Source organism: Oleiharenicola lentus, assembly GCF_004118375.1.
GTDB classification, from domain to species: Bacteria; Verrucomicrobiota; Verrucomicrobiia; order Opitutales; family Opitutaceae; genus Lacunisphaera; species Lacunisphaera lenta.
Genome location: NZ_SDHX01000002.1, coordinates 1175693 through 1287864 on the forward strand (window position 1 = coordinate 1175693; position 112172 = coordinate 1287864).

106 protein-coding genes and 1 pseudogene (2 of these 107 running past the window's edge) are annotated in these 112172 nt (G+C 66.8%); 42 read left to right on the forward strand and 65 right to left on the reverse strand.

What is annotated here, in order from left to right:
• The 11 genes from ESB00_RS18490 to ESB00_RS18540 all read right to left on the reverse strand — a co-directional run.
• Positions 1–331, reverse strand: partial view of a DUF3299 domain-containing protein gene (locus ESB00_RS18490; RefSeq protein ID WP_129049601.1) — the 5' portion only. It extends 377 nt beyond the left edge of the window; 331 of the gene's 708 nt are visible here — the first part of the coding sequence; its start codon is at positions 329–331; its stop codon lies beyond the left edge, outside the window.
• On the reverse strand, positions 315–797 hold the full coding sequence (locus ESB00_RS18495) for a hypothetical protein (protein WP_129049603.1): 483 nt from the start codon (positions 795–797) through the stop codon (positions 315–317). The genes ESB00_RS18490 and ESB00_RS18495 overlap by 17 nt, the downstream gene beginning before the upstream one ends.
• Before the next feature lie 76 nt (positions 798–873).
• Positions 874–1590 (reverse strand): class I SAM-dependent methyltransferase, encoded by a 717-nt coding sequence (locus tag ESB00_RS18500; protein WP_129049605.1) that lies wholly within the window; start codon positions 1588–1590, stop codon positions 874–876.
• Between the two features lie 47 nt (positions 1591–1637).
• Positions 1638–3716, reverse strand: a complete 2079-nt coding sequence (locus ESB00_RS18505) for a TonB-dependent receptor (RefSeq protein ID WP_129049607.1) — start codon at positions 3714–3716, stop codon at positions 1638–1640.
• 104 nt (positions 3717–3820) lie between these two features.
• Positions 3821–4177 (reverse strand): hypothetical protein, encoded by a 357-nt coding sequence (locus ESB00_RS18510; protein ID WP_129049610.1) that lies wholly within the window; start codon positions 4175–4177, stop codon positions 3821–3823.
• Positions 4178–4222: 45 nt separating this feature from the next.
• Positions 4223–4486, reverse strand: coding sequence for a hypothetical protein (locus ESB00_RS18515; RefSeq protein WP_129049612.1), 264 nt, complete (start codon positions 4484–4486; stop codon positions 4223–4225).
• Positions 4479–4673, reverse strand: a complete 195-nt coding sequence (locus tag ESB00_RS18520) for a hypothetical protein (RefSeq protein ID WP_129049614.1) — start codon at positions 4671–4673, stop codon at positions 4479–4481. The genes ESB00_RS18515 and ESB00_RS18520 overlap by 8 nt, the downstream gene beginning before the upstream one ends.
• Before the next feature lie 49 nt (positions 4674–4722).
• Complete coding sequence (locus ESB00_RS18525) at positions 4723–5433, reverse strand: hypothetical protein (protein ID WP_129049615.1); 711 nt, start codon at positions 5431–5433, stop codon at positions 4723–4725.
• 311 nt (positions 5434–5744) lie between these two features.
• Positions 5745–6431 (reverse strand): DUF4336 domain-containing protein, encoded by a 687-nt coding sequence (locus ESB00_RS18530; protein ID WP_129049617.1) that lies wholly within the window; start codon positions 6429–6431, stop codon positions 5745–5747.
• 223 nt (positions 6432–6654) lie between these two features.
• Positions 6655–7854 (reverse strand): ABC transporter permease, encoded by a 1200-nt coding sequence (locus ESB00_RS18535; protein ID WP_129049619.1) that lies wholly within the window; start codon positions 7852–7854, stop codon positions 6655–6657.
• An 85-nt stretch (positions 7855–7939) separates the two neighbouring features.
• Positions 7940–8596 carry an ABC transporter ATP-binding protein gene (locus ESB00_RS18540; protein ID WP_129049621.1) on the reverse strand — a complete coding sequence of 219 codons (657 nt, stop codon included), beginning with the start codon at positions 8594–8596 and terminating at the stop codon, positions 7940–7942.
• 132 nt (positions 8597–8728) lie between these two features.
• Between ESB00_RS18540 and ESB00_RS18545 the strand changes: the two genes are divergently transcribed.
• Both ESB00_RS18545 and ESB00_RS18550 read left to right on the forward strand, forming a co-directional pair.
• A complete protein-coding gene (locus ESB00_RS18545) occupies positions 8729–11191 on the forward strand; it encodes a sodium-translocating pyrophosphatase (RefSeq protein ID WP_129049623.1) in 2463 nt (820 codons plus the stop codon).
• Positions 11192–11503: 312 nt separating this feature from the next.
• Positions 11504–11989, forward strand: coding sequence for a hypothetical protein (locus ESB00_RS18550; protein WP_129049625.1), 486 nt, complete (start codon positions 11504–11506; stop codon positions 11987–11989).
• Positions 11990–11997: 8 nt separating this feature from the next.
• On the opposite strand, the gene ESB00_RS18555 is transcribed toward ESB00_RS18550, so the two are convergent.
• Positions 11998–12285: a type II toxin-antitoxin system RelE/ParE family toxin gene (locus tag ESB00_RS18555; RefSeq protein WP_129049627.1), complete on the reverse strand. Its 288-nt coding sequence runs from the start codon at positions 12283–12285 to the stop codon at positions 11998–12000.
• Positions 12282–12662: a hypothetical protein gene (locus ESB00_RS18560; protein WP_129049629.1), complete on the reverse strand. Its 381-nt coding sequence runs from the start codon at positions 12660–12662 to the stop codon at positions 12282–12284. Before ESB00_RS18560 ends, ESB00_RS18555 begins: the two co-directional genes overlap by 4 nt.
• Between ESB00_RS18560 and ESB00_RS18565 the strand changes: the two genes are divergently transcribed.
• The 3 genes and pseudogenes from ESB00_RS18565 to rrtA all read left to right on the forward strand — a co-directional run.
• On the forward strand, positions 12661–13215 hold the full coding sequence (locus tag ESB00_RS18565) for a hypothetical protein (RefSeq protein ID WP_129049632.1): 555 nt from the start codon (positions 12661–12663) through the stop codon (positions 13213–13215). The two genes, ESB00_RS18560 and ESB00_RS18565, sit on opposite strands and share 2 nt — an antisense overlap.
• A gap of 159 nt (positions 13216–13374) precedes the next feature.
• Complete coding sequence (gene rhlP, locus ESB00_RS18570) at positions 13375–14262, forward strand: rhombotarget lipoprotein (RefSeq protein ID WP_129049634.1); 888 nt, start codon at positions 13375–13377, stop codon at positions 14260–14262.
• Positions 14259–14804: pseudogene (rrtA, locus tag ESB00_RS20070) on the forward strand (rhombosortase); the annotation flags it as partial. The gene rhlP and the pseudogene rrtA, both read left to right, overlap by 4 nt.
• A 58-nt stretch (positions 14805–14862) precedes the next feature.
• Here the strand turns inward: rrtA and ESB00_RS18580 are convergent.
• Both ESB00_RS18580 and ESB00_RS18585 read right to left on the reverse strand, forming a co-directional pair.
• Positions 14863–15774: a LysR family transcriptional regulator gene (locus tag ESB00_RS18580; protein WP_246026525.1), complete on the reverse strand. Its 912-nt coding sequence runs from the start codon at positions 15772–15774 to the stop codon at positions 14863–14865.
• Between the two features lie 4 nt (positions 15775–15778).
• Entirely contained in the window at positions 15779–16684 is a 906-nt protein-coding gene (locus tag ESB00_RS18585) for a LysR family transcriptional regulator (RefSeq protein ID WP_129049638.1), read from the reverse strand.
• 204 nt (positions 16685–16888) lie between these two features.
• Here ESB00_RS18585 and ESB00_RS18590 point away from each other — a divergent pair, with 204 nt between their 5' ends.
• The 8 genes from ESB00_RS18590 (at position 16889) to ESB00_RS18625 (ending at position 26716) form a co-directional block, all read left to right on the forward strand.
• Complete coding sequence (locus ESB00_RS18590) at positions 16889–17827, forward strand: TRAP transporter TatT component family protein (protein WP_129049640.1); 939 nt, start codon at positions 16889–16891, stop codon at positions 17825–17827.
• On the forward strand, positions 17824–18849 hold the full coding sequence (locus tag ESB00_RS18595; protein WP_129049642.1) for a TRAP transporter substrate-binding protein: 1026 nt from the start codon (positions 17824–17826) through the stop codon (positions 18847–18849). Before ESB00_RS18590 ends, ESB00_RS18595 begins: the two co-directional genes overlap by 4 nt.
• On the forward strand, positions 18846–20690 hold the full coding sequence (locus tag ESB00_RS18600; protein ID WP_129049644.1) for a TRAP transporter large permease: 1845 nt from the start codon (positions 18846–18848) through the stop codon (positions 20688–20690). The genes ESB00_RS18595 and ESB00_RS18600 overlap by 4 nt, the downstream gene beginning before the upstream one ends.
• Positions 20691–20711: 21 nt before the next feature.
• Positions 20712–21362 carry a CDP-alcohol phosphatidyltransferase family protein gene (locus ESB00_RS18605; RefSeq protein WP_129049646.1) on the forward strand — a complete coding sequence of 217 codons (651 nt, stop codon included), beginning with the start codon at positions 20712–20714 and terminating at the stop codon, positions 21360–21362.
• Positions 21359–22372 carry a hypothetical protein gene (locus ESB00_RS18610; RefSeq protein WP_129049648.1) on the forward strand — a complete coding sequence of 338 codons (1014 nt, stop codon included), beginning with the start codon at positions 21359–21361 and terminating at the stop codon, positions 22370–22372. The genes ESB00_RS18605 and ESB00_RS18610 overlap by 4 nt, the downstream gene beginning before the upstream one ends.
• A 111-nt stretch (positions 22373–22483) precedes the next feature.
• A complete protein-coding gene (locus tag ESB00_RS18615) occupies positions 22484–24838 on the forward strand; it encodes a TonB-dependent receptor (protein WP_129049650.1) in 2355 nt (784 codons plus the stop codon).
• Positions 24839–24851: 13 nt separating this feature from the next.
• Positions 24852–25781 carry a hypothetical protein gene (locus ESB00_RS18620; RefSeq protein ID WP_129049652.1) on the forward strand — a complete coding sequence of 310 codons (930 nt, stop codon included), beginning with the start codon at positions 24852–24854 and terminating at the stop codon, positions 25779–25781.
• Between the two features lie 149 nt (positions 25782–25930).
• A complete protein-coding gene (locus ESB00_RS18625; RefSeq protein WP_129049654.1) occupies positions 25931–26716 on the forward strand; it encodes a hypothetical protein in 786 nt (261 codons plus the stop codon).
• A gap of 434 nt (positions 26717–27150) precedes the next feature.
• Here the strand turns inward: ESB00_RS18625 and ESB00_RS18630 are convergent, their stop codons facing one another.
• Positions 27151–28035 (reverse strand): NAD(P)-dependent oxidoreductase, encoded by an 885-nt coding sequence (locus tag ESB00_RS18630; RefSeq protein WP_129049656.1) that lies wholly within the window; start codon positions 28033–28035, stop codon positions 27151–27153.
• 76 nt (positions 28036–28111) lie between these two features.
• On the reverse strand, positions 28112–28897 hold the full coding sequence (locus ESB00_RS18635; RefSeq protein WP_129049658.1) for a sialate O-acetylesterase: 786 nt from the start codon (positions 28895–28897) through the stop codon (positions 28112–28114).
• 96 nt (positions 28898–28993) lie between these two features.
• Here ESB00_RS18635 and ESB00_RS18640 point away from each other — a divergent pair, with 96 nt between their 5' ends.
• The 5 genes from ESB00_RS18640 to ESB00_RS18660 all read left to right on the forward strand — a co-directional run bounded on the left by ESB00_RS18640 (position 28994) and on the right by ESB00_RS18660 (position 37033).
• The gene (locus tag ESB00_RS18640; protein ID WP_129049660.1) at positions 28994–30769 is read left to right on the forward strand and encodes a DUF885 domain-containing protein; all 1776 of its coding nucleotides are present in this window, start codon (positions 28994–28996) and stop codon (positions 30767–30769) included.
• Between the two features lie 74 nt (positions 30770–30843).
• A complete protein-coding gene (locus ESB00_RS18645) occupies positions 30844–32271 on the forward strand; it encodes a PQQ-dependent sugar dehydrogenase (protein ID WP_129049662.1) in 1428 nt (475 codons plus the stop codon).
• Positions 32272–32280: 9 nt separating this feature from the next.
• Positions 32281–33084 carry an arylamine N-acetyltransferase family protein gene (locus tag ESB00_RS18650; protein WP_129049664.1) on the forward strand — a complete coding sequence of 268 codons (804 nt, stop codon included), beginning with the start codon at positions 32281–32283 and terminating at the stop codon, positions 33082–33084.
• Positions 33085–33485: 401 nt separating this feature from the next.
• Complete coding sequence (locus tag ESB00_RS18655) at positions 33486–35849, forward strand: TonB-dependent siderophore receptor (RefSeq protein ID WP_164976313.1); 2364 nt, start codon at positions 33486–33488, stop codon at positions 35847–35849.
• Positions 35850–36205: 356 nt separating this feature from the next.
• Entirely contained in the window at positions 36206–37033 is an 828-nt protein-coding gene (locus tag ESB00_RS18660; RefSeq protein WP_164976314.1) for an AraC family transcriptional regulator, read from the forward strand.
• A 512-nt stretch (positions 37034–37545) separates the two neighbouring features.
• On the opposite strand, the gene ESB00_RS18670 is transcribed toward ESB00_RS18660, so the two are convergent.
• From ESB00_RS18670 to ESB00_RS18710, 9 genes are all read right to left on the reverse strand, one after another.
• Complete coding sequence (locus ESB00_RS18670; RefSeq protein ID WP_129049672.1) at positions 37546–37992, reverse strand: DUF5069 domain-containing protein; 447 nt, start codon at positions 37990–37992, stop codon at positions 37546–37548.
• Between the two features lie 400 nt (positions 37993–38392).
• On the reverse strand, positions 38393–39652 hold the full coding sequence (locus ESB00_RS18675) for a hypothetical protein (protein WP_129049675.1): 1260 nt from the start codon (positions 39650–39652) through the stop codon (positions 38393–38395).
• Positions 39653–39659: 7 nt separating this feature from the next.
• Positions 39660–40868 carry a hypothetical protein gene (locus tag ESB00_RS18680; protein WP_129049677.1) on the reverse strand — a complete coding sequence of 403 codons (1209 nt, stop codon included), beginning with the start codon at positions 40866–40868 and terminating at the stop codon, positions 39660–39662.
• A 65-nt stretch (positions 40869–40933) separates the two neighbouring features.
• A complete protein-coding gene (locus ESB00_RS18685) occupies positions 40934–42334 on the reverse strand; it encodes a tetratricopeptide repeat protein (protein ID WP_129049678.1) in 1401 nt (466 codons plus the stop codon).
• Positions 42335–42336: 2 nt separating this feature from the next.
• On the reverse strand, positions 42337–43074 hold the full coding sequence (locus tag ESB00_RS18690; RefSeq protein WP_129049680.1) for a TonB family protein: 738 nt from the start codon (positions 43072–43074) through the stop codon (positions 42337–42339).
• A 2-nt stretch (positions 43075–43076) separates the two neighbouring features.
• Entirely contained in the window at positions 43077–43490 is a 414-nt protein-coding gene (locus ESB00_RS18695) for an ExbD/TolR family protein (RefSeq protein WP_129049682.1), read from the reverse strand.
• The gene (locus ESB00_RS18700; protein ID WP_218938790.1) at positions 43487–43969 is read right to left on the reverse strand and encodes a MotA/TolQ/ExbB proton channel family protein; all 483 of its coding nucleotides are present in this window, start codon (positions 43967–43969) and stop codon (positions 43487–43489) included. Before ESB00_RS18700 ends, ESB00_RS18695 begins: the two co-directional genes overlap by 4 nt.
• On the reverse strand, positions 43966–45393 hold the full coding sequence (locus ESB00_RS18705) for a MotA/TolQ/ExbB proton channel family protein (protein ID WP_129049684.1): 1428 nt from the start codon (positions 45391–45393) through the stop codon (positions 43966–43968). The genes ESB00_RS18700 and ESB00_RS18705 overlap by 4 nt, the downstream gene beginning before the upstream one ends.
• Before the next feature lie 6 nt (positions 45394–45399).
• Positions 45400–46176: a DUF3450 family protein gene (locus tag ESB00_RS18710; protein WP_129049686.1), complete on the reverse strand. Its 777-nt coding sequence runs from the start codon at positions 46174–46176 to the stop codon at positions 45400–45402.
• 202 nt (positions 46177–46378) lie between these two features.
• Here ESB00_RS18710 and ESB00_RS18715 point away from each other — a divergent pair, with 202 nt between their 5' ends.
• Positions 46379–47368 carry an aldo/keto reductase gene (locus tag ESB00_RS18715; protein WP_129049688.1) on the forward strand — a complete coding sequence of 330 codons (990 nt, stop codon included), beginning with the start codon at positions 46379–46381 and terminating at the stop codon, positions 47366–47368.
• 48 nt (positions 47369–47416) lie between these two features.
• On the opposite strand, the gene ESB00_RS18720 is transcribed toward ESB00_RS18715, so the two are convergent.
• Entirely contained in the window at positions 47417–47884 is a 468-nt protein-coding gene (locus tag ESB00_RS18720; RefSeq protein WP_129049690.1) for a hypothetical protein, read from the reverse strand.
• A 162-nt stretch (positions 47885–48046) separates the two neighbouring features.
• On the opposite strand from ESB00_RS18720, the gene ESB00_RS18725 reads away from it, so the two are divergent.
• The gene (locus ESB00_RS18725) at positions 48047–48427 is read left to right on the forward strand and encodes a hypothetical protein (RefSeq protein ID WP_129049692.1); all 381 of its coding nucleotides are present in this window, start codon (positions 48047–48049) and stop codon (positions 48425–48427) included.
• A 1-nt stretch (position 48428) separates the two neighbouring features.
• On the opposite strand, the gene ESB00_RS18730 is transcribed toward ESB00_RS18725, so the two are convergent.
• Positions 48429–48689: a hypothetical protein gene (locus tag ESB00_RS18730; RefSeq protein WP_129049694.1), complete on the reverse strand. Its 261-nt coding sequence runs from the start codon at positions 48687–48689 to the stop codon at positions 48429–48431.
• Positions 48690–48808: 119 nt separating this feature from the next.
• On the opposite strand from ESB00_RS18730, the gene ESB00_RS18735 reads away from it, so the two are divergent.
• The gene (locus ESB00_RS18735; protein WP_129049696.1) at positions 48809–50134 is read left to right on the forward strand and encodes a hypothetical protein; all 1326 of its coding nucleotides are present in this window, start codon (positions 48809–48811) and stop codon (positions 50132–50134) included.
• A gap of 82 nt (positions 50135–50216) precedes the next feature.
• On the opposite strand, the gene ESB00_RS18740 is transcribed toward ESB00_RS18735, so the two are convergent.
• Positions 50217–50417: a SlyX family protein gene (locus ESB00_RS18740; protein WP_129049698.1), complete on the reverse strand. Its 201-nt coding sequence runs from the start codon at positions 50415–50417 to the stop codon at positions 50217–50219.
• Between the two features lie 52 nt (positions 50418–50469).
• Between ESB00_RS18740 and ESB00_RS18745 the strand changes: the two genes are divergently transcribed.
• The gene (locus ESB00_RS18745; protein ID WP_164976315.1) at positions 50470–51696 is read left to right on the forward strand and encodes an alkaline phosphatase family protein; all 1227 of its coding nucleotides are present in this window, start codon (positions 50470–50472) and stop codon (positions 51694–51696) included.
• A 6-nt stretch (positions 51697–51702) separates the two neighbouring features.
• Here ESB00_RS18745 and ESB00_RS18750 read toward each other — a convergent pair whose 3' ends face one another.
• The 3 genes from ESB00_RS18750 to ESB00_RS18760 all read right to left on the reverse strand — a co-directional run bounded on the left by ESB00_RS18750 (position 51703) and on the right by ESB00_RS18760 (position 59768).
• Positions 51703–52305, reverse strand: a complete 603-nt coding sequence (locus ESB00_RS18750) for a response regulator (protein ID WP_129049703.1) — start codon at positions 52303–52305, stop codon at positions 51703–51705.
• The gene (locus tag ESB00_RS18755; protein WP_129049705.1) at positions 52302–57455 is read right to left on the reverse strand and encodes a PAS domain S-box protein; all 5154 of its coding nucleotides are present in this window, start codon (positions 57453–57455) and stop codon (positions 52302–52304) included. Before ESB00_RS18755 ends, ESB00_RS18750 begins: the two co-directional genes overlap by 4 nt.
• Before the next feature lie 81 nt (positions 57456–57536).
• Positions 57537–59768 carry a thioredoxin domain-containing protein gene (locus ESB00_RS18760; RefSeq protein ID WP_129049707.1) on the reverse strand — a complete coding sequence of 744 codons (2232 nt, stop codon included), beginning with the start codon at positions 59766–59768 and terminating at the stop codon, positions 57537–57539.
• Positions 59769–59855: 87 nt separating this feature from the next.
• On the opposite strand from ESB00_RS18760, the gene ESB00_RS18765 reads away from it, so the two are divergent.
• On the forward strand, positions 59856–61718 hold the full coding sequence (locus ESB00_RS18765; RefSeq protein ID WP_129049708.1) for an ABC-F family ATP-binding cassette domain-containing protein: 1863 nt from the start codon (positions 59856–59858) through the stop codon (positions 61716–61718).
• 165 nt (positions 61719–61883) lie between these two features.
• Here ESB00_RS18765 and ESB00_RS18770 read toward each other — a convergent pair whose 3' ends face one another.
• A complete protein-coding gene (locus ESB00_RS18770; protein WP_129049709.1) occupies positions 61884–62741 on the reverse strand; it encodes a DNA alkylation repair protein in 858 nt (285 codons plus the stop codon).
• 102 nt (positions 62742–62843) lie between these two features.
• On the opposite strand from ESB00_RS18770, the gene ESB00_RS18775 reads away from it, so the two are divergent.
• Positions 62844–63515, forward strand: coding sequence for a GNAT family N-acetyltransferase (locus ESB00_RS18775; protein ID WP_129049711.1), 672 nt, complete (start codon positions 62844–62846; stop codon positions 63513–63515).
• A 3-nt stretch (positions 63516–63518) separates the two neighbouring features.
• Here the strand turns inward: ESB00_RS18775 and ESB00_RS18780 are convergent, their stop codons facing one another.
• The 7 genes from ESB00_RS18780 to ESB00_RS18810 form a co-directional block, all read right to left on the reverse strand.
• Positions 63519–63854, reverse strand: a complete 336-nt coding sequence (locus ESB00_RS18780) for an antibiotic biosynthesis monooxygenase family protein (protein WP_129049713.1) — start codon at positions 63852–63854, stop codon at positions 63519–63521.
• On the reverse strand, positions 63851–64630 hold the full coding sequence (locus ESB00_RS18785; RefSeq protein ID WP_129049715.1) for a class I SAM-dependent methyltransferase: 780 nt from the start codon (positions 64628–64630) through the stop codon (positions 63851–63853). The genes ESB00_RS18780 and ESB00_RS18785 overlap by 4 nt, the downstream gene beginning before the upstream one ends.
• 346 nt (positions 64631–64976) lie before the next feature.
• The gene (locus ESB00_RS18790; protein ID WP_129049718.1) at positions 64977–65486 is read right to left on the reverse strand and encodes a hypothetical protein; all 510 of its coding nucleotides are present in this window, start codon (positions 65484–65486) and stop codon (positions 64977–64979) included.
• Positions 65487–65629: 143 nt separating this feature from the next.
• Positions 65630–66850: an ABC transporter permease gene (locus tag ESB00_RS18795; RefSeq protein WP_164976316.1), complete on the reverse strand. Its 1221-nt coding sequence runs from the start codon at positions 66848–66850 to the stop codon at positions 65630–65632.
• 10 nt (positions 66851–66860) lie between these two features.
• Complete coding sequence (locus ESB00_RS18800; protein WP_129049723.1) at positions 66861–67622, reverse strand: ABC transporter ATP-binding protein; 762 nt, start codon at positions 67620–67622, stop codon at positions 66861–66863.
• An 83-nt stretch (positions 67623–67705) separates the two neighbouring features.
• Positions 67706–68434 (reverse strand): LytR/AlgR family response regulator transcription factor, encoded by a 729-nt coding sequence (locus tag ESB00_RS18805; protein ID WP_129049724.1) that lies wholly within the window; start codon positions 68432–68434, stop codon positions 67706–67708.
• Positions 68431–69555 carry a sensor histidine kinase gene (locus ESB00_RS18810; protein ID WP_164976317.1) on the reverse strand — a complete coding sequence of 375 codons (1125 nt, stop codon included), beginning with the start codon at positions 69553–69555 and terminating at the stop codon, positions 68431–68433. The genes ESB00_RS18805 and ESB00_RS18810 overlap by 4 nt, the downstream gene beginning before the upstream one ends.
• A gap of 266 nt (positions 69556–69821) precedes the next feature.
• Between ESB00_RS18810 and ESB00_RS18815 the strand changes: the two genes are divergently transcribed.
• Both ESB00_RS18815 and ESB00_RS18820 read left to right on the forward strand, forming a co-directional pair.
• The gene (locus tag ESB00_RS18815) at positions 69822–70778 is read left to right on the forward strand and encodes a ribokinase (protein WP_164976318.1); all 957 of its coding nucleotides are present in this window, start codon (positions 69822–69824) and stop codon (positions 70776–70778) included.
• Complete coding sequence (locus ESB00_RS18820; RefSeq protein ID WP_129049730.1) at positions 70771–71253, forward strand: YdeI/OmpD-associated family protein; 483 nt, start codon at positions 70771–70773, stop codon at positions 71251–71253. Before ESB00_RS18815 ends, ESB00_RS18820 begins: the two co-directional genes overlap by 8 nt.
• A gap of 209 nt (positions 71254–71462) precedes the next feature.
• Here ESB00_RS18820 and ESB00_RS18825 read toward each other — a convergent pair whose 3' ends face one another.
• The 6 genes from ESB00_RS18825 to deoC form a co-directional block, all read right to left on the reverse strand.
• Positions 71463–71843, reverse strand: coding sequence for a hypothetical protein (locus tag ESB00_RS18825; RefSeq protein WP_129049732.1), 381 nt, complete (start codon positions 71841–71843; stop codon positions 71463–71465).
• A 38-nt stretch (positions 71844–71881) separates the two neighbouring features.
• Complete coding sequence (locus ESB00_RS18830; RefSeq protein ID WP_129049734.1) at positions 71882–72751, reverse strand: aldehyde dehydrogenase family protein; 870 nt, start codon at positions 72749–72751, stop codon at positions 71882–71884.
• An 11-nt stretch (positions 72752–72762) separates the two neighbouring features.
• Positions 72763–74127, reverse strand: a complete 1365-nt coding sequence (locus ESB00_RS18835) for a POT family MFS transporter (protein ID WP_129049736.1) — start codon at positions 74125–74127, stop codon at positions 72763–72765.
• Positions 74128–74131: 4 nt separating this feature from the next.
• On the reverse strand, positions 74132–74344 hold the full coding sequence (locus ESB00_RS18840) for a hypothetical protein (RefSeq protein WP_129049738.1): 213 nt from the start codon (positions 74342–74344) through the stop codon (positions 74132–74134).
• 56 nt (positions 74345–74400) lie between these two features.
• Positions 74401–75912: an aldehyde dehydrogenase family protein gene (locus tag ESB00_RS18845; protein ID WP_129049740.1), complete on the reverse strand. Its 1512-nt coding sequence runs from the start codon at positions 75910–75912 to the stop codon at positions 74401–74403.
• Positions 75913–76013: 101 nt separating this feature from the next.
• Positions 76014–76952, reverse strand: a complete 939-nt coding sequence (gene deoC / locus ESB00_RS18850; protein WP_218938791.1) for a deoxyribose-phosphate aldolase — start codon at positions 76950–76952, stop codon at positions 76014–76016.
• Between the two features lie 93 nt (positions 76953–77045).
• Between deoC and ESB00_RS18855 the strand changes: the two genes are divergently transcribed.
• Genes ESB00_RS18855 through ESB00_RS18865 form a run of 3 tightly spaced genes read left to right on the forward strand, consistent with a single transcriptional unit; the run spans position 77046 to position 78472 of the window.
• Positions 77046–77594 carry a hypothetical protein gene (locus ESB00_RS18855; protein WP_129049744.1) on the forward strand — a complete coding sequence of 183 codons (549 nt, stop codon included), beginning with the start codon at positions 77046–77048 and terminating at the stop codon, positions 77592–77594.
• Positions 77595–77606: 12 nt separating this feature from the next.
• The gene (locus tag ESB00_RS18860; protein ID WP_129049746.1) at positions 77607–78011 is read left to right on the forward strand and encodes an acyl-CoA thioesterase; all 405 of its coding nucleotides are present in this window, start codon (positions 77607–77609) and stop codon (positions 78009–78011) included.
• Complete coding sequence (locus ESB00_RS18865) at positions 78008–78472, forward strand: nuclear transport factor 2 family protein (RefSeq protein WP_129049748.1); 465 nt, start codon at positions 78008–78010, stop codon at positions 78470–78472. Before ESB00_RS18860 ends, ESB00_RS18865 begins: the two co-directional genes overlap by 4 nt.
• A gap of 4 nt (positions 78473–78476) precedes the next feature.
• Here ESB00_RS18865 and ESB00_RS18870 read toward each other — a convergent pair whose 3' ends face one another.
• Together ESB00_RS18870 and ESB00_RS18875 are read right to left on the reverse strand one after the other, a co-directional pair.
• Positions 78477–79175 (reverse strand): LytR/AlgR family response regulator transcription factor, encoded by a 699-nt coding sequence (locus ESB00_RS18870; protein WP_129049751.1) that lies wholly within the window; start codon positions 79173–79175, stop codon positions 78477–78479.
• Positions 79172–80935, reverse strand: a complete 1764-nt coding sequence (locus ESB00_RS18875; protein ID WP_129049753.1) for a histidine kinase — start codon at positions 80933–80935, stop codon at positions 79172–79174. The genes ESB00_RS18870 and ESB00_RS18875 overlap by 4 nt, the downstream gene beginning before the upstream one ends.
• A gap of 201 nt (positions 80936–81136) precedes the next feature.
• Between ESB00_RS18875 and ESB00_RS18880 the strand changes: the two genes are divergently transcribed.
• The 3 genes from ESB00_RS18880 (at position 81137) to ESB00_RS18890 (ending at position 83443) form a co-directional block, all read left to right on the forward strand.
• Entirely contained in the window at positions 81137–81529 is a 393-nt protein-coding gene (locus ESB00_RS18880; protein WP_129049755.1) for a hypothetical protein, read from the forward strand.
• A gap of 143 nt (positions 81530–81672) precedes the next feature.
• Complete coding sequence (rarD, locus tag ESB00_RS18885; RefSeq protein ID WP_129049757.1) at positions 81673–82581, forward strand: EamA family transporter RarD; 909 nt, start codon at positions 81673–81675, stop codon at positions 82579–82581.
• A gap of 34 nt (positions 82582–82615) precedes the next feature.
• Positions 82616–83443, forward strand: a complete 828-nt coding sequence (locus tag ESB00_RS18890) for a GDSL-type esterase/lipase family protein (RefSeq protein ID WP_129049759.1) — start codon at positions 82616–82618, stop codon at positions 83441–83443.
• 111 nt (positions 83444–83554) lie between these two features.
• On the opposite strand, the gene ESB00_RS18895 is transcribed toward ESB00_RS18890, so the two are convergent.
• The 5 genes from ESB00_RS18895 to ESB00_RS18915 all read right to left on the reverse strand — a co-directional run bounded on the left by ESB00_RS18895 (position 83555) and on the right by ESB00_RS18915 (position 86973).
• The gene (locus ESB00_RS18895; RefSeq protein ID WP_129049761.1) at positions 83555–84043 is read right to left on the reverse strand and encodes an FKBP-type peptidyl-prolyl cis-trans isomerase; all 489 of its coding nucleotides are present in this window, start codon (positions 84041–84043) and stop codon (positions 83555–83557) included.
• On the reverse strand, positions 84040–85104 hold the full coding sequence (locus ESB00_RS18900; protein ID WP_129049762.1) for a D-alanyl-D-alanine carboxypeptidase family protein: 1065 nt from the start codon (positions 85102–85104) through the stop codon (positions 84040–84042). Before ESB00_RS18900 ends, ESB00_RS18895 begins: the two co-directional genes overlap by 4 nt.
• 37 nt (positions 85105–85141) lie before the next feature.
• Positions 85142–85753, reverse strand: coding sequence for a uracil-DNA glycosylase family protein (locus ESB00_RS18905; protein ID WP_129049764.1), 612 nt, complete (start codon positions 85751–85753; stop codon positions 85142–85144).
• Between the two features lie 139 nt (positions 85754–85892).
• Entirely contained in the window at positions 85893–86279 is a 387-nt protein-coding gene (locus ESB00_RS20155) for an RNA recognition motif domain-containing protein (RefSeq protein ID WP_129049766.1), read from the reverse strand.
• A gap of 232 nt (positions 86280–86511) precedes the next feature.
• Positions 86512–86973, reverse strand: coding sequence for an acyl-CoA thioesterase (locus ESB00_RS18915; RefSeq protein WP_218938792.1), 462 nt, complete (start codon positions 86971–86973; stop codon positions 86512–86514).
• A 123-nt stretch (positions 86974–87096) separates the two neighbouring features.
• Between ESB00_RS18915 and ESB00_RS18920 the strand changes: the two genes are divergently transcribed.
• From ESB00_RS18920 to ESB00_RS18950, 8 genes are all read left to right on the forward strand, one after another.
• Positions 87097–87711 (forward strand): TetR/AcrR family transcriptional regulator, encoded by a 615-nt coding sequence (locus ESB00_RS18920; protein WP_129049768.1) that lies wholly within the window; start codon positions 87097–87099, stop codon positions 87709–87711.
• A gap of 226 nt (positions 87712–87937) precedes the next feature.
• Positions 87938–88102 carry a hypothetical protein gene (locus tag ESB00_RS19785; RefSeq protein ID WP_164976319.1) on the forward strand — a complete coding sequence of 55 codons (165 nt, stop codon included), beginning with the start codon at positions 87938–87940 and terminating at the stop codon, positions 88100–88102.
• A 119-nt stretch (positions 88103–88221) separates the two neighbouring features.
• The gene (locus ESB00_RS18925; RefSeq protein ID WP_129049771.1) at positions 88222–89367 is read left to right on the forward strand and encodes an acyl-CoA desaturase; all 1146 of its coding nucleotides are present in this window, start codon (positions 88222–88224) and stop codon (positions 89365–89367) included.
• 141 nt (positions 89368–89508) lie between these two features.
• On the forward strand, positions 89509–90816 hold the full coding sequence (locus ESB00_RS18930; protein WP_129049773.1) for an NAD(P)/FAD-dependent oxidoreductase: 1308 nt from the start codon (positions 89509–89511) through the stop codon (positions 90814–90816).
• A 79-nt stretch (positions 90817–90895) separates the two neighbouring features.
• Positions 90896–91834, forward strand: coding sequence for a DUF1365 domain-containing protein (locus ESB00_RS18935; RefSeq protein ID WP_129049776.1), 939 nt, complete (start codon positions 90896–90898; stop codon positions 91832–91834).
• Positions 91835–91850: 16 nt separating this feature from the next.
• Positions 91851–93137 (forward strand): SAM-dependent methyltransferase, encoded by a 1287-nt coding sequence (locus ESB00_RS18940; protein ID WP_129049778.1) that lies wholly within the window; start codon positions 91851–91853, stop codon positions 93135–93137.
• A gap of 152 nt (positions 93138–93289) precedes the next feature.
• Positions 93290–93694, forward strand: a complete 405-nt coding sequence (locus ESB00_RS18945) for a DUF1475 family protein (protein WP_129049780.1) — start codon at positions 93290–93292, stop codon at positions 93692–93694.
• The gene (locus tag ESB00_RS18950; protein WP_164976320.1) at positions 93691–94218 is read left to right on the forward strand and encodes a DUF2062 domain-containing protein; all 528 of its coding nucleotides are present in this window, start codon (positions 93691–93693) and stop codon (positions 94216–94218) included. Before ESB00_RS18945 ends, ESB00_RS18950 begins: the two co-directional genes overlap by 4 nt.
• Here the strand turns inward: ESB00_RS18950 and ESB00_RS18955 are convergent.
• Complete coding sequence (locus ESB00_RS18955; RefSeq protein WP_129049784.1) at positions 94181–95452, reverse strand: Gfo/Idh/MocA family protein; 1272 nt, start codon at positions 95450–95452, stop codon at positions 94181–94183. The genes ESB00_RS18950 and ESB00_RS18955 overlap by 38 nt on opposite strands.
• Before the next feature lie 133 nt (positions 95453–95585).
• On the opposite strand from ESB00_RS18955, the gene ESB00_RS18960 reads away from it, so the two are divergent.
• Positions 95586–97616, forward strand: a complete 2031-nt coding sequence (locus ESB00_RS18960) for a sodium:solute symporter family protein (RefSeq protein ID WP_129049786.1) — start codon at positions 95586–95588, stop codon at positions 97614–97616.
• A 329-nt stretch (positions 97617–97945) separates the two neighbouring features.
• On the opposite strand, the gene ESB00_RS18965 is transcribed toward ESB00_RS18960, so the two are convergent.
• Entirely contained in the window at positions 97946–98347 is a 402-nt protein-coding gene (locus ESB00_RS18965; RefSeq protein WP_129049788.1) for a winged helix-turn-helix transcriptional regulator, read from the reverse strand.
• Positions 98348–98501: 154 nt separating this feature from the next.
• Between ESB00_RS18965 and ESB00_RS18970 the strand changes: the two genes are divergently transcribed.
• Entirely contained in the window at positions 98502–99356 is an 855-nt protein-coding gene (locus ESB00_RS18970; RefSeq protein WP_129049790.1) for an SDR family oxidoreductase, read from the forward strand.
• On the opposite strand, the gene iolG is transcribed toward ESB00_RS18970, so the two are convergent.
• The 10 genes from iolG to ESB00_RS19020 form a co-directional block, all read right to left on the reverse strand.
• Positions 99357–100343: an inositol 2-dehydrogenase gene (gene iolG / locus ESB00_RS18975; protein WP_129049792.1), complete on the reverse strand. Its 987-nt coding sequence runs from the start codon at positions 100341–100343 to the stop codon at positions 99357–99359. It lies immediately after the preceding gene.
• A gap of 195 nt (positions 100344–100538) precedes the next feature.
• A complete protein-coding gene (locus tag ESB00_RS18980; protein ID WP_129049794.1) occupies positions 100539–102038 on the reverse strand; it encodes a CoA-acylating methylmalonate-semialdehyde dehydrogenase in 1500 nt (499 codons plus the stop codon).
• Positions 102039–102159: 121 nt separating this feature from the next.
• Positions 102160–103218, reverse strand: coding sequence for a transaldolase family protein (locus ESB00_RS18985; RefSeq protein ID WP_129049796.1), 1059 nt, complete (start codon positions 103216–103218; stop codon positions 102160–102162).
• Between the two features lie 13 nt (positions 103219–103231).
• Positions 103232–104140, reverse strand: a complete 909-nt coding sequence (gene iolE / locus ESB00_RS18990) for a myo-inosose-2 dehydratase (protein WP_164976321.1) — start codon at positions 104138–104140, stop codon at positions 103232–103234.
• A 4-nt stretch (positions 104141–104144) separates the two neighbouring features.
• Positions 104145–106019: a 3D-(3,5/4)-trihydroxycyclohexane-1,2-dione acylhydrolase (decyclizing) gene (gene iolD / locus ESB00_RS18995; RefSeq protein ID WP_129049801.1), complete on the reverse strand. Its 1875-nt coding sequence runs from the start codon at positions 106017–106019 to the stop codon at positions 104145–104147.
• The gene (locus ESB00_RS19000; RefSeq protein WP_218938793.1) at positions 106016–106864 is read right to left on the reverse strand and encodes a 5-deoxy-glucuronate isomerase; all 849 of its coding nucleotides are present in this window, start codon (positions 106862–106864) and stop codon (positions 106016–106018) included. Before ESB00_RS19000 ends, iolD begins: the two co-directional genes overlap by 4 nt.
• A gap of 81 nt (positions 106865–106945) precedes the next feature.
• On the reverse strand, positions 106946–108754 hold the full coding sequence (locus ESB00_RS19005) for a hypothetical protein (protein WP_129049802.1): 1809 nt from the start codon (positions 108752–108754) through the stop codon (positions 106946–106948).
• 51 nt (positions 108755–108805) lie between these two features.
• Complete coding sequence (locus ESB00_RS19010; protein ID WP_129049804.1) at positions 108806–109891, reverse strand: Ca2+-dependent phosphoinositide-specific phospholipase C; 1086 nt, start codon at positions 109889–109891, stop codon at positions 108806–108808.
• Positions 109863–110993: an acyltransferase family protein gene (locus tag ESB00_RS19015; protein ID WP_129049807.1), complete on the reverse strand. Its 1131-nt coding sequence runs from the start codon at positions 110991–110993 to the stop codon at positions 109863–109865. The genes ESB00_RS19010 and ESB00_RS19015 overlap by 29 nt, the downstream gene beginning before the upstream one ends.
• A gap of 108 nt (positions 110994–111101) precedes the next feature.
• A protein-coding gene (locus ESB00_RS19020) for a sugar porter family MFS transporter (RefSeq protein ID WP_129049809.1) crosses the window boundary here: on the reverse strand, positions 111102–112172 show its 3' portion. 348 nt of this gene lie beyond the right edge of the window; 1071 of the gene's 1419 nt are visible here — the last part of the coding sequence; its start codon lies off the right edge, out of view; the stop codon is at positions 111102–111104.

Below are 112172 nucleotides of genomic sequence, written 5' to 3' on the forward strand. Positions count from 1 at the left end.
GAACAAAGGTGACCTGGTATACGCCTGCGGCATCAGCCTCGGCGGTGGGTTTGATCTCGGTTGCCGCCGGCGAAGGGGCCGAAGCGGCCGGGCCGATGGCCACCGTCGCCGCCGCCTGGGGCAGGGCCGGGATGGCGGGCTGCAGGATGTCGCGCGACTCAAGGGAGGCGAAGGCAGCGGCCGTAGGCCCGAAATCGTTCATCGCCTTCGGTCCGCAGCACAGGTCGTGGGGGCCCAGATTGCGCAACCAGCTGGGCTGGGCGGAAACGGCCCCGGCCCCCAGCAGCAGGCCGAGGGCGAGGGACGAAAGGAGTTTAGTGCGTGTGACCATGATCCTGATCTTGGACGGAAAAACGGAAGGCGACGTCGTTGAAAGTGACGCCCCGGACCGTAATCGCTTTGATCCGTCCGTCAAAAGCTTTGGCGGTCCGCAGCCACTCGGCCGGCACCTCGAACAGCGAGGTGTCGCCGGCGGTCTCCCCGGTCATCGTGTTGGCCACGGCCACGAAATCCAACACGCGGGCCCGGTCCGCCGCGGTCGCCTGGACCTCGAACTCCCGCTGGGCGATGCGCACGAAATTCTCCGCGTGGCCGTCGAGCACCCACGCCTGCAGGACACCGCGCTTCTCGTCGAACTGGATCTCCAGGTTGAACTGATGCTCTCCCAGTTCAACCAGCACGCCGCCATGCGGGGCGTGGTGGTGGTGACCCTGGGCGGGCGCGGCGGAATCCTTTTTCGAACAGCCGGCGAGCACCAGCAACGCGCCGGTCAGCAAGAGCAACAGGTTGGTTTTCATGGGAAGTGCGACGCAGGGAAGTCAGCCGGTGTCTTCGCGCCAGTCAAACCCGCGCCACCATGCGGACATGACCGAGTCAGGCACACGACGGAAACCCGGACGCAAGCCGGGCGAACCAGGCTTGCATCAAGAGTGACTGGGAAAAACGCACCGGCCGGACAAAACCGGCTTCGGTCAGCAGCTCTTCCATTTCCGCAGCCGGCAGCAATGCCACCTCCCGGCCGTAACTGGCGAGCATCGCCTCAATCTGGGCCTCGCCCGCGCCGATGTGCCGCATCATCTGCGACCACACACCCAGCAGACTCTCGTGCTGGCCCGCCGGAGCCGTGGTCAGGTCGGCCGTGAGCAACAGACCGTCCGGTCGCAGCCGCCGCGCGATCGCGCGGAAGAAATCCGTCCGGCCCGGGCGGTCGGTGATGAACTGGGAAACCAGAATCGTCGTGGCCGCGTCAAACGGCTCAGTCGGCGGCAGCTCGTGCAGGTAGCCGGCATGAAACACGCAGCGCTCCGCGATCCCGGCTTCCGCCGCCTTGCGGCAGCAAACCTCCAGCATCGGCGCCGCAGGCTCCACCGCCGTGAAGCGCCAGCCCGGGAAGAAGCGCGCCAGCGCGAGCAGCTCGGCCCCGGTCCCGACGCCCACGCACAACACGCGGGCCGCGGCAGGCAGCTCCTGGAGGATGAATCTCATCTGCAGGTGCAGACTGTCCCGCAGCGGCGCGAGCGGCGCCCAGCGGTCGTCGTAATTCGCCGCGTGCTGCGCGTCGAAGGGTCGGGGTTGAGTGGTTGCGGACATGGGCGGGGACAACGGACGAGGAGATCAGCCTTGGGGAGGCTGTCGGGTCAGAAGAAAAACCGCAAACCGGCCGTGAAGTTCCGGCCGGGCAGCGGGGCGATGTCCTTAAGGAAGGAGGCGTGGACGCGGGCGGTCTCGTCGAGCAGGTTGCGACCCTGCACAAACAGTTCGCCATGCGCCCGACCGGACTCGAAGCGCCAGGCGGCGCCGAGACTCACGAGGTTGTAGGACGGCGAGACGGTCTCGTTGGGCGCGAGGCGATCCTGCTTCATCACGTGCCGCCACTCGGCGGAGGCGGACCAGGGGCCGCGCTGCCAGTCGAAACCGGCGCCAACCCGCATCGGGCTGGTGCGCGGCAACGGCGTGTTGTCGCTGGTGTTCATCGCGCGCACGCTGTCGGCCAGCAGGCGAAAGTCGGCGATGGACTCCTTTGACTCGTGCAGGTGGAAGACCAACTCGGCCTCCGCCCCGTAGAGCTTGGCGTCGCGCTGCACAAAGGCATAGACGGGCAGCTCGTCCTCCTCGGCCCCGGTGGCTTCCTCGTAGATGTAGCCGTCGAAACGGTTCAGGAACACGCTGACCTCGCCGGTCACGGGGCCACGGCGGACGCGGTAGCTGAGGTCAAGGCCGCGGGACTTTTCCACCCCGAGCGTGGGATCGCCCACCTCGTAGGCGCCGGTGCCGGCGTGCGGACCGTCGGCGTAGAGTTCCTGGGCGTTGGGCGCGCGCTCGTTGGCCGAGGCAGAGAAGGCGATGCTGCCGCCCTCGCCGACGCGCCAGATAAGGCCGGCGGTGAAGGTCTCGCCCGTGTGGCTCCGTGCCGCGAGGCCGGAGGAGGCGGCGGGCGTGATCTTCTGGCGTTCGACGCGGGCGCCGAACTGCGCGGTCCAGTCGCCGCGCACGAGTTCCTCGTAAACAAACACAGCCTGGTTGCGCGTCACGGACGGGGGCATGAAGGCCTCGTCGCCGACGGCTTCGAAGTCGCTGCGCGAGAACTGCCAGCCGAGCGCGCCTTCGACGTCGCCGATCTTCTCGTGGAGCAGTTCCAGCCGGCCCTCGTGCGCGTCGTTGGTGAAACGTGTGCCGATCTCGTCGCCCTCGAGCTCGGTGTGCTCGTAGTCGGCCACGCCGAGCTGGAACTTTGCCGCCCGGAGGATGCCGACCGGCGCCAGCCACTCGCCGTGCCCATCCCAACGGCGCTGGCGCAGGTCGATGCGCACGCCGCCGTGCTCTTCCTCGGCCTCGGCGGCCGCTGCTTCCTCTTCCTCATGGTGATGCTCGTGGCCGGGAACACCGTAGAGGGAATCAAAACCGCTGTAACTGAAACCGAGGTGCCCCTTGCCGTTGATGTAGCTCAGGCCGAAGGATCCGCCGCTGGTCTCGGTGGCGGTGTTGGGCAGCGTCCCGAAAGCGGCCGGACCTTCCTCTGCTTCGTCATGATCCGCCAGCAGGGCCGCCGTCTCGGCGAAATCCGGGATGTCGATGTCCTTGGTCTCGCGCCGGAAACCGTCGAGGCGCCAGGCAAACTTGCCGGTCGCGCCGGTGAGCACCGCCGCGCCCGTGCGTTCGTCGGCGGCGGTGTCGCCGCGCAGCTCGAAACGCCCCGTGATCGCTCCCGCGGGCAGGATCTCGGGGATACGGCCGTCGATGACATTGACCACGCCGCCAATGGCGCCGCCGCCGTAGAGCAGCGCGGCCGGTCCGCGGACGACCTCGACGCGCTCGATCAGCAACGGATCGAGACTCACGGCGTGATCGGGGCTCACGACCGAGGCGTCGAGCGTGCCAACGCCGCCGGTGAGCACGCGGATGCGGTCGCCACCGAGACCGCGGATGACCGGACGACTGGCGCCGGGGCCGAAATAGGTCGAATCCACGCCGGGCAGGCCGGCGAGCGTCTCGCCGAGCGTGCCCTGCTGGCGCCGCGCCAGCGCGTCGGCGGCGAGCACGCTGGTCGGCGCGCTGATTTCATCGGCCGCCCGGGCGAGCGGGCTGGCCGTGACGACCAAGTCGTCGAGATGGAGATGGCCGTTCTCGCCGCTGGCGGCGGCAGGCGGAATGGTCTGGGCCGACGCGAGAGTCGCGAAGGCGAGCGTTGAAACAAGGGAAAGGGAACGGAAATGCATGGCGGACTGGGTTGAAGTGCCGGCGCGCGGACAGGCGCAGCCAAGGCGGGGGACGGGAAACGCACGCGACGGACGCCGCCGCGCACGGAACGGTTCGGTTCAACTCAGGCCGCCGGGGGCGCGTGCGAGGGCACGAGCCGGTAGCGGGGTTGCGCGACGACGAACACATCGGTCGCGCGCAGGGTCAGGCTGGCCACAGTGGGCCGCGCCAGAATCAGCAGGCAGAAAAACAGCAGCGTCATCGCCCCTTGGGCGAACAGCGTCACGGCGCAGGCGTGATCGGTGTCGCCGACCGGGGCGTCCGGGGCGGCATGATCGCAGTCGGCATGCCCGGCATCGGCCATCGCATGCAACCCGGCATGCAGTTCGGGGCTGGCCGCAAACACCGCCAGCAACAGCACGCCCAGCGCCGCCACCAGGGCGGTGGTGCGGGTCAGCGGGCTTTCAGAGCGGGGGGACATGGGCTGGGATAGGAAGCAGGTTAACAGATGCGTCAAGCGGACTGTTTAGTCGGCATCGGTGATGTCTGTAATGGCCAAGACCCGCGCAGCGTGATCCACCCAGTAATCAAAGACAAAACCGTCTGTCAGCAGGTGTGATATGATCCGACCATCGGCATCCGTGCTGGTCAGGTCAGGCACCAGGAAGGGATCCGCCGCCAGCTCCCGCGCCCGGTCCAACAGGCGAATTTGGCGCCGCCGCGACAGGGACACAAAGAACGCCACGGCGGAATCGGCAAATACCGGCCGGTAGCGGGACACCTTATCCACGGCTCAACCGGGCCTCGAGCGATTCGATCGAGGCGCCGCGGCCGGCCTGAATGTCGCGAACCTTCCTGGCCGTAGCCTTTTTCCAAGCCGGCGTCTCGCGCTTCAACCGCAGGAGATACAGCTGAATTTCCTGCCGTTCACGGGCGGACAGCTTGGATATCTGCTGTTTGAGTTCGAGCACGCTCATGGGCGGAAAGCTAACCGGATGCGACCACGGGTCAAGGCCCCCTTGGCCCTCAGTGCATGTGCGGATGAAAGTGAAAATGCTCGGCGACCATGAACGCGATGCCGCAGAGCACGAGCAGCGTGCCCAGCACAGGGGCCTCGCACTTTTCCAGCCACTTGAGACGCAGGCGCTCCACGCCGAGCAGCGTCAGCCAGGTGAACAGCAGCATGGCGGCCCAGGTGCCGGCGGCGAGGATGATGCTCAGCAGCGACACGCCGCCCCAGCCGAACTGCACGCCGGCGAGATAGACCGGCAGCAGGCCCTCACAGGGCGAGAAGGTCAGCATGGTGAACAGGCCGCCGACCGCGGCCCAGTCGCTGGTGCGCGCGACCGGCTTGACCGGTTCGTGGTCATGGTCGTGACCCGGATGGTGGCAGTGGCCCTCAATCCATTCACCGTGCCCGTGCGTCCAGCCCTTCCAGTGGCGGAACAGGATCATCGCCCCCATGGCGATCAGCGCACCGCCGGCCAAAAAGGGGAAAAACTCCGCCCAGTGCTCGTCGATCTGCAGGCCGAACCACGCCAGCGCCACACCGAGACCGGTCATCACCAGCATGTGCCCGCCGGAGCAGAGCGTGACCATCAGCAGAGCGCGACCGCGGGACCAGCCCTGCGCCTTGGCCACGACCACGAAGGGCAGCCAGTGGGTCGGAATCGCCGCATGGATGAACGCCACGGCGAGACCGGTGGCGGCTAAGGTGAAGAAGGCGGCGAGATCCATGGATGCGAAGGTGTAGGCGGACCCACCCTAGCAAAGTCGTCAAGCCCCCTCTGGCCGGCCGATCCTTTGGCCACCACGAAACACACCAAATACACGAAACATCAGTCGATCCATCATTCTGAGACCCTGGACCAAGCCGGAGCCTGCTTGGGGGCGACCGATGAACTTTTCTCTCGTCATCCTGAGCCGGGCGAAGGATCCAGCGACACGACCGATGGCGGGCCTCACCTTGGATCGCTGCGCTCATGATGACACGCCAGCGAGGCTGACAAGCTTTCCAAAGCCTTTCGTGTGTTTGGTGTATTTCGTGGTCACCCCTGCAAAAACGCATAGGCCTCGCGGAAGACGCGGTTGCCACCCGCCTCCACGTTGTGGCCGTGGCCGACGATGATCCGGTCGAAATCCCATTGCAGGATGCGGTCGAGCGAGGCGCGCACCGCCGCCTTGTCCTTCATCAGCCACTTTTCGAGCGGCGTCGGGCCGAAGCGGTTCCACGCGCCATAGGCGCACATCATGAGGGCGAACCACCACGGGCCCTCGGGACCGAGGTTGAACGCGAGGTCGGCGATGATGAGGCTGCGCGAGGCCGGGTGAAAGAACACGACCTCGTTCACCTTCGGCATGCCGCGCACGAGGTGTTGCTCCAGCACGCCGGCCCAGTCCGGGTGCGGCGCGTCGGACAACTCGGCGCCAAAACGCACGTCCTTCTTCTGCGCGGCGAGACCGGGCGCCGCGTGAAAGAGTGCGGACGGGTAGTTGGCTTGAAATTCGCGCAGGCACTCGTCGTGCCAAAGGTTCGGCCCGACCACGTGCCGCACCTCGCCCAGTGCGGCGAGTTCCGCCCGCAGCTCCGGCGTCACCGGCACCGGCGAGTGGATCCACAACCCGCCGCCGGGCAGCCGCACCACCACGAGTTGCCGGCCCAGCGGCATCCCCATCGCCCAATAGGGCACGCGGTGAACCCAGAGATCAGCGTGGAGCGGTTGCAGCAGCGGCATGGCGAGGAGATTTCACCACGTAACCCACGAAAGACACGAAGATTGGCAAATCGCAGATCCTTACTCTGTCATTCTGAGCGCAGCGAAGAATCCAGAATGACGTGCGCTCCGGATGTGCCGATGGATTCTTCGCTGCGCTCAGAATGACGCTTCGGATGTGCTTTCCCGTTTCCGCCCGGTCGCCCTTTCGTGTATTCCGTGTATTTCGTGGTGACCCTCTGGCCTACGATACCGGTGCGATCGTCTCGGCGACGGGGACGCGGTAGGCTTTCACGGCGGGCACGAGGCCGCCGAGCATGCACAGGCCCACGAAGGTCAGCGGGCCCCACCAGAAAACCGGATTCCACTTCAGCGGTTCGAGCACGACGCCGGTCTGCGCCTGGATGATGCCGGTCACGACCGCGGCGAAGCCGACGAACACCGCGAGTCCGGTCACCGAGCCCAACAATCCGATGACGGCCGCCTCACCGACGATGGCGCCAAAGACTGTGCGCCGGCGCGCGCCGAGGGCGCGCAGGATGGCGATGTCGCGCTGGCGGGCACTCATGGAGTTGTAGATGCTCACGAGCACCGAGGCGGAGGCGACGAGTGCCACCAGCCAGGCAAGCAGCGTGAGCACCTTGTCCACCCAGCTGATCTTGTTGAACAGATCGGCCACGATGGCCCCGATGGGATAGGCAAAGGTCATCTTGTTGCCCTGCTTGTTAAGCATCATGTCGAGCATGAGCCCGGCCGTCGGTGCACGCAGCTGGATGAGCACGGCGCTCACGTCGGCGGCCGCGCGCGGATCGTGTCCGCCCATGGTCTGCACGCCGGCGAGCGGAATCCAGATCACGCGGTCGGCAGGCGTGCCGGTGGGCGCGAGCACGCCGACCACGGTGTAAACCTCCTCGTGCTGCGCCTGCGGGTCGAAGGCGAGGCCGTGGTAGGGCTGGAACGTGTCGCCGGTTTTCCAGCCGAGCTGTTTCGCCGCATAGGCGCCGACCACCGCCTCACGCGTGCCGTCGGCGAACAGTTTGCCTCCGGACGCGAACGCGTATTTCCGGCCGGGCAGGTATTCGACGTCGAAGTAAGCCGGCGTCGTGCCGACGATGCGCCAGCCCTGGAAATTGTCGCCCACGGCGATCGGGATCGCGGCCTTGATGGCCGGATGACGGCTGATGGCGGCGACGTCGGCCGCGGGCAGGTTGCCCGGCGAGGCCTCGAGGTGGAAGATGGCGTTGAGCACGAGCTGCAACTTGGAGCCGCGCGCGCCGAGCACGGCGTCGAAGCCCGAGGTCGTGGAGGAGAACACGGCCTGCGACTGCGTCTTCACCACCCACACCGTGAGCAGCAGGCCCGCCGCGAGCGCGATGCTGCCGGCCGTCACGAGCGTGGAGAGCGCGTGCTGGCGGAGGCTGCGGTAGATGAGGTTCCAAATCATTGGGGGAACACCAAGCAGCCAAGGAGCAAAGCATTCTCCTTCAGCAGGGCCTGGAACTTCGCTGCTTTGCTTCTTGGTGTGAAATTCATGGGACCGAAGCTTGGTTGAGCGCCGCGAAATCCTGCACCTGCTCGAACTGCCCCAACACGCCCTCGTCGTGACTCACGAGGAGGAGCGCGGCCCCATTCTCGCGGCAGACCTCGCGGATGAGCGCGAGCGCCTCGCGACTGTTGCGGGTGTCGAGGTTGCCGGTGGGTTCGTCGGCCAGCACGAGCTTGGGCCGGTTGGCGAGGGCCCGGGCCACGGCCACGCGCTGCTGCTGGCCGGTCGAGAGCTGGCGCGGGTAGTGGCCGAGCTTGTCGCCCAGGCCGACGCGTTTCAGCAGGGCCTCGGCATGGGCGCGGTCCACGCCGCGCCCGAACGCCATCCCGAGCTCCACGTTCTCCAGCACGGTGTGGCCCTGGAGCAGGTTGAAGGTCTGGAAAATGTAGCCGATGGTCTCGGCGCGCAGCCGGTCGCGCGCGGCTTCGCCCAGCGCGGCGACCTCGCGGCCGGCCAGTTCGATCCGCCCGGCATCCGGCGCGAGAATCCCGGCGATCAGGTGCAGGAAGGTCGTCTTGCCCGAGCCGCTTTCCCCGCGCAGCGCCACCTGGGCACCCGCCTCCAGCGCGAATGCCGGCACGTCCACCACGCGGTGCGGGCCGTAGGCCTTCGAGAGATTCTGCACGGTCAGGAGCGGCATGGCGGCGGTTATTAGAAACCACACGCGAAGCCACGCGGCCCGAAACGTCAAATGTTACCGCCTCCCCGCGAGGACTTTGAACTGGCCACGAAACGTGTTTATGACACTTTCGCGCCCAATACCCCTACCCCTATGTTCAACACTCACACTTGGAAGAAAGTGGGCGTGACGGCCGCCGCATTGGCCGCAACCGCCGTCCCCGCCCTCGCCAGCGAAGCCGACATCAGGATCCCCGACATCCGCAGCGTGCTGTTCTTCGGCGGCTCGCTCAACGGCATGCAGGTCATGCTGGCCGGTCTCGTGGTCTGCGCGCTCGGCGTCGCCTACGGCTGGCTGCAATACATCCAGACGCGCAACCTGCCCGTGCACGCCGCGATGGGCGCGGTCTCCAACATCATCTGGGAAACGTGCAAGACCTACCTTTTCCAGCAGGGCAAGTTCCTGACCGGTCTCTGGGTGCTCATCGCCTGCTGCATGGTCTATTACTTCGGCGTGCTCTCGCACATGACCTTGGTCCAGGTCGTGGCCATCCTGCTCGCGTCGATTCTCGGCATCCTCGGCAGCTATGGCGTCGCCTGGTTCGGCATCCGCATCAACACCGTGGCCAACAGCCGCGCCGCCTTCTCCGCCCTGCGCGGCAACCCGCTCGCCACGCTCGGCATCCCGCTCAAGTCCGGCATGAGCGTCGGCCTGCTGCTCGTGGCCATCGAGCTGTTCTTCATGATCTGCATCCTGGCCTTCCTGCCCATGGACCTCGCCGGGCCCTGCTTCATCGGCTTCGCCATCGGCGAATCCCTCGGCGCCTCGGCCCTGCGCATCTGCGGCGGCATCTTCACCAAGATCGCCGACATCGGCGCCGACCTCATGAAGATCGTCTTCAACCTGCCCGAGGACGACCCGCGCAACCCCGGCGTGATCGCCGACTGCACCGGTGACAACGCCGGCGACTCCGTCGGGCCGACCGCCGACGGCTTCGAGACCTACGGCGTGACCGGCGTGGCGCTCATCGCCTTCCTCGCCCTCGCGCTCGCCTCGACACCGGCACTCTGCGCCGTGCTCATCGTCTGGCTGTTCGCCATGCGCATCCTCATGGTCGTGACCTCGCTCGCCAGCTACCTGATCAACGAGGCCAACAGCAAGCTGCTCTACGGCGGCTCCAAGGACTTCAACCTCGAACAACCGCTCACCAACCTGGTCTGGATTACCTCGGCCGTCTCCATCGGCGTCACCTACGCGGCGAGCTACGCGCTCCTGGCCAACCACGAGGCCTGCCACCCCGATCTCTGGTGGGGCCTCTCGACCATCATCTCGCTCGGCACCCTCGCCGGCGCGCTCATCCCGGAGTTTACCAAGGTCTTCACCTCGACCGAAAGCCGCCACGTGAAGGAGGTCGTCACGTCGTCCCGCCAGGGCGGCGCCTCGCTGAACATCCTCAGCGGCCTGGTCGCGGGCAACTTCTCGGCGTTCTGGACCGGCCTCTGCATCCTCGCGCTGATGTTTGGCGCCTACCACTTCTCGCAGAACGAGGCGCTGCAGGCCATGATGCCGGAGGCGTTCCGCTTCGCCGCGCCGATCTTCGCGTTCGGTCTCGTGGCCTTCGGATTCCTCGGCATGGGCCCGGTCACCATCGCGGTGGACAGCTTCGGGCCGGTCACCGACAACGCGCAGTCCGTCTATGAGCTCTCGCAGATCGAGGCCAAGCCCGGCATCGCGGCCGAGATCGAGCGCGACTTCGGCTTCAAGCCCGACTTCGAGAACGCCAAATACCAGCTCGAGAAGGGCGACGGCGCGGGCAACACCTTCAAGGCCACCGCCAAGCCCGTGCTCATCGGCACCGCCGTCGTCGGCGCGACCACGATGGTCTTCGGCATCATCATGATGCTGAAAGCGCTCTACCCCGACACCATCGAGAAGCTCTCGCTCGTCCATCCCGAGGCCATCATGGGCCTGCTCATGGGCGGCGCCGTCATCTATTGGTTCACCGGCGCGAGCACGCAGGCCGTCGTCACCGGCGCCTACCGCGCGGTGGTTTACATCAAGGACAACATGAAGCTCGACGCCGCCACCGCCGCGACCGAGGCCTCGAAGGAGGTCGTGCGCATCTGCACCCAATACGCGCAGCGCGGCATGGTGAACATCTTCATCGTGATCTTCTGTTTCAGCCTCTCGCTCGCGTTCTTCGACCCGTTCTTCTTCATCGGCTACCTGATCGGCATGGCGTTCTTCGGGCTCTTCCAGGCCATCTTCATGGCCAACGCCGGCGGCGCGTGGGACAACGCCAAGAAAATCGTCGAGGTCGAGCTGAAGATGAAGAACACTCCGCTCCACGCCGCCACCGTCGTCGGCGACACCGTGGGCGACCCGTTCAAGGACACCTCGTCGGTCTCGCTGAACCCGGTCATCAAGTTCACCACGCTCTTCGGCCTGCTCGCCGTCGAGATCGCCGTGAAGATGCCGCCGGGGCTCAAGCACGCCATCGGCGGCGCCATCTTCGTCATCGGCCTCGTTTTCGTCTATCGCAGCTTCTACAGCATGCGCATCCCGGTGAACGAAAAGGACGGCGAAGTCGTCGAGCACCAGATGCAGAAGAGCTGACGGTCCAAACGGACCGTCAGCCCTGAGCCAGTCGAACGGGCTGAACTACCAGCTGTAGGGCGGGGTCTCCGAACCCCGCCTTACCCGCGCCGTAGGGATCGCACCCGAGCGGGGTTCGGAGACCCCGCCCTACAGTCCAAAAGCTTGGGGCGTTTGGCCTGAGGTCCGCACCAGCAGAGCGCAGGCGTGGTTGGGTGCATTTCGCAGCAAACCAACTCTCCGCGTTTCGTGTCATTTGCGGGCCTTCTGGACGACACGGCCGGCTTGTGCGTCGGGCAGCGCCGGGGTATTTTCCCTCACCCCCGCCCCGCCATGAAATTCCGCCTCCCCACCCTCGGCCTGATCGCTACCCTGCTGCTCGGCCTCACCGCCTGCACCTACGACTTCCCGCTCACGGACCAGCCCACGCAAAATCTCGATCCACGGCTGCTCGGCGACTGGGTGTCCTACGATGTCGACGACCAGCAGGTGCGGCCGCTGCACGTCCGCCGCCTCGACGCCACCACTTATGTCGCCGCCTTCGACGGCGATCTCTACCGCGTCAGCCATTCCGATCTCGCCGGCACGGCCTTCGTCAGCGTCCAGAACCTGCAGGCCGGCGACGACTACGGGAAGTTCACCTACTGCGCGTGGACGCTTTCGCCCGACGGCCGGCAGCTCACGCTGCGCACCGTCCAGTCCCGCGTGGTCTCCGGCGACCTCAAGGACGCCGCTGCCGTGCGGAAACTCATCACCGCAAACCTCGCCAACCCCGCACTCCTCGGCGACCCCATCGTCTTCACGCCGAAGAAGCGGTGAGGGCGGAATCACGTGCGCGACCATTTCGTCAACGGTTCCTGCCGGGCCGAGCGCACGTAGAGGATTCTCAGCGTATCGCCCCGGATGGTATAGGTGATGTGATACTTGAAACGGCGCAGATAACCGAAGCGGATACCCGGGGCAATTTCCGGAAATGAACGCGGAAAGCGACGCAGCTGGATCTCCCAGCGCTCATATTCCTCGAGAAATTCCCTTCCCAAACCAGCCTCGGTCTCGAGGTATTGCGCTGCCGCGACCAGCTCGCGTTCCGCCAATCGGTTGAAACGGACCTTCACCGCAGGCCCGCCCGGGCCCGCTTGAGAACGGTGGCCGAGGGCGTGCCCTCGTCACCCTCCACATCCATTTGCAGTGCCCTCAGCGCGCTGACCGTGGCCAGCTCGACCTGCTCGAACCGGCTCCGGATTTCCGCACCTGTCAGTTTGCGCCCGGACGTCCGGTGACCACGGGACGCTACGGGCTTGGATGCGGTGGCAGAGGGCATGACCAAGGCATATCCGAGCAACCTTCGAAGGCAAGCAACGTCCTTCGCGGGCCCCGCGTCGCTATGACTTTCTTCGGCAAATAAATCATTGAGCCGGGCGCCGTCGGATTGCTTTTTGGCCGGTTCCCGGTCGGGCCAACCGGGGAAACCAAACCAACCTACATCAAACATGAAGAAGTTCGTTTCACTCGCCCTCCTCGCAGCCAGCCTCGCGGTCTCCGCCAAGGCTCTCATCGTCGGTGCCGACGTCGGCTACCTGCTCGACGACAAGGAAGAGTTCATTTCCGCCCGCCTCGGCCACGCCTTCAAGGCCGATGCCTCACTCTCCCACCAAGTGGAGCTTGAGCTGGGTTACTCCTCCCACTCCGAGACCATCGCCCCGCTCGGCGCGCCCATCTCGGCCACCTCCAAGATCACGCCTCTCACCCTCAACTACCGGGCCGAGTCCATCGCCACCAACAAGCTCGGCTACTATTTTGGCCTTGGTGCCGGTGTGGCCCGCACGAGCATCAAGTTCGCCGGCAGCGGCGTGCCCAGCGTTTCCGACCACAGCACCTCACTCGCCCTGCAGGGCTTTGTCGGCTTGAGCTATCAGGTCTCCACAGCGGCCAAGCTTCACCTGGGGGCCAAATACATCTGGATCGACGAGGCCAAGCTGCTCGGCATCAAGGCCGATGTCGGCGATGATGTCGCCCTCTCGGGCGGCGTCAGCGTGAAGTTCTGAGCCGACAGACTCCCTGCGATTTCAGGCCGCGGCTCACGCCGCGGCCTTTTTTGCGCCCGGCTGTCAGTCACGTGGAGCCGACCCTCCGAAATTATTCTGATAACACGCATCAGGTTTATCAACTCACGCGGTGCGCGCGGGCGCGGGTAGAGTCGTCGCATGAACTCCGTCCCTCCCCTCCGCCGTTCCGTTTCCCGTCTGTTCTCCGCCGGCCTCGCCGCCGCGCTCCTGCTCAGCCTCAGTGGCTGCGCCGGTTTCTGGGGCCAGCGCCGCCACCACGAGGCCAGCAGCGTCGTGCAGTTCCTCTACCCGGACAAAATGCCCTTCGTGCAGCCGGAGATTCCCACGCTGCGCCTGCCGCTGCGCGTGGGCGTGGCCTTCGTGCCCTCCGGCAGCCGCGGCTTCACGCCCATCGAGGCCGGTTTCACGGAGCAACAGAAGACCGAGCTGATGCGCCAGGTCGCCGGGCAGTTCAAGGCCCTGCCCTTCGTGCAGGCCATCGAGATCATCCCCGCCACCTACCTGCGCCCGGGCGGCGGTTTCGAAAACCTCGACCAGCTCCGCGCCATGCTCGGCATCGATGTCATCGCCCTCATCGCCTACGACCAGGCCCAGACCTCGACCGACACCGAGGCCAGCCTCGCCTACTGGACGATTGTCGGCGCCTACGTCATCCCCGCCCAGGCGCAGGCGACGCACACATTGATGGAGGCCGTCGTTTACGACATCCCCAGCCGCAGCCTGCTCTTCCGCGCTCCCGGCACGAGCACGGTCAAGGGCCACGCCACGCTGATCCGCAACAGCGCCGAGCTGCGCAAGGATTCGGCCCGGAGCTTCACCGAGGCGGCCGCACAAATGACCACCAACCTCGCGGCGGAGCTGGAGCTCTTCAAGGTCCGCGCCAAGGAGGAACCGCACACCGTGAAGATCGAGCACAAGCCCGGCTACACCGGCGGCGGCTCGCTCGACGCCGGCTTCGCGCTCCTTCTGTTGGTCGTCCTCGGCACGGCCGCCGTGCGCCAGCTGCGCCGGAGCAACCGGCCATGAATCCGACCGCCCTACAGATCGGAAAACTTGTCCGCGCGCCCTTGCTCCTCTTCGCCCTGCCGGCGGTGTTGGTCGCCTTCGCGACCGCACGTCACGGCCAGCTCGTGCTCGCCCGCAACGCCGTCGCCGAGGGCGAGGTCTGGCGGCTGTGGTCCGGGCACTGGGTGCATTTCTCCGCCTCGCACCTGCTCTGGAATCTCGCCGTGCTGCTCCCGGTCGGTATGTGGCTTGAAAGACTGCGTCCGGGGCTGCTGTGGCGGCACGTGCTGGTCGCAACACCCCTTGTCAGTTGCGCCATTCTCACGCTGGAACCGGGTCTGCAGACCTATGGCGGCCTGTCCGCGCTCGCCACCAGTGTCGTGGTGCTGCTCGCGCTGCACCAATGCCGCACCGCCCGCGCCGGCCGCTGGCTGTGGATCAGTGTGCTGGCGCTCGTCGCCGCCAAGATTCTCGCCGAAGCCCGCTTCGGCGGCGCGGGTTTTGCCCGCTACGAGTCAGCCACCGTGCGCACAGCCTGGAGTGCGCATGCGGCCGGGGCATTGGCCGCCGTGTTTCACCAAGCCTGGATGCAGTGGAAGGAAGACGGGGCGTCCGGAAAGGTTACTTCAGCTTCTCCGGGTTGGCCCAGTCGGGCCAGACCTGCTGCGCGTAGCGCTGCATCTCCGCCACGACGGCGCGGACCATCGGGGACGGCTCGCCGTTCCACACCGCCACGAGCTCCATCCGCTTGAAGGTGTCGTCCAGCGGCAGCGCGCGGACCTGCGGATGCTGGGAGAGGGCCGGCACGCCGATATTGACCCCGACACCTTCGCCGTTGGCGACATACTGTGTCACCAGGCCGAGTGAACTCGCCTCAATGCCCGTTGGCCAGACCACCTTGTGGCGCTTGAGGCCCTGCTGGAACAGCTGGCAGATGGCGTCGGACTCCGGGAGGCTGATCAGCGCCTCGGCGGGCTGGCCGCGGGCCCAGAGTTCGGCCGCGGTCTTGTAGCGCGAACGGCGCGGCACCAGGAGCACGAGGGGCAGCCGCAGCATCAGGTGGAAGCGCAGCGGTCGCGTAAGCCGCCGGGCGAGCGGCAGCACGGCGAGGTCGATCTCGCGATCGCGCACCCAGCCCTCCAGCTGCAGCTGCAGGCCGGAGCGCAGCGCGAGCCGCAGTTCGGGGTATTCCTGCTTCACGCGCTGCAGGACCGCCGGAAGATGCTCCCGCAGGATGTTCTCGGGCGCGCCGAGGCGGAGCTGGAGGGCGGCGCGCTGGCGCAGGCGCGACGCGGTTGCCTTCAGGTTGGAGAAGAACGGATCAACAAATCCGAACAGGCGCGTACCTGCCGCCGTGAGCCGGAACGGCTGCCGCTCGAAGAGCTTCACCCCGAGATCCTCCTCCAGCTGCAGGATCTGGCTGCTCACCGCCGGCTGCTGGATGCCGTAGGGCATGTGCCGCACCGCCGCGCTGATGCCGCCGTGGCGGGCCACGTAGTAGAACAACTCGAGGTGATGGATGTTGAGCGCCACGGCTTCAGTCCAGTTGGTCGGGCACGGCCCAGTCCGGAAATGTCCGGTGCGAATAGGCGCGCACCTCGTTGATCACGGTGCGCAGCAAGTCCGTGAGTTCGCCCCGCCAGAGCGCTCCCATGGTCAGCGGTTCAAAGCCCTCCAGCGGCAGCACCCGGATGCCCTTCGCCGGCATGCTCGCGAGTGCCGCGTAGTTCACGATGCCGAAGCCCTCCCCGTTCAGCACATAGCGCATCACCAGCTCGACCGAGGTCACCTCGACCGCCTGCGGCCACGTGATGCGGCGGCGCTTCAGCTCGCGCTGGAAATCCAGCATGAAGCTGGTTTCCGCCGGCTGCGCCACGAGCGGCTCGGGGATTTTTTTGCGGGCCAGCAGTTCCTCCGCGCTGCGCCACGGCGCCGACTCGTGCACGAGCAGCACGAGCGGGATGCGGATCAGCCGCAGTTGTCGCAACCGCACCGGCGGCCGCGCGCCGACCGACGTGATCGCGAGGTCGATCTGGCCTTCGTGCAGCCATTTCTCGACCTGCGACTGGTAGCCCGAGTGCAGGCTCAGCCGCACCTCGGGGTAGCGCGCCCGCACGTTCGCCATCACGACCGGCACATGGTCGCGCAACACCAGCTCGGCGCCGCCGATGCGCAGGTCCGGCCGCGCTCCCGCGCGCAATTCGGCCGCCACCGCCGCGATGTTGCCGAAGAACGGCTCCACAAATTCCCGCAGCTCCTGCCCCGCGGTCGTGAGCTGGAAGGGCTGCCGCTCAAACAGCTTCACGCCGAGCTCCTCTTCCAGCTGCAGGATCTGGCTGCTCACCGCCGGTTGCTGGATGCCGTAGGGCATGCGCCGGACTGCGGCGCTGATCCCACCATGCAGGGCCACGTAGTAGAACAACTCGAGGTGGTGAATGTTCATCGGCCCGCACCCTAACTAGGGTTCCCGCCGGGCCAGGGCAATGCCGTTTGCGCGCATTGGTTCACTCAATGCGCGCATTTGGTTTATCAATTAACGCCCCGCGCGCCGGGTTTGGTAGGCTGTGCGGCATGATCTCCGTCGCCCTCATCCTCTCCGCTCTCGTCCTCCTGCTCGGCGTTGACGCGCAGGAAACCGTCTGAAGCCATGCCTGCCGCCGCGCCCACCTTGCTGGCTTCTCTCTGCCTGTTGTTGCTTACGGGTTGCGCGAGCATCGACCGGATGGCCGTCAACAAGCTCGGCGATGCGCTGGCCGGAGGCGGCACGGCCTTTGCCGGCGACAACGATCCCATCCTGATCCGCGACGCTTCCCCCTTCAGCCTGAAGCTGATGGAGAGCCTGCTGGCGCGGAATCCCCGGCACACCGGCCTGCGCCTCGCCGCCGCGAGCGGTTTCACCCAATACACCTACGCCTTCGTGCAACAGGAGGCCGACGCCACCGAGGAAACGGACGTCGTTGCCGCGGCAACCCTGCGCCGCAGGGCCGTTCGTCTCTATCAACGGGCGCGTGACCACGGTCTCGCCGGCCTGGAAATTCTGCACCCGGGCCTGCGCGACTCTCTCCGCCGCGACCCGCGGACCGCGGTCCGCTCCTGCGGCGCAGGCGACGTGCCCTTCCTTTACTGGACCGCCGCCGCGTGGGCGGCCGCCATCGTGAACGGCAAGGACCAGCCCGACCTCATCGCCGACCTGCCGGCGGTCGAAGCGCTGATCGACCGCGCGCTAGAACTCGACGAAGCCTACGACCACGGCGCCATCCACGCCTTCCTCATCGCCTACGAACCCAGCCGGCCGGGCGCAGAGGGCGACCCGTTGGCCCGCGCCCGGGTCCATTTCGAGCGCGCGCTGGCGCTCACCGGCGGCCGCCACGCCGGCCCTTTGCTCACGTGGGCGGAGACCGTCTGCGTGCAACAACAGGACCGCGCGCGCTTCGAGGCGCTGTTGCAGCAGGCGCTCGCGATCGACGCCGACGCCCGGCCCGAGTGGCGGCTGGCCAACCTCGTTTTGCAAGAGCGCGCCCGGCGGCTGCTCGCACGCACCGACGATCTTTTCCTGCCCGTAGAAACCACGCCCGCCACCCCATGAAAGCCATCACCTGTCTGCTCTTTTGCTGCCTCGGCTCCACCCTGCTCGCCGAGCGCGTCACCATCCGCCTTGGCACCATCCTGCCCAGCGGCACCGCCCAGCACCAGGCCCTGTTGGAGATGGGCGAACAGTGGCGCAAGGACAGCGCCGGCGGCGTGAAGCTCACGCTCTACCCGGACGGCCGCCTCGGCGGCGAGGCCGAGATGGTGCGCAAGCTGCGCATCGGCCAGATCAACGCCGCGCTTTTCTCGGCCGTGGGCCTGTCGGAAATCGACCCCGGCGTGACCGGCCTGCAGATCATGCCGATGGTCTTCAACTCCTGGGCCGCGGTGGACCAGGTGCGCGAGAAGATGCGCGACCGGCTCGAGCAGCGGCTCCGCGCCAAAGGTTTCGAGGTGCTCTTCTGGGCCGACGCCGGCTGGGTGCGGTTCTTCTCGAAAGAACCCGCCGCCACGCCGGAGGATTTCAAGCGCATGAAGGTCTTCGTCTGGGCCGGCGACCAGGCCCAGCTGGAGATCATGCAGTCGCTCGGCTACCGGGCCGTGCCGCTGGAGACGACCGACATCCTGCTCGGCCTGAACACCGGCCTGGTGAACGTCGTGCCGATGCCGCCGCTCATCGCCCTCGCCGGGCAGATGAACACCGCCGCGCCACACATGCTCGACCTCAAGTGGTGCCCCATCGTGGGCGCGGCGGTGGTACGGCGCGAGGTGTGGGAACAGGTGCCGGCCGCGCAACGCGCCGCCATTGTCTCCGCCGCCGAGGCCGCCGGCGCAAAGCTGCGCGCCCGCGGTCGCGAAGAGGACGAAGAATCCATCCGCGTGATGCGCCAGCGCGGCCTGCAGGTGCACACGCTTTCGCCCGAGGCGCGCGGCGAGTGGGAACGGCTCGTGCGCGACATCCACCCCAAGCTGCGCGGCACGAAGGTGCCGGCGGAAATCTTCGACGACGTCATGTCCGAAGTGGCGGTCTTCGCCGCCACGGCCAGCCCGGCCCAGGCTCACGCCGCCGCGAAGCCATGAACGCCACCGCCGACATGTCCGCCGTTCTGATTCCCCCGTCACGTCCGGGAAACTGGCACTTCGCCGAGGAGCTGGTCGGAGCCGGCGCCTTGGCGGCCATGGTGCTGCTGCCCATGGTGGAGATCGGCGCCCGGGCCGCCGGTTGGCCGGGATTGGCCGGGTCGGGCACGCTGGTGCAACACCTCACGCTCGTCGTCGGCATGGCCGGCGCGGCGCTCGCCGCCGGCCGGGGCCGGCTGCTGGCCTTCGCCAGTTCCGCGTCATTTCTGCCGACGCGCTGGCAAAGCCGCGCCCACGGCCTGACTCACGCCGGCTCCGCGGCCGTGACCTTTCTGCTGGCCGTGGCGTCCGCCCGCTTCGTGGCCGTCGAGCGCGAGTCCGCCAGTTTGCTGCTCGATCGCATCCCGCTCTGGTGGGTCCAATCGGTCCTGCCCCTGGGATTCGCCCTGATGACCGGCCGTTTGCTCTGGCGCGCCAGCACCGCCTGGCGTGGACGGCTGCTGAGCTTGGCGCTGGCGATGCTGGTGGTCGTGGCGGGCGTGTGGCCGCCCTGCGCCCGCGAGGCGTTGGTCTGGCCGGGCCTGGTCGGGCTGCTGCTCCTGGCCACGCTGGGCGCGCCGCTCTACGTGCCGATCGGGGGAGCCGCTCTCCTCCTTTTCCAAGGCGGCGGCCTGCCCATCGCCGCCATTCCGGTTGAACACTACCGGCTGGTCACCAACCCCGCACTGCCGTCGATCCCGTTGTTCACGCTGGCCGGCTGTCTCATGGCCGAGGGCGGGGCGGCCCGGCGGCTGGTGGCGCTTTCTCAGGCGCTGGTCGGGTGGTTCCATGGCGGGCCGGCGGTCGCGACCGCGTTGCTCTGCGCCTTCTTCACCGCGCTGACCGGCGGTTCGGGCGTCACCATCCTCGCCCTCGGCGGGCTGCTGATGCCGGTGTTGCGCTCGGCCCGCTACTCCGAGCGGGACGCCCTCGGCCTGCTCACCGGCGCCGGCTCGCTCGGCATCCTGCTGCCACCCTGCCTGCCGGTGATTCTGTATGCGGTCGTCGCCAAGGTCGGCATCAACGAGATGTTTCTCGGCGGGCTTATTCCCGGTCTGCTGCTGATCGGGCTGACCATTGCGTGGGGCGTGCGCACCGGCGGGAAAAACCGCGGCCAACTCACTCCGTTCAACCTCGCGGCCGCGCGCCGCGCGATCTGGACGGCCAAGTGGGAGCTGCTGCTCCCGGTGGTGGCGCTCGGGGCGCTGTTCAGCGGCCGGGCCACGCCGGTCGAGGCCGCGGCCGTGACCGCCGCCTATGCGTTCATCGTCGAAACCTGCATCCACCGCGACCTGCACTGGCGGCGCGATCTCCTGCGTGTGCTGACCGAGAGCGTCCTGCTGGTCGGCGGCATCCTGCTGATTCTCGGGGTGGCGCTCGGGCTGACCAACTACCTGATCGACGTGCAGGCGCCCGACGCGCTGGCCGCCTGGGCGCGCGAACATGTGCCGAACCGCTGGCTGTTCCTGCTCGGCCTCAACGTCGTGCTGATCGTCGTCGGCGGCATTGTTGAAATCTACGCCGCCATCGTGGTCGTGGTGCCGCTGCTGCTGCCGGTGGGACGCGAACTCGGCCTCGATCCCATCCACCTCGGCATCCTCTTCCTCGCGAACCTGGAGCTCGGCTTCCTCATGCCGCCGGTGGGGCTCAACCTGCTGCTCGCCGCCTCGCGCCTCAACAAGCCCGTCGCAGAGACCGCCCGCGCGGTGCTGCCCATGCTGCTGGTGCTTTTTCTGGGCGTGCTGCTCATCACCTACGTGCCGGCGCTGACCACCGCGCTGCCGCAGTTATTTCAGCGCTGAAGTCCGCACGTCTTCCCGCCCATGCACCTGAAACAACTGCCCAACCTGATCAGCCTGTGTCGGCTGGCCGTGCTGCCTCCGCTGATGATCGGAGCCATGGCCGTCGGCGAACGCGCGTGGTTTTTCGGGTTGCTGTGCGTGGCCTGGGCAACCGATGCGCTGGACGGTTTTCTCGCGCGCCGGCTCAACGCCGTCACCGACCTGGGCCGGCTGCTCGACAGCTGGGCCGACTACGTGACGCTCGCGCTGTGCCTCGCCGGTCTGGCCTGGCTCTGGCCCGAGGTGATGGCGCGCGAATGGCGCTGGATCGCCGCGGGCGTGACCGCCTGCTTCGCCGTCGTGATCTGCGGCCTGGTGCGCTACGGGCGGCCTCCCGGCTATCACACGCGTCTGGCCAAGCTCACGGCCATCGCGCTGCCCCTGGCCTTCGCCAGCCTGCTGGCGGGCTGGTCGGCCCGGCCGCTGCACGGGGTCGTGGTGCTGCAGGTCCTGAGCACGCTCGAGGAACTCGCGATTTTCCTGCTGCTGCCCGGCCACTCCGGCGAGGTGTCGTCGGTGAGGTCCGCCTGGCGCCAACGCCAAACCCGGCTGCCCGCGCCACCGTCGCAGCCCCCGGCCGGTCACCCCGCGCGTCCGCCCGCCCCATTTCCCTCCCATCCTTCCACGCCATGACCCTGTCCACCTCCTCGGGCCGCTTCGCCGGCATGTTTCGCGACGCTTACCTGCGCTCCCTTGCCGAGTATCGCTTCTTCTACGACGACATCGCCGAAATCGGCAATCCCACGGAGGCGGAACACGTGTTCTACTTCGTGCCCGGCATCAACGGCACGCCGGGACAGATGCGCTTCCTGCTGCCCAGCCTGGTCCGCGTCTTCGGTCCGCGCTGCTACCTCAAGGCGCTGCATCTGCCGGAGTTCTCCGCGCGGCGGCCGGTCTGGGAGAAATACACCCTGGCGAACGTGGACCGAAAACTCGCGCGCCTGCGGGCCGATTTCGAGGATTTGCTCGCACGGTTTCCGCGCGTGAACGTGCTCTGTTCGAGCAACGGGTTCTACGACTTCGCGGCGGCGGCCGGCGGTCTGTGCGCCACGCTGCCGCCTGGCCGGTTGCACCTGCTGTGGGGCGCCTGCGCGCCGGACCGCTTCAAGCCCACGCCCTGGGAAAAGGTGTTCTTCCCGCTGAACGGGCTGCACCACGACGGGCAGGCCTGGTTCGCCTATCCCAACCACAACCTTCTCCAGCTCTGCAATCCCGAGACCTCCGACTCCTTCGACTGGCGCGAGGGGGACAGCCGCCGGACCTTCGTCAAAGCGGACCTCGAATCGCGCTTCCGCTGCGCCGGCCTGCACTGGTGCTACACATCGCCCGCCCAGATCGGCCGCTGCGTCCGGCACGTCGTGGCGCAGATCGCGGGGCCGCTGGACATCCCGGCCGCCGCCCTGGTCGCCGCGAACGACGGTTACTGGCAGGGCCGGTCGCACGGCGAGATCGAGCGCGTCATCCTCGGCTACCTCCCGCGCTGCCGGATCGATTTCCGTCCGGCCTCCCATCTGTGGGTCGTGACCCCGACCTTCGCGACCGCCCTGCTCGAACGCCTGCGTCATGAGCCCGCTCACCGAACGGCCGCAACCCGCACGGCGGATGCCTTTGCCCGCCCATTGAGTGACTCAATACCGGCATAGGTATTATGAATTAACGGTCTGCGCGCGCCTTCGGGTATTCTCACCGCGCTTCTCCCCACCACGGCCTTCGCCGCCTGCAGTTTGTTTCCTCCTGTCATTCGCACTCACGTCATGAACTCCACCCGCCTCCTCCACCGCCTCGGGGTGATCCTTGCCCTCCTGCCTGCGCTCCTCCCGGCCCAGGAAACCATCCAACTCGACAAGCTCACCGTCACCGCCCAAGGACGCGTCCAGCCTGTCGGCGAGGTGCCGATTCCGCTCACGGCCTACATCGGCTCGTTCCTCGAGCAAAACGGCGTCAGCGACTACGAGGCGCTCGCGCCCTACGTGCCCGGGCTCTTTATCCAGGAACAGTCGCCCAACAATCCCGGCATCAACATCCGCGGCATCACCACCGACAGCGGAGACCCGCGCGGCGAATCCCGCGTGTCGATCTTCCAGGACGGCGTCTCCATCAGCCGCTCGCGCGCCAGCGTGGTCGAGCTGTTCGACCTCGAGCGCATCGAGGTGCTAAAGGGGCCGCAGGGCACGCTGTTTGGGCGCGGGGCGGAGATCGGCGCCGTCTCGATCGTGCAGCGCAAGGCCGCGAACGAGCGCTCCGGTTCGCTAACCGTAGGCTTCGGCAGCGACCGTGAATACCGCGTCGCGGGCCACCTCAACGCCCCCCTGGTGGACGGCAAACTGTTCGGCCGCCTAGCGTTCACCCACGTGCAGCACGACGGATCCATCGAAAATCTCGCCGACGGCTCCGACCTCAACGGCAAGCACACCACGGCGCTGCGGGCCGCGTTGCGGTGGCAGCCGACCGACCGCACCACCGCCGACCTGATCGCCAACTGGCAGCACGACACGCCGCCGGGCACGGCGTTCAAGAGCGGCGTCATTCCCACCTCGCGCGGCGACACCAATCCCTTCAGCGCGGCCGAGCTGACCCGCGGCTCCGCGCTCGGGGTGGACCGCACGGTCGGCGGCCTCACCGGCATCGTCACCCACGAGCTCAACCCGGCCTGGTCGGTCACCAGCATCACCGGCTGGCGCGAGTATGATGCCTACGAATCCTTCGACGCCGACGGCTCCGGCCTTTACCTGCTGGAGTTCGCCGAGGACGCGCGCGGCCGGCAGCTCAGCCAGGAGTTGCGTTTCAACTACGACGCGGACGGACGCTTCGCCGGCTTCTTTGGCGCGAGCTGGTTCCGGGAGAACGGTTCGGCGCGCGTGCCCTTCTCGACCGACGAACGTCAGCTCTGGCCCTTCCTGTCCGGCTCCTTCGCCAGCGGGCTGGTGCAGGCCGGCGTGCCCGGCGCGCTGGTTAACTTCGCCGTGCCCACTCTGAATCCGTTCATCCCGCAGGCCACGCTGCCGGCGACCTTCGCCGCCTTCGCCAATCCCGCGCTGCCCCCGTCGCTGCAAGGCCTCTCCTTCCTCGCCGGTGCGCCGTTGCAGGGCCGCCGCACCGACGAATATACGCAGTCGGGCCGCACCCAGGCCTACGATGTTTTCGCCGACGGCACCTGGCGCGTTACCGACCGGCTCGAAGTCACCGCCGGCCTGCGGGTGACCGAGGAGAAGCTCACGTCCGGTTATGAAGTGAGCAACGGCACGCCGCCCGCCACGCTCGGCTTCATCCTCAACGCGATCCCCGGCTATCCCTACCTGCCCTCGGGCGGAAAGCGCGAGGCGAAGGACTCGCATTCCTCCTGGGACGGCCGGGTCGTCGTCCAATACCAGTTCCGGCCCACGCTGAACGCCTACGCCAGCGTGAGTCGCGGACACCGGGCGCCCAGCCTGCTGGTCGATTCCACCAGCGTCACCACCGCGGGCGAGGAAGAGGTCTGGAACTACGAGGCCGGCTGCAAGGGCACCCTGGGCAACGGCCGGCTGCAGTGGTCCGCCTCGGTGTTTCAATATGACTACGCGCACTTCCAGACCAGCGTGCTGAGCCTGGGCCGCTTCACCGTGCTCGACGCCGGCAACGCCACCGGCCGCGGTTTCGAGTTTGCGCTGCAGGGTGTCGTCAACGAGCGCCTGTCGGTGTTCGCCACCTATGCCCACACGGATGCGACCTTCGACGACAGCGGCGACGACGGCCAGCCGCAGGCCTATGCCGGTTACTCGTTCCGCCTGACGCCGCGCAACGCCTTCTCGTTCGGCGGCACGCTCACGCTGCCCGCCGGCAACGGCCGGTTCTTTGTGACGCCGACCTATCAATATAAATCGGCCCACTGGTTTGAGGACAACAACGCCTCCTTCGGCGGCCGTCTGCGGCAGGACGGCTACGGGCTCGCCCATGTGCGCCTGGGTTGGCGCTCGGCCCAGGATCGTTGGGAGATCTCCGTCCATGCGACCAACCTCTTTGACGAGGAGTATCTGATCGATGCCGGCAACGTCGGCGGCTCATTCGGCATCCCGACCTTCGTGGCCGGCGCACCCCGGCGCTGGGGAGTGCAGGCCGGTTATCGTTGGTAATCGCTCATGTTCCATGAAAGCGCGCTCCCTCCGTTTGCCAGCCGGCGCCGTCGCCCTCCTGCTGGGCGCCGGCTGCGCCACGCGCGAAGTCATGCCGGTCCGCGTCGAGGTGTATGGCGCACTGGACCTGCCCCGGGATTGCTCCGTCGTCGGCATTTCCGCCGCCGGGGTCACCCCGGAATTTTACCTGAACGAACCGACCACGAAGGAGTCGGCCGCTCGGGAAATCAGCGAGGACATGCGGGCCAGCCCGATCGACGCCGAGACCGCCATCCTCCTGCCGGCCGTGCCATTGATCAGCGCGATATTGGGCGGAACATTCGGCGGCGCGATGGGCGTGCGCGCGGCCGAAGTGCAAGAGGGCACTCGCACGATTCAGGCGACGCTGCACGACTACGCCATCGATCGCCGGCTGGAACACACCCTGGTGCAGCACGTCGAGCACCTGCGCCCGGGAGCAATCCAACTTCTCCCGCCCAGTGTGACGCCGCCCAACCCCGGGCGACGTCGCCTGCTGCTCTATGACTACGAGCACCGGCGTTCGACGCCGCGCCCCGAACCGCCCGCCCTCGCACCGGCCGGCCCGCGCGTTGATGCGGTGCTCACCTGGCGCATCAGCTCCTTTGGTTTCTCGGCGCCACAACCCCATCCCAGACCGGGCACCTTCGCTGGGAACGAGTTCAATCCGCCGCTGCGGTTGACCGTGGCCGTGGACTTGCAGGCGGTCCGCACCGCGGACCGGTCGGAACTCGGCGGCGTGTCGCTGATCTATCAAAGCCAACCCCACAAATTCACCCAATGGGCCGAAAACGACGCCCGGCTCCTGCGCACGGAGCTCGATGCGGCGCTGGCCTGCTTCCAACGGGCAATCAACGACCGGCTCGCCGTAGCTTCACTCTACGCTGCTGAAACGCCCGCCGACGGGCGCAGGCCGCTGCACTGATGATCCGGACGAATCCAGAGCCTCGATCCGGCGAAGCCGCAGGTGTCGATTCCCTGCAACCCCGCCAACTGCGTCGTTCCCTTCTCCCCGTGCTGCCGACTGCCGCTTGATTTATCGCGCTGGTCCCGAAGCCAACACCCCACCCTGTCATGCAAATCCACCCCGCCCGGCTCGCCCCGCTTTTCGTTGTGGCGGCTCTGACCCTCACCGGCTGCGTCTCCGCCAAATACAAGCTGGCGCCGAAGTCCCCCGCCCACACCTCGCCTCCGCCCGCCTTGGAGATCACGGCGGCCAGCTCTACGGCCCATGCCACGCTGCACACGGTCGTCGTTTTTCACGGTCCCGGTTCGTGGAAGAGGGATGCGTATTGGGACGAGTATATCGTCACCCTGACGAATACCGCCGAGGTCCCGCTCACCTTCGACCAAGCGGTGCTCTACAACCTCACCGACCATGAGAGCCGGCCGGGGCACAACCCCTGGGAGCTGGATAAAATCAGCCGGCATCGCCTGAAGGTGGCGAAACGCACCGGCCGCAACCTCGCGCTGGGGGTCGGCATAACGGGCGCGTGGGTCGGCTCCCTCTCGCTGGTGGCCTCCAACATCACGATCTGGGGCGGCGTCTCCAATGCCAGCGCAGTGACCGCCGGCGCCGCCGGGATGATCGGAATCCCACTGGTCCTGCTCGGCAGCAGTGTCCGCACCATGGTCGCCCGCCGCGCCATCGCCACGGAATTTGCCCGGCGGGAACTGGACCTCCCCCTGACCCTCGCCCCCGGCGATTCCCGGACCGGCAGTCTGTTTTTCCCGGTCACACCGGGTCCCACGCGATTGTTCCTGCAAGGCGGGGACGCTTCAGGCCATGGCCATGACCTCACGCTGGACCTGACGCCCTTGGCCGGTCTTCACCTCCGGCCGGCGAAACCTGCACGCTGAGCCGCAGGCGCCGCCAGCATGAGTTGCGGGAAAATAGCACCGCCGGGATCCGTGGCGGATTCCCGGCGGCAAGGTTCCGGTTGTTACCCCTAACGACCGGATTGGACACACAAACCTACAGCTAACGACCCTCTTCATCGGCACGTTTCGCCACGCCGCGACTTTTTTTATTCCCCGCGCAGAAATGTAACAGAAGCGGCGTTATCCCCAAGCTTGGTCACCACGACGGAGGCTTGGCGGAGATGGCGAAGCAAACACACGAAAGTTGCTCCAATTCCGCATCCGTCATCCTGAGCCGTGCGAAGGATCCAGCAGCACAACCGATGGCAGATAAAATCTTGGATCCTTCACTTCGTTCAGGATGACACGAGACGGAGGGTTAAAGCCTGTCTTCAACTTTCCGTGTTTTCCGTGTCTTCCGTGGGCCAACCCCTTCACCCGTGCCGGCCCTTGAAGGTCAGCTCGGCGACGCCGCTCTTGTCGAGACCGCCGAGGCCGAGCGTGACCATGCGGTCGAACTGCGCTTTCGTGGCCTCGGCCAACGGGAGTTTCAGCCCGACATCGCGGCCGAGCTGGGCGGCGATGCCCGAATCCTTGGCCGCGTGCGCGCCGGAGAAATAGCAGTCGTGCGCGCGGTTCTGCATGTCCTCGCCATCCGTCTTGAGCACCTGCGAGTTTGCGCCCGTCTGGGCGAACACCTCGCGCAGCATGTCGAGGTCGAGCCCGAGCGCGGCGCCGAGCCCCAAGCCCTCGGCCAGACCGGCGGTGTTGATGTTCATGACCATGTTCACGAGCGCCTTCACTTGCGCAGCCTGACCGGCCGTGCCGATGTAGCGCAGCGCCGTGCTGAGTTTTTCCAGCACGGGCTTCACGCGCTCAAAGGCCGCGCGGTCGCCGCCGCACATGAGGTAGAGCGTGCCGTTGCGCGCCTGCGGGATGGACGACGCCATGCAGCCCTCGAGCGACACCGCACCCGCGGCCTGGGCCCGGCGCTCCACCTCGACATGCGTGGCCGGGGTGATTGTGGCGCAGTTCACGAAGATCTTCCCCTGGGCGCCGGTGAGCAGCGAATCGCCGGACCCGGCGAACACGGCCAGCTGCGCCGCATCATCGGTTACGACCGTGAAGATCAGGTCGGCCGCGGCCGTGACGTCCGCCAGCTTGGTCGCGTGCGTTGCGCCGAGTTCCGTCGCGAGCGCGGCGGCGCCGGCGGTGTTCACGTCGTAAACGGCCGTGACGGCGTAACCGACATCCTTGAGGCGACGGGCCATGTTGGCCCCCATGCGACCGACTCCGACAAAAGCGATTTTGGGATTCATAAAGCAGGAAGGGTAAAGCCACGCCCGGCCCCTCTGGCCACGGCTTTTTTGCAAAAAAGCCCCGCGTCGGGAAAAATTATCGCTGAATATTCATTTCCCGCCACGCCTGCGCGTAACGGCGGCCGAGCTCGCGAAAACCGGGCGACTCGAAGTGCAGCACCTCCGGCTCCTCGGGGCGGCCGGGCAGTCCATCCGACGAAACCAGGGCACAATGCGGCACGAGCGCGGGCAGACTGCGCAGGGCGGCGTTGACCGGGCCTTCGTTGGGGCAGAAACGTCCGATCTCGCCCACGATCACCGGCACGTCGGGCGCGCCGAGGTCGGCGCGGAGTTGCGTGATGAACTTCTTGAAGCGGTCGGCGTAGGTCGCCGCCTGGTCCGGCGCGCGGTCGGATTCGCCCTGGTGCCAGAGGATGCCGGCGAGCTGGCCGCGCTTGAGCGCCTCCTTGGCGCGGGCGACGGCGTTCACGTAGTGCGTCCGCCCCGGCGCCCATTCGTCGAGGGCGCTGCCGCCGAAGGCCGCGGGTACGAGGCCGATGACCGCATCGGGGTTGGCGTCGGCGATGACCGCACCAAAGGTCTTGCCGAGGCCCGTGCCGATGCGCTCGGGCCGGTCGAAGTGCAGCGGGTCCACGGCCGGCACCCAGGCGAGTTCCTTGTTCAACACCCATACCCGCGGATGCGGTGTTTGGTCCCCGGACTCGACCTTGCCGCGTCCGGCCATGTTGGACTGGCCGATGAGCAGGAAGATTTTCATGGAGGCGAGCCCGTTTGCCGGGCTCAGGGCAGGTGGAGTTTGGGCGGGGGCGAGGTTCACAAGCAACAGGCACGCCAGCAGGGCGCGCAGCGGGGCGGGGTGCATCGCCCACAGCCTGTGCGGTGGCAGCGGCGACGCAAGCGGGCCGGCACACCGGCTGGTCACTGGACAACGCTCCTCACCCCGCCTAGCTTCCGGCGCATGAAGCTTACCCACGCGCTTGCCGTGTTCCTCCTGTTGCCGGCCGCCCTCCTGGCCGGCGATCCCGCCTTCGACACCTGGGTGGACGAGTTCTCCGCCGCCTGGATGCGCGCCGACCCGATGGCCGCGACCGAGGCCCAGTATTTCAGCGGGGCCGAACAGGATGCCCTCGACCGGCAGCTCACGCCCTACTCCGTCGCCGCCCGCGCCGCCCAGGTGGCCCGCGCCCAAGCCGGCCTCCAACGCCTGGCCGGCTTCGACCGCGCCCGGCTCGACGCCACGCAGCGCGTCTCGGCCGACATGCTGCGCTGGCAGCTGGAAACCACCGTGCGCAACCTCTCCTTCTCGGACCATGTTTTTGTCTTCAACCAGTTTTCCGGCGTGCAGCGCGAGCTGGTCGATTTCCTGAGCCACACGCACCCCATCCGCAACCGGCGCGACATCGAGAACTACCTCGCGCGGCTCAATCTGGTCGCCGGCTACATGAACGAGGCGCGGGCTCAGGCCAAGGACCGCGGCGACCGCGGCTTTCTGCCCCCGAAGTTCATCCTCTCGGCCACGCTGGCGCAGATCGACCGGTTTCTCGAAGGCGGCGCGGAGAAAAACATCCTCGTGACCACGCTCGACGAACGCGCCGCACTGCTCGGCGACCTGCCCGCCGCGGATCGCGCAGCCTCCGTCGCGGCCGCCGCCGGCATCGTGCGCGACGCCGTGTTGCCCGCCTTCACCCGGGTTCGCGCCCTGCTCGAAGCCCAGCTGGCCGTGGCCACCGAGGATGCCGGCCTCTGGCGCCTGCCCGGCGGCCGCGAGGCCTACGCCGCGGGCCTCCAGCACTACACCACCACCGACCTGACCCCGGAAAAGATCCACGCCCTCGGCCTGGCCGAGGTGGCCCGCATCGAGGCCAAGATGGACGGCCTGTTCGTTTCGCTCGGCTACAAGGAAGGCTCCATCAAGGAGCGTTACGACCGGCTGAACCAGGACCTCCAGCCCCCCGCCGACCCCGACCCGCGCCCCGCCCTGATCGCGCGCCACGAGGAAATCCTCGCCGACGCCGTGAAGCGGTCGGAATCGCTCTTTGACCTGCGGCCCGCCGCCCCCTGCGTGGTGAAGCGCATTCCGCCGTTCTCCGAGAGCAGCTCCGCCAACCACTACACCACGCCGGCCAAGGACGGCACGCGCCCCGGCATTTTCTGGGCGAACCTCGCCGGTCCGGTCTATCGCATCCCTTACATGCGCACCCTCACCTACCACGAGGGCATCCCGGGCCACCACTTCCAGATCGCGCTCCAGCAGGAGCTGACGGAGCTCCCGCGCTTCCGGCGCGACCGGATCTTCGGTTTCATCTCCGCGCACGGCGAGGGCTGGGCGCTCTATGCCGAGCAGCTCGCCGCGGAGAACAACTGGTATGAGGGCGATACCGTCGGCCTGATCGGCCAGCTGGAGGCGGAACTCTTCCGCGCCCGCCGCCTGGTCGTGGACACCGGACTTCACACCATGAAGTGGACCCGCCAGCAGGCCATCGACTACGGCATGCTGCCGCGGGAGGTGGACCGCTACGTCGCCGCCCCCGGTCAGGCCTGCTCCTACAAGATCGGCATGATCCGCATCCTCGAACTGCGCGAGAAGGCCCGGCGGGAGCTGGGCGACCGGTTCAACCTGAAGGAATTTCACAACGCCGTGCTCCGTGCCGGCACCGTGCCGCTCGCCGTGCTCGAAACCGTGGTGGACGACTACATCGCCGCCAAGCAGGGCCGGCAAGTTGCGCTCTATTGAGCGACCGCCGGCAACCCGCCTTTCCCGTTGCGAAATCACCCAACCGGCGCACGGTGCGCCCCTTCCCTTCCTCCATGCACACCCCCGTCCGCGTTTTACTGACCCTCGCCGCCAGCGGCTTTGCCGCCACGCTCCTCGCCCAGCCCGCCCCCCGCAAGGACGTCGCCAAGATCTACCAGGAGATCTGCGCCAACTGCCACGGCGCCCAGCTGGAGGGCGGCCAGGCCCCCTCCATGCTCGACGACCAGTGGGCCAACGGCACCGGCACCGATGCCGATCTCGCCCGCGTGATCAGCGACGGCGTGCTGGAGAAGGGCATGCCGGCGTTCCACTCGCTGATGAGCGAGGCCGACGTCCGCGCGATGGTGATCTTCATCCGTGAGCAGCGCGCCAGCTACAAGCGGCAGCGCGCCACGCAAAAACTCCCCGGCGGCGCCATTCCCACGCAGGAGCACCGTTTCCGCATCGAGACTGTCGCCGACGGCCTGTCCACGCCGTGGAGCATCGCCTTCCTGCCCGACGGCCGCACGCTCGTTACCGAAAAACCGGGCCGGCTCCGCGTGATCGCCGACGGCAAGCTCCAGCCCTCTGCCATCAAGGGCACCCCCGCGGTCCGCGACGGCGGCCAGGGCGGCCTGCTCGAGGTCGCGGCGCATCCCGACTTCGCCAAGAACGGCTGGATCTACCTCGCCTACTCCGACCCGGCCAAGGACAAGGACGGCAAGGAAGTCAGCCTCACCAAGATCGTGCGCGGCCGCCTCAAGGACGGTGCCTGGGTGGAGGAGGAGAAAATCTGGCAGGCGCCGCTCGAGCTGTATCGCCCCGGCGGCGGCGTGCATTTCGGCTGCCGCATCGCCTTCGACGGCGCCGGCTATCTGTATTTCTCGCATGGCGAGCGCGGCCGCCAGCAGGACGCCCAGGACCTCACCCGCCCCAACGGCAAGATTCACCGCATTCACGACGACGGCCGCATCCCGGCCGACAACCCCTTCGTCAACACGCCCGGGGCCTTCCCCTCGATCTGGACCTACGGCAACCGCAACCCGCAGGGCCTCGACTTCGACCCACGCACCGGCCTCCTCTGGGAAACCGAGCACGGCCCGCGCGGCGGCGACGAACTCAACCTCATCAAGCCCGGCGTGAACTACGGCTGGCCCGTCATCACCTACGGCATGAACTACGACGGCTCGCCCATCACCGCCAACACCGCCCGCGAAGGCATGGAGCAGCCCGTCACCTACTGGGTGCCGTCGATCGCCGTGTGCGGCATCGATTTCTACGAGGGCACGCTATTTCCCAAGTGGACGGGAAACCTCTTTGTCAGCTCGCTCGCCCAGCAGGAGCTCCGCCGTCTCGTCATCGCCGGCGACCAGGTCGTGAGCCAGGAGATCGTCCTCAAGGACATCGGCCGCCTGCGCGATGTGCAGTGCGCCCCCGACGGCAGCATCTGGGTCGCCGTGAACGACCCCGGCAGCATCATCCGCCTGGTGCCCGCCGACTGACCCGCCACGGTGGACCTCGACGCGTATTTCGCCCGCATTGGTTACACCGGTCCGCGCACGCCGACCCACGGGACCCTGGCGGCCATCCTGCGTGCGCAGGTGCAGACGATCCCGTTTGAGAACCTCGACGTGCTGCTCGGCCGGCCGATCCGCACCGATCTCGAATCCGTCCAGCGCAAACTCGTTTACGATCGGCGCGGCGGCTACTGTTTCGAGCAGAATCAACTGCTGCTCCAGGCTTTGCGGGCGTTGGGCTTCACGGCCCAGCCGCTGATTGGCCGCGCGCGGTGGCTGGTGCCGGCGGAAGTCATCACCGGCCTCACGCACCTGCTGGTGCACGTGACCCTCGACGGCCGCGACTGGCTGGCCGACGCCGGCATGGGCTCGGTCTCGCTCACCGCCCCGCTCGAAATGCGTGAGGGCCTCGAGCAAGAAACCCCGCACGACCGCCGGCGCCTTGTGCGGCGCGACGGTCATCTCGTCCAGCAGGTCTGCTTCGCCGGAGCATGGCAGGACATCAATCTGTTCCGTCCCGAGCCGGCCGCCCCCGTGGACCTGGAAATGGGCAACTGGTATAGCCACACCCACCCGCAGGCGCATTTCCGCAACAACCTGCTGGTCGCCCGCGCCACGCCCGACGGCCGCCGCACGCTCTTTAACCGCGAGTTCACCGTCCGCCACCGCGACGGCCGCGCCGACAAGCGCGAGCTCGCCACCGCCGACGAGCTCCTCGCCGTGCTCGCCGAGCACTTCGACCTGCACTTCCCCGCCGGCACCCGTTTCGGCGCCCCCGGCGCCCCTTGGCCGGTGTAAACGGAAATTTGTAACGCAATACGTTACACCTCGCTTCGGTTTGGACGGTGTAGCCGCGTTTGAGTCCCGCGTCCGCGGGACGAAAGCGTGGCCACAGCGCCCCACGTTGTCTCCCGCGGACGCGGGATCCAACGCGGCTACCGCTGAGCCCGGACCTTGATATTGGCGCGGGGCCACACCCGGGATTTGCCCGGCACGGCAAGGTCGTCCCAAGGGTCATGCGCGTTTTGTGCAATTTTCGGAGCGCGGTGGATACTTTACCCCGGCCGGTTGCACGACAGTTAAGCAAGCATCACCGGTTGTGTCCTTACCCGACTACCCCTCCCGACCGGCCTCTGGCGGCGCCACGCGCCGTCCGTGCCCCAGGGATCCGGTGTGGTCAGCACTCTAACCCAAACCACATGAACCCGACCAAACCCCGCCTGTTGCCCCGCGCAACCGTCGCGGCGCTGTTGCTCAGCTCCGCCGTCCTGGCCTCCGCCCAGACCACCGCCCCCGAGAAAAAGGAGGACGTCATCACCCTCCCAACGTTCACCATCACGGAAGAACCCGTGAACCCCTACGTCTCCAAGCAGGCGCTCTCCTCCTCGCGCGTCGCGATGGACATCCAGGACATCCCGCAGACCATCTCCGTCGTCACCGCCGACTTCATGCAGGACTCGATGAGCTTCCGCATGCTCGACGCGGCCAAATACGTGACCCCCGTCACCGAGTCCACGCTGCCCACCGGCGGCGACCGCTACACGATCCGCGGCTTCCAGGTCTCGCACGAGTTCGTGGACGGCATGGAAATCTCCGGCGCCGACGGCTACAGCGCCTCGATGATGAGCTACAACATCGAGCGCATCGAGGTCATCAAGGGCCCCAACGCCATCCTCGTCCCCGGCGGCGCGGCCGGCGGCCAGATGAACCCGATCACCAAGTCGCCGATCATGAAGGACCAGGCCAGCTACACGCTCGAGCTCGCCCAATACAAGGGCAACGCCTTCAGCTTCGACGTGAACCGCGTGGTCTCCGCCGACAAGGGCATCGCCGCCCGCGTGGTGGGTGCGGTCTGGAAAAACGACGGTTACTCCAAGAATTACTTCCGCGACGGATTCATGCTGGCCCCGTCCATCTCGATCCAGCTCTCCCCGGCGCACAAGCTCACCTTCAAGGGCGAGATGATGCGCAACCAGGAGACCAATGGTGTCTTCCTGCCGATTGATCCGAGTGTCGGCAGCGACGACTACGCCATCATCGCCAAGGGCCTCCCCCGCGACTGGTCGTTCGGCAACGAATCCGACCGCCGTGACCGCGAGACCGAGCGCCTGACCATGGAACTGCTCTCCGAGCTGGGCGAGCACGTCAGCTCCCGCCTGCAGCTGACCGGCAACCACGTCGTGCGCGAGGACCAGGGCACCACCAGCGGCTCGATCGCCGGCATCACCATCACCCGCAACCCGACCACGGGCAAATATGAGCCGGGCAAGGTTTGGAGCGTGGACCAGACCGGCGCCGTCGCCATCCCGTCCGTGACCAACGTGGCCCTGCCCGATCCGAGCACCTACGTCTATGGCCGCACGGCCGGTTCCGACCATCTCTACTACAACGAGCTGCACCTCCGCAACGACTACGCCATCAAGTTCGAGGGCGAGGGCTGGAAGTCCACCACCATCACCGGTCTCGCCGCCAACGCCGTGAAGACCCACTGGAAGAGCTTCCCCGCCTACAACCGCGGCAACGTCGCCAACAACAACCTCGCGGGCATCACCTACCCCGACTGGTCGTTTGCCCAGCCCTCCGTTCCCGCCAACGGCCAGAACCGCAAGGCCAAGCAGCATGACTACCAGTTCTTCGTCTTCGAGAACCTGAGCCTGCTGCAGGACAAGCTCATCGTCTCCGGCGGTGTCTCGCGCTTCCAGGGCGAGCTCACCCGCGTGGACACGACCGGCATCCAACCCACGCCGTTCCCGAGCTACAGCCTGGCCGACACGGCCAAGAGCTACGGTGTAGTCGTGAAGCCCACCAAGGAGATCTCGCTCTTCTACAGCCACAACACCTCCGGCGGCACCATGCCCGGCTCGCTCAGTGCCGGCAACGTCGCCCCGACCTTCCGCGCCTCGGTCGGCGACCAGGACGAATACGGCATCAAGACCTCGTTCCTCGACGGCAAGCTCACCGCCTCGTTCGCCTGGTTCGACATCACCTCGTCGAACTACGCCGTGCCGAACAGCGAATACTACGTCCTGATCGCCCAGGGTAACCTCGCCGCCGCCAACGCCCTCCAGAACCCGCTCTACCTCGACCTCACCTCCAAGGGCTGGGAATTCGAGGGCAGCTACACCGCCACAAAGAACCTGACGCTCATCGGCAACTACACCGACTACAAGATGCGCCAGCCCACCGGCGTGCGCCTCCGCGGCGTGTCCGACACGAGCTACGGCTTCTATGCCGACTACCGCTTCAGCGAGGGCTCGCTCGCCGGCTTCGGCGTAAACGTCGGCGTGGACTACCGCAGCGACCTCGTGGGCGAGAACGTCAACGCCTTCACCACCACCAAGCCGCTCGCCGGCGGCGTGCTGGTGCCGCAGCAGCCCAGCTTCAAGATCGCCCCGCGCACCATCGTGAACCTCGGCTTCACCTACCGCGCCAAGGACTGGACCGCGCGCCTGCAGGTCAACAACGCCCTCGACAAGGACTACATCCTCGGCGGCATCAACCGCAACTCGATGATGGTCGGCGACCCGGTCAACCTGAAGTTCTCGGTCACCTACAAGCACTGATCCGATTTGGTGGACGCACCCCGCCCTCACCGGCGGGATGCCCTCAGGCCGGCACCGTTGGGGGTGCCGGCCTTTTCTTTGCGCGGGTTCGTCCGGTGGAGCCCGCGCTCCGCCGCGGGCTTGGTTCACGCCATTGAGGTGGAGCGACCTGCTCCCCAGGGCGTCGGCCGCGCCCCTGTAGGGCGGGATCGCCGATCCTGCCTTAGGGAAGGGCCCTCTGCTCCGTTCACTCTGACTGGCCGAATCCCACGGGTCTGGCCCCGCCGGTCTCCGGCCCCAGCATCCGCCCTCAACCCCACCCCACGCCCGGTATGCTCCGCTATTTCGCGAACGGTCGCATTCATTGGAAAGAGCGCATGCGCTGCAACACGCGCACGAACTGGGAATTCTATGCCGTCACGGACGGACGCTGCGCGGTCAGTTTCCGCGACGGCGACAAGCCCGTCTTCCAGGAACGCACCTTCTGGCTCTTCGCCCCCGAGAGCCCGCATGCCTGGCTCGATGACGGCCGCCACAGCTACCGCCGCCTGTCGATCCATTTCAGCAGCGTGCCCTACCCGCTCGACGAGATCGTGCGCGCCCGCGGCGGCTGGATTTCCCGACCGCTCGACGACGCCGCCATCCGGCGCCTCGAGACCATCGCCACCGCCCTGGAGCCGCATTTCTGCAACCCGGTCGTCGCGAGCCCGCTCCACCACCAGCGCCACCTGATGGACCTCTGCCTGCTCCTGCTCGAAAACGATCCTTCGGCGACGCAGCCGCTCACTCTGACCGACGTGGCCAGCTTCCGCGTCGAGCGTGCCCTCTCCTGGTATGCCGAGCACCTGCAGCGGCATCCCTCCGTCAAGGAAGTGGCCGACGCCATCCACGTTTCCCCGAGTCACCTGCGCCGGCTCTTCGCCGAGGTGCGCCAGGCCAGCCCCAAGGAACTCTTCCGCCGCGTGCGCCTCGACAAGGCGCAGGACCTGCTCGGCCGCACCAACCTCACGCTCGACGAGGTCGCCCGCGCCTGCGGCTACACCGGCGCCAGCCACTTCTGCCGCGAGTTCAAGGCCGTGCACCGCTTCACGCCCTCCACGTGGCGCCGCCGCCTGATCGACCGCTTCATCAAACCCCTCCCCGCCGGCATCGTCCCCGTCCGCGAATTCAGCGCCCGCCCCGGCGAGCGCGCGATGCGCGCGTGAGTTTGGCTTGGCTGGGTTCCCGCAGGGTCGCCGCGAGCGGCGTCCTCATTCACGCCTAGGAGGTAAAATGGTAAAGCATACCCCTTTGGCTGCCCTCTGACTTTGATCGTAGATCGTATTCTTAACTCAACCGCTCCTTAAGTAGGGCATTCTTAGCAACCTGAGAAATTGTCTCCGATGTAATTCCCTTTCGCTTACAATAAGCGGAATCAATCCAAACACCAAGGGACTTAACCCCCTTGCTTGCATTACACGAAACGCAACACCTCGCGATGTTTTCTCGGGTAATGATCGAAGCATCGTTTATGATGTGCTCCCAAGACGGAGTCACTCCACGACCCCCAGTGGAAGTTGAAAAATCCACTTGGCAGTAAATGCATCGCGCGTCCCTACCGCTAATTTCTATTTCCAGATATGCGGGAATATTCCAACGATTCATGCAACGAGTAGAATGGCAGCGTGGCGCAAACCTCAAAAATTAGACACGGTAAGACGGAAATGCGGCTTCGAGTTCACCCTTTCATCGCCGGCGGTTCGCGGTCTTCGCTCTGCTCGATCAGGTCGAAGGAAGTGATCGCGGTGAGGTGGTCCCAGCCGGGCTCGGTCTTCACCTTGGCGTTGAAGGCGGCGACGCGGTCGTTCCAACCGATCTTGCGCGAGTGCTCGTTCCACACGTGGGTCTGCGAGCGGTTGGGGCGCAGGCCGGTCGTGAAGATCCACTCGGCGACCTCGACGTCGGTGCGGCCGGCCTTCACCTGCGCCTCGACGTCCTCGAACGTCACGTTGAGGAAGCCGCAGAGCTGGCCGTCGAGGCCGATGGACAGGCCGTAGTTGCGATGAAAGTGCTCGGGCAGCGCGCCCGCCTGCATCAGACGGATCTTGTCGAGCATGCGACCGAGGTGGTGCAGGCCGCCGAGGGTTTTGTCGTAAGGGGATCGCAGGCCTTCAACGCGGGGCATGGCGGGAGAAAAACGGGCGTCGGGAATGGCGGCGAGCGCTTTTCTTCGGCGAGCGGCGGCGGCTCAGACCAAGCGCGCGGGGCATTCAGCCGTTAAAAACGCGAAGATCGCGGAGGACGCGGAGCAAAAAGCTTGGGGATTCACCTCCGTGTCCTCCGCGTTTCAAATGCATTTTTGGGATTCAGGCCTTAGTCATCGTGCGACCGGCCGAGCAGTCGGGGCGATGCGATTGATGCAGCCAGGGTGTAGCCGGGTTTGAGCCGTAGGCGAAAGCGTGGTCAGGGAACGCCCACGTTGTCGCTGCGCTCCAACGCGGCTACTTTTTCATTCTAGCCGCCCTGGCTGGATTGCTTCGTCTCCCGCGGAAGCGGGAGACTCGCAATGACGGTCCGGGCTGAAATCAAATCTCGCCGACGCGGACGCGGGCCACGCCCTCGACGGGCTGGCCCTTGACCAGCGCGGGCTTGAAGAAGGCCTCGGCCACGACGGCGCGGGCGGCGGCATCGTCGATCTTCAGGCTGCAGCTCTCGTCGGCGAACAGGTCGAGCAGGGAGCCGTCCGGCGCGATCCGCGCGTAGTAGGTGCGGTTCATCTGGTCGAGCGTGAGCTCCTTGAGGCGCTCGCGCGGCAGGGTGCCGGGCACGACGAGCGCCGGGGCGGTCTTGCCTTTGTTCGCGCCGATGTGCTCGATCACGAGATACTGCTGCGCCTCGCTGCGCGAAAGCTCCACGCGCTTGGAGGACTTGTTGGTCGCGACTTCCTTGCCGCGGTTGAAGATGTGCACCTCGCAGCCGAGATACTTGAAACCCTGCGGCATCCCGCCCTGGCGCACGCGGATATGTTTGGGATTGGACCCGATGCGGTCGATCGCCTCCGCGTGGATGAGCATGCCCTCCGTGCCCGGCTTGGCGTCGCGCTCCCGGAATTTGAACAGGATCACCATGTGCGGGTTGTCCAGCTCCACGGGGGAGGAGACCTTGAACGACACCTCGAAGGCGTCGTGATTGCCCTCGTCCAGCTCGAGGTTCATCTTGTGGACGTAGGCGGCCGTGTCGTATTGCTGGCTGAGCATGGCGTCGTTGGCCGCGGAGGCCTGCATCGCGCCGGCGTTGTACTCGGCCTGCGCCCCCTGCTGGGCGGCCACCACCATGGGGCGGCTCGCCGAACCCTCGGGCGTGTTGGACACGGCCAGGTTGGCCGCGCCGAGGCTGATCTCCGCCGCGATCATGCGGCCGTAGGCGAGATCCTGCACCGCGGCGGCGCCGCCCGCGGCGCCGGAGGCGGCAATCATCTTGCGCACCGGATCGTTGGCGGGCGTGTAGGCGGGGCCCGCATACAGGCCGTCGATCTTCACGGAAGTGTCCGCCAGCTTCAGGCTGTGGCTCACCTTGAGCCCGGTGCGACGGTTGCGAGTCGGCACAAAAAACTCCTTCTTGCCGATCTTGATCCGAAATTCGCTGCCTTCGACGTTCTCCACCCGGTAATACTTCTTGTCGCGCTGCACGGACAGGTCGGTGCCAAGGAAAAGCACGTAGGGCTTGTCCTCGGCCGGCTTCGCGCCCGGCGCGGGCTTGGCCCCGGCCCCGTGCAAATACGGGACCGTCAGGCACAGACCGATGAGGCCGAGGCGGAGCAGGGGGCAGGGTTGGGGCGTTCTCATGGCAGGTTCAGAGAGTCAGGTCCGCCAGGCGGACGCGCACGGTGCCGTCCATCGGCCGGCCGTTGGCCAGGGCGGGCTTGAAGAGGGCGCGGGCAAATGCCCCGGTCAGGGTCTCGTCGGCGAGCGGCAGACTGGCGCCTTCGTCGGCGAAGATGCCGATGACCTGCCCATCCTTGGCAACCCGGGCGAAGCAGACGCGGTTCAACCGGTCGGCATCCAGCAGCCTGCGGACCGAGGCGGAGAGGCTGCCGCTGACCGGCTGCGGCGGGAGCGTGGCGCCTTTGTTGGCCGCCAGATGCTCGATCAGCAAATACTGCCGGGCTTCGTCCGGGCTGAGTTCGACGCGCTTGGAGGACTCGCTGGTGGCGACCTCCCGGCCGCGGTTGAAGATGTGGACCTCGTGGCGCAGATATTTGAATCCGACCGGCAGGCCGCCCTCGCGGATGCGGACATATTTCGGCTCGGTCCCGATGGGATCGAGGCTCTTCGCGTGGATCAGCGTGCTGATCTCCCCCGGCTTGGCGCCCCGCGGGGTAAATTCCACCAGCACCACCATGTAGGGGTCGTCGAGCGGCTCGGGGGAGGAAATCTTGAAGGAAACATCCACCAGGTCGTAGTTGCCCTCGGCCAGCTCGAGCGCGAGGGCGTCGGCCATTTTGGGCGTGGAGCTGTAGTCCGAGCTGAGGTTGTGGCTGGCGACATCCAGCTGCCCCTGCTGGCGGGAGAGCTCGGTTTCGAGCTGCGCCTCGCGCTCCTTCCACTGAACCGCACCGTTTTTCACCTGTTCGAGCGTGGTGGTGATTTCCTTCACATTGTAGTCGGCCAACCCCTCGGCGGCGGCCGCCCCGGAGGCCGCGCCGCTGCGGGCGTTGAACTTGTGGCGCGGGTCCGCGGCCGGCGTGTATCCCGGCCCGCCCTGCAAATCGTCGAGCTGCACGGAAACCGGCGCCAGCTTGAGTTCACGCTGCACCTTCAGGTGGTTGGCCTGCAGGCGCGTCCGCACGAACCGTGGCTTGCCCCCGACGGTGATCACAAACTCGCTGCCATCCACATCTTCCACCGGGTAAAACTTTTTCCCCTGCTGAACGGAGAGGTCGGAGCCCATGAAGAGCACATATTTCCCCGGGGCGCCCGCGGTGGCCTCGGCGGCCGGCAGACCCGGGGCCAGGGCGAGGGCGGCGGCCACGGGCAGGAAGATAAAACGGCGGGGCAACATGGTGGGGCCGGGGGCTGGACAGCTTGGAAGCTAATCAAACCGGCCGGGCGAGTCAAACGACGGGGTCACGGCGCGGAGGACTCGGGGGCGTCCAAAAGCGTCCTCACCCGCGCGAGGTAGTCGGCCACCTCGTCGGTGTGCCGGAGACTGAGCGCTTTCTGCAGGTGGCCGACGCTGGCGGCGTAGTGGCGGCGGCGCAGCTCGAGGTTGGCCAGCTCCAGGCTGGCCCGGTAGGTGGAATCGGGCACGCGGGCCGCCGCCTCGAAGGCAAACACCGCCCGGTCATCCTCGCCCTCGCCGACATGCACGGCGCCCAGGGCGATCAACGCCGGGCCGTGCAGGGGATCCTCGGCCAGGATGACCTGGAGATCGCGTCGGGCGTCCGCCCACCGCTTCGCGTGGGTGGCGAGTTGGGCCTGGAGGAGCAGCTTGGTCGTGCGGCCGGAGGCACTGAGCGTGGCGGGCAGCGCCCGGAGCGCCGCCTCCGCGTCGGCGGGCCGGTTGGCTCCCACCAGCGTGCGCGCCAGCCGCAGCAGCCGCTCCTCGCCGGCGGCGGGCTCGGGCTTGAGCAGCTTGGCGTAAATGGCGAGGGCCTCCGGGTGCAGCCCCTGCTCGGCGTAGAGATCACCCAGCAACGTGAGCTCCTCCGCCTGGGCCACGCCGGCCTCGGCGCAGAGTTCCAGCACGGCGATGGCCTCGAGCTTGCGCTGCCCGGTGAGCAGGACGTTGGCGAGGATGAGCCAGAAGCGGGCCTCGGTCGGCCGGGTCTTGATCAGCGTGCGGGCAATGGCCTCGGCTCGCTCCACCTGGCGGCCCTGGATGCAGATGCGCAACAGGCCCTCCTGCCAGTCGGCCGAGCCGGGCGCGCCGCTGAGCGCCTGCATGTAGGCAACCTCCGCCGCGATGGAGTTGCCCTCCTTCTCCAGGCTGTAGCCCAGCAGGCCGTAGGTGGTCGGGTCCCGGTCGCCGAGCGCGATGGAACGGGAAAACGCATTCACCGCGTCGGTAAAACGGTCGGTCGTGTAGTAGAGCACGCCCAGGTTGTTCCACGCGCGCAGGAAGGTCGGGTAGCGCTCCACCGCGCTCTTGTAGCTGGCCTCGGTCTTTGCGTTGTCCCCGGTGGCGTAGTAGGCGTTGCCGAGGATGAACTCGAAGGCCGGGCTCGGCTTCTCGCTGTCGTTCATCATGCCCTCGAGCAGGCGCAGCGCGAACGCGGGGTTGGTGCCGAGCATCGTGACCACCTTCTCGTAGAGCGCATATTCCTCGGCGGACATCTCGGGTTCGCGCTCGCGGAGGAAGCCGGACGACTCGTTGATGATGCGCTTCGGGTCGAGCGACGGCGGCCGGTCGCTGCCCAGCGCGCCGAGGGTGCCCAGCTGGGTGCGCTCGAGGATGTCGATGTCAGACTGGGCCGGCAGCAGGGCCGGCAGCAGCAGGAGCAGAAAGGGCGGGAAGCGGCGCAGCATGGTCAGTTCACGTCAAAGGGATTGCCGCCGCGCCACACCACGCGGACGTTCTGCTGGACGAGGCAGCGGACCTTGCGACCCTTCTTCATCGCCGGGGAAAAGACCCAGGCCTCGCGGACGTCGCGCAGGATGATCTCGTCGAAGTACTTGTTGCCCGAGCCCTGGAGCACCCGGAGGTTGCCGACGGTGCCGTTGGTCTCGATCAGGATGAGCACGGAGATGCGGAGGCTCTCGGCGTTGCCCCGGACCGCGGAGGGCACGTTGGGATTGGGCCGGGAGAGGACCGCGGGGCGCTGGTCCACCTCGTGCTGCTGGAAGATGCGGGAGAAGTCGCCGGTGATCTCGGTCTTGGGCTTGAACTCGGTGTGGAGGCGCGCCGGCTCGATCTTCGCCGCGGGCGCGGCGGTGCTGACCGGCATGAGCTGCGACAGGTCCGGCGGCACGACCGCGATGCGCACCGCGCTTTCGGAGGCGCCGATCTCCAGGCCGGCAAAGGGCGTGGCCGCCGTCTCGGCGGGGGCGGACTCCACCGGCCGCGGCGGCGGGGTGTCCATCGGCATCGACATGGCGCGCAACTCGGCGATCTCCGCCTCGGGCGCGGGCGGCTCGACCGCCTGGAAAAGCATGACGCCGATGAACAGCGCGAGCGTGAACGCGGCCCCGAGGGCGAGGCACAGCGCCTCCGTCAGAAACGCGACCGCGGGCCGCTCGTCCTGCAGGATGAAGGCGTCCGCCTGCATGGTCAGGGCCCCTCCGTCCGCGCGGTGGCGAACTGCACCTGCTTGATGCCGGCGCGCTTGGCCTCGGTGTAAACCTGCGCGAACACCCCGAGGCTCGAGGCCTGGTCGCCGCGCACGATGAGCGAGGGCGAGCGGCCCACCGCCGCCTGCTTGAGGACGGTGGCGACCTGGTCGGTGCGGATTTCCTGGCCGTCGAACCAGATGCGGTTGTCGGCGGCGATGGCGATGAGCAGGGCGTTCTGTTCGCTGCTGAGGGCCCCGACGACGTCGGGCTTCTGCACCTCGACGCCGGGGTCGTTCACGAAAGAGCTGCTGACCATCAGGAAAATCACCAGCACCATGATGCAGTCCACCATCGGCACCATGTCGATGTGCGTGGACTCGAAGCGATGCTGGCCGTGCGCGCGCCGGATCATGCGGCACCTCCCCGCCGGCCGGCCGCGCGATCCAGCCGGTTGACCGCCTGCACCTGGCTCTGGACCTCGCGGTGCGCGAGATAGACCAGCAGCATGGCGGGAATCGCCACCGTCAGGCCGGACTGCGTGGCCACGAGCACCTCCGAAATGCCGCCGGCCAGGCCCTCCATGGATTTTTCGCCCGCGATCGACAGGTTCTCAAAGGTCTTCTCCATGCCGCTGACCGTGCCGAGCAGGCCGAGCAGCGGTGCGGCCGCGATCATCGGGCCGATCGCGGCGCGCTGCCGCCGGAAGGAGTCATGCGCCTCCGTCTGCAACCGGTGCCGGGCCGCCGGCGTGGCCGCGGCGCGCAGCGCCCGGCGGATGCGCCCGAGGGAGAGCAGCAGCCGGAAACAGCGGGCGTAGAGCAGAACCGAGAGGGTGATGATCACCGGCATCACCCAGCCTCCGCGCTCGATAAGTTCGACCAGGGCGTTCACCGGACCTCCCCGGCCGGCACCACGCCGCTCTGGGCGGTGCCCGCAGCCGTGACGAACTCGAGCGCCTGCCGCTCCAGCACCGCGAGGTGCTTGTTGATGCGGTGCGCCAGGAAACCGTGCACCACCAGCGAGGGGATGGCCACGGCGAGGCCCAGCTCGGTGGCTACGAGCACCTCGGAGATGCCGCTGGAAAGCTTCGCGGCGTTGCCGGTGCCGAACACCGTGATGAGCGTGAAGGTCTTCACCATGCCGACCACGGTGCCGAGCAGGCCCATGAGCGGCGCGGCGGTGGCGATGACCGCGAGCAGCGGCAGCCGGCGCTCGAAGTGCAGCCGCTGTCCCAGCAGCACGGCCTCGAGCCGCTCCTCCAGAATGTCCGCCGGGGAGTCGAGGTGCCGCAGGCCTTCCTCGAACAGCTCGCGGGTCGTGCGCCCGAGACCGGCCAGGGCCGCCTCCGCCTCGGGGCGGGAGCCACGGGCGACGGCCTGCAGAAACGCGGCGGTCCGCGCCGAGGTGTCCACCCGCATCATCGCCACGTCCCAGAACTTGTGCAGCATGAGGAGCAGGGCGACCACGCCCACGCCCACGATGACCCAGGCAACCTTGCCGCCCTTGCTGATGTATTCGCCCGCGGATCCGGCGCTCTGCTGCAGGCGCAGGGCCTTGCCGCCGGTCGGATCGGCCGGCATCGAGCCCAGTTGGCCGCTGAAAAAGGCCGCGCTCTCTGCCGCCGGCCAGGCCGGTTGCGGATAATAGACCGGCTGGCGGGAACCTTCCCGCATGCGTACCAGGCCGGCCGGTCCGCCGCCCTTCGGGGCGAAGAACACCTCGGGACCGGCGAAGGCCAGCGTGCCCTCCTCGAGGCGGTTGTCGCCCGCGTTGAGCGCCGGCGCGTCCCGCAGCTGGCCGCCCAGCACCCGTTCGGTGCGGGCGAGCATGAAGTCGGCGATGTCCAACGCCACGACCGCCCCGGTGCCGGTGGCGGCGGACGCGTCGAGTTTATCCTGCAGCTGCAACAGGTCGTCCCCGACGAAGGCCTGCTCGCCCGGGGGCAGTCCGGTGGCGAACGCTTTCAGCGCATCCCCGGCCAGCGTGGTCACGTAGGCGGTGGTCTTGCGCTGTTCCTCGATGTCGCGGATCAGGCGGCGCTTGGTGCTCGTGGCGTTTTCCCGGTCGGTGTCCAGGCGGACGATTTCGCGTTCGAACGCGATGATGCTGTCCTCGGCGGCCCGCAGTTCCTTGAGCAGGGGGGATTTCTCGCGGGCGATGCGCTCCCGCGCGCGGTTGAGCTCATCGGCGGCCTGCTGGAGTCGTGTTGTGTAGTGGGTGGCGGCGCGCTTGAGCGCCTCATCGAAATTCTCCGCCGCCGCGGCCGTGGTGGCCAGCAGGCCGGCGAGCAGGAGGAAAAAGGCGCGTGCTTTCATGGGCGATCAGCGGGCCGCGTCCAGTTTTGCGGGCACCGGGATGAGCCGCGGGTCGGCTTCATCGCGCCGGACCGCCAGCAGTTCCGCCACCGCCGGCGCCGCGCCCGCGAGCAGCTCCCAGCGCCAGCCGTCCGGACCGGGCGCTCCGAGCCAGGCCTTGGCGCCCGCGCGATCCAGCGCGTAGCCGTGGCTGAGGCCCCAGTAAATGACCTCCACGGATTTCGCCGCCGGCTCGCCGGGCAGGGTGAGGACCTCCTCGCCGTGGGTGATGTCCATGTTGAACTGCGCGCAGCGGTTCAGCACCGTCATCACCAGCTGCATGCGCTCGCCGGGGCTCAGCTCCTTGCCCGCGAGGCTGCGATAGGACATCTCCAGGGCTTCGGCCAGCCGCGGCGGGAGCTTGGGGCGCAGCGCCTGCACCTTGTCCGCCAGGGCCAGCAACCGCTGCTCGGTGGACACGAGCGTCTGCCGGGCTTCGGTGAGCTTGGTGTTGAGCGAGGCCTGTTCGGTGCGTTCATCCGCCGTGGCGGCGAGCAGGTGGTCGCGTTTCTCCTTGAGCCGCTCCCCCCGCTCCTTGAGCGCGGTCAGGGTGGACTCGAGCAGCACCCGGTCCTGCTCCCAGTCCTTTTCCAGACGGACGGTCTCGGCGCGGGTCTTGACCCACTCGGAGGCGGTCTTGCCGACTTCCTCAATGGGATCCGCGGCGCGGGACGAAACCAAGGGCAAGGCCCAGCCCAGCAGCAGGAAGCCGCAGGCCGCGCGGGGGAGAAGGGGTGTGCGCATGTTGACCACGAAACACCGCACGGCGAAGCGCGGGTGCCGGGGGGGGAGAGGTGAAAGCACCGCCAGAGGATTGGCCGACGCGTCTCGTGTCAATTTTGAACCCCCACCCAGCTCGTCGCACGTTAGAACAGAAGCGGCACACCAGCCCGCGCCGGCCGACTATCGGTTTTCCTTTCGGCCGCTTTCGTGCATCCGTGCTGGCATGCAATCCCGCCCCTTCGGCCGGCACGGCCTCAACTGCTCGGAGATCGGATTCGGTGCGTGGGCCATCGGCTCGCATTGGGGTGCACAAAGCGACGCCGACTCGCTCGCCGCGCTCCACCGCGCGCTGGACCTCGGGTGCAACTTCATCGACACGGCGGCCGGCTACGGCAACGGCCACAGCGAGAAAATCATCGCGCGCGTGCTGCGCGAGCGCGCCGCCGCCGGGAAGCAGGAGCGCGTCTTCGTCGCCACGAAGACCCCGCCGGCCGACGGCATCTGGCCGCCCTCGCCCTACTGCCGGGCGGAGGAGCGCTACTCCGAGGCCTGGCTGCGCGCCAATGTTGCCACCCGCCTCGCCAACCTCGGCGTGCAGAAACTCGACCTGCTCCAGCTCCACACCTGGACGCGCGCCTGGAACCGGAACCCGACGCCGTTCAAGGTCCTCCGCCAGCTCCAACGCGAGGGCCTCCTCGGCCTGATCGGCGTCTCCACCCCCGAGCAGGACCAGAACAGCGTGATCGACCTCATGCGCGGCGGCTGGGTGGATGCGGTGCAGGTGATCTACAACCTGTTCGAACAGGAACCCGCCGCCGAACTGCTCGACGTGGCGCGCGAGTGCGGCGTCGCCATCATCGTGCGCGTGGCCTTCGACGAGGGCGTGCTGACCGGCAAGTTCACCGCCGACACGAAGTTCGCGCCCGACGATTTCCGCGCCCGCTACTTCGAAGGCGACCGTCTGGCCCGCGCCGTGGCCCACGCCGACGAGATCAAAAAGGACCTCGTGGGCACCGGCTACACCCTGCCGCAGGCCGCGCTCAAGTGGGTGCTCGCCCACCCCGCCGTCTCCACCGTCATCCCGGGCATCCGCAGCGTGGCCCAGGCCGAGGCCAACTGCGGCGTGAGCGACCTGCCGGCCATGCCGGCGGCCCTCGTGGAGAAACTCCGCCGCCACAACTGGCGCCGGGGGGTCTGGTATGGCGGCAAGTGACTTCGCGCGCCGCGAAGTCACCCTGAGCCTGCCGAAGTGATCATGGCTTCACAGCCCCGGCGACAGTCCCACGACCACGCCCACGATGGCGCCATAGGCCACGTGACCGGCGAAGTGGCTGAGCCCGACCAGCAGGTCGGCCTCCTTGAATTCCTCCAGCGGGTGACGATCCGACACGACCCACACGAGCATGAGGCTCACGAGCAGGCCATGCAGCACGCCGGCACCGAGCCCGAGCATCAGCGAGAGCGGCATCCGCGTGAGTCCCAGCGTGATCATGAGCAGCGTGTAAACGAGCGCGAAGCCGAGCGCGGCCGTCGCATGCACGACCAGACCGACACGGTAGGCGTTGTCCCGCGACTTGGTCAGCAGGCTGCCGAGCGCGAGGATCATGTCGCCGCGGGCGAGGCCGGCTTTGGCGATCAGCCACATTGCGCCTTCCATCGCGAGACCGCCAAAGACACCGGCGACCAGCGCCGTGCCGAGATAGTTCACCAGAAACATCGCCAGGTTCATGGGATTTCCAGAGGTTGGGTTTTGACCGGCGGGAAGCGCGTGGAACGCCGCCCTCAACGGAGGAAATTATGTCCCGGCCGGCCGGCATTGCCACCCTCAATTTGCCGCAACCCGGGGCTGGTCTTTTCCCGCGCCCCGGAGTAACTCCCGGCCTGTTCCCGCATGAACTTCAACCCCTTCGCCCTGCTCGCGCCGCTGTTCCTGCTGTTTGAGGTCTGGCAGCTGGTCGTCAGCGAGCGCTACATGGGCGTGAAACAGATCCGCGTGAACGCCGACCCGCGCACCCTGCCGATGGCCGGCTGGATGGCCGCCGTCTGGGCGGGCGGCCTGCTGGTGTATTTCAGCTGGATGATGACGCTGCTGATCCACCCCGTCGGCCGCGCGCAGGGCGTGGTGCTGATCGCCATCACCGGACTGGGCTACGCGGTCCGCACGACCTGCGGGTTGAAATGGGTGCTCGTCGTGCTGACCTTCGAGGGCGCCGTGCGCATCGGCATGCTCGTCTCGCTCTTCGCCAGCTCCTGGCGGCGGATGATGCTCTGACTCAGGCGCGCGGCGCCGGGCCGGGCTTGGACTCCACGAAGAACTGCTGCGCCGCGGTGAGCAGCTTCGCATACTGGCCGTAGTCGCCGGCCCAGGAGTTGGGCACGCACACGCGCTTGATCACGCCCGAGCCGACCTTGTCGGGCGCCTCGTGGTCGGGCGTCAGCTCGAGGGTGAACTTCGGGTCGTGCGTGTGCACCACGTAGTGCCGCTCGAGCCCGCGGCGTTCCCGATCAATCCGCACAAAGTGGGAGTAATTCATCGGCTGTGCCCGGAGTCTGCCCGGCCGACCGGCCGGCGCAAGACCCGACTCGCCCCGGGATTTCTGCCTTGAGAAACCGGCTTCGTCCGACGAAAAGGAGCGTGCGCGCGACTCACCCTATGAATCTCGACCCCGCTCCCCGTCAGCCCAAACTGGTTTACCTCGCGATCGATGCCGGCCTGCTGATCACCGCCTTCATCATCGTTTTTTTCGCCAAGGATCCCTACGCCCCCCTGCCTTTCGTCAGCGCCGTGCTCTGCGTGGTGCTCGCCGCGATCATCGGGCTCGTCCCCTTCCTCACCGACTACGCCGCCGATTCCGCGGAGTACGTGCAGGCCGAGCGCGGCCGCGTGACCGACCAGGTGCAGCGGCTGCACGCCGCGGCGGAGAGCCTCAACCGCGCCGCCGCCCAGATCAAGGCGGTCGAGGAAGCCGTCCACAAGACCGCCCACGCCGCCGAGAACCTGCCCTACCGCATGCAGGAGAAGCTTGCGGAGTTCAACGAGGCCCTCGCCGAGAAGGAAACGGAGGACCGCGACGCCCTCGAGCGCGAACTCGACGAGCTGCGCGCCGCCAACTCCGCCAATCTCAAGGGCGTGGCCGACAAGATCGCCAAGGTCGCCACCGAGCTGGCCGCGCTCGAGAAGGACGCGCGCACGCACGTCACCTCCGCCCAGAGCGCCACGGCCCTGGCCGCCGACCGGCTGCAGACCGCCGCGCAGGATGCCGCCACGAAAGTTCACGCCCAGCTGAGTGACGCCCTCGCCAAACTTGACGCCCGCATCGCCGACTTGCGCCAGGCCGCCGCGGCCGCCCCCGTCGCCCACCCTGTCGCACCGCCGGCCAGCGAATCCGCCATCATCGAGCCGCCGGCGCCCGCGGTTGAATTGCCCAAGTCCGAGCCGGCCCCGGTCGAGACCCCGATCGCCGCGCCCGCTCCGGTCATCGAGTCGGTGACGCTCACCGAGACGGCCGCCGCGCCCAGCGAGGAACCCAAACCCAAAAAGCCGCGGGCGCCGCGCAAATCGAAACCGGAGGAGATGCTCGCCTCCATGTCGGCGGAGCCGGCCCCGGTCGAGCCCGTGACCGCCGCCCCCTCGGAGGCAGCCCCCGCCCCGCTCGCCAGCGAGGAACCAGCCTCGGTGGTCGAGGAAGCCCCCGCCAAGGCCGAGTCCTCCGCCTCCTCCGACGGCGCCACCCGCCTGCTCGTCACCGCCTACATCGGCATCGGCAACAAGCTTTTCATCCGCGGTGAGGGTCCCGGCCTGAGCTGGGACAAGGGCGTGCCCATGCAGTTCGTCTCCATCGGCAAATGGGGCTGGGCCTCGCACGAGGCCACCGGCCCGGTGAAGTGCAAACTCTACAAGAACGACGAAACCGCCGCCCTCTCCGGCGAGGTGTCCATCGAGCCGGGCAAGCACGTCGAGGTCTCGGCGCTGTTTTGAACGCTCTCTTTCGTTGTAGGGTCGGCGCTTGCGCCGACCTCGCGCACAAGGTCGTTGCAAGCAACGACCCTACAAAAACGCCTCAATAATGCGGCGGCCTTTCGTCCGTCGGCTCGGGGGCGGTGCCGCCGGATGAATCGCGCGCGCGCAGCACGCCCAGCTCGGCCCGGAGGCGCGCCACTTCCTCGGTGAGCTCGAGCATGACCTTGTCCTGTTCCGCCTGATGGCGTTGCAGGTGCGCGTAGCGCTCCTCCAGCCGGGTCAGTCGTTCCGCATCGTCCATGCCCGGAACATGCAGGTTGCGAGGGAGCAGACAAACCCTAGTTTCCCGCTTCATGCGTCGTCTCCTCCTGCTGCCTCTGCTGACCGTGTGGCTCGGCCTGGTCTCGTGCCAGTCGCCGCAACGCAGCGCGGGAGACGGACCGCTGATCGTGATCTCCCTCGACGGTTTCCGCTGGGACTATCTGGACAAGCATCCCGCGCCGACCCTGCGCCGGCTGGCGGCCGCCGGGGTGCACGCCCGCCGGCTCACGCCGAGCTATCCTGCCCGCACTTTTCCCAACCACTACACCCTGGTGACCGGCCTCCGGCCCGAGCACCACGGCATCGTGAACAATCAGTTCCATGATCCCGCGCTCGGGGCGGACTTTGGCAAGACCAGCACGGCCCCCGCGTGGTGGAATGGCGGCGAACCGGTCTGGGTGACGGCCGAAAGCCAGGGGCGGCGGGCCGCGACCTACATGTGGCCGGGCGGGGAGGCGGAGATCCGCGGCCGGCGACCCTCCGAGCACATACCCTTCAGCAAGACCCCCACGGAGTCGGAACGGGTGGATGCCGTGCTGGCCTGGCTGGCCCGGCCGGTGACAGAGCGCCCCCGCTTGTGCCTGCTCTACTTCGACGCCGTGGATATCATGGGCCACAACCACGGTCCGGAAGCCCCTGAAACCGCGGCAGCCGTGCAACAGGTGGACGCCGCCCTCGCGCGTCTGCTCACCGGCTTGGAGAAACTGGGCCTGGGTGACACCACCAACCTCGTGGTGGTGTCGGACCACGGCCTGGCCGAGACCAGCCCCGAGCGGGTCGTGTTTTTCGACGACCTGCTCGACCTGTCGCTCGTCACCGTCGAAGCCAACGGCCCGCATGGTGGCGTGCGCCCCAAGCCCGGGGTCAACGCGGCCGCCTTGGTTGCTGCCATCCGGGCCAAGGCCCCGCCGCAAGTGCAGGTTTATCTCCGCGAGGAACTGCCCGCCCGGCTCCACTACCGCGCGAGCGAGCGAATCCCGCCGATACTTTTTGTCCTGCAACCGGGCTGGTGCATCGAAGCCAGGACCGGCTGGGCGATGTTCAAGGCCTTCTACAACCGCGGCAATCACGGCTGGGATCCGGCCACCCCCAAAATGGGCGCGCTGTTCATCGCCCACGGACCTGCGTTTCGCCGCCAGGTGACGCTTGCGAACGCCGAGAACGTGGACGTTTACAACCTGCTCTGCGCCGTCCTCGGCCTCACGCCCGCCGCCAACGACGGCGGCGATACGCTGGCCCGCGCCGCGCTGCGCCGCTGAGCGCGCCTATTTCTGCACGCGGGTTACCTGTGGATACGGCGGCGGCTCGACGCCGAGTTTCTGCATCTGCGGCACGAGCACGCGGTCGTAGCAGTCGGGGCACACGCCGTGGCTGAACTCCGAGCCGGTCTGCTTGCCGATGTATTCCTCGACCTGGCTCCAGTAATTGTGGTCGTCGCGCATTTTCCGGCAGTAGCCGCAGATCGGGATGATCTGCTGCAGCTGTCGCACCTGGGTCGCGTAATTCAGGATGCGCTCGGCCACGCGGAGGCGGGCGCGCAGTTCCGCCGTCGTGACCGGCTTGGCGAGAAAGTCGTCCACGCCGGCCTCCATGGCACGGTCGAGGTTCTCCGAGCGGTTGGCCGAATTCGAGAGCAGGATGAAATAGGTGTAGTCGCCGCCCTGTTCGCGCACGCGCCGGCACAGCTCCAGGCCGTCGAGCTCCGGCATCATCCAATCACTGATGACCAGGCGGTGGGGCGACTCCAGAAAGCGCTGCCAGGCCGCGCGACCGTCCGCGGCCATCGTGACCTCCTGTCCGAGGGACTTGAGCGAGGCTTCCAGGACCGCGCCAGCGATCGGATCATCCTCAACGACGAGAATCTTCATGCGTGATTGGCGGGAACCAGCCCGCTGAGGGCTTGTTGGACCGGAATCCACTCCCGGTCAAGGTCGTCGAGCTGCCGGCTGACCTGCGTCCAGTCGCCGGCCTCCGCCGACTTCTCCACTTCCAGCAGCAGGGCGCGGAGCTTCCGGGCGCCGAGATTGGCGGCGGCACCCGCCAGGCGGTGGGCGGTCTGCACGACCGGACGCGCGGCCTGCGCGGAGACCTGCCGGCGCAATTCGGCCAACCCGGCCGGCACTTCCTGGAGCGCCATGCTCGCCAGCTCGTCCAGCAGCCGCGGGCCTTTCCGGCCCGGCAAGGAGCGCAGCTGCGCCAGCTGGGCTTCATCGAGGATGGCGGTGGGCGGACTCGGCGGCGCCGGCGGCTCGGGCACCGGCACGACGAAGCCGATGCCCAGGCGCTGCAGGATCGGCTGGAGATTCTCGAAGCGCACCGGTTTCGAGAGATAGTCATCCATGCCCGCCTCGAGGCATTTCTCGCGATCGCTCGCCATCGCATGGGCCGTGAGCGCCACGATGGGAACAGTCTCGTTGTCCGGACCGGCCGCCCCGGTGCGAATCAGGCGCGTGGCCTCGTAGCCGTCCATGCGCGGCATCTGGCAGTCCATGAGGACGAGGGAATAATTTTCCCGGCTCAGTTCCTCGATGACCGCCATGCCGTCGCCCACGAGTTTGAAGTTAACCCCCATCTTCGTGAGGAGCAGACGCATCACCAGCTGGTTGGCGTGCTGATCCTCGGCCACCAGCAGCCGGGCCGACGGCAGGGCCGGTACCACGGCAGGCTTGGGCTCGGCCGGGGCCAGGGGCGAGGTTGCGAGCTCCAGCTCCAGCTCAAACCAGAAAACCGATCCTTCCCCGGGCCGGCTCTCGCAACCGATCCGGCCGCTCATGAGCTCGATCAGCTGGCGGGAGATGGCCAGGCCGAGACCCGTGCCACCGAAGCGGCGCGTGCTCGAACCGTCGGCCTGGACGAAAGGTTGGAAGAGGCGGTCAATCTGGTCCGGCGGGATGCCGATGCCCGTGTCCCGGACTTCCACGCGAAACGCGTAACGCCCGGCCCGGGCGGAGTCCAGGGGCCGCACCACCAGCGTCACGGAGCCGCGCTCGGTGAACTTCACGGCGTTGCCCAGCAGGTTCACCAGCACCTGCTGGATGCGGCCGGGATCACCGCAGAGGCGCGCAGGCAGGTCGTCGGGCAATTCGCTTTGCAGGGAGATCCGGCCGCTCACGGCGCGGGGCACCATCAGGGCCATGGCCTGCTCCAGCTGTTCGGCCAGGCTGAATTCCTGGGTCGTGAGCCGGAACTTGCCCGCCTCGATCTTCGAGAAATCCAGCAGGTCGTCGATGATGGTGAGCAGGTTGTTGGCGCTCGACTGGATCACCCGGCCCATCTGCCGCTGATCCTCGGTGAGATTGGTGTCCATCAGGAGCTCGGCCATGCCGAGCACGCCGTTCATGGGCGTCCGGATCTCGTGGCTGACGTTGGCCAGGAACTCGGATTTCATCCGCGACGCGGCGACCGCCTCGTCACGGGCCTGGGCCAGGTTGGTCTCCAGCGCCTTCTGCTCGGTGATGTCGTGCTGGATGGCCATGAAATACTCGATCTTCCCCCGGGCGCTGCGAATCGGCTGAACATCGCTGCGGATCCAGTAGGGTACCCCGTCCTTGCGATAGTTTTTCACCTCGACCTGGAACCCTTCCTCCCGGCTGAGACAGGCGCGCATGTGGGCCACCACCGCCGGATCGGTGTCCTTGCCCTGGAGCACCCAGCCCGGAACCTTGCCCTGGATTTCCTCGAAGCGGTAGCCCGTCATGCGGGTGAATCCCTCGTTGACCCAGATGACCCGGCGTGCGGCATCGGTCAGCACCACCGCATTGCTCGTTCTGCTCGCGATGAGCGCCAGCTTGCGCAGCTCCTCATCGGCGGCCCGCTTGGCCGTGATGTCGGAGAAACTGGCCACGACGGATTTCAGGCGGCCGTGTTCGTCGAGCACGGCCTCCGTGTTGACCGTCACCCAAACGCGACTCCCGTCGCCGCGCCGCACGCCCAGAACCACCCCGCGCTGTGGCTGCAAGGTCCGACAGGTGATGGCCGAGGGTATCTGGTCGACGGGGCAGGGACTGCCGTCCTCCTGCAGCAGCTGCCAGCTCGGATCGATTTCGTTCCGACCCAACAGCTGGTCGCGGGTCAGGCCCAGAATCGTTTCCGCCGCGGCATTGCATTCGATGATCCGGCCCGCGGGATCGTGAAGCGCCAGGCCCTCGGCCATGGAGCGGAATACGTCGCTCAGCTGCCGCTGGCTGGCGATCAGCGCCTGCTCGGCGAGATGCCGGGCCGTGATGTCCTCGACTTGCGCAATAAAATGCAGCGGGCTGCCGTCGGGCGATCGCACCACCGTGACGGTCAGCCGCACATTCACGACGTGGCTGTCGCGGTGGAGGTAGCGCTTCTCGATCTGGTAATAGTGGCGGCGGCCGGCCAGCAGTTCCTGCAGGTTGGCCAGGTCCACCTCCAGGTCCTCGGGATGGGTGACATCCTGGAAGGTGCGGGCCAGCAGCTCCTCTTCGCTGTAGCCGAGTAGATTGTGCAGCGCCTGGTTGACCTGCAGCCACCGGCCGTCGGGGGCGACCAGAGCCATGCCGATGCCGGCGTAATCAAAGGCGTTGCGGAATTGCTGTTCGCTCTTGGTCAGGGCTTCGGCCGCCCGCTTGCGATCGGTGACGTCGGTGATCGTGCCCAGGAAGCCCATGATATGGCCGGCCGGGTCGCGCAGCGGCACCGCGGAACCCGCGACCCACCGGGATTCGCCCGTGGGATGCTGGAACCGGTATTCGATGGCCGACTCGCTGCCGCCCTTCAGCAGGCCCATCCAGGCTTTCAACACGTTCCGCCGGTCCTGGGGATGGACGGCCATCGCCCAGTTCTTGCCAATGAATTCACTATCCGGCCGGCCGGTTATCTCGCACCAACGATCGTTGACGTAGAGGCAATGTCCTTTGTCGTCGGTCTGGCAGATGCCGACGGGAGCCAGCTGGGCAAAGGACCGGAACCGCTCTTCCGTAAAACGCAGGGCTTCCTCCGCCAGCTTGCGGTCGGTGACATCGGTGGCGACGCCCACGAGCCAGAACCGGCCGGACTCCTGCCGCCGGATGGCCACCGCTTCCCGCAGCCATGTGGTCTGGCCGTCCCGGATCACGCGGAACTCCTGCACGTAGCCGGCATCGCCGCGCTCCATGGCCGCCCGGCTGGCCCGGTTCATCTCCTCCTGCTCCGGGATTTGAAAACGATACCAAAGACCCGCTCCTTGCTCGATGCCGTATTGCTGGGTCAGGCGGTGGTAGAGACCGGAGGGATAGACTGACATCTGCCAGTTCCAGTCGTCAGGTTTGAGGGCGACTTGGGCCTCCCACACGAGACAGTCCGCATGGCCGAGCACCTCGCCCAGTTTCTTTTCGCTGGCCTGCAGGGCGATCTGCGCCCGCTTCTTCTCGGTCAGGTCCTGGGCGACGCCGAGAAATCCCGTGATCCGACCCTCGTTGTCCCGCAGGGCCGTGACACTCAGCTGCACGGGGAAACGCGTGCCATCCTTGCGCACATACGTCCATTCACGCTCGTCCACCTGGCCGTCGCGGGCGCGGGCCACGAACACTTCAAAACCCGGCTCGATCCTCCGGCCCAGGCGGGCCGACAGCTCCGCGGCGTGGGCGGCCACCTCCCCGTAAACGTGGATGATCTCGGGGGAGCGGAGACCGACCATTTCCTCGCGGCTGTAGCCCAGCATCAGCTCGGCCCCGCGGTTGAATTCGCGAATCGTGCCATCGGGCTCGGTGGCGATCACCGACAAGACGGTGCCGTCGAGCACGGCGCGCTGCAGCGCACTCACCTCCTGCAGGCCGTGCTCCGCGCGCTGGCGGGCGCGGGCCGCCTGGAAGGAGAGCAGGCTGGTGGCCACCATCATCAGCGCCACCATCAGGCCGCCGGCGCCGAGGGCCACGCGGATGTTGGTTTCCAGCACTTGCTGCATCCCGACGCTCCGGCGGTGCCGGGTGTCCTCTTCAGCCAACATCGCCGCGGCCAGGCGCACCAGGCGGCTGGTACGATCCTGGGGCAGCGAGGCCAGAAAATTGGCGGCCGCGGTCAGACCCTCCGTCGCGCGAAGGTTCACCAGTTTTTCCGCGGCCTCGATCTTCTCCCGGGTGAGTGTCCGCAGCTCCTCCAGGTCGGCCTCCTTGCCGGGCAGCGGCAGCAGCAGAGCCGGCAGGCTGTCGAGCTCCCGCCGCATCTCCGCCGCATGCACGTCCACCCGGTTGCCGAAGTCGGATGCGCCGGTCAGGGCATAGGCCCGGGCGGTTGATTCCATGCGGGCAACCCGGGAAATCAGACTGTTGATCGCCGCCCGGGCCTCCTGCGCTTGCGCGATCTCGTGGTTGGTTTCGATCAGCAGGCGGTTGCCCACAACCATGTAAACCGCAATGCAGGTGATGAACGCGGCGGAAAGTCCCGCCAAGAGGCGCGGGGCGCCGTCCCCCTTCAGCTTCCGGCGCCAGTCGATCTGGGCGCCTCCCAGCAGCATGAAACCGCAGGCCAGCGGCAGGCCCATGTTGCGGGAGTGGATGTCGTCACCATAAAACAGGATGATCGTCGCGTAGTGCACCAACGGCAGAAACCCGGTGCCGAACACGAAGCCCGCGGCGAACCGTTCCCCGTCCCGCGAAAACCAGCGGGTGTCCGCCAGACTCAGGCCGATGCCGGCCAGGAGAAAGGCGACCGCGCTGTGCGGCGCCATGCGCCCGGAGACCCACATGTAGGATTCGGGATGCACCCAGAACAGCCGGCTGATCCAGCCGATCCAGCCCGTGAAAAGATCAATGAGCACCGCGGCGCCCAGCAGGAGCAGAAAAACTCCGGCCACCCGTGCGCTTCGCTTCAGCCCAGCGCTGCGCGCCAGCAATCCCGCCGCGCCCACGATGAGCCCCACCGCCGCATTCATCGTCGTGTCCATGGAGCGGGGCGCCCATTGCCGCGCCCAAGGCCAGTCCATCACCCATCCCGCCACGACCACGAGGCCAATGATCAAGATGAGGCTGGCGCAGGAGCGCAGCCACGGAAGGGATGCCGTGGGCGAGGGTGACACGGGAGGGTGTCGCCTAGAATCGGCACAATTTACGGACTGTAAAGCCGACTCCTGCCACAAAGCCTCGTCAACAGCGGGCGGTCAGCCCGGTCCCAGCAGCTGCCGCAAGGCCGCGGCGTCCGTCACCGGCGCCTGACAGGCAAAATTCTCGCAGAGATAGGCCGTGACCTTGCCGTCCACGGGCTTCATCTCCGCCAGATAGGGCCGTTTGGCGCTCAACCAAACCTGACCGCTCCCGGCGTCGGCACAGAGCAAGGCCCGACGCGGTCCAAGTTTGGCGTGCAGCACGGCAGCAATCGCCCCGAAGCCGGGAGAACGCGGATCGCCGGCCAGCACCACGGTGCGCGGCTCGGTCAACGCAAGTTCCACCGCACCCAGCATCTGCGGCAAGGCCTGCGGCAGCCGGCTCCAGCGCGGCCGGAAGGCCTCGATGGTCTGCAGCGCCCGCTCGCGGTAGCTTGGAGGCGGACTGCCCCCACCCCGCGTCAATGCTGCCTCGCCTCCACCTCCCAGCATCCAATCGAGCCGAATAAGGTTCAGCGCCGCCACCGAGTTGGCCGCCGGTTCCGCACCGTCGTAATCCTCCTTCAAGCGCACGATGAGGGCGGAATCGTCGGCGCGGGAGTTGAAGTAGCCGCCGAGCTCCGGGTCCCAGAAAAGTTCGTCCATCTTCGCCTGCAACTGCTCCGCCCATTGCAGCCAGCGGAGCTCGAAACCCGCCTCGTAGAGATCGAGCAGGCCTTGGATCAGATGGGCGTAATCCTCGGCGAAACCGGGAATGCTGCTGCGCCCCTCACGCCAGCTGCGGTAGAGCAGGCCGGAGGTGGCGGCGTAAAGTTCGCGCTGGATAAACTCAGCCGCGCGGGTGGCGGCGGCCAGACGTTCCGGTTCGCCCAGCACCTGCGCCCCCCGCGCCAGCGCGGAGATCATCAGGCCGTTCCACGCGGTGAGAATCTTGTCGTCGAGGTGCGGGCGCGGACGTTTGGCGCGGATCGCTCGCAGCTTTTCGAGGCAGGCCAGCAGCTTCTGCTCGGCGTCGGCGACCGGCAGCTTGAACTGCTCGGCCGTGCGCGCCAGCGGACGCAACTGCCGCAGGACGTTCTTGCCGCCGAATTCGCCGTGCGGGTCGTGCGCGACGTTGCCCTCGGGTTTCACGTCGTAGTGCGCGCAGAAAAATTCCGCGTCCGCGCCCAGCACGGCCTCCAGCTCCGGCTTGGTCCAGACGTAGAACGCCCCCTCGGCGTGTTCAGGCTGCTTGTCACTTGATCGTTGATCCTTGTCACTTCGCGACGGCTCCGGCGTTGCGCTGTCGGCATCTTCGGCGGAGTAAAACCCGCCCTGCGGGCTGGTGAGATCGCGGCCCACGTAATCGAAAACCCCGCGAGCCACCCAGCCGAAGACCGGCAGGCCGGTCGCCTGCTGCGCCTCGAGCAGGTTCATCGCGATCAGCGCCTGGTCGTAGAGCATCTTCTCGAAATGCGGCACATGCCACTGCTCGTCCACCGAGTAGCGGTGGAAACCGCCGCCGATCACGTCGTGCAAACCGCCCTCGATCATGCGCTGCAGCGTGGTGGCCGTCATCCCGATGGCCTCCTGCCCGAGGTCGCTGTCCACGCCCTGCAACACCGCCGAGCGGAGCAGGAAGTCGAGGATCGAGGCGCGCGGAAACTTTGGCGCGCCGCCGAACCCGCCCCAGCGCGCGTCGTGCGACTCGTAGAAATACTGGAAGCCCCTCTCGAAGGCCTCGCCCGCCTCCTCGTGCAGCGGCTTCGACGCATCCGGCGCGCGCTCCTCCTGCGGCGGCCCTTCGCTCGCATACCGTTTCAACGCCTGCACGACCTCCTCGGCGCCGTGCTCGATCTTCGGCCGCTGCTGCTGCCAGTGCAGGGCGATGGTGTTGAGCAGCGTGATGAAGCCCGGACGCCCGTGCCGGTCGTCCTTCGGGAAATACGTGCCGCCGTAGAACGGTTTGCCCTCGGGCGTGAGCCATACGCTCATCGGCCAGCCGCCGTGGCCGGTCGTGTGCTGCACGTAGGTCATGTAAACCCGGTCGAGGTCGGGCCGCTCCTCGCGATCCACCTTCACCGGCACGAAATCGCGGTTCAGGATCTCGGCCACCCCCGCATCCTCGAACGACTCGTGCGCCATCACATGGCACCAGTGGCAGGTCGAGTAGCCGATGCTCAGGAAAACCGGTTTTCCCTCGGCCCGGGCCTTCGCCAGTGCTTCATCACCCCACGGCAGCCAAGCCACGGGATTGTCGGCGTGCTGACGCAGGTAGGGCGATTTTTCGGCGGCGAGGCGGTTGGGCATGATCGTAAAGACGCCCATTTCAGCCCCTTAGCAAAGCGAATGTTTTGGTTGCAGAGTCCGCCGCAAACCGGCTCATTCGCGGGTTCCATGCTGACCCTTGCCAACGTCGCCAAGTCCTACGGCACCCGTGAACTCTTCTCGGAGGTGTCACTGTTTGTGGCGCGCACGGACCGTTTCGGCCTCGTGGGTCCCAACGGCGCGGGCAAGTCCACCCTCTTCAACCTCATCCTCGGCGAGGAGCAGCCCGACGAGGGCACGATCGAATGGGAGCGCGGCGCGGACTTCGGCTTCCTCCCGCAGGAAAGCGCGCCGGTCGGCGACGAGTCCATCCTCCACATCGCCACCAGCGGCAAGAAGCTCGAGCCCGAGAACGACGACGATTACGACATCGACTGGACGCTCGAGCCGCGCGCCAAGAAGATCCTCGCCGGCCTCGGTTTCCGCGAGGACGACTACCTCAAGCAGGCCAAGTCCTTCTCCGGCGGCTGGGTCATGCGCGCCCACCTCGCCCGCCTGCTCGTGAGCGAGCCCGCTCTGCTCATGCTCGACGAGCCGACCAACCACCTCGATCTCGAGGCGCTGCTCTGGTTCCAGGACTATCTCACGCGCTACCCGGGCGGCCTCGTCATCATCTCGCACGACCGCGAGTTCCTCAACGTCCTCTGCAACGGCATCCTCGAACTCAAGAGCGGCACGCTCAACAAATACACGGGCAACTACGACGACTACCTGAACGAGAAGGACGCCCGCAAGGAGCAGCAGGCCGCGCTCTTCAAGAACCAGCAGCGTGAAATCGCCCACCTCCAGAAGTTCGTGGACCGCTTCGGCGCCAAGGCCTCGATGGCTTCGCGCGCCAAGTCCAAGGAGAAGCAGATCGAGCGCCTCAAGGACGTCGCCGTCGAGGAGCCCTGGGAGGACCTCAAGAAGATCAATTTCCGCTTTCCACAGCCGCCGCGTTCCGGCCTGAAGGTGATGAACCTCAAGAACGTCCATCAGGCCTACGGCGACCACGTCGTCTATCAGGACCTGAACTTCGAGGTCGAGCGCGGCCAGAAGATCGTGCTCGTCGGCCCCAACGGCGCCGGCAAGTCCACGCTCCTGAAAATCCTCGCCGACGTGATTCCCATCCAGGGCGGCACGCGCGAACTCGGCAGCAACGTTTATCCCGGCTACTTCGCGCAGAACCGCGGGGACAACGTGAAGCTCGACCTCACGGTCCTCGAGAACGTGATGGAGCTGCGCACGAACGAAAACCAGCTCACCGAGCAGCAGGCCCGCGCCGTGCTCGGCGGCTTCCTCTTCCGCAAGGACGACGTCTTCAAGAAAGCCTCCGTGCTCTCCGGTGGCGAGAAGTCGCGCCTCGCCCTCGCCCGCCTGCTCGTCAACCCGCCGAACCTGCTGCTGATGGACGAGCCGACGACCCACCTCGACATCCCGTCCATTGATGCACTGGTCAACGCCCTCAAGAGCTACGAGGGCACGCTGATCTTCATCAGCCACGACGTGTATTTCATCCGCACACTCGCGCAGAGCGTGCTGCATGTGCACAGCGGCCGGCTCACGCCCTACGCCGGCAACTACGATTACTACCTCGAAAAGTCCAAGGCCGCCAATGCCCGCGCCGCGCTGACCGCCGGCTTCACCGACGCCCGTCCGAAACAGGCCGCCGCCGCGCCTGCGCCCAAGCCCCAGCCTGCGGCCGCGAAACCCTCCCCCGCCGACTTGAAAAAGCTCCGCACCGAGGTGAGCGCGCTGGAGAAGAAAGTTTCCGAGCTCGAGGCCAAGCAAAACGAGATCACCGCCGCGCTCGAGGCGCCTGAGACCTATGCCGACAAGGGCAAGTTCCACCACCTGAACAAGGAGCTCAGCTCCATCGTGGACCAGCTGACCCACGCCTCCGCCGAGTGGGAGAAAGCTGCGACGAAACTGTCGGAGCTGGAGAAGGCTTAGGACTCGATCGCAATTCCGCCGGTTTTCTGGATCGGTCTCCGCACCCACCGCACCCGGTCTGCCCAAGGGGTTCCCTCTGTAGGATTGGGCCTTGGCCCGACCTCGCAGCCGAGGTCGCCGCAAGCCGCGACCCGACACCAAACCGACAGGCTTACGCGATAGTCCTTACCCCGCCGCCGCCAGCTTCCGCAGCCGCAGCGCGGCTTTTACGCCCTTCTTGGCGGGATGCCGCACCGCGTGCCGGATGAGCCATTTCCGGTTCTCGTCCGCACCCTCGGCCCAGCGCTCGCAAAGCTCAAACGCTAGCGCCGGATGATCCTTGGCGATGTCACCGACATGATTCGCCACGCTGCGGCGCACGTAGAGTTCTGAATCGTCCTTGAGCGCTTCCAAGATGGGCAGCACCGGCCGCGGATCCTGCACGAAGGCCGGAATCCGCATTGCCCAAGGTAGGCGCGGCCGCGATCCCTCGCTGCACAGCCGCCGCACATGCGGATCGGGATCGCGGGTCCACTCCCTCAGCCGCGCCAGCGTGCGTTCCGGCCACTTGATCAGGAACGGCCGGATCGAAAACTCCGCCGAAAACCGGCGCGTGATCTCGTATTGCGCGCGCATCGATGCCTCGAACGGATCGCGCCCGCCGTTTTTCGCCGGGTCGAGCCCGTAGGTCGCCACAAACGAGACGTGCGGCAGGTAAAAGAATCCGGCCAGCCCGTTGCCCTCGGTCTCGCTCAGCGACGGCGTGAGCGAACGCACCAGCACCGCCACCGCCTGCTCGTAGCGCGCCGGCAGATGCCGCCGCAACACCTTGGCCAAGTGTTGCCCGCGGGCGAGAATCGCCAGCGGCTCAATACCCTCCCGCGCCTCCCGGCGGAAGGCCTTCGCATTCAGGGTGCGGTGCACTCGCGCGAGATTGTGCGCGAGGCAGTCGATCGCCTCCCGGTCGAGCAGGGTCTTCAGCGTGCTGCCGGTTTCGATCGTGCCGGGGGCGGCCGGCAAACGGGGTAGGGATCGGGAAGACATGGCAAAGGCGGTAGTTTATCAGACCATGCGACAACCCTGTGTCAGGAGGAAAGCAAGTTGCAGCCCGGTCAGGTCCGGACAAGCTCCGCTCACCTCCCGGGCATGAACCTCCTCGACAACATCATCTGGCACGCCTTGTCGGGGCCACAGGCGAATGTCTCCACCGGCACGGAGCGCGCCCGGCGTTTCGCCCCGGGGTTTTCGCCCATCCTCGGTTTCGCCAACGCCGCGCAGCCGGTGTTCGCCGACCTGATTCCTTTCTGCGGACCCGACGAACACTTCTATTGCGGCGGATGGTCCGGTCCCGTCCAACCGGGTTGGAGAATCGAGGAGGAAGCCACGATGTTTCGCATGGTTTGGGCCGGTGAGCCCCCGGCGAAGGATGATGCACCCGATGCCGTGCTGCTGGGTCCGAATCACTCGCGGCCCGCCCTGGAGCTGGCCATGCTCACCCACCCCGGCCCGTTCGGGCCGCGCACGATCGAGCTCGGCGACTATTTCGGCATTTTCGAGGGCCCGCGCCTGGTCGCCATGGCCGGCGAGCGCCTTCAAGCCGGCTCATATCGGGAGATCAGCGGTGTGTGCACCGATCCGGAGTTTCAGGGCCGCGGCCTCGCCCGCCGGCTCATGGGCAAGCTCATCCGCCGCCAGCTGGCCCGGGGCCAGACTCCGATTCTCCATGTGATGCGGGACAATTTTGCCGTCCAGTTCTACGAGCGCCTCGGTTTTCGCAAGCACTGCGAACCGGTCGTGCGCGTGGTGTCGCGAACCTGAGGCCTACGGTTTGCCGTAGGCGCGCTCCACCTTGGCGACGCGCAGCTGATAGTCGGCATACCAAGTCTGCTGTCCGGCGCGCTGGGCGTCCTGATGCGCGGCATTTTGCTTCCACGCGACAATGGAGGCCTCGTCACGCCAGTAGGACACGGTGATGCCGAGACCGTCGGCTCCGCGGGCGCTTTCGGCGCCGAGGTAACCGGGTTGGGTGGCCGCGAGGGCGGCCATGCGTTCGGCCATGGCCTCGTAGCCGCGATCCCCTTCGGTTCGTCGGGTGGTGAAGATCACGGCATAATAGGGCGGCGCAGGCGTGCGGGCCGGGGCTGACGGAGTGCTCATGGGGAACGGGGCTTTAAGACAAGCATGGAGCTGCTGCCCACGAAGAACTCGTAGTTCACCTTGCGCACCTCGCTGGGAATGCCGAGGGCGCCGAGTTCGCCGCGCAGGCGGTCGAGTTCGGCATAGGGCTTGCCGCCGGGGCCGACAAGCGGATGGATGCGCACCTCGCCGGAGCTCACGCGCGCGAGCTCGGCGCAGGCGGCGACGTGCCAGGCAAAGTCGAAGCGCGCGGCATAGATGAAGAGCAGGTGCGCGCAGAGCACGAGGTCGAAGGCGCCGTCGAGAAACGGCAACAGCGGCAGCGACGCGCGCACGTAGCGGCCGTGCCGGACATTGCCCTCGTAATCGGCGAGGAAACGTGACGCCGCGGCCCGCCGGTCCTGTTCAGCGGCATCGAGCGAGGGAAAGCTCTTGAAGCGGAACAGCCGCCGCTTCTCCCGCATTTGCTCGAACATGCGCGCGTAGTCGTCGCGTACCCGCGCGGACAGGTCGGCATGCGACTGGTCGTAGAGGGGGTCCACCGCGACCGCGTCCACGCCGCGTTTGCGCGCCTCGGCGGTGAAGGACGAGGGACCGGCGGCGACATCGAGCACGGCCTTGTCGCGGAGCGCGGCGGGGTCGAGGCCGAAGAACCGGCAGTATTCGTCGAGGGTGCGCCCGAAGAAGGACACGGCCGGCAGGTCCAGCGTGGTCGAGCTCGCCCGGGCCGGCCGAGGGGCGGCAGGTCCGGGCGTTCTTTGGGCTAGTGGAGATGGAGGTGCAACGAGCGTGGGCATGGCATGATGTGGTTTGGTTGGGTGGCGGTTGGGGGTGGAAAAACAAAAAACCCGACTCGGTGGAGTCGGGCTCGGGTGGTGGGAGGTTGGTTTTCTTTTTTCGGCGGCTTCAGTTGGTAGCCGCCTTGTCCTCTTCACGCCGAGCCCGGGTAATGTGCCAAGCACCTTTGACCGCGGCCATTTTGGCGACGGAATTGGAGCAACGGCGGGTGGCGGAAAGAATCACGGACGCGTTGATGGGGCGGTGGCGGCCGGCGCGCAAGCCGGATTTTTCGGGGCAAGCGAAAACCCGGGCCGCACGAGGCGGACCCGGGTGTCAGTCGCTACACACAAATGGTTGCCGGACTCAGGTGGCCTTGCCGATGTGCAGAAGATTTTTGGCGGCCTGGAATGGAGCCATGGTGAAAGAGGGCTTGGCGGGTTTGGCGGCGGCTTCCTCCAAAGCCTTGGTCTTGGCGGCGACCTCGGCTTCACGCACCTTCACCCACGCCTCGCGACGGGCGACTTCCTGCTCGCGGATCATGACCTGCTCCTCGCGGTCCTTGAGGGCGAGACGGTCGTCACTCAGGCCGCGGCGGGCGGCTTCGAGGAGCGCGTGGGCGCGGTTGTATTTCTCCCAAGCCGAGTCGACATCGTTCTGCGTGGGACCGGCGGAAGCCTGCGGGTGGTGCGGAGCCACCGTGGCCTGCGGCGGCCGGGTATTCTGGACCTGATCCACGAGGTTGCGGAGCTTCTGCTCGTATTCGCGCAGGCTGGCCTCCTTCTGGTGCATCGTCTCGATGTCGGTGGAAATCTGGTCGCGCAGTTTTTCCAGGTGCGCGGTTTCCTGAGTGCCGGAGGTGTGTGTAGTGTTCATGGCGATGAGAACGTCACCATAGCAGCAATGTTTCGCTTCGCCTAGAGGCCAGCGGGGCATTTACCCAGCCTTTACCCTTGAAGGACCGTGTTTTACGCATTTGTAAAACACGCTACCCCCGGCCGGCCTTCCGGCCCTCGTTCTCAGGCACGGAAGATCACGTCCTCGCGGTTGAACATCCGCACGCACAGGCCGATGCCGACGGCTGCGATCACGGCGGTGGAACCGAAGATCAATGCCAAGTAGCCCCAGTTCCAGACGCCGGAGAGCATTTCTTTGCACGCCAGGCAGATGTTGAGGATCGGGATCAATGCGGTCTTCGGCCCGAGTTCGATGCCGGGCATCATCCCCATCATCGCCGGCATGAGCACGACGATGATCAACGGCGAGACGTAGCTCTGTGCCTCCTTGTAGCTCTTGGCGAAGAGCGAGATCGTGAGCAGCAGCGCCGCGAAGAGCACGGCCACCGGGGCGATGAGCGCAAAAACCCCCAGGATGCCGGCCGGGTCTATGGTGGGAATGAAACCGCCACCCCCGCCGCCTCCCCCGCCCATGCCTCGTCCGGCGAAGAAACTGCCCGCGAACAGGAGGCTCGCCGAGGTGGAGACCAGCGTGAGCGCCATGGTCGCGACCGATGCCGTCATGACCATGAGGAACTTGCCGAGCACGATGTTCACCCGGTGCACCGGGCTGCAGAGCAGCGTCTCCATCGTGCCGCGTTCCTTTTCACCAGCCGTCAGGTCGATGGCCGGATACATCGCGCCCGTGAAACAGAGGATGATGATCATGTAGGGCACGATGCCACCGATGATGTTGCCGCCGACCTTGGCGGGCGGGGCCACGTTCTCGCGCTTGATCTCGAAGGGATGCACGAAGTCCTTGGAGAGACCTCGCTCCGCGAGACGGGCCTCGACAGTCTTCTCGCGCAGGTCGCGGAAAAAGCGGTCCACCTCGCCGACACCCATGCCGGACTTCATCTCCCCCTGATAGTGGTAGAGCGTGACGGCCTGCGGTTCACCGGATTTCAGCGACGCCTCGAAACCCGGCGGAATCTCGACGGCGAGACGAATCTGCTTTTCCGACACCATCTGCTTGTAGTCGGCGCGCGCCTCGACGACCCGGAACTTCGGATCCGCCTTGAGCGCGGCGACGATGCCGGGCGAATCAGCGCCACCCACGATAACCAGCGCCGTGGCCTCGGCCTGGGCTTTGCGGACAACCTTCGACATCACCAGGCCCGCGCCAAACATGATGATGGGCATGAGCAGCGTGGGCACGACGATCATCGAAATGAGCGTGCGGCGGTCGCGCAGCGAATCCTTCAGCTCCTTGAGATAAACGGTGACGATGGCGTTCCAGTTCATGATCGGGTCCTCAGTCCTTGAGTGCGGCGGCCAGAGCCGCCTCGCCGCCGACGGCCTGCACGAAAATTTCCTCCATGTCGCGCTCGCCGAACCGCGTCTGCAGCTCCGCCAGCGTGCCTTCGGCCACGAGTTTTCCCCCATGGATGATGCCGATGGTGTCGCAAAGCTTCTCCACCACGCTCATCACATGCGTCGAGTAGATGACCGTCTTGCCGCGATCGCGGCACTGGCGCACGAACTTCACGATCGCACGCGCCGTCATGACATCGAGCCCCAGCGTGGGTTCGTCGAAGATCATCACCGCCGGGTCATGGATGAGCGTGCGGGCGATCGAGGTCTTCTGCTTCATGCCGGTGGAAAACTTGTCGCAGCGCCGGTCGAGGAAATCATGCATGCCGAGCTCGTCGGCCAGCACCCGGATGCGCGCGACGATGGCCGGCTCATCCATGCCGTTGAGGCGGCCGAAATAGGCGATCATCTCGCGGGCCGAGAGCCGGCCGTAGAGCGCCGTGCTGGCCGCGAGAAATCCGACGTTGGCGCGAACCTTCTCGGGCGCAGTGGCGGTGTCGTGGCCGGCCACCGTGCAGGCGCCGCTGGTGGGCTTCAGCAACGTCGCCAGCATGCGCAGGGTCGTAGTCTTGCCCGCGCCGTTGGCGCCGAGCAGGCCGTAGATCCGGCCGGGTTGGCAGGTGAAGGACACGTCGCCCACGGCCGTGATCAGGCCGCGCTTCTTGTCCTTGAAGGTCTTGGTGAGTTGGCGGGCTTCGATCATGAAGTGGGTGAGTTGTGTGCGAGAAGGGCTGCTTTTTATAGGTCCTATGGGTCCTAAAGGTCTTATAGGAGCCTATGGGTTGCTCATAGGCTCATGCGTTCGCGGAAATCCTGGGCCTGGCGGCGGGAGAGCTCGACCTTGAGTCCGCCCTTGAGCTTCACCAGCAGGCCGCCGCTGAACCACGGCTCGATGCCCTCGACCCAGGTGAGGTTGATGACCTGCTTGCGGTTTGCGCGGAAAAAGTTTCGCGGGTCGAGCCGCTCCTCCATCGCGGTGAGCGAGCGGAAGAGCTGGGGCTTGTTGTCGTCGAAGTGCAGGCGCGTGTAGTTGCCCTCGGATTCGAGCAGGCGGATGCTCTTAACCGGCACGAACCAGCAGCGGTCGCCCTCGCGCACGAAGACCTTGTCCTCCAACGTGAGCCGCGAGACGGACAACGGTGAGGCCGAGCCGGCGGGGGCGGCTTCGCGGGCCCGCAGCCGCTCCAGCGCGGCGATCAGCCGGTTGGGATCCACGGGCTTGAGCAGGTAGTCCAGCGCGTTGAACTCAAAGGCCTTCACGGCAAACTCGTCGTAGGCGGTCGTGAAGATCACGGCCGGCAGCGGCGGCTCAAGCCGTTCCAACAGGCTGAAGCCGTCCGCCCCGGGCATCTGCACATCGAGGAACAGCAGGCCGGGCTTGAGTTCGGCCACCTTCTGCGCGGCATCGTCCACATCCACGGCCTCGCCCACGATCTCGATGTCGGGATGCGCCGCCAGCAGGCGGCGGAGCTCGTTGCGCGCGAGGCGCTCGTCGTCGATCAGGAGGGCTTTCATCGGACGGACCGGAAGGAGTTCTTGAGGGAGGGAATGAGCACGTGGGCGGTCACGCAACCCGCCGGTTCGGCGGCCAGGCTGAGCTTGGCCCGGTCGCCAAACAGGAGCTGGAGCCGTTCGGAAGCGTTGCGCAGGCCAACCCCGGTCGAGGATCCGGCCTTGGCCGCGGCCGGGCTGGGCGGGCTGGAAAGATCACCCGGATTGATCACGCGAATGTGCAGGTCGTCGCCTTCCAAGGCCGCGGCGATCGTGACTTCCCCGCCTTCGCGCCGGGTGGATATGCCGTATTTGACGGCGTTCTCCACCAGGGTCTGCAGCAACATGGGCGGCACCGACATCACCCGCGCCTCGTCGTCCAGCGCCCACTTCACCCGCAGGCGGTCCTCGTGCCGGATCATCTCAAGGGCGAGGTAGTCCTCGACGATACGGATCTCCTCCTCCAACGGCACGGTCTCCTGCTGGCCGGACTGGAGCGAGTAGCGGAGCATGTTGGCGAGGCGGGTGACCGACTCCCGGGCCCGCGGGGCGTCCTCGTCGATGAGCGCCCGCAGGCTGTTGAGGGAGTTGAACAGGAAGTGCGGGTTGACCTGCGACTTCAGCGCGCGCAACTCGGCCTCCTTGGCACTGGCCGCCAGGCGCAGCTGCTCCAACTGCAGGCGGCGGAGCCGCTCGAACGTGTGGTAGATGAAATAGAGGCTGAACCAGCCGCAAAACAGCAGGGTGCCGTTGAACGTCGAGGCGATCATGCCGAGCGTGATGGTGAACCGGTCCGAGTGCCACGGTTCGCCCAGCACCCCGTAAATGTAACCGAATCCGACCACCGTCCAAACCAGCGACATGACGAAAGCCAGCCCCAGGACGCGCGGCAAGAGTGCCGCCCAGCCGTGCTGCAACCAGCCCCACCGCCGGATCAACGGCCGGGCGTAGTGCGTCAACAGCAGCCCCTGCAGGATGATCATGCTCAGAACCGCCTGGTCGTGCAGGGAGGTCCGGCTGGCAGAATCCACGGCATCCTGCATCAGCAGCTGCATGCCGAGCAGGCTCCCCCAGCCGGTCACCTGGCCCAGCACATAGAGCCGGTGCTTGGCGCGTTCCAGCTTGGCCTCGGGATCGACGGTCATCGCTGCGCAGCGAACCACGGCCCCCCGGCCCGCGGCAAGTCCGTCCCGTCGGGACAACGAGGAAGCCGGCGCCGTGGTAACCGCTGATGACATGGCCCCAGCGTGTCTTTGCCCGGCCGGCCGGGGCACGGCGGTTAGGACGAACGGTTCCGGAGGGCCGACGGGCGGACGTTCCCCGGCTGTTAAAAATGCAGGGGTGCCAAGGAAACACTTTACCCGCCGCACCGCGCCGCGCACGCTGCTGTCTCCACGTCGAAAATCCCAGCATGAAGGCACGCGTCGTCATCGTCGGCAGCTACGTCCAAGACCTCTCCTTCTACGTCGCGGAATTTGCCCGGCCCGGCGAGACCCTGCCGGCCGACTTGCGGCCCGGCGCCGGCGGCAAGGGCTTCAACCAGGCGGTTGCCGCGACCCAGGCAGGCGTGCCCACCCTGTTCATCGGCGCCATCGGCCACGACGCGGCCGGCGCGGGCGCCCGGGACTTTGCCCGGCAGCACGGGGTCCGCGCGGAATTCGTGGTGAAGAAAAAAGAGCCCACCGGCGTCGCTTCCATCGCGATCAACGCCGCGGGCCAGAACCAGATCCTGGTGGCGCTCGGCGCCAACCTCGCCCTCCACATCCGCGACGTCCCGATCCGCCCGTTGACCGGCGCGGAAGTCGTCGTCTGCCAGGCCGAGAGCGACATGAAGACCGCCGCGCACGTGCTGCGCACCGCACGGCGCCAGGGCGCGGTCACGATCTTCAACCCCGCACCCATGCACGCGAAAGTGGATCTCGCCATCCTGCGCCACGTCGAGGTGCTCATCCCCAACGAGGCCGAGTTCGTCGCGCTCGTGAACCGCTCGCCCCGCAGCGGCCTGAAGAACTTCACCACCGAGGCCCTCCTCCGCCTCGCCCCCGATCGCCTGCACGCGCTCTGCCGGACCTTCAACGTGCCCATCGTCATCGTCACACTCGGCGCCCGCGGCTGCTTTGTTTCGCAACCCGACGTCTATGCGCGCGTGAATGCCCACGGCGTGGACGCCGTGGACACGACCGGCGCGGGAGATGCCTTCGTCGGCGGTTTCGCGGCCGGGCTCGTGAAGTTCAACAAGAACGTCTTCGAGGCCGCGCACTTCGCCAACGCCGTCGCCGCGCTCGCCGTCACGCGCCACGGCACCGCCAGCGGGATGCCCACGGCGCGCGAGATTGCCCGCTTCCTGCGGCGCCGCGACCATGCGTGAATTCCGCGCGAAGCTCTACAAGGTGGCCCTGGTGCGCTGGGTGGACCTGCCGAAACGCAGCGTGGACGCGCTCAACCTGCCCCGCGCCGACATCAGGGGCGGCGGGCTCGGCCTCAATGCGGTGCTGCGCTTCAACGACGACCTCGACCGCGTGACGCTCCTGCCCGGCAAACGCGGCCACTACAAGCTGGCCTTCAAGACCGAGCTCCTGCGCGGTGCCGACGTGGACGCAGGCGACACCATCCGCTTCACGCTCGAACCCGACACGGCCTCGCGCGAGCCTGAGCTGCCCGCCGAACTCACCCGCGCCTTTCAGAACCGCCCGCAGCTCCGTGTTCGCTGGCTGGCGCACAGCGTCGCCATCCGCCGGCAGATCATCCGCTACATCACCGACGCCAAGACCGTCGAAACGCAGACCAAGCGCTGCTGGATCTTCATCGAGCGTCTCGCCGAGACCGGGAAGTTGAGCGCCTAAAATCTCGCTTCAGACTCCTCCAGCAGGCCCGCGCTGCCATTGTTACGCCCGTTCCACCAGATCCCCTCTTGAGAGGGGTGCCCGCGGGCGGGGTGTGGAGTCACCTCCGTCAATCCGTGATACAGCCGAGCCAAAGCAGGCGCTGTTAGCTCGCCTCATTCCCTTGGATCCTTCGCTCCGCTCAGGATGACGTTTCCAAGAAAGAAACCTCAGTTGTTCGGAATGAAGCCCTGCGCCTTCGGCTTGATCAGTTGCCGGGCAAAGATCGGCACGAACTGGGTCACCCCCAGCACGCCGAGCACAAAGAGATCGTCGCGGAACGGTCCGCCGAGGAAAAGGCCGAGAATGCCACAACTTTCCGCCAGCGCGAGGCCGACGATGTAGAGCGGAAACGCCCGCGGCAGGCTGTCGAACCGCGGCAGCACCAGCCAGCGGATAACAATGCTGACGAAAAGCGGCACGAGCCCGATGAGATGCTTGAGCACGTCCTTGTCCGGCGTGGGCTTGATCGGCCCACGCCCGAGAGCGAAATAGATCACCAACAGGCCGACGAGGACCGCCGCCCAGACGATCCACCAGACTAGCAGCATCTGCCGGTTTTTACTTTCGGGTGACTGGTCGCTCATACTCACGCCCCCACCGGGTGCCAGGTGGTTTTGAATTCGAGGGTGTCGCGGAGGTCGTAGAGGCCCTGGGTTTTCTCGGAGAACCAGTCCACGGGCTCCTCAGCCTTGTGCAGTTTCACGCGCTTCACGCTTTCGGCGGCGCCGAGCTTGAGGGTCTTGCGTTCGTCGGCGCTGGCCACGCCGACGATGGCGCGCAGGTGCGTGTGAGTGGCCATCGTGGGCACGATCTCCTTGCGGAAGCCGGTGAGCAGGTTGACCACGCCGCCGGGCAGGTCGCTCGTGGCGAGCATCTCGCCGAGCACGATGGCCGGATACGGCTGCGTGGACGAGGCGAGCGCCACGACCGTGTTGCCGCTGGTGATGACCGGCGCGATGAGCGAGACCAGGGCCAGCAACGGCGCCTCGTCGGGGGCGAGCACGCCGATGATGCCCATCGGCTCGGTGACGGTGAAATTGAAGTGCGGCGAGGCCACGGGATTCACGTTGCCCAGCACCTGTTCGTATTTGTCGGCCCAGCCGGCGTAGTAGATGAGGCGGTCGATGGTGGCGGTGATTTCCTTCGCGGCCGCAGCCTTGGTCGCGCCGCCCAGCATCAGGGCGTCGGCCATGTCGGCCTTGCGCGCTTCGATCATCTCGGCGAGGCGGTAGATGATCTGGCCGCGGTTGTAGGGCGTGCGCTTCGCCCAACCGGGGCCGGCCTTGGCGGCGGCCTCGACGGCGTTGCGCAGGTCCTTGCGGGTGCACTGCGGGATGTTGGCGAAGAAGGCGCCCGTGGCGTCCTTGAGCGGGAAGGTGCGCGCGCTCTCGGAGCGGATGAAGGCGCCGCCGACATAGACCTTGGGTGTTTTGGTGATGGGGAGTCGGGTAGCCATGGCGAAAAGGATCAGGGGTTGGCGGGAGCTTCGTCCTGCAGGAAAGTTTTCTCCTTATAGAACTTGGCCACGAAGGCGTAAACGATCGCGGTGACAAAGCACAGCGCCGAGAAGAACACGTAGAAGGTCGCGCCCGGGAGTTTCGAGCTGCCGTCCTCGTTGGCGATGAACTTGTGCACGAGCGCGGTGATCAGGTTGCCCGCGGAGATCGCCCACAGGTAGAGCACCATGATGATGGACTTCATGCGCTTCGGCGCCTGGGTGTACGCGAACTCGAGCGAGGTGACCGACACCATGACTTCGCCGAGCGAAAGCAGGGCATAGGCCGGCACCTGCCAGGCGATGCTGGGTTTCAACCCGGCGGTGATGCGCGATTCGATCCAGGCGCTGATCAGGAACGATGCGGCGGTCACGACCAGGCCGATGCCCATCTTGCGCAATTCGTTCAGCCGGTAGAACCGGTTGATGAACGGATACAGCACGTAGGGACAGAACACGATGCCCACGAGGATGAAGACGCTGTTGAGCGTCTGGATCTGCGAGGAGAGGATCTCAAAGTTCCAGCCGAAGAGCGAAACCTGCCGGTCCATCTTCTCCGCCTGCAGCACCCACTCGCCGCCGCTCTGATCCCACAACGACCAGAAGATCGCCACGAACACGTAGATGACGGCGATGCGGCCGATGATCGTGAGGCCCTCGCGGTTGAAGTTGTCGCGGAAGAACGAGCGCCCCGGCGGCGGGATGTGCACGAACTTGTAGCGTCCCATCCAGAAGATGACCGCGGCGATGCCCATCAGGATGCCGGGCACGCCGAAGGCCCAGCCCGGACCGGCGTATTTGAGCAGGACCGGTGTGAGCGGAATCGAGATCATCGAGCCGGCGTTGATCGCAAAATAGAACCAGCTGAAGGCCTTCGAAAGCTGGTGCTGGTTGCTCGCACCAAACTGGTCGCCGACATTGGCCGAGACGCAGGGCTTGATGCCGCCCGAACCGATGGCGATGAGGGTCAGGCCGATGCCCAGACCGAGGCGCGTATCGTCGATGGCCAACGCAAGATGTCCGCCGCAATACACGAGCGAGAGCCAGAAGATCGTGCGGTATTTGCCCCAGAAGGCGTCGGCGAGGATCGCGCCGAACACGGGAAGGAAGTAATTCAACGAGAGAAACAGGTGATAGTTCTCCGCCGCCTCACGCTCCGACATCACGTCGAGCTGGCCGGAGGAGTTCATGAGATACTGCGTCATGAACACGACGAGGATCGCGCGCATGCCGTAGAAGCTGAAGCGCTCCGCCGCCTCGTTGCCCACGATGTAGGGAATGCCCGGGGGCATCTTGTCCGTCTTGAGCGGCGCGGTGATGAGTTTCTTGTCGTCCATGAAATCAGCGGAAGATGAAGGCGGCGATTATCGCCGCGAGGGTGACGAAGCCGACCAGCGGCCAGAGCCAACCCGGCGCGCGGCGCGATTGTGCGGGTGGCTCGTCTTCGAACGCCGAGTCCGGCAGGTTGAGCCCGTCGTAACGCGTCGCTTCCTCATTCCAGCCCGAACGCTCGTCCGCCCCGCAACCGGGGCAGGCCCGCGCGTTCCGCGGCACGGCTGCGCCGCAAACGGGGCATTCGGTGGGAGCAACGAAGTCACGGGGCATCGGCCTCAGACCAGCTTGCAGTAGTCGAGCAGGCCTTGGCGGCCGCCCTCGCGGCCGAAGCCGGACTCCTTGTAGCCGCCGAAGGGCGACGTGGGGTCGAACTTGTTGTAGGTGTTGGCCCAGACGACGCCGGCCTTGAGTTCCGTGCTCATCTTGAGGATGCGCGAGCCTTTGTCGGTCCACACGCCGGCGCTCAGGCCGTAGGCGGTGTTGTTGGCCTTCTCCACGGCCTCGTCGAGCGTGCGGAACGTGAGCACGCTGAGCACGGGTCCGAAAATCTCCTCCCGCGCGATGCGATGGCTCATGCTGACGCCGGAGAACACCGTCGGCCGGAAGTAGTAACCTTTCGTCGGCAGCTTGCAGGCGGGCTGGAACATATCCGCCCCCTCTTTCACGCCGGCGGCGACGAGCTTCTCGATGCGGGTGAGCTGTTCCCGCGAGTTGATGGCACCGATGTCGGTGTTCTTGTCGAGCGGGTCACCGACGCGCAGCGTGCGAATGCGGGTCTTGAGCTTCGCGAGCACGGCGGCGGCCACGGGCTCGTGCACGAGCAGGCGAGAGCCGGCGCAGCAGACGTGGCCCTGGTTGAAGAAGATGCCGTTGACGATGCCCTCGACGGCCTGGTCGAGCGGCGCGTCGTCGAACACGATGTTCGCCGCCTTGCCGCCGAGCTCCATGGTCATCTTCTTGTCCGTGCCGGCGAGCGAACGCATGATGATCTTGCCGACCTCGGTCGAACCGGTGAACGCGACCTTCACCGCCGCCGGATGGTTCATGACCGCGGCACCGGTGTCGCCGAAGCCGGTGACGATGTTGACCGTGCCGGGCGGCAGGCCGGCGTCCTGGATGATCTCGGCAAACTTGAGCGCCGTGACACTGGTCGTTTCGGCCGGCTTGATGACGATCGTGTTGCCCATCGCCAGCGCGGGCGCGAGTTTCCACGCCATCATCAGCAGCGGGAAGTTCCACGGGATGACCTGGCCGACGACGCCGAGCGGCGCGACTTTCCGGCCGGGCGCGACGTAGTCGAGCTTGTCGGCCCAGCCGGCGTGGTAGAAGAAATGCGCGGCGGCCATCGGCACGTCGAAGTCGCGCGACTCCTTGATCGGCTTGCCGCCGTCCATCGTTTCGGCGACGGCGAACTCGCGCGCGCGATCCTGGAGCAGGCGGGCGAGACGGTAGATGTATTTGGCACGCTCGCGGCCGGGCAGCTTGCCCCAGGTCGTGGTGAAGGCCTTCTGCGCCGCGGCGTAGGCGGCATCCACATCGGCGGCGTTGGCCTGCGCGATCTCGGCGAGCTTGGTCTCGTTGGCCGGGTTGATGGAGTCGAAGTATTTGCCCGAAGCGGGCGCGACGAACTTGCCGCCAATGAACAGGTCGTAGCGCGGCTTGAGCTTCGGGTCGGCGGTCTCGGGCGCGGGATCGTATTCCCAAAGGTCGCCAAAGATGAGTTCGGGCAGCGGGCGACCGGCGGAGCGGGAGGCGGGGCGTTTCTTGGGGAGGGACAAAGTGGCCATTTTAGAAGCGTGTCATTCTCAGCGAAGTGAAGAATCCAGTGTGTGGCGGCGGTTGGGTGACTGGATCCTTCGCTGCGCTCAGGATGACGGGTGGTGTGGGTTTAATAGGATTCCGCGGCTTCGCTGAAGTAATACGGGGCCTGGTAGGCGCCGGTCTTTTCCTTCTCAAGCTGGCGGAGGAGGTCGTTCAGCAGCGAGGAGGCGCCGAAGCGGTAGCGGGTGTTGTTGAGCCACGCGTCGCCGAGCGTCTCCTTGACGGCGATGAGGAACTGCAGCGCCTGCTTCGCGGTGCGGATGCCGCCGGCGGGTTTCATCGCGATGGGTGTGCCGGTCTCGAGGTAGAAGTCGCGGATGGCCTCGATCATCACCTGGTTGTTGCCGAGCGTGGCGTTGAACGAGGTCTTGCCGGTGCTGGTCTTGATAAAGTCGTTCGGACGGATCACGCGCATCGCAAGGAAGGAGGCGGCGCGGATGTTGTCGTAGGTCTCCAACTCGCTCACTTCGAGGATGACCTTGAGCGTGGCGTCACCGCAGGCCTGCCCGACGGCGGCGATCTCGTCCTGCATTTCCTGAAACTCGCCCGCGAGGAAGGCTCCGCGATTGATGACCATGTCGATCTCGTCAGCGCCATCGGCCACCGCAGCCTTTACCTCGGCGAGCCGGGTGCGCAGCGGGGCCTGGCCGGACGGAAAGGCGGTCGCGACCGACGCGATGCGGACGGCCGTGTCCTCGCCCAGCGCGCGGCGCGCGTGCTTCACCATCGAGGGATAGACACAGACGGCGGCGACCTGCGGGCAATCGAGCCCGTCGTGCGGCGCGAGCGCCTTCTGGCAGAGCGAGGCGACCTTGCCGGGGGTGTCCTTGCCCTCGAGCGTGGTGAGATCGACCATCGAGGCCGCCAGCTTGAGGCCCTGCACCTTGGCGGCCTTCTTGATGCTGCGCGTGGTGTATTTGGCCACGCGTTCCTCGATGCCGACCTGATCGACCGTGCCGATTTCGTTGAACAGACGCCGGAACACGGCGTGGGAAGTGACGGACATGGGGCGTGTCATACCGCGTTTGGCGCATCCGAAACAATGCCAAAGTCTGCCCGGGTGGTGGACATCGGCCACGGGCAGCCCCATTTTCCCGCCATGCCCACGCCCCTCGACCTGCTTGCCGAAGGTCTGCGCTACGATGCACCTCGCGTGGCTGCCGCCGCGGCTCTGGTGCTGGCGCAGCCGGAGCGGGTGGACGAGCTTTTCGACGGACTGGCCGACGACAACGTAAACCTCCGCAACCGGGCCTCCGGTGCGCTCAAGACCGTCTCCGCGCAACGCCCCGACCTGCTCCTGCCCTACAAGCGCGAACTGCTCACTCGCGTGGCTCGGCTCGACCACTGGATCGTGCGCTCCCACCTCTGTGAAATGCTGCCGCGCCTCACCAACCTGACCGCCGCCGAGCGCCGGCGCGCTCTGGCCCTGGCCCGCGGCTGGATGGAAGACCGCAGCAGCATCGTGAAGGCCGTCGCCCTCGACTGCATCGTGCAGCTCAGCCTCGCCCCCGGATTCGCAACCGAAAGGGTCGCCGCGGCACAGCTCGTCGAGGAATGTGTAGCGCACGGCGAAACCCCCGCCCTGCGCGCCCGCGCCCGCCTGCTACGCAAGCAACTCGCGAAACTTGCGCGCGCCGCCCGGGCGTGATTGGCTCCCGGTATGTCCGACACCCCGCCCGCTCCCCAAGGCGAACTCGTGATCCGCACGATCGCGATGCCGGCCAACACCAACTCCAACGGCGACATGTTCGGCGGCTGGATGGTCTCCCAGATGGACCTCGGCGGCGCCATCCTCGCCCGCAACGTTGCCAAGAGCCGCATCACGACTGTCGCCATCGACGCGATGGAGTTCCACCAGCCCGTCTATGTCGGCGACATCGTGAGCTGCCACGCTTCGCTGCTGAAGGTCGGGCGCACCTCCATGCGCATCGCCATCGAGGCCTGGGCCCAGCGCCACAAAGGCGGCGAACACGTTCGCGTCACGCAGGGCACCTTCACCTATGTCGCCATCGACGACAACGGCCGGCCTCAGCCGGTGAAAAGGTCCTGCGCCCCTTCCCCATGATCCGCCCCACCCTGCCCCGTTGCCTCGCCTGGCTGTTTGTCCTCACGGCCGCCCTCCTGGCGCGTGCCGACGACAGCGCCATCCTCGCCGCCGTGCGCGCGGCGGACGACGAACGCGTCGCCGCCATCAAGGCCGCCGACGCCGCCCGCCTCGACGCGATATTCTCCGACGATCTCCTCTACACCCACTCCAACGGCAAACTCGACCGCAAGGCCGCCTACGTCGGCGCGCTCGTGTCGGGCAAAACCGTCTACGAGATCTACGACTATCAGCAGCGCGACTTCCACGTCGCCTCCCCCGCCATCGTGCTCATGACCGCCAGGATGACCATCAAGGCGAAAAGCGCTTCCGGTGCCCTCGCCAGCGACCTGAGCGTGCTCGCCGTCTGGCGCAACGAGAGCGGGAAGTGGCGCTTCCTCGCCTGGCAGTCCGCCAAGCTGGCGCCGCCTGCGGCGAAGTGACCGTTCAGAGCAGCCGCTCGCGCAGTTCCTTGTAGCGCGTGCGCCCCACCGGGAGGCAGGTGCCGTTCTTCAGTTCCAATTCGTAGTGGCTGCCTTCGCTGGCGTGGAGCGCCTTGATCGCGCTGAGCCGCACGAGATAGCTCTTGTGGGTGCGCTCGAAGTCTTCCGGCAGCAGCGCCTCCAGCCTCTCCAGCGTTTTGTCGTGCAATTCCCTCCGGCCGTCGGCCAGGACCAGCTCCGAGTAGTTGCCCGCTCCCTGCACGTAGAGCACGTCGTCCACCGGCACGAGCTCGATGCGGCCGGCCTTCTTCACCGCGAGGTTGCGCGCCGCCTGGCCGGCCCGAGTCACCGGGCCGCGCACACGGGACAGCGCCTGCGCCAGTCGCTCCCGGGTGAAAGGCTTGGGCACGAAATCCAGCACGCCATACTGGAACGCCTCCAGCGCCCGGTCGGTGTTGGCTGAGACGATCACCGTGTGGAACGAGGACGCGACGCTGCGCTTGAGCAGCTCCATGCCATCCTGTCCCTCAAGGTTCAGGTCCAGCAGCACCACGTCCACCGTGTTTTCAGCCAGCCAGGCAGCAGCTTCATCGAAGGACGAGGCGCGATGCAGTCGCTCCAGCCCGGCACCAAGCACCTCCCGACAAAAGCGCTCCAGGCGTTGCGCGACCAGCGGTTCATCTTCGATCAGCACGAGCTTCATGGCACGCCTCCAGAAACCGGGTCCGTCTGCCAGCTGATGATGGTCTCCCAACCGCCGGCCACGGCCCCGTGGGTGAAGGTCCACCGACCCGGAAAACTCTCCTCCAGCCGGGCCTTCACATAGCGCAACCCCGTGCCGCCCCCGCGCCGGGTGTTCTCGTCCCGTGCGGTTCCCGGCGAGAAAAACACATGGCTCACCCCTTTTTCTTCCGGCCGCGAGCGAAGCCGGAAAGCAGATCCTGCCGCCCATCTCTGATGCACGAGGCCGTTTTCAATCAAGGTCAGGAACAGGGCGGGGGGCACGGGCAAACTCCCGTTCACGTCCTCCGTCACCAACCCGATTTCGCGGCCGGTTCGTCGGCCTATCACCTTCAAGTGCAGGCGGCAGAGTTCAAGTTCCCGCTCAAGCGGGACCAGCCGCTCGCCGGACATTTGCGCCAGCAAACGGAATTCCGCACCCAGGTCCTCGATGAAACCCACCGCGCCCTGCGGGTCCTGCTCAATGACCTCGGCAACCGCGGTGAGCGTGTTCAGCAAAAAATGCGGCTGGAGATTTTTCTTGAGCAGCTCGGTCTCCAGGCGCGCCGTCGTGAGCTGGGCCTCGCGGGCCCGCGTGCGCTCGGCCTGCACCTGCGCGCCGAGCGCGGCGAAAACGAGCAGCACAATGCCTTCGATCATCAGGAAGAAGGTCGGGTCAAGGAACACCCGCCGGTCGGTCTGCACCACGAGCAACCCAACGGCCACACCCGCAAGTGCCAGCCAGGCGCCGGGTCGATGCTGCCAACAGGCCCAGCCGGTGACCGCCAGCAAAACCACGAGCATGGCGCGGCAGATCCAGAGCACCTTCAGTTCGTAGATGGGCGAGGCCTGCCAGGCCAGGACAAGCAACGGTGCCGACAGCGCCAGCCAGAGAAGCTTGCGCGGCACGGCAAACTGCTCGAGGAGCAGCCAGATCAGCAACACGCTGGCGCAGGTCAGCACCCAGGTGATGGCCAGCAAACGCGGATAATGCCAGTCGTAGGTGTAGGGCAGAACCCAGCGCACGGCGATCAGGCCGTAAAAGACCGCCAGCACCAGGCTCACCACGCTCACCAACCAGAGCGCCCTGCGCCGTTCGATAAACCAGAACAGCACGAGACTGGTCGCCGTCATCAGCAGCGAGCCGACCGCACCGATCAGCGGAAAGACCGGCTGAAGCGCCTCCTCGCGCAAGCGTTGAGCGAAATTTACCGGCTGGAACCCGATGCTCATCTGCGTGGCGGGGAAATTGTAATGATACGTGGACATCCGCAGGGCCAGCACATGCACCGGACGCCGGGCCGCCCCCTCGGGCAGCCGGACCAGATGGTCCAGCTTGCCTGGCACCTCACTCGCCCGGTCATGGCCCACCACCCCGTCGGTGGCTATGCGCTGGCCGTCCAGAAACAGCTCAAAGCTGTAAACCGTGGAAAAGAAGAGGCCGTCAATCGGGGCCTGCTTGGTTCCCGAGGGCCAGAGGTATTCGTAACGATCCACCCATTCTGGAGCGGTGGAATGATCCGGCCGCACCAGCCGTATTCTCACCCAATAGATTCCCGCCCGGGCCGGATACTCGGTGTATTTGATCGGCGTCCAGTCGGAGTCATCCCAGTCGGGTGCGGCCCACCGCGGATCGTCTCCATGCTTGAGGCGAATGTCCCGGTCGGGTGATTGCGCCCGCCCCGCTGGCACCCACACGCATGCCTGAATCAGGATGATCCAGAGGGCGATGGCGCGGCTCATGCCCGAGGAGTATGCGGCGGACCGCGGTGCGTCCATGCGTTTCCTGAGCTGTTCACGGACACGCCGAGCCGTTGGTCCGGCGGGACGTTGCTGCTGGCGGAGTCGGCGAGCCGTTGGCCCCCCGTTGTTCGAAACCAGCGACGAGCAACCGCAGCTTCACGGTGTCCGAACGACAACTCCACCCAACCAACCCCTCCTCCCATGAAAACCATCACCCGCCGCAGCCTCCTCGCGCTCCTCGCGCTTTGTTCCACCCTCGTTCTCCCTGCCGCTGAAATTCCTGTGTCCTCCGTGCCGGCCCGCGTTCACGCCAACGACGACAAAGTCACCCGTGGCGTCTCCCGGCTGATGGTGGCGCTGCGGCTCGGCAATCCGAGCGCCACGCTGCCGGATGGAACCTGGCTCTACCGCGGCTACTCCACCCGCTCGGCGGAAGGTCTTGCCGGCCCGGCTGCCACCCTGGTGGTCCGGTTCAACGCCACTGGCGTCAGCTCTCTTCATCTGGCCGACCGGGAGGCCGTGGTGGCGCTGCGCACTTCACCCGCCAAGCCGGCCGGGGACAGGATTCTCGTCGTGACCCAATCGTCGCGGTGAGCTGTCAGCGCAGGCGGGCCGTGGTGGTGTGACCACGGCCCGCCTCTCCCAAGTGGGTTCCCCGGCCGCACAGCGGGAGTCATTTCACTGCGCACACCCGGGGCCGGTTTGACGGCGCGCCCCGGCCACCGCACCTTGGCGGCTTGTCCGCGTCCACACCTCCTTCTCCCGCTTCCGCCCGCGGGGGCCTCGCCGCCGCCGGGGCCTTCCTGATTTGGGGGACCGTGCCCGTCTATTGGAAGCAGATGACGGCGGTCTCACCGGTCGAACTCATCGCCCACCGCATCGTGTGGTCGCTGGTCTTTCTCCTCGGGGTGCTCGCGTGGCAGCGGAGTTTTTCCTCGCTGCGGCCCGGCCTGAACGGGGTGCGGGCGGTCGGGCTGAACTTCCTCGCCAGCGTGATGCTGACGCTCAACTGGGGCGTTTATGTGTGGGCGGTGAATGCCGGACAGGTGATCGAGTCCAGTCTCGGTTATTTCCTCGTGCCCCTGTGCAATGTGGCGGTCGGCTCGCTGGTTTTCCATGAGCGGCTGCGGCCGTTGCAATGGACCGCCATCAGTCTCGCCGTCGCCGGGGTGCTGCTGCTGCTCGTGCGCGTGGGGCACTTTCCCTGGGTGGCGCTGACCATCGCCTTCACCTGGACCACCTACGGCCTGCTGAAGAAAAAGTCTCCACTCGGGCCGATTGCCGGACTGACCGTGGAGACGCTTTTGCTCTTTCCCGTCGCCGCCGGCCTGCTGCTGTGGTGGCACCACACCGGCGCGGGCGCGCTCGGCCGGGTCGATCTCCGCACGCAGGCCTTCGTGCTGAGCGCGGGCGTGGTCACGGCGGTGCCGCTCCTGCTCTTCGCGCACGGCGCCCAGCGTATCCGCCTCACGACCTTGGGACTGCTGCAATACCTCGCGCCCACCGTGCAGTTTCTGCTCGGTGTTTTCCTCTATCACGAACCGTTTGATGGCCCACGGCTCCAGGCCTTCGCCGTGATCTGGGCGGGGCTCTTTCTCTACAGTGCGGACGGTTTCTGGTCGCAACGCCGGCGGCTCTTCGCCTAGGCATAGGGCCCCGGTCGGACCGACCGCCGCTTTTATGCCCCTGAAAAAATCCCGTCTCGCCCCCCTGTTCCTCCTCGGTCTGCTCGCCACCCTGGCGACGGCACAGACCGCAACGCCCGCCGCCCCGGCTGCCCCCGCCGCCCCCAGCACCCCGACCGCTTCCGCTCCGCCGCCTGTGCCGGAAGTGGTGGACGCCTCCGCGGCGATCCCGAAGGTCGGCAACGCGCGTTTCTTTGAAATGCACGAACAGTTTCTCGCCCGTAGCAAAGAAGGCCCCATCGGGCTGCTCTTCCTGGGCGACTCCATCACGCAGGGCTGGCGCGGCGTGCCGCATATCTGGGAACATTACTACGGCAAACACCAGCCGGCCAACTTCGGCATCGGCGGTGACCAGACCCAGCACGTCATCTGGCGGATCGAGAACGGCGAACTCGACGGCATCACCCCGAAGGTCGTGGTGCTGATGCTCGGCACCAACAACGCCGGCCAGCACACTGGCGACCAGATCGCGGCCGCTGACACCAAGATCGTCGAGCTGATCCGCGCGAAGATCCCCGGCGTCAAGGTGCTGCTCCTCGCGATTTTTCCCCGAGATGCGCGACGGACCCCCACCGGCCTCATCACCGAGGCGGCCGTCAGCGACGCCGGCAAACGCATGGCCGCCATCGAACGGGCCAACGCGCTGCTGGCCAAACTCGATGACGGCGTGAACGTGCGCTTCCTCAACATCGGCGCCCAGTTCCTGGGCAAGGACGGCCGCATCCCCTGGACCATCATGCCCGACCAGCTGCATCTGAGCCCGGCCGGCTATCAACTCTGGGCCGACGCGATGCAGCCACTGTTGGCCGAGATGCTGAAGTGAACGCGGCGTCTGGAGGCGGAACCTGCGCCCCGCGCAGGTTTTCAGGCTGAGCACCGGTCAGCCCGCGCTCCGCGCGGGCTCCACCTCAGGGGCCATCAGGACCTGGTCCACTCACTTCAGCTGCTTGCCGAAGTCGAGCAGCTCCATCTCGAACACCAGCGTGGCGTAGCGGCCGATCGTCGGCGGCTTGCCCCGCGCTCCGTAGCCGAGCTCCGGCGGCACGATGAGCAGCCACTTCTCGCCTTTGCGCATTTTTTGGAGCGCCTCATCCCACCCGTCGATCAGATCGCCCCGGTCCACGCGGACCTTGAGCGGGGTTTCGGCCGTGTTCTGGTCGAAGATTTTTCCGTCGAGCAGCATGCCCTTGTAAACGACGCTGACCATGTCGCCGGACTTCGGCATCGCCCCGTCGGCCTCGCCGGCCTTGAGCACGATGTAACGGAGACCGGTGTAGGTCTTCTTCGCCTCGGGCCAGCGTTTCTCGACAATCGCAAGGTCCTCGGGCGGCAGCCTCTCGCGCTGGGCATGCAGCGGAGCGACGGCGAAGGCCAGCAGGCCGGAGACGATAAGGAGGAAGGGACGAAGGGAGGGGGTGATCACGGCTTTTTCTCGGGGGGAATGACGCGGAACTTGAACATCGGTTCCGTTGGCGTCGAGGATTGTTGTTCCGGCGGCGCGGGAGAGCGGTCCGTCTTCACCGTGGGGACCTCCGTCGGGGCGGCCGCGGAACTGGATTTCGCCGGGGCGGGTTGCGCCGTGCTGACCACCACCGGGGCGGAGGGCTGCGCGGCGAACCCCTGCTCAATCAGCTCGATCGCCTTGAAGTCGCGCGCCCGGCCTTTGTCCACCGTGCGGCCGGGACCGAACGAGCCCATGATAACCATGATGACGCGCCGGCCGTTGCGCTCGGCGGTGGCGCTCAGGCAATAGCCGGCGCTCTGGGTGTAACCGGTCTTGAGGCCATCCACGCCGGCGATCCGGTCGAGCAGCTTGTTGTGGTTGTCCATGCGCATGGGCGTGGCGCGCACGCCGGTGCCAAACATGCGCTCCTTGATCGAGGCGTATTTCAGCACATCGGTGCTCAGGACGAGGTAACGGCAGAGCCGGGCAAAGTCGCGCGGGGTGGTCAGGTCGCCGTCAGCCTCTCGCCGGCTGGCAGGAGGCAACCCGTGCGGCGTGCGAAAGGTCGTGTGCGTCATGCCGAGTGCACGGGCCTTGGCGTTCATGAGCTCGACAAAGGCCGGCACGGAGCCCGCGGCGGCCCGCGCCAGCGCATGCGAGGCGTCATTGGCCGACTGGATCATCATCGCGTGGATCAGTTCCTCGACCGGAAAGGTTTCCCGCGCGTCGAGATAGACCTGGGTGCCGCCCATGCGGGCGTCGGAGGCGTCGATTTTCACCGGGGTTTGCAGCGTGATTGCGCCTTCGGCCAGCTTGTCGTATAGCACGGCGAAGGTCATGAGCTTGGTCATGCTGGCCGGCGGATTGGTGACATCGGCGTTGTCCTCCAGCAGCACCGCGCCGGTGGCGGCATCGGTCACGATGTAGCCCGCATAGACGCCCTCGACCGGCGTGGCCTGCCGGATCTTGGCCGCGAAGAGGCCGGGCGTGAGCCCACCGAAGAGAAGGATGACGACGGCGCAGCGTCGGAGCAAAATCATGCGCGCAAGGCAGCGCTGCGAAACCGGCAAGGCAACTTCATTTCGCCGCGCGCACGGCGGGATGCGCGGAGACTTTCGCGAGGGCCTGGCGGAGGAGGGTTTTGCCCGGCTCCATCCGGTGCCACGGTGAGGCGCCCGACGGATGCGGCAGCGGGATGCAGTCCATCGTGTGACCGCGGTAGTCGATGCGCAGCTGTCGGCCGATGAGATCGTACAGTGGCGCGGGCGGCAGGAACTGCATGAGGGCGAGCTTGCCCACCGGCAGCACGAGCGCCGGGCGCAACAGCTCAATCTCCGCCGCGAGCCAGCGTGAACAGGCGGCGATCTCGTCCTCGTCGGGCACGCGGTCGCCGCCGGTGGCCTTCTTGCCGGGAAAGCAGCGGCACACGGCGGCAAAATAGATGCGGTCACGCGCCTCGTCCTCCGTCCAGCCGAGCGCCTCGTGCAGCCACCTGAAGAGCGTCTTGCCCGCGGTCCACGCAAAGGGCCGGCCGAGCTTCGGCTCCTTGTCTCCCGGTGCCTGCCCCACCAGCAGGATGTGCGACGCCACCGGCCGTCCGACCACAACGGGCCGGTGCATCTTCGGGCAGCGGGTGCAGGCGGAAAGCTGCGCGAGATGCCGGCGAACTTTGCTCTGAGGGGCGGGCATGCGGTGAATCGGTGTCCACCATCCGCCTGCGCCATGAGGGCTACGGCGAGATTATTTTCCGCCCAGGCCGGAAAATAAAAAAGGCGGAGCCGTGAGGGCTCCGCCTGAGATTGGCTGGGCTGCTGGTTGCAGCGCAGGCTTAGTAACGGTCGCGACCGCCACCGAAACCGCCGCGGCCGCCACCACCGCCGCCGCCGCCGTAACCGCCACGGCGCTCGCCGCCGAAGCCGCCACGACCGCCGCCGCCGCCGAAGCCGCCGCCAGCCGGACGGTCTTCCTTCGGACGGGCCTCATTGACCTGGAGGGCGCGACCGCCGAGATCGACACCATTGGTCTTCTCGATGGCCAGCTTGGCCTCTTCGGGCGTGCCCATGGTGACGAACGCGAAGCCGCGGGGGCGGCCGGTCATCTTGTCCATGGCGACGTAGGTGTCGGTCACGGTGCCGAACTGGCCGAAGTAGGAGCGGAGCTCGTCATCGGTGGTCTTGAAGGATAGGTTTCCAACGTAGAGTTTGGAATTGCTCATGTGATAATTCGTAGATCCGTCGCCATCTGCCAGTCCGTTCCCAACTTGGGTTTCGAAATCATCACTTAAGCCAAACGCTCAGCCAACGACTCACCAGATCCTGTCATCAAAACGCTGTCTCTAACGAGGCGCGTAAGAACGCTGATGCCGGCCCAACTAGCAAGGGAATTTTTTGAAGGCCGACAGGAAGCCTCTCCCGGGGAATATTTTAGCTGCGCCGGCACGCGGGCTCTCAAATCGAGTATTTCAGCCGAATCTGCTCCGGGATTCGCGCGGGACGCCCCGTCTCAACCGAGATCATGACGTAGTCAAACCAGCCGTCGCAGCTCCGTTTGCCCTCGGGTCGTCGTTCGATCTCGAACTGTAGGCGCAGGCCAATGGAGGTGAATTTCTCGATCCAGCAGCGCACCGTCATCCGGTCGCCGAGCAGGAGCGGCCGCCGGAAATTCATCTGCGTGGACGCGATCACCCAGCCGTAACCGAGCTTCTGAAACTCCGCCATTGGCATACCGTAGCAGCGTTCCATCTGGTCGAACCGCGCCGCCAGCACGTAGTCCATGTAGCGGCTGCTGTGGACGTGCTGGTACATGTCGATGTCGTCCGGCCGCACTTGAAGCTCGCTCTCAAACTTCGAATACACAAGGCCCGGTTCGATCGGTTGGGCGGGCTGCGAGGTCAAAGCGGCATCTTCCACGTCCTAGAAACTGCTCCGCCACAGCCGGTGCGGTCAAAATCAAAACCTTACCGTATCTTGTTCGAGAAGAGAGAAGTCTTGATTCATACAATTGCTTCAAATAATTGTTTCCTTGTGGCAAAAATGCCCACCTCAACTCGCGAAAGAATTCTACGTGCTGCCGAATCGCTGTTTTCGCAATACGGTCGCACGGGAGTTACGCTGCGCCAAATCACTGGTCTCGCGCAGGTTAACGTCGCTGCGATCAACTACCACTTCTATGATCTGGACGGGCTCTACCGAGAGCTGGTCGGCCGTCGCTTGGGTCAGATCAACCGTGATCAACTCGACCTGCTTGCGGTGGCCCAGAGCCGGTTCGGTGATGATCCGGTTCCCCTGCCCGAAATCTTCGATGCGCTGGCCCGGCCGCTGTTCCTTCCTTCGCCCGCGACCGGCCAGCTCGCGCCGCGTTTGATCGGACGCCTGCTTTCCGAGCGACAGCCCAGTCTGGACCCACTGCTCCGGGAGTTATTCCAGCCGACGATGACGCGGTTTGGCCAGGCCTTGCGCCGCCACCAACCCGCCCTGCCGCCGACCGATTTCGTCTGGCGGCTCAACTTTGTGATCGGTGCCCTGCACCACACCTTGGTGACCCTGCCCGACCTGTCCCAGCACACCAGCGGACTTTGCCGGGCGGACGACTGTGCGGGCGCCCTGAGAAACTTTAACGATTTTGCCTCCAAAGCCTTCGCCGCCTGAAGGTTGGTAGCGGGGCTAATCCTGCGGTCGCGCGAAATTTCTAGCACGGTTTTGATGGGCACACGACTTGTAAAGCCGGGGATATTGCTTCTTCTTCCCCGACCCAGCGACGCCGACCTCGTCGCCGGACTTCTGTAACTTCCCTGAGTCCTACCGGGTTCAGTGAACGTAACAGGAACAAAATTCCTCGCCGGCTCTCAGACCGGAGTCCGAAGAAACCCACACCATGCTAGCCGCCATCATCACTCTCAGCCTGATCTCCCTCCTCGTCGCCACCGAGGCGGACCCGTCCGGCTCGTCTGCCGAGACCCACTCGGGAGAACCCCTGCGTCCGCCGGGCCGGCCGGAAAGTGATCGCAAAACAGATCGCTCGGATCGTCTGGCGGCCTGATTTCACGTTGCAGAAAGCCCACGGCTTCCTGCGTTTCCATCAATCTTGCGGCGGGGTGAGAAACCCGGCTTGCCCTGCCTCGGTGGCGCAACTTTCCTCGCCGCCCGTCACCTCCTCTCATGCGTCGTTTCTTCGCCTCCCTCGTCCAATGGGTCGATTCCGATTACTCAGTCGAATCGCCTGAATCCATCCGCGCCCAACCCGACGGCGTCAACCTGGTCCGCTGCATTCCGTTTATCATCCTCCACCTGGGCTGCCTGGGTGTGATCTGGGTGGGTTGGAGCTGGTTCGCCGTCTGGACCGCTGTTGCGCTCTACGTGCTCCGGATGTTCGCCGTCACCGGCATCTTCCACCGCTACTTCTCGCACAAGACCTACAGCACGTCCCGCTTCGGACAGTTCCTGCTCGCACTGTGGACCGGCACCACCGTCCAACGCGGTCCGCTCTGGTGGGCCTACCACCACCGCCACCACCACCAGCACTCCGACGAGGAGGAGGACGCCCACTCCCCGCATGTGCACGGCTTCCTGTGGTCGCACATCGGCTGGATCACCAGCAAGCGCAACTTCCCGACCGACTACTCCAAGGTCAAGGACCTCGCCAAGTTCCCCGAGCTCGTCTGGCTGAACCGCTTCGACATCGTCGTTCCCGTACTCTTCGCCACGGGTCTGTTCGTCCTCGGCAATCTCCTCCAAGCCTACGCTCCCGGCCTCGGCACCAGCGGCGCGCAGCTCCTCGTCTGGGGCTTCTTCATCAGCACCACCGCGCTTTTCCACGGCACCGCCTCGATCAATTCCTTCACCCACCTCTGGGGCAAGCGCCGGTTCAACACCACCGACGACTCCCGCAACAGTTTCATCCTCGCGATCATCACCCTCGGCGAAGGCTGGCACAACAACCACCACCGTTACCAGTCGTCCACGCGCAACGGTTTCTACTGGTGGGAAATTGATCCGACCTACTACGGCCTGAAGCTCCTCTCCTGGACCGGCTTCATCTGGGGCCTCAAGCCCGTGCCGCAGTCCATTTACGAGGAGGCCGCGCGCAACGCCCACGAGGACACCGTGCGCAAGTTCTCCGTCTCGTCCGTGCAGGTGGAGATCAACACCCTCAAGAAAGTCGTCCCCACCGCCGCCGCCATCGCGATCGCCACGGTCAACACGCCCGCCGTCGCCGCGCAGCTCCAGAAGAAGGACGGCCCCGCGATCCACAAGGACGTCACCGAGCAGACCCAACACCCCGGCACCAACGACGCCGCCAAGTAGCCTTGGAGCGCAGCGACAAGGTGGTCGCTGCCCCACACCCGCCCCGCGCGCCCTCCGCCGCGGGGCTTTTTTATTGAATCCGTCCGAGACGTCGGGGCGTAGTTTCTCCCGTGCGCATCGCCCACATCGAAAATTCCTGACATGCCCCGCACCGCCATCATTGGCAGCGGGATCGCGGGACTCGGCTGCGCGCACTTTCTCCACCGCCGCGACGAGATCACGCTCTTCGAGCAGCACGACCGCATCGGTGGTCACACGCACACTGTCACCGTGCCGGAGCTCGGCACCGGACGCCCGCTCCCCATCGACACCGGGTTCATGGTCTTCAACTACGAGACCTACCCGCAGCTCACCCGCCTCTTCGCCGAGCTGAAGGTGCCGGTCAAGAAGACCGACATGTCCTTCAGCGTGCGCCACGAGGACACCGGCCTCGAGTTCTGTGGTTCCTCGCTCAACCACCTCTTCTGCCAGCGCCGCAACCTCCTGCGTCCGTCGTTCTACCGGATGCTCCTGCAGATCGACCGCTTCAACCGCGAGGCCGTCGCCGCCCTGGAGGACAGTGCCATCGACTCGCAAACGCTGGCCGATTACGTGCGCGCCCGCGGCTACGGCGCGGACTTCCTCGACCTCTACCTCGTGCCCATGAGCAGCGCCGTGTGGTCCACGCCACCCGACATGATGCTGCAGTTCCCCGCGCGGACGCTCCTGCGCTTTTTTCACAACCACGGCTTCCTCGGACTGCACACCCAACACCAGTGGTGGACGGTGGACGGCGGCTCGCAGGAATACGTCAAACGGATGACCCCGCCCTGGCGCAACCGGATCCGCACCGGCAGCAAGGTCGTCCGCGTGCGCCGCCCGGGCCGGGGCACGAGTCTCCCGACCCGTGGCGTGGAGATCACCACCGCCAACGGCGCCACCGAGCACTTCGATCGCGTCATCCTCGCCGCCCACGGACACGAATCCCTCGCCCTGCTCGCCGATCCCACGCCCGACGAAGTGCGCCTGCTCCGCGAATTCCCCTACCAGCCCAACATCGCCACGCTGCACACCGACGCCGACATCATGCCGCGCACGAAGCTCGCTTGGTCCGCGTGGAACTACTCCCTCGCCCGCAGCGCCGCCGGCACCATCGAGCCGATGACCATTTATTGGATGAACCGCCTGCAGGGCGTTTCCGACCGCGAAAACTACTTCGTGTCCATCAACGGCGCCGAACGCATCAACCCGAAGAAGGTGCTGCGCACGATCGCCTACGAGCACCCGCTGTTTACGCTCGGTGCCGTCCGCGCCCAAACCCAGATCCCCGCCCTCAACGCCGCCGCCCAGGGCACCACCGAGACCTACTTCTGCGGCGCCTGGACCCGCTATGGTTTCCACGAGGACGGTTTCCTGTCCGCCGTCAACGTCGCCCAGCTCCTGCTCGGCCGCGACCCCTGGGTGGCCTGACCGTCGTTAATTCTGGATTTGCCGGGCCGGGCGCAACGTTTCTGCATCCCCGGCAGGGGGTTGCCCGTAACATTTGACGGTGAATTCCTGTCTCTACGAGTGCCATGTCATGCACGCCCGGTTTGCGCCCAAGGCGCACCGGTTCGTGTATCGCATCTTCCTCTTCGCGCTCGATCTGGACGAACTCGACACGTTGCACCGGAAGCTCCGCCTGTTCTCCTTTAACCGTCGCAACCTCTACTCCTTCCGCGACGCCGACTACCTCCCGACCCATGAATCCGTATTTAACGGCTCGGCGGTTGATTCAGCCAATCGTAAATCTGAAATCGTAAATCTGAAATCGAGAGTCGTCTCGCACCTCGCCCAGCACGGCATCGACCTCACCGGTGGCCGCGTGCTGCTCGTCTCGCTTCCCCGCGTGCTCGGTTATCTCTTTAACCCGGTCTCGTTCTACTTCTGCTACGACCGCTCCGGCACGCCTGTCGCCGCGCTCCCCGAGGTGACCAACACCTTCAAGGAGATGAAGCCCTATCTCCTCGGCCCCGCAACGCTGGCCGACGGCGCTTTCCGCCTGCGGCTGCCCAAGCACTTTTACGTCTCTCCTTTCAGCGACGTGGACGTCTCCTTCGACTTCCAACTCCGCACGCCCGGCGATCGCCTCTCGATCCAGATCGACGATTACATTGGCGCCGCGCGCACGCTCACCTCGACGCTTGCCGGCCCGCGCCAGCCGCTCACCGACGGCCGCCTCGCATGGTTCACGCTCAAGTATCCGCTCATCACCCTCAAGGTGATCAGCCTGATCCACTGGCACGCTCTGCGCTTGTGGCTCAAGAATGTCCCTTGGTTCGCCAAGTCTGCCCGCGCCGCCGATCAACGCGCCCTCTACCGGCCGCATGCGAGCATCGCGCGGGACACGATGATCAAAGACCAAGGACCAGGGACTGCGGAAATTTCGTCACCCAATCCCCTTTCACCCAAATCTGCCGGGCTCAGTCCCTCGTCCCTCAGTCCCTAGTCTTTGGTCCTTCCTCATGAGTTCAGCCGTCACCTCCTCCACCGCCCCGTTGTCCGTCCGCCGTCCGTTGTTCGCCGAGCGCACCATTCTCGCCGCCCTGCGCGGCATGCCCCACGGCCGGCTGCAACTCGACCTGCCCGACGTCACGCACGTCTTTGGCGACCGCTCGGCCATCCTCGCCGGCGTGGCTCCGGGGGTGAGCAACTACGCCTTCGTCCGGGTCCGCCGGCCTGACTCTTTCTTCAAGAAATGTCTCCTCCACGGTGACATCGGCTTCGCCGAGTCCTATATCGACGGCGACTGGGAGACCCCCGACCTCACCGCCGTGGTCGGCTGGTTCGTGCTCAACCATGAGCACGCGCCCACGCTATCCGGCTCGCGCCGCGCCCAATCGCTCGCACTCAATTTCCTCCGCGCCGCAGACCGGATCGGCCACTTGTTGCGCCCCAACAACCGTGCCATCGCCCGCCGCAACATTTCGGAGCACTACGACCTCTCCAACGATTTCTTCGCGCTCTGGCTCGACGAAACCATGATGTATTCCTCCGCCAAGTGGGAGCGCGCCGACGCCTCGCTGCACGAGGCGCAGGTGGCCAAGAACGACGCGCTATGCCAGCATCTCCGCCTCAAGCCGACCGACCATGTCCTTGAGATCGGGACCGGCTGGGGTGGCTGGAGCCTCCATGCGGCCGCGAAATACGGCTGCCGCGTGACGACTGTCACCATCTCGCAGCAGCAACACGACCTCGCCGTGAAACGCATCGCCGCCGCCGGCCTCGCAAACCGTGTCGAGGTTCGCCTGCAGGACTACCGCGACATCACCGGCCGGTTCGACAAGATCGTCTCCATCGAGATGCTCGAGGCCGTCGGGCACCGCTACCAACCCGACTTCGCCGCCGCCGTGGACCGCCTGCTCAAACCCGACGGCCTGCTCGCACTGCAGTTCATCACCGTGCCCGACCACCGCTATGAGGCGCTCCGCACGGGCGTGGACTTCATCCAGAAGCACATCTTCCCCGGCTCGCTCCTCCTCTCCGTCAACCGGCTGAACGGTCTGCTCGCCGAGAAGGGCGGCTTGGTGCTCCACGCCTTCGACGACTTCGGCCGCGACTACGCGAAGACGCTGCGGATCTGGCGCGACAGCTTCCACGCCAAGCTCGACCGGGTCCGCGCCCTCGGCTTCGACGAACGCTTCATCCGCAAGTGGCGCTACTACCTCTGCTACTGCGAGGCCGCTTTCGCGATGCGCCACATCTCCGTCGTCCACACGCTTCACACGCGGGCGAACAATCTTTCGTTGTAACCCGCGCAACCCGTCATTCTGAGCGCAGCGAAGAATCCAAGGGTGCCCCGAGAACCGTGCCACCCTCGTCCGTTCCCTTGGATCCTTCGCTGCGCTCAGGATGACACGGCTCGGGCGCTGGCCTCTGACGTCTGTCCACTGTTCTCCGTCCCATGATCCTTCTCCTCCGCCTCCTCTGCTTCGTCATCATCGGCTCCATGCTCTGGGTCACGACCTGGGCCAGCCTGCACCAGCCGCTCGGTGATTTCGCGCGCAGCGCCACGATCCGTGATCCCTGGGTCATCGCCACGCTGTTCGACGCCTACTGGGCCTTCATCAGCTTCTACCTTTGGGTGGCCTGGAAGGAACAGTCCCTGCCCGCCCGCCTGCTCTGGTTCGTCGCGATCATCCTCCTCGGCAATCTCGCCATGGCCGCCTACCTGCTGCGCGAGCTTTTTGCCGTGTCCGCCCGGGCGCCCAACGCGCTCAACGAGGTCTTCGCCCGCCGCAATCCCGGCACGCTGCCGCTGCCCGGTCTGTTGACCGTCGCCGCCGTCGCCGTTTACCTGCTCGCGTGACCCACCCGCCCGCCTCCGCCCGCCTGAGCTTTTGGCAGCGGCGCGTCCGCGGGCCGATTGTCGCCTTGTTTACCCAGGGGATCACCCCCGACAAAGTCGCCCTCACGCTCGCGGTCGGCACCGCCTGCTCGCTGTTTCCCTTTCTCGGCTTCACCTCGCTGCTCAACCTCGGCGTCGGGCTGTGGCTGCGGCTCAACCAGCCGCTGCTCCAGACTCTCAACTATCTGCTCACGGTGCCGCACCTGCTGATGATCGTCGTTTACGTGCGCATCGGCGAGGGGCTCTGGCGCATGCAGGACGACCGCTTTTCCGTGGCCGAAATGCTCCGCGTGTTCCGCGAGGCGACCATCGGCGAATTCCTGCAACGCTTCGGCTGGGCGGGCGTGCATGCCTTCACTGCCTGGGCCCTGACCGCCCCGCTGCTGATCGCGGTGATCTACTTCGCGGTCCGCCCGGCGTTGCGCCGACTGGCCGGCTCGCGCGAACTCAACCGCGCAGTTGCAGACGTGCCGTCCGGGGTTTGACCGCCCAGGCCGCGCCGGCCTCGGCCAGGCCCTGACCCGTGCGGGCCGCGGCCAGCAAAACCTCGTCCAAACCGGACACGTAGGAGAAGACCTGTCCGTCCACTTCGTGCCGCCGGATGTGGGCCGCCGGCACCGGTGTGACCAAAAACTCGCGGTGCAGCCCGGCGATGCAGCGCACATGCAGCGACGCCATGCCAATGGTGCAGACTTCCGCCGGCTCACCCCGGTGATACTTGAGCACATCGCGAAGCATGCGCTCCCGGGTGTCCGATTCCGGAAACGCCGTCTGCTCCCAACGTCCACCCGGTCCGTCGAGGCAGGCATGGCTGTCCTGCACCCACTCGGCGGTGCCGTTCGTTCCCTCGATGCGAAGCGAGGGCCGGCCGATCGCGGCGGAGCTGTGCGTGCCGTAGAAATCCAGCCTGACTCCGTTCACCGTCCGCAGTTGGAGCATCGCGGTGTCGAAGGACTCGATCGCCTGCGCCCGGTAAAGCTCGGCGGTCAGGTTAACGGGCTCGTTGAGCGGCGCCCCGGCCCGCTCGGCCAGGTTGAGCATCACCATGAGAAAATGGGACATGGCGTTGCTCACCGGTGAGTCCAGCACCCAGGCGCCCTCCAGCTTGAGGCGGCCGGCCCAGGCATTGCGCGAGTAGTAGGCGTGGCTGCGCGGCCATGCCGCATGCACCACCAGCCGGCGGAGGGCACCGATCGCGCCGTCCGCGAGTTTCCGCCCGAGCGCGCGCACCTCCGGCGCATGCAGATACTGGAAGCCCACCGCCACGCGGCGCTGATTGGCCGCCGCCGCCTCCGCCATGGCCGCAACGTCGGCCGGGGTGGCGGTGAGGGGTTTCTCCACCAGGACGTCCACGCCGGCACGCACCAGCGCCAGCGTCATGGTGGCGTGCAGGTGAATGGGCGTGGGCACGACCGCAAACGCAATGCGCAACCGCGGCAGCGCCGCCAGCAGCGCTTCGAAGCTGGCCAGAATCTCGCAGCCGGCGGCGCGCAAATCCCCGACCACGGTCTCGTCCGGTTCGGGCGGGAAAACCACCGCCGCCGCCAGCACGAGTTCACCGCGCCGGTGGAAATCCAGCAGGTGCCGGAGATGCACGCGGCCGTAGCCGCCGACGCCCACGAGGACGGTGCGCGGGGCGCTCAAGCGGCCGCCTCCGGTTTCGACCGGCCGCAGGCTGGCGGAGTGCAGGGAGGGGTGGGCATGTGCGAACCCGAGCATTTCGCACGCCGGAGTCGTCACAACGGCCCCATCGGGTAACAGTTAGATTCATGCGGGCTTCCCGGCGGACTGTCTGGTCGTTACTGCATGGTCACCCCGGCTCCCACGCCCCAGCCTCCGCCCACCCCGCCCCATGACCCTCGGCCCCATCCACGTCCTCGATCTTGCCGTCATCCTCGCCTACCTTGGCGCCGTTCTTTGGTTCGGCTGGCGGAGCTCCCACCAGTCGGCGAGCGAGGAGGGCTTCTTCCTTGCCGGCCGCAAGCTCGGCAAGGCCTACCAGTTTTTCCTCAGTTTCGGCAACGCGACCGAGCCCCAGGGCGCGGTCAGCACCGCCAGCCTCGTGCTCCAGCGCGGCGTGACCGGCGTGTGGTTCGCGTTCCAGACCGTTTTCATGAACCCCTACTTCTGGTTCATGAACACCTGGTTTCGCCGCGTGCGGCTCGTGACGCTGGCCGACATGTTTGAAGACCGCCTCGGCAGCCTGTGGCTCAGCCGCTTCTACGCGCTGTTTCAGGTCGGCGTCGCCTGCGCCCTGCTCGGTTTCGGCAATTTCGTCGCCTACAAGATCGCCTCGTCCATCACGCTCAAGCCGGAGGCGCAGTGGACCGCGGCCGAGCGCGCGGCCGTGGACGGCTACATCGAGCTCAAGCAGCTCGAGCAGCAGGTGATCGCCGGCACCCTGCCGGCCGAGGCGAAGCCGCGCCTCGCCGACCTGCGTGACCGCCATGCCCGCGGCGAGTTGCACAGCTACATCACCGTGCTGCCCTCGCTGCCGTTCTACCTCGTCTTCGCCGTGGTGATCGGCGCCTACATGATCCTCGGCGGCATGGCCGCCGCTGCGCTCAACGAGGCGCTGCAGGGTGTGCTCATCATCGTCTTTTCCATTCTGCTGCTGCCGACCGGCCTCCACGCCATCGGCGGCTGGGACCAGCTCAAGGAGCGCGTGCCGCGCGACATGTTCGACCTGTTCGGCGGCAGCGGCGGTTCGCCGCTGTTCATCTTCGCCGTGTTGTTCGCCAGCCTCGTGCAGATCCACGGCCTGAGCCACAACATGGGCATCTACGGCTCCGCCAAGGATGAGTTCGCCGCCCGCTTCGGCGGCGTCTCGGGCGCCTACATGAAGCGCGTGATGATCGTCCTCTGGGCCTTCGCCGGCCTGATCGCGATCGCGCTCTTCGGCCCCGGCGGTCTCGCCGACCCCGACGCGGCCTGGGGTGTCATGACCAACAGGCTGCTCGGGCCCGGCTTCATCGGCCTGATGCTCGCGGGCATTCTCGCCGGCACGATGTCCACCCTCGCCGCCAAGGCCCTGGCCATCGCCTCGCTCTTCGTCCGCAACTTCTGGCGGCACCTCCGCCCGCAGACCACGCAGGAGGAATCCGTGCGCGCCGCCCGCTGGACCATCTTCGCCGTGCTCGTGCTCGGGGTGATTTCCGCCGAGGCGATGAACGACATCGAGACGCTCATCAAGCTGGTGCTGACGGTGAACATTCCCTTCGGCGCCGCGGTGATCCTGATGTTCTTCTGGCGCCGCCTCACTGTGCCCGCCGTGTGGGCCTCGGTCGCGCTCACCGCCTTTGCCATCCTGATCGCCCCGCTGACGGCCTCCCAGTTTCAGGCCGTGGCCCGCCATCCCTCGCTCGTGCAGACCGTCGAGGGCCCGGCCGGCAAACCCGTGCCGGTTTACTTCAAACAGGTCGTGCGCAGCAACCCCGACGACCCCACCAGCGCGCTGGAGGGCCGCGGCCGCTTCAACTTCGAGTGCTACGCCCTCTCCTGGCTCGGCCTGAATCCCGCCCAGCTCACCCCGGCCGGTCGCGAGACCGCCCAGTTTCTCTTCGACGGTTTCTTTCCCTTCGTCGTGCTGATTCTCGTCAGCCTCTTCACCCGGCCGCCCGACCGGGCGCGCGTGGATCAGTTCTACGGGAAGATGAAGACCCCGGTCGGCGCCACGCCCGAACTGGAGGCCGCAGCCATGACTGAAACCCGCCGCGCGCCGGGCCGCTTCGATCACACCAAGCTCTTCGGCGCCCATTCGTCGTGGGAGTTCTGCAAATGGGACCGCGTGGACACGCTCGGCTTCCTCGGCTGCTGCGCCACCTCCGGCGCCATCATCCTCGTCTTCTGGCTGCTCCTGCGCTGGGCGTCCGGCGGCGCCTGAGCCTCGGCCATTTTATCCGGATCAGACTCCTCGCCTGGCTGCTGGCCGTCGTCACTTCCTCCCTAGCAGCGGATTATCGTCCGCAGGACTTCGGTGCCGTTGCCGACGGCAAAAACACCGCCACCCTCCGCCTTGCCCCCGGCTGGACCGCCACCCGCTGCGGCCTCGACGGCTCGTCGCCAACCCCGATCCGCGCCGGCACCCAACTCGCCTACCGGCCCTACGAGATCCTGAGCGTGCGCATCTCCCTCAGCGCACGATCAGCTCGTGGCGGAGAGGCGTAGTAATGCCAATCACCCCTGCCTCAATCAGCCGGACCCCGCGCGCCTTCAGAGCGCCGTCGCCGCCTGGGGCGGCACGTAGGCCTTGCGGGCCTTCCGCACCTGGCCGTGGTTTTCATTCGCCCAGTGGATGAGCGGTGTGACCTTCGTCAGGAGCGATTCCCCGAGTGCAGTCAGCGTGTATTCCACCTTGGGCGGCACCGAGGCATGCACCTCGCGCGTGACGTAGCCGTCGCGCTCCAGTGCGCGCAGCGTCTGCGCGAGCATGCGCTGCGAGATGTCGCCGATTGCCCGTTTCACCTCGGTGAAGCGCAGCGTGCCGTCGGCCAGCGCCAGCAGGGTCAGCAGGCTCCACCGGTCGCCGATGCAGTCGAGCACATCGCGGACCGGGCAGCGCGTCTCGTGGCCGGAACCGGGCACGACGGGTGGGAGGATGAGTTTGGCGGGCATGGTGCGAGTCGGTTACCGCGGGGTTACCTGGTGACAAAAAAGACCTCTCTTGTAGGGGCGTCGCATCTTCGGTATTCTTTCGTAACCAAAGGGCGCATTTGAACCGAGACAAGCCCGGAACCGCCCCGCGAACCAAAAACATCCCGCCGCCACCATGATCGCCCTCACCGCCGCCACCGGCCAGCTCGGCCGCCTCGTCGTCACCCAGCTCCTTGAACAGATCCCCGCGAACCAGATCGTCGCCGTCGTGCGCAACCCCGCCAAGGCCGCCGATCTCGCCGCCCGTGGCGTGAACGTGCGCCGGGCGGGATACACTGACGCCACCGCCCTGGAGCAGGCGCTGGTTGGGGTGGACCGCCTGCTCCTCATCTCGTCGAGTGAGATCGGACAGCGCACCGCCCAGCACCAGAACGTCGTCGCCGCGGCCAAGCGCGCCGGCGTAAAACTTCTCACTTACACCAGTCTGCTCCACGCCGACGAAAGCCCCCTTGATCTCGCCTCCGAACACGTCGCCACCGAGCAGGCGATCAAGGCCTCCGGCCTGCCGCACATCATCCTGCGCAACGGCTGGTATACCGAGAACTACACCGCCTCGGTGAGCCCCGCCGTCGCCAACGGCGCCTTCCTCGGCAGCGCCGGCGACGGACGGATTTCGCTGGCCGCCCGCGCCGACTATGCCGCCGCCGCCGTGGCCGCCCTGACGGGTCAGGCGGAAACCGGCCGCACCTACGAGCTCGCCGGTGACACCGCCGTGACGCTGGCTGAGCTGGCCGCGGAAATATCCCGCCAGACCGGCAAGACCTTCCCCTACCGGAATCTCCCCGTGGCGGAGTATGCGGCCATTCTGCTCAAGATCGGCCTTCCTCCCGCCCTCGCCCACGGCCTGGCCCACTGGGATGACGAAGCGGCGCGCGGCGCACTGTTCGACGACGGGCGCGAGTTGAGCCGTCTCATCGGCCGGCCGACCACGCCCCTCGCCGAATCCGTCCGGCAGGCCCTGAAAAGCTGATCACAGCTTAACGGAGCGGCCCGTGCGCAGGGATTTGGCGGCGGCCTCGGCGAGGACTATCGCCTGGCGACCGTCCTGGGCGGTCACGGGCAGCGGCTTGTCGTTAACCACCGCGTCCACGAAGGTCGCGAGCTCGATGCGGTAGGCCTCGGCATAACGCTCGAGGAAGAAGTGCAGCGGCTTGTCGGAGCTGACGGCGTTGCCATCGGCGAGCTCGACGGTCGTCGGCGTCTGGTTGCCGGCGAGCAGGCGGCCCTTGGCGCCATGGACCTCGATGCGCTGGTCGTAGCCGTAGGCGGCGCGGCGGCTGTTGTTGATGTGGGCCAGCTTGCCGGACTTCGTCTTCATCACGATCATCACCGAGTCGGTGTCGCCGACCTTGGCGACCGCCGGGTCCACGAGACAGCTGCCGTAGGCGAAGATCTCCGCCGGTTCCTCGCCGAGGAGCCAGCGCGCCATGTCGAAGTCGTGGATGGTCATGTCGCGGAACTGGCCACCGGAGACCTTCAGGTAGCCGATCGGCGGCAGGCCGGGGTCGCGACTGGTGATGACGACCTGCTCGACGTTGCCGATGGCGCCGGCGGCGATGCGCGCCTTCACGGCGGCGAAGCTCGGGTCGAAGCGGCGATTGAAGCCGACGAACATCGGCATCTTCGCCTTCTTCACGGCGGCGAGACAGGCGTCCACGCGCTTGAGCGATAGATCGATCGGTTTCTCGCAGAAGATCGCCTTGCCAGCCTTCGCCGCGGCGATGGCGAGATCGGCGTGCGTGTCGGTGGACGACGCGATGATGACGGCCTGCACCTCGGGGTCGCCGAGGGCGGTGCCGATGTTGGTCACGCGCGCGCCGTGTTTCGTGGCGAGCTTCTGCGCGGCGTCGGTGTTGACGTCCACGATGTAACGGAGCCGGGCCTGGCCGGAGGCGGCGAGGTTGGCGGCATGGATGGCGCCGATCCGACCGGCACCGAATTGGGCAAAGGTGAGCATGGGAATGGAGGAGATAAAAGTGAGAGTGAGGGTGAAAGTGGAGGCAGGGATCAGGTTCTGTTATCCTGTCATTCTGAGCGTAGCGAAGAATCCAGTAACGTGGGCGGGGCGTGATTCGTGCTGGATCCTTCGCTTTGCTCAGGATGACGGTTGCGTGTTAATGGTCCGTGGTCGGTTGTCCGTGGTCTCTTGGTCTTACTTCTTCCAAATATCCCCCTCTCCCTCCGCGAACCAACGGGAGGTGGTGACCTTGGGTTGGGTGTAGAACAGGACGCCGGCGCGGCCCTGCATGTGCAGGTCACCGAAGAAGGACTCGTTCCAGCCGCTGAAGGGGAACATGGCCATCGGCGCGGGCACACCGACGTTGATGCCGATCATGCCGGCCCGCACCCGCTGCTTGAACTCGCGGGCCGCCCCGCCGCTGCGGGTGAAGATCGCCGCGCCGTTACCGTAGCTTGATGTGTTGGCCAGCGCGATGGCCTCGTCGAGGCCAGACATGTGCAGAACGTTGAGCACGGGACCGAAGACCTCCTCCTGGGCGAGCTTCATGTCGGCCCGGACATCCTCGATGATCGTGGCACCGAAGTAGAAACCGTTCGGCGCGTCTTTCACCTTCACGCCACGGCCGTCGGCGATGACTTTCGCACCCTCGCGTTCGCCGGCATCCACCAGCCCGCGGACGCGATCGCGGTGGGCGGCGGTGATGACCGCGCCCATGCCGGGCTGCGTCTCGACGTCGGTGCGGCCGACGGTGAGGGATTTCGCCGCCTTCACGAGCTCCGGCATCACTGCGCGACCGCGGTCACCGACGGTCAGCACGCTCGAGCCGGCCATGCAGCGCTCGCCGGCGCAGCCGAAGGCGGCGTTGATCACGGCTTCGACCGTCTTGCCGACGTCGGCGTCGGGCATGACGACCACGTAGTTCTTGGCACCGCCGTTGGCCTGCACGCGCTTGCCGTGTGCGGAAGCGACCTGGTGAATCGACCGCGCCACAGGGGTGGAGCCGACGAAGGAGACGGCCTTGACCAGCGGGTGCGTGAGCAGGGCATCGACGGCGGGCTTGCCGCCGTGCACGAGGTTGAAGACGCCCTTGGGCAGGCCGGCCTCGGCCAGCAGCTCGGCGAGACGGATGGCCGTGAGCGGCACGCGCTCGCTGGGTTTCAGGATGAAGGTGTTGCCGCACACGAGGGCGAGCGGGAACATCCACAGCGGGATCATGGCCGGGAAATTGAAGGGCGTGATGCCGACGCAGACGCCGAGCGGGTGGCGGGCCAGCTCGCCATCGATGCCGCGGGCAATGTTGGGCAGGAGTTCGCCGGTGAGGAGCGTCGGCGCAGCACAGGCAAGCTCCACGACCTCGAAACCGCGGAACAGGTCACCGCGCGACTCGGCGAGGGTCTTGCCATGCTCACGGGAGATGAGACGCGCGATGGCCTCGAAGTCGCGCTCCAGCAGCGTGCGGTATTTGAACATCACGCGGGCGCGCTCGCTCGGCGGCGTGTCGGCCCAGGCCGGGAACGCCGCGTGCGCGGCCTGCACGGCGGCCTCGACCTCGGCGGCGCCGCCGAGCGGAACCTCGGCGATCATTTCGCCCGTCGAGGGATTGAACACGGGCGATACGGCGAGGCCGGAGGCCTGCGACCATTCGCCGCCGATGAAGAACCGGCAGCGCGGGAGGGAGGAGGAAGGGGTCATAAATAAATCTGTTTCGCGTGTCATTCTGAGCGTAGCGAAGAATCCAAGATGATGTTCGCTAACGGTTGTAGTGCTGGATCCTTCGCTGCGCTCAGGATGACAGGTGGTGGGTATTGAGAATTTATCGCACCATCGCGGCGCGCACGAAGGCCACGAGGTCGGCGTAGCCGCCGAGGAACTGGTTGAGGGTGTGAACGGTCGCGCCGTAACGGACGAACTCGGCCGGCGGCATGCCGTCGGCATCGTGCGCCTTGATGAAATCGGGGAACTTTGCACGCAGCTCGGCGAGAATCGCGCCGTCCACGGGTTCGTCGATGGTGAGGCGCGGCGCGGTGGCAGAGACGTTGAACTTCGTCCACCACGTGTAGGGCACGGTCTGCAGCACCTCGCGGCCGATGATCTGCGACCAATGCCCCTCGTGGCGGTAGGCGGCGGCGAGCAGCGTGCCGGGGCGGCCGCTGGCTTTGAAGAGCTGGTGCGCGTGCTTGAAGACCGCGATGCCCGCCCAGTCGAGCGCGCCGGGTGCGGTCGCGATCTTCTCCGCCTCGGCGACGCGCTTCAACTGGTCGTCCACACGGCCGATCATGATCGTGATGTAGGGGCGGATGGCGTCGGCGTTGAGCCCGGCGGCCTTCGCGCGTTTCAGGCCGCGCTCAAGGGCGGCGGAAACAGCGAGTGCCTGGGCCACGGAAAAGCTGACGGTGGCGTTTACCCGGATGCCGCGTGCGGTCATTTCCTCCATCGCGGCGATGCCCACGTCGTTGGCCGGGGCCTTGATCGCGATGTTGGGCGCGAGCGCGGCGAGCTGGATAGCCTGTGCGACCATCAGGTCCTTGTTCGGATAGAACTTAGGGTTCACCTGCATGGACAGGAAACCCTTCATGCCCTTGGTCGCCTCATAGACGGGCAGGAGCTGTTTCGCCGAGGCCTGACCGAGTTCTTGGATCATTTTCCACGCAAGATCATCCTCGGTGTCGTGCGGGTGGTGCCGCATCAGGCGCTCGAGGATGGGCAGGCAGAGCTGCGGGTTGGCCTTGGCGGCCTGGGAGACGATGACGGGGTTCGACGTGCCGCCGACGGCGCCGAGCGCGACGGCTTCACCGAGTTCGGACGGAATGCCGGAGTCGTTCCACCAATCGGCGCCAAGCGCCGTCATCTGGGCCATACGGGAGGGATTCATGGGGAGTCCTGGGTTAAACACCGGTCTGGGCCCGCACGTAGGCGCGGGCGGCCTTGGCCTTCGGCAGGGCGGGCACCTTAACGGGGTCCTCCTCGGCCTCGACCACGAGCCAGCCACGGTAGTCAGCGCCGGCGAGGATGCGGAAGATCGCGGGATAATCCACGCAGCCGTCGCCAGCCACGGTGAACACGCCGTTGGCGACAGCGCGGTAGAACGACCAGCCCTCGCGCCGCACGCGGTCGGCCACCTCGGGGCGCACGCTCTTGAGATGCACGTGCGCGATGCGTGCCGCGTGGCGCCGGGCGACGGCAACGGGATCGATGCCGGCAAAAGCCAGATGACCGGCGTCGAGCAGCAAGGAAATCTCCGGCACACTGGCGAGCAGGCGCTCCAGGTCACCCTCGGCCTGGATGACCGTGCCCATGTGGTGGTGATAAACGATCTTCATCTCCTCGGCGGCGGCCACGGCGGCGAGGTGCTTCATTCCCGCCACCAGCTTCGGCCACTCGGCCTCGGAGAGTCGCGGCTCGAACGTTTCACCGAAACCAAGCGCGGCATGACGGTTGCCGTGGATGCAGCGGGTGCACTCGGCCACGATGGCCACGCGGGCGCCGAGCGTCTTCAGCAGATTCAGGTGACGACGAAAACCCTGCTCCTCCTCGGCCAACGGCTTCGAAGCGAGGTAGGTGCTGTGCCAGCCACTGACGAGCCGCAGATCGTGGCGGCCCAGCGCTTCGGCCAGTGTGGCCGGAGTGCGCGGGTAGGCGTGACCCAGTTCTGAACCGGCGAAGCCGGCGCCGCGCATTTCGGCCAGGATCGTTTCGAGCGGCACGTCGTAGGCGAGATCATCGAAGTCGTCGTTCGACCAGATGATCGGATTCGCACCGACCAGACAGTCGCGGAGTTGGACGGGGGAGCTCATGGCATCAGTAGTGGAAACGCTGTTGCTTGACTGCCCGGTCATAGGCCGCCCGCGCGGCGCGCACGGTGGGCACGGCCGAGACGGCGGCCGGCGGCACATCCCACCACGAGTAGCCGCGCATGACGGACTCCGGCGTGACCGGAATATAGATGAGGCAGGTGTTCTTCTCGGCCTTGGTGGCGGCGAGGGCGGCGCGCAGTTCGTCCTTGGTGCGCGCGGTGAAGGCCGTGGCGCCGAGGCTGCGGGCGTTGGCGGCATAATCCACCTCCATGAACGCGCCATCGAGCCGGCCGCTGCTGCCGGTGCGGGCGCGGAACTCGTTGCCGAAGCTCCGGCCGCCCTGTCCGCGCTGCAGATTGTGGATGCAGCCGAAAGCGCGATTGTCGTTCAGCACGACGGTGAGTTTCCGTCCTTCCTGCACGGCGGTGACGATCTCGGTGTGCAGCATCAGGTAGCTGCCGTCGCCGAGGAACGCATAGACCTCGCGCTCCGGCGCCGCGAGCTTCACGCCAAGCGCGCCGGCGATCTCGTAGCCCATGCAGGAGTAGCCGTATTCGGAATGGTAGTCCGTGGCCGACTTGCCGCGCCACAGCTTGTGGATGTCGCCCGGAATGCCGCCCGAGGCGTGGACCACGGTGCTGCGGGCGTCGGTGAATTCATTCAACACGCCGACCACCTCGCTTTGGTAGAGCAGGCCGTCGCGGCTGCGACGCCCGGGCGCGATCATTGCCTTCCACGGTTTCTCCCAATCGGCCTTGGCCTTGGCGATGGCCCGCGCATGGCCGGTCGGGGCGCGCCAGCTGCGGAGGAGACGGCCGAGCGCAGCGAGCGTGGCACGGGCGTCACCCACCAGCGGCAGGGCACCGTGCTTGGTGGCGTCGGCGGCATGGACATTGATCCCGAAGAAACGCACGCGCGGGTCCTGAAACTGGGTCTTGGAAGCCGTCGTGAAATCCGACAACCGCGTGCCGACGCAGATCACGACATCGGCCTCGGTCGCGATGAGGTTGGCCGCGAGCGTGCCGGTGACGCCGACCGCGCCGAGTCCGAGGGGGTGCGATTCGAGCAGCGCGCCCTTGCCCGCCTGCGTGACACCGACCGGGATGCCGGTGGCCTCGGCGAACTTCTGCAGCGCCAGCGTCGCATCCGAGTAATGCACGCCGCCGCCGGCGACGATCAGCGGTCGCTTGGCTTTGCGCAGGAACGCGGCGGCCTCGCGCAGTCGGGCGGCCAGCGGCACGGTGCGGTCGATTTCATAGACTCGCTTGGCAAAGAAATGCACCGGGCAGTCGAAGGCCTCGGCCTGGACGTCCTCGGGCAGGCAAATCGTCACGGCGCCTGTTTCCGCCGGATCGGCCAGCACGCGCATCGCCTCGGGCAGCGCGGTGAGCAGCTGCTCCGGCCGGTTGATGCGGTCCCAGTAACGCGAGACGGGGCGGAAGCAGTCGTTGACGCTCGTGTCGTGCGAGCCCGGGTGCTCGAGCTGTTGGAGCACGGGCGCGGGGCGGCGGTTGGCGAAGATGTCGCCCGGGAGCAACAGCACCGGCAGGCGGTTGACGGTCGCGGTGGCGGCGCCGGTGACCATGTTGGTCGCGCCGGGTCCGACCGACGAGGTGCAGGCGAGCGTGCCGAGGCGTTGTTTGGTCTTCGCGTAGGCGATCGCGGTGTGCACCATGGCCTGTTCGTTTTTCGCCTGGAGGAACGGCAGGGCGCGTCCGCCGTGTTCCTCGAGTGCCTGGCCGAGCCCGGTGACGTTGCCGTGGCCGAAGATGCCGCAGACGCCGTTGATGAGCCGGTGTTCGACGCCGTCGCGGCGGACGTATTGGGCCTGCAGGAAGCGGACGATCGCGGCCGCGGTGGTGATGCGGACAGTTTTCATACGGAGGGTTGCCAGCCCTGGTTCTTGGGATCGAGCAACCAGGTGTGCTCGCGCGTGAAGGTGAAACCCTTGTAGGGCCGGCGCGGAAGGTGGCGCACGACCCAGAGATAATACATGCCGTAGCCCGGCGCGGAAACCTGCGCATGGTCGAGTCCGCCGGGGATCGTCGTCGTGTCGCCGTGCCGGACCTTGAAAACCGACTCGCCAATCTCGGCGTGGCCGTAGCCCTGCGGCAGCGTGAAGCGATAGTGATAAATCTCTGGTTGCGCGTGGTGGTGGCCGGGGTAGCTCGACCAGCGACCGGGGAAATTCACGACCTCGCCCACGACCAGCGTCGAGTCAGGCCGCGTCGAGTAATCGAAAATCGTGCGCACGAGCCGGCGACAGGCGCCCTGCGCGAGGCCGGCGCCGCGGTCCTCGGTCGCCGTCTCCGCCGGGGTGTAAACGCGCACGGGCAGAGGGCGGGGATTAACCGCGCGGATCACGGCGAACTCGGCGCCACCCGCGTCGGCCCGGAGTTCGACCGACGTGCCCGCACCAACGTGGAAAGTCGTCGGGCCTTCATCGAAGAGTGAACCACGTTGCGCGCCGAAGAGATTGCCCGCAATCCGGGCCTCCACCCGGCCACCGAGCAGCACGATCGCCGTTTCCCGGGCCGTGACCTCGTGATGCTTGGCGCCGGCGCGCAGTTTCAGAATGCCAAAATCCATGCCCATGCCCGCCGGATCGCCGCGCCGCGTGCGCGGATCAACGAGCGTCGTGAAACCGGAGCCGAAGCCACGGCGCGGCGCTCGCAGATGGCAGCGCGACAAGGAGCCGGGGGCTTTCACGGGGTAGACTGGCACGGAGTCATCCAATCCCCCACTCCGGACCGGCTCAATGGGCCCGGACGTATAACTGTTAGATCGGAAACGCCCCGGAGCGTGTCACCGCAGCCGCAGCACATGCCGGAACGGTGTGACGCCCGTGAGATAGACGCGCTGTCCCTCGGCGCGCAGGCTGCCGTTCACCCACGTGTAATCTTCGCCCTCCATGCGGCCGGGCGGCTGCGTAAAGCACCCCGGGCCGAATTCGATCGTGTCGGGACCAACGGTAAACCGTCCGACGGCTTCCTTCAGCACAAACGCGCCGGTCGTATCGGCTGCCACTCGGCCGCCGCCTCCTCGGCGCAACCACGACGCGAGACGCGTGGCCGGGAGGTCGGCCAGCGGGGTCACCTGTTGCAGCTGCCCCTCGCCGGTGAAGGCCAGCTCCAGCGTCACTGGCACGCCGGGCTGGCCCGTCACGTTCAAGGTCAGCTCCCAGCCTCCTTCCTTTTCCGTCGCCAGGATTTCCGTTTCCACGGCACGCACCTGGCGCGGCCGGTGCGGAAAATCCAACTTACTGAAGAAACGTCCGTCAGCCGTGAGCGCGTAATTGCCGTCCGCGCGCCGATATTCCTCCGGCAACGGCTGGTAATACGCCACCTCGCGCCGCTCGTGCAGCCGCCAGGTTTCGCCGTTCTTCTCCAAACCTTGGCTGTAGAAAAAACCCGTGCCGAAAAAGGCCGGGGTCAACCGGAGCGCCACCTGCGCCGCGCCCTTGCGGAACGAGAAGAAGGTCGGGTTCATCGCCAGACCTGAGCCGACGCCGAGACCGGCGGCGTGGTCGCTGCCGCCGGAGATCGTCGCCGCATTCGTCCCGCGGCGGATGCGCCCGAGCGCGGTGGCCGGCAGATGCACGGCGAAATCCTCCGGTGGCGCCTCGGCCGCCGGCAGCGGCCCAGCCAGCGACCGGTCCAGCAGCAGGTGCGGCAGCGGCCAGTTGGGATCAAAGGCGCCGTTCACCAGCACCTCGGCAAAATCGCGCTCGATCCAGGCCGCGATCGCGGCGGCGCGGGCATCGCCCCGATGCACGGCCAGCCAGCGGGCGGGCAGGTAGTATTCCGCGATGGTGACCTTGGCGCCCGGACGCTGGTCCTGGCGCCGCGAGGCGAGGGTGACGATCTCGCCCGTCGGCTCCGTCAGCCACCAGGTGAGCGCAAGGTTGCGGCGCACATGTTCCACGAGATCCGGCCGGTTCACCGCCTCGGCCAGCGCCAGCAGGGCCGGGTTCACGACCTTGGCGCTGTAGGCCGGGCTCCGCTCGGCGTATTGGCCGTCCGCATCCTGATCAATCCCCTCGGCCAGCCAGGCGGCGATGCGTTCGCGGTAACGCGGATCGGGCTGCACGCGATCCGCCGCCGCCAGCGCGGCAGAGACGCCCCAGCGGTGGTTGGGCGTATGCACGCCGCCGGTCGCCACGCCGTCGGCCGCGGCCCGGATGAGCGTTCGCAACCGGTTCTGCACCGCCGCCGAGGCCGGGTCGCCGGTGCGTTCCAAAAGGGTCTGGGCCAGGGCCAGCGCCTCGAGCATGAACCCGGTGTCGGGCGGCGACTCAAGGTTGCCGACGTCGAAGAGGCCGCTTGGATGCTGCACGGCCGCCAGCTGCGCGGCGATCGCCTCCATTTCCGGCAGCAGGGTGGCATCGCGGTGAAAACGCGACAACGGCGCCGCATAACCGCAGGCATAAACGAGCAGGCGCACCGCTTCCCCGCGGGAACCGAAACCGCTGGCTTCCACCGGCACGGCGCGCGCCCGGGTAATCAGTTCGTCGTTTCCGGCCACGAGTCGCGGCAGGATCTCCTGCGCTGAGAGCCCGGACAGGGCGCAGCAGAGGAACACAACGAGCAGGCGATAGCGGGGTGGGAGCTTCACGGCAGGGGTGACCGTCGCCCCGAACCTGACCGCGTGGCCGAACCGTGACGATCAGTGCTCCGCTGAAGAGTTAGATTTTGCTTCACCCACCACCGGGTTCAGTCGGGCCGTGACTCCGCCGGGCAGGCGAACCGCGTAGTCCGAATAGCGCGGATCCGCCTCAGGGAAGTCCGTGCTGATGAAGTGCGCCCCGCTCGCCAATGCGCGCTCGCGGCGGGTGCCGTCGTCGGCGCGGGCCTCGCGCAGTTCCTCGTCGGCCCTCGTGCGCACGAGAAAGCCGCGGCGCACCAAGTCTTGGATGCGGGCGAAGTCACGCACCGGATCGTTGACCTTCATCCAGCCGGCCGCCGGGTGGTCCGGTGGGACGCTGACAAACAGCAGCCGGCCGCGCCCGTCCTGCTCCGGGCCAAGGTAGCGGTCACGCACCGCACCCTCGTTGTCCAAGGCGAAAAAGATTCGGCCGCGCACCGCTTCGAGCAGAGGCCAGCCGCGGGTCGCCAGCGCATCGCGGAGCGTCGGAGCTTCGCCACGCACGTCATCGGGAGTGAGGAGGTCCGTCGCAGCCAGCTCCGCTCGGATCGCGGCCTCAAGGGCGGCAAACTGGGCTGCATCCCACTCGCGCGGGGCGGGTAACGCCGCAAGCCGTTCCCGGAGCGTCGGATCATCGGGTGATCCCGGAAGCACCCGCCGGATCTTGAGTTCCAGCTGCACCAGCACGGGCACGTGCCGAGGGTGGGCCTGCGACCAAGTGCGGATTTCCCGCAAAGCGGCCCGGAGAGTCGGCACGTTGGAAACGTCGTCGAACACCGGGTGATGCAACACGGGAAAGTCGTGCCCGTCCTCCGAGGGATGAAGGTCGATCTCCAGCTGCCGCAGGCCGAGTCGTGAAAGCTGTTCGGTGAGGGCAACGTGGCTGTAGCCGGTCGCCAGCGCCGCGAGCGACGGGGCGCCTTGGCGGACAAATTCGCTCTGCCGCCAGGCCGTGGCCTCGGCCGGTGGTTCGCGGTGATAGGAATTGTGCGTGCCGACCACCTGGACCTGGTTCAGCCGCAGACCCGGCGTGGCGTCCGTCTCCAGGTCGGACGCCGTGAGACCCGCCGCGAGCAGGCTAAAGGCGAAGAAAGATTTTGCGCGCATGGAGCCAGCCGCACAGCGCCGTGCAAAGAGCGATGCTGGTGAGGGCCAGCACCAGGCCGGACAAGCCGGTCCACACCCCGTCCAGCGCCGCCGCGACGGGCCCGCCGACGAAAAAGGCCGAGACCTTCCGGAAATCCACCAGGTGGCTGACGAGGTAAATCAACAGCGCGTTGCTGCCGATCCAAACGAACGGGGTGGCCCAGCGCGTGATCTTGCGCAGATCCATCAGCCAATAGAAAGCCGCGAGCAGCAGCAGACACCAGCCGCCACCCACCACCGCGTAGGACGAAGTCCAGATCCGCTTGATGAGTGGGAACTGCAGGCTCCACCCATAGCCGAACACGAGACAGACGAAGCCCGCGAGGACCAGGCCGCGAATCTTCGCCGCAGGCACTGGCGCAGGATTCTGCAACCAGCGACCGGCAAACAGGCCGAACAGCGCCGACGCGATCGCGGGCAGTGTGCTCAGCAGTCCCTCAGGATCGTAGTCGCCATACCAGACCTTGCCCGGAAGCCAGTGCGCGTCCACCCAGTTGGCCCAGTTGTGGCCGCGGGAAAAATCGCCGGCCCCGCCGCCCGGCACCGGCACGAAGGTCAGCAGCGCCCAATAGCCGAGCAGCAGCGCGCCGCCCACCGCCGCGATCGTGCGCGGCCGGCAATACAGGTGCAGGAGCGAAGCGGCGACATAGCCAACCGCCAGGCGTTGCAAGACGCCGACCCAACGCACCTGGTCCCAGCCGTTGGCGAAGCCACCATAGTAGAGCACGCCGAGCCCATACATGAGCGCGCCGCGCCGCAGCACGCGATTCAAGGCGGCGGACCGGCCCTCGCGCGTCACAATTCGGTCAAGTGACAGCGGCACCGCCGCGCCCAGCACAAAAAGGAAAAGTGGGAAAACCAGGTCGTAGAACGTGAACCCCGCCCAGTCGGCGTGCCCGAGCTGGTGGCCCAGAAACTTGCTCACCGCCCCGCCGTCGAGCCCGCGAAACGCCGCCGCGAGGTAGTCCGCGCCGACGATCCAGAACATCGTGAACCCCCGCAACGCATCGATCGACCCGAGGCGCGGCTCGGGGGGCAGGACCGGTGGATTGGAAGGATTCAAGGGAAGAGTTTATTAACCACTAATGGCCACTGATACCTCTCTCATCCGATCCGGGGCCACCCATAGTTCGGCATTAGTGATCCATTAGTGTGGATTAGTGGTGAAAGCTCAGGAGGCCTTGGTGGCGAACTCCGCCTCGATCTCCTCCAGCGTGCGGCCCTTGGTTTCCGGCAGCCAGAACGCCGCCACGAGGAAATAGCCGACGGTGCAGACCGCCCAGAAGGCGAACATCGCGGCGTAGCCGTGGCTCTTCACCACCGGCAGGAACATGGCCGCGATGGCGGTCGAGATGCCCTGGTTCACCAGCAGGCCGATGCCCATGCCGAGCGAGCGGATGCGCGTCGGCATCAGCTCCGACAGCGCCAGCCACACGCACACGCCCGGGCCGGTGGCGAAACCCGCGACGAACAGCATGAGGCAACCCGTGACAATCTTTGCGGTGCCCGGACCGGCCGCGAGTGCGCCACCCTGGATGCGCCAGAACACGACCGCGCTGACCACCAGCGCGAGCGCGATGGCGCCGGTGCCGAGCTTGAGCAGGGCCTTGCGGCCGAGTTTGTCCACCAGCACAAGACCGACGACGGTGAAGATGACGTTGACCGCCGTGACCGCCGTGGCCTGACCGGCGGCGGCGGTCGCGTCGAGTCCCGACTCCTGGAGGATCACCACCACAAACTGGAGAATCGAATTGATACCCGTGGTCTGGGTGAGCCCCAGCACCGTGCAGGTCAGCAGGAACGGCACGAGGTAGCGCCGCTGCCAGAGGCTGCCCTGGGCCGCCGGCGAGCCGTTGGCCGCCGGAGCCAGCGAGGCGCGCATCTCGACGAATTCATTCTCGGCCTCCGCCTCCGGCCGCGAGCGGGCGAGCGCCGCGCGGGCTGCTTCCGCCCGGCCGCGGCGCAGGAGCCAGCGGGGTGATTCTGTCACCAGCAATGAGCCGGCGAGAAAAATGATGCCGGGCCAGAGCGCCGAGAGGAACATCGCGCGCCAGGCGGAATCCTGCGCGCTCTTCAGCGCCACCGCATCGGCGGTCGCCGCCAGGGTCTCGACCCCGGCGGTGTAGTGCCGGCCCGCCGCCATGGCGACGAGGATGCCGATGGTGAGGAACAACTGGAACGCTGCCGTGCCGCGTCCGCGGATCGCCGCGGGCAGCGATTCGGCGAGGTAAAGCGGGATGAC

Bases quoted from the DNA above. Each gene is read 5' to 3' on its own strand.
- ESB00_RS18875 (WP_129049753.1), bottom strand. From the start codon at position 80,935: ATGAGCCGCGCCATCGCCCTCTGGATCATCCTGATTCAGGCATGCGTG.
- ESB00_RS18930 (WP_129049773.1), top strand. From the start codon at position 89,509: ATGCCCCGCACCGCCATCATTGGCAGCGGGATCGCGGGACTCGGCTGC.
- ESB00_RS18750 (WP_129049703.1), bottom strand. From the start codon at position 52,305: ATGAAGATTCTCGTCGTTGAGGATGATCCGATCGCTGGCGCGGTCCTG.
- ESB00_RS18715 (WP_129049688.1), top strand. From the start codon at position 46,379: ATGCAATCCCGCCCCTTCGGCCGGCACGGCCTCAACTGCTCGGAGATC.
- ESB00_RS18695 (WP_129049682.1), bottom strand. From the start codon at position 43,490: ATGATCCGGCGCGCGCACGGCCAGCATCGCTTCGAGTCCACGCACATC.
- ESB00_RS18870 (WP_129049751.1), bottom strand. From the start codon at position 79,175: ATGAAGCTCGTGCTGATCGAAGATGAACCGCTGGTCGCGCAACGCCTG.
- ESB00_RS18985 (WP_129049796.1), bottom strand. From the start codon at position 103,218: ATGAATCCCTCCCGTATGGCCCAGATGACGGCGCTTGGCGCCGATTGG.
- ESB00_RS18865 (WP_129049748.1), top strand. From the start codon at position 78,008: ATGATCCGCCCCACCCTGCCCCGTTGCCTCGCCTGGCTGTTTGTCCTC.
- ESB00_RS18595 (WP_129049642.1), top strand. From the start codon at position 17,824: ATGAAAGCCATCACCTGTCTGCTCTTTTGCTGCCTCGGCTCCACCCTG.
- deoC (WP_218938791.1), bottom strand. From the start codon at position 76,952: ATGTCCGTCACTTCCCACGCCGTGTTCCGGCGTCTGTTCAACGAAATC.
- ESB00_RS18645 (WP_129049662.1), top strand. From the start codon at position 30,844: ATGCACACCCCCGTCCGCGTTTTACTGACCCTCGCCGCCAGCGGCTTT.
- ESB00_RS18790 (WP_129049718.1), bottom strand. From the start codon at position 65,486: ATGAACACTACACACACCTCCGGCACTCAGGAAACCGCGCACCTGGAA.
- ESB00_RS18690 (WP_129049680.1), bottom strand. From the start codon at position 43,074: ATGCAGGCGGACGCCTTCATCCTGCAGGACGAGCGGCCCGCGGTCGCG.
- iolE (WP_164976321.1), bottom strand. From the start codon at position 104,140: ATGAGCTCCCCCGTCCAACTCCGCGACTGTCTGGTCGGTGCGAATCCG.
- ESB00_RS18655 (WP_164976313.1), top strand. From the start codon at position 33,486: ATGAACCCGACCAAACCCCGCCTGTTGCCCCGCGCAACCGTCGCGGCG.
- ESB00_RS18505 (WP_129049607.1), bottom strand. From the start codon at position 3,716: ATGCATTTCCGTTCCCTTTCCCTTGTTTCAACGCTCGCCTTCGCGACT.
- ESB00_RS18565 (WP_129049632.1), top strand. From the start codon at position 12,661: ATGAAGAAGTTCGTTTCACTCGCCCTCCTCGCAGCCAGCCTCGCGGTC.
- ESB00_RS18945 (WP_129049780.1), top strand. From the start codon at position 93,290: ATGATCCTTCTCCTCCGCCTCCTCTGCTTCGTCATCATCGGCTCCATG.
- ESB00_RS18785 (WP_129049715.1), bottom strand. From the start codon at position 64,630: ATGCCCACGCTCGTTGCACCTCCATCTCCACTAGCCCAAAGAACGCCC.
- ESB00_RS18940 (WP_129049778.1), top strand. From the start codon at position 91,851: ATGAGTTCAGCCGTCACCTCCTCCACCGCCCCGTTGTCCGTCCGCCGT.
- ESB00_RS18730 (WP_129049694.1), bottom strand. From the start codon at position 48,689: ATGAATTACTCCCACTTTGTGCGGATTGATCGGGAACGCCGCGGGCTC.
- ESB00_RS18740 (WP_129049698.1), bottom strand. From the start codon at position 50,417: ATGGACGATGCGGAACGACTGACCCGGCTGGAGGAGCGCTACGCGCAC.
- ESB00_RS18600 (WP_129049644.1), top strand. From the start codon at position 18,846: ATGAACGCCACCGCCGACATGTCCGCCGTTCTGATTCCCCCGTCACGT.
- ESB00_RS18560 (WP_129049629.1), bottom strand. From the start codon at position 12,662: ATGTTTGATGTAGGTTGGTTTGGTTTCCCCGGTTGGCCCGACCGGGAA.
- ESB00_RS18510 (WP_129049610.1), bottom strand. From the start codon at position 4,177: ATGTCCCCCCGCTCTGAAAGCCCGCTGACCCGCACCACCGCCCTGGTG.
- ESB00_RS18685 (WP_129049678.1), bottom strand. From the start codon at position 42,334: ATGCTGCGCCGCTTCCCGCCCTTTCTGCTCCTGCTGCTGCCGGCCCTG.
- ESB00_RS18610 (WP_129049648.1), top strand. From the start codon at position 21,359: ATGACCCTGTCCACCTCCTCGGGCCGCTTCGCCGGCATGTTTCGCGAC.
- ESB00_RS18735 (WP_129049696.1), top strand. From the start codon at position 48,809: ATGAATCTCGACCCCGCTCCCCGTCAGCCCAAACTGGTTTACCTCGCG.
- ESB00_RS18980 (WP_129049794.1), bottom strand. From the start codon at position 102,038: ATGACCCCTTCCTCCTCCCTCCCGCGCTGCCGGTTCTTCATCGGCGGC.
- ESB00_RS18745 (WP_164976315.1), top strand. From the start codon at position 50,470: ATGCGTCGTCTCCTCCTGCTGCCTCTGCTGACCGTGTGGCTCGGCCTG.
- ESB00_RS19785 (WP_164976319.1), top strand. From the start codon at position 87,938: ATGCTAGCCGCCATCATCACTCTCAGCCTGATCTCCCTCCTCGTCGCC.
- iolG (WP_129049792.1), bottom strand. From the start codon at position 100,343: ATGCTCACCTTTGCCCAATTCGGTGCCGGTCGGATCGGCGCCATCCAT.
- ESB00_RS18810 (WP_164976317.1), bottom strand. From the start codon at position 69,555: ATGACCGTCGATCCCGAGGCCAAGCTGGAACGCGCCAAGCACCGGCTC.
- ESB00_RS18525 (WP_129049615.1), bottom strand. From the start codon at position 5,433: ATGGATCTCGCCGCCTTCTTCACCTTAGCCGCCACCGGTCTCGCCGTG.
- ESB00_RS18775 (WP_129049711.1), top strand. From the start codon at position 62,844: ATGAACCTCCTCGACAACATCATCTGGCACGCCTTGTCGGGGCCACAG.
- ESB00_RS18970 (WP_129049790.1), top strand. From the start codon at position 98,502: ATGATCGCCCTCACCGCCGCCACCGGCCAGCTCGGCCGCCTCGTCGTC.
- ESB00_RS18780 (WP_129049713.1), bottom strand. From the start codon at position 63,854: ATGAGCACTCCGTCAGCCCCGGCCCGCACGCCTGCGCCGCCCTATTAT.
- ESB00_RS18630 (WP_129049656.1), bottom strand. From the start codon at position 28,035: ATGAATCCCAAAATCGCTTTTGTCGGAGTCGGTCGCATGGGGGCCAAC.
- ESB00_RS18670 (WP_129049672.1), bottom strand. From the start codon at position 37,992: ATGCCCCGCGTTGAAGGCCTGCGATCCCCTTACGACAAAACCCTCGGC.
- ESB00_RS18900 (WP_129049762.1), bottom strand. From the start codon at position 85,104: ATGATTTTGCTCCGACGCTGCGCCGTCGTCATCCTTCTCTTCGGTGGG.
- ESB00_RS18800 (WP_129049723.1), bottom strand. From the start codon at position 67,622: ATGATCGAAGCCCGCCAACTCACCAAGACCTTCAAGGACAAGAAGCGC.
- ESB00_RS18680 (WP_129049677.1), bottom strand. From the start codon at position 40,868: ATGTTGCCCCGCCGTTTTATCTTCCTGCCCGTGGCCGCCGCCCTCGCC.
- iolD (WP_129049801.1), bottom strand. From the start codon at position 106,019: ATGAAAACTGTCCGCATCACCACCGCGGCCGCGATCGTCCGCTTCCTG.
- ESB00_RS18615 (WP_129049650.1), top strand. From the start codon at position 22,484: ATGAACTCCACCCGCCTCCTCCACCGCCTCGGGGTGATCCTTGCCCTC.
- ESB00_RS18770 (WP_129049709.1), bottom strand. From the start codon at position 62,741: ATGTCTTCCCGATCCCTACCCCGTTTGCCGGCCGCCCCCGGCACGATC.
- ESB00_RS18925 (WP_129049771.1), top strand. From the start codon at position 88,222: ATGCGTCGTTTCTTCGCCTCCCTCGTCCAATGGGTCGATTCCGATTAC.
- ESB00_RS18705 (WP_129049684.1), bottom strand. From the start codon at position 45,393: ATGAAAGCACGCGCCTTTTTCCTCCTGCTCGCCGGCCTGCTGGCCACC.
- ESB00_RS18855 (WP_129049744.1), top strand. From the start codon at position 77,046: ATGCCCACGCCCCTCGACCTGCTTGCCGAAGGTCTGCGCTACGATGCA.
- ESB00_RS18845 (WP_129049740.1), bottom strand. From the start codon at position 75,912: ATGGCCACTTTGTCCCTCCCCAAGAAACGCCCCGCCTCCCGCTCCGCC.
- ESB00_RS18905 (WP_129049764.1), bottom strand. From the start codon at position 85,753: ATGCCCGCCCCTCAGAGCAAAGTTCGCCGGCATCTCGCGCAGCTTTCC.
- ESB00_RS18590 (WP_129049640.1), top strand. From the start codon at position 16,889: ATGCCTGCCGCCGCGCCCACCTTGCTGGCTTCTCTCTGCCTGTTGTTG.
- ESB00_RS18960 (WP_129049786.1), top strand. From the start codon at position 95,586: ATGACCCTCGGCCCCATCCACGTCCTCGATCTTGCCGTCATCCTCGCC.
- ESB00_RS18805 (WP_129049724.1), bottom strand. From the start codon at position 68,434: ATGAAAGCCCTCCTGATCGACGACGAGCGCCTCGCGCGCAACGAGCTC.
- ESB00_RS18955 (WP_129049784.1), bottom strand. From the start codon at position 95,452: ATGCTCGGGTTCGCACATGCCCACCCCTCCCTGCACTCCGCCAGCCTG.
- ESB00_RS18545 (WP_129049623.1), top strand. From the start codon at position 8,729: ATGTTCAACACTCACACTTGGAAGAAAGTGGGCGTGACGGCCGCCGCA.
- ESB00_RS18625 (WP_129049654.1), top strand. From the start codon at position 25,931: ATGCAAATCCACCCCGCCCGGCTCGCCCCGCTTTTCGTTGTGGCGGCT.
- ESB00_RS18880 (WP_129049755.1), top strand. From the start codon at position 81,137: ATGAAAACCATCACCCGCCGCAGCCTCCTCGCGCTCCTCGCGCTTTGT.
- ESB00_RS18500 (WP_129049605.1), bottom strand. From the start codon at position 1,590: ATGTCCGCAACCACTCAACCCCGACCCTTCGACGCGCAGCACGCGGCG.
- ESB00_RS18890 (WP_129049759.1), top strand. From the start codon at position 82,616: ATGCCCCTGAAAAAATCCCGTCTCGCCCCCCTGTTCCTCCTCGGTCTG.
- ESB00_RS18795 (WP_164976316.1), bottom strand. From the start codon at position 66,850: ATGAACTGGAACGCCATCGTCACCGTTTATCTCAAGGAGCTGAAGGAT.
- ESB00_RS18825 (WP_129049732.1), bottom strand. From the start codon at position 71,843: ATGCTGCTAGTCTGGTGGATCGTCTGGGCGGCGGTCCTCGTCGGCCTG.
- ESB00_RS18760 (WP_129049707.1), bottom strand. From the start codon at position 59,768: ATGCCCAACCGCCTCGCCGCCGAAAAATCGCCCTACCTGCGTCAGCAC.
- ESB00_RS18815 (WP_164976318.1), top strand. From the start codon at position 69,822: ATGAAGGCACGCGTCGTCATCGTCGGCAGCTACGTCCAAGACCTCTCC.
- ESB00_RS19010 (WP_129049804.1), bottom strand. From the start codon at position 109,891: ATGCGCGCAAAATCTTTCTTCGCCTTTAGCCTGCTCGCGGCGGGTCTC.
- ESB00_RS18820 (WP_129049730.1), top strand. From the start codon at position 70,771: ATGCGTGAATTCCGCGCGAAGCTCTACAAGGTGGCCCTGGTGCGCTGG.
- ESB00_RS18585 (WP_129049638.1), bottom strand. From the start codon at position 16,684: ATGAACATTCACCACCTCGAGTTGTTCTACTACGTGGCCCTGCATGGT.
- ESB00_RS18660 (WP_164976314.1), top strand. From the start codon at position 36,206: ATGCGCTGCAACACGCGCACGAACTGGGAATTCTATGCCGTCACGGAC.
- ESB00_RS18620 (WP_129049652.1), top strand. From the start codon at position 24,852: ATGAAAGCGCGCTCCCTCCGTTTGCCAGCCGGCGCCGTCGCCCTCCTG.
- ESB00_RS18550 (WP_129049625.1), top strand. From the start codon at position 11,504: ATGAAATTCCGCCTCCCCACCCTCGGCCTGATCGCTACCCTGCTGCTC.
- ESB00_RS18920 (WP_129049768.1), top strand. From the start codon at position 87,097: ATGCCCACCTCAACTCGCGAAAGAATTCTACGTGCTGCCGAATCGCTG.
- ESB00_RS18520 (WP_129049614.1), bottom strand. From the start codon at position 4,673: ATGAGCGTGCTCGAACTCAAACAGCAGATATCCAAGCTGTCCGCCCGT.
- ESB00_RS18640 (WP_129049660.1), top strand. From the start codon at position 28,994: ATGAAGCTTACCCACGCGCTTGCCGTGTTCCTCCTGTTGCCGGCCGCC.
- ESB00_RS18605 (WP_129049646.1), top strand. From the start codon at position 20,712: ATGCACCTGAAACAACTGCCCAACCTGATCAGCCTGTGTCGGCTGGCC.
- ESB00_RS18725 (WP_129049692.1), top strand. From the start codon at position 48,047: ATGAACTTCAACCCCTTCGCCCTGCTCGCGCCGCTGTTCCTGCTGTTT.
- ESB00_RS18710 (WP_129049686.1), bottom strand. From the start codon at position 46,176: ATGCGCACACCCCTTCTCCCCCGCGCGGCCTGCGGCTTCCTGCTGCTG.
- ESB00_RS18860 (WP_129049746.1), top strand. From the start codon at position 77,607: ATGTCCGACACCCCGCCCGCTCCCCAAGGCGAACTCGTGATCCGCACG.
- ESB00_RS18495 (WP_129049603.1), bottom strand. From the start codon at position 797: ATGAAAACCAACCTGTTGCTCTTGCTGACCGGCGCGTTGCTGGTGCTC.
- ESB00_RS18965 (WP_129049788.1), bottom strand. From the start codon at position 98,347: ATGCCCGCCAAACTCATCCTCCCACCCGTCGTGCCCGGTTCCGGCCAC.
- ESB00_RS18830 (WP_129049734.1), bottom strand. From the start codon at position 72,751: ATGGCTACCCGACTCCCCATCACCAAAACACCCAAGGTCTATGTCGGC.
- ESB00_RS18835 (WP_129049736.1), bottom strand. From the start codon at position 74,127: ATGGACGACAAGAAACTCATCACCGCGCCGCTCAAGACGGACAAGATG.
- ESB00_RS18765 (WP_129049708.1), top strand. From the start codon at position 59,856: ATGCTGACCCTTGCCAACGTCGCCAAGTCCTACGGCACCCGTGAACTC.
- ESB00_RS18535 (WP_129049619.1), bottom strand. From the start codon at position 7,854: ATGATTTGGAACCTCATCTACCGCAGCCTCCGCCAGCACGCGCTCTCC.
- ESB00_RS18530 (WP_129049617.1), bottom strand. From the start codon at position 6,431: ATGCCGCTGCTGCAACCGCTCCACGCTGATCTCTGGGTTCACCGCGTG.
- ESB00_RS18540 (WP_129049621.1), bottom strand. From the start codon at position 8,596: ATGCCGCTCCTGACCGTGCAGAATCTCTCGAAGGCCTACGGCCCGCAC.
- ESB00_RS20155 (WP_129049766.1), bottom strand. From the start codon at position 86,279: ATGAGCAATTCCAAACTCTACGTTGGAAACCTATCCTTCAAGACCACC.
- ESB00_RS18635 (WP_129049658.1), bottom strand. From the start codon at position 28,897: ATGCACCCCGCCCCGCTGCGCGCCCTGCTGGCGTGCCTGTTGCTTGTG.
- ESB00_RS18675 (WP_129049675.1), bottom strand. From the start codon at position 39,652: ATGAGAACGCCCCAACCCTGCCCCCTGCTCCGCCTCGGCCTCATCGGT.
- rhlP (WP_129049634.1), top strand. From the start codon at position 13,375: ATGAACTCCGTCCCTCCCCTCCGCCGTTCCGTTTCCCGTCTGTTCTCC.
- ESB00_RS18720 (WP_129049690.1), bottom strand. From the start codon at position 47,884: ATGAACCTGGCGATGTTTCTGGTGAACTATCTCGGCACGGCGCTGGTC.